The organism is Caballeronia eucalypticola (genome assembly GCF_047608185.1).
Classification (GTDB): Bacteria; Pseudomonadota; Gammaproteobacteria; order Burkholderiales; family Burkholderiaceae; genus Caballeronia.
On sequence record NZ_JBLKRU010000016.1, the window covers coordinates 56,969 to 171,410 of the forward strand.

A 114,442-nucleotide genomic window follows, 5' to 3' on the forward strand; every position below is an offset into this window, starting at 1 on the left:
TATCCGCGTCAATACGCTTAGCCCCGGCGTAACCGATACCCCGATCCTCGATTCTCAGGCCGCGACGCCCGAAGAGCGCGAAGCGCTGGTGACGATGTACCTGAACATGATCCCGCTCGGTCGACTCGCTCGAGCCGAGGAGATGGCCAGTGCCGCGCTCTTCCTGGCGTCCGACCAAAGTTCCTATATGACGGGTGCGGATCTCATGGACGACGGTGGCGTTGGGCAAGTCTGAAAGTCGCAAGAGGGCCGACTATTTATCCGGGCGAAAATTTTAAAATTAATTAGTTTTCCGAAGTATTTATTGAGCAGAGGAAAAAAGACATGAGCACACTAGCAAACGAGCGTTCAAAGAGCTACGCAATCATCGGACTTGGCAAGATTGGGACGGCTATCGCCCAGGCGTTTGCCCGCGAAGGAATCGAAGTAGCGGTCGCAGCAAGGCGACCGCTGGACATGCTCGCGACGCAGATCGGCCCGTCGCTTGCGCCGCAACGGATTGAGGACGCGATCAAAGCCGACGTGATCATCCTGGCGGTTCCCTTCGCTACGCACCAGGACATCGGGCGGGCAGCCGAAAGCTGGCAGGGAAGATCGTGATCGATGCAACCAACGCGTACGATGTCCCTCCTGAGGAGTTGGGCGGCTTACCCTCGACAATCGCCGTTGCCAAGGCGTTTCTAGGCGCGAAGCTGGTGAAGGCCTTCAACCATCTGCCAGCGAGCGTTCTGGCACAAGGATCGAAAACATCTCAAGGAGGCCGGCGGGTCGTGTTCATCGCAAGCGATGACGATGCGGCTAGCGCCTCGGTATCGACGCTCGTCGATAAGCTCGGCTTCGCGCCGATCGAACTGGGAAGGATAGGCGAGGGCGGCCTGCTCATCCAGGCACGGGGCCGTACTTGGGGACAGCTTATTTTCCAGGACCTGGCCAAGTTCGGCTGATCGCATTGCCTGAAGATGACTTCATGGCCGCACCGCAGGCTTAGGGTTCGTCATCCCAGTAGTCCAGCGAATTGTCCTTGCGCTGAATAACGAGGAGGGGTGCTCCCTCCTTGCCACGGACGATCGCCTGATACTTCCCCGAGTCCGGATATTCGACAACTTCCGGGTCGTCCCGTGTGCTGATCGAGAGGTATTTGAGCGGCGCTTCCGATGAGTTGATGATCTGATGCGGATACTCAGGGCCGGGAGGAATGAAAATGACATCGCCGGCTTTGATCGGAATTAATTCTCCCGCCACGCGGAGCGTCCCGTCTCCTTCAAGGATCACGAACATTTCCTCTTGCGCATGGTGAAAGTGATACGGACACGAGCGTTTTCCGGCGGCCACAATATCGATCGATGCACCTAGATGTTTGGCCGCCGTGTTCGTTCCAAGACGCGCGCTGAGCGTCTCGTATAGAGGCAATCGAATTTCCGCCGTCTTCTCAACTTCGTCAAAATTTCGTACAAGCTTCCGGGCGAGTTCATCGGCTTTTGCACTCATGCGTTCTCCATAACAACGGTGATCGTCGTGGTTCGAAACTATGTACTTACCACCAGCAATTCCTCCGCATTGTTTGGCGGGCGCAGACCATCGGTTCTGCCGATGAAATCTCGACACCGCCATTAACCGCATCGATTGATCATCAAGAAAACTGCTCACGGAGCGCGGCCAGATCGCGTCTTACCCAAGCGGCGTCGGCTTCGAATTTTTCATCCGACATTCCTGGTTGCCGAAACAATGTGAATGCCACCTCGGCTCCGGCGCCATTTTGAAAGACGCGCATCGGCACGTAGACTTCCTCGCCGCCGTTGAGGTAAACGTGATGGTCCATCACGCCGAACCGGTTATGGTCAGTGAATCGGATGGTCACGCTTCCCCCCGGTCCGTGAGCTTTCCAGTGATCGCCGCACGCTTCGAGCGTCGACTCCGACAGCCCCGACGCCCAACTTTGAAATGCTTCGGGACGCCATATCGCGTTGTACAGGTCTTGCCAATCGCGATCGATGGAGACGGTTATTGTCATTGCATCCAGCATTGATTCACCCCTCGTTTTCTCTGCGAATTAGCCATGACGAACCGCCTAGGCTGCCGTCCATTCGATGAGCTTCGCCACGGTATTCATGTTGCGCGCGGTTCCATTTGCGGCAGCCGGGATTTTCAGTTTCGAACGGGCTATTCCGTCTTTGTAGTGCACGTAGATCTCACGCGTGCCGAGCGCGATTTCTTCCGTTTGCTGACCGCTTACAGTGTCTAGTAGATCGGAGGGAGGCGCTGTATCGAGAAAAATTGCGACGGTCTTGTTTTGTGGCGCTGAGCTAAAGGGATTGTCGGCAAGAACCGCTGCTAGCTGAGCGCCTGTCCGAACGAGAACGCCTACAGGCTTTCCCGCATAAGTCTCAAGACAACGCTCCAGCTTCGCTTTCGCAGATGCCTCCGATAGCTTGCTTTCGAACACAACGTTGCCACTGGCGATATACGTACGCACATTGGAAAAGCCCAAGGACTCGCACATTGTGCGAAGTGCGGACATGGGAAGCGTGCCGGTGCCGCCAACATTCACGGCCCGCAGAAAAGCGGCGTAAGTAGTCATCCGACTATTCTATTGCCATTTTTATCTGCAAGCCGGCTAACGCCATGAATGGATTTGTCCAGATATCGGACGAGTACATCAATGCTGATGCTGTACCGCGGCCGATCCCTGTTCCGACTTGCCCAGACGTATGCAAAACAGACCTGCCACGGCCAGCGCCGCAGCCGCCGTCTCCAACGACCCCGAGAACGAATGGTGCGGTGCGTACATCGCATTGGCCACGAGCGGTCCCACGATTTGCCCGATGCCAAAACACGCAGTCATCACCGCGAGAATGCTTACTCGCATTGTGTGTGCAACGCGGCGCGCTGCGAGCATCGCAATCGTCGTGGTGCCCATGAACGTGCCGCCAACGATCAATGCGCTGCCGAGGTATCCCACCGCGTTCGGCAACAGGACCGGCAAGATTACGCCGACCGCCTGCAGCGCGAGATTCAGGAACAGGGCGCGTCGTGTGCCAAGGCGCATATGGAGTGCGTGCCAGATGAAGCACGACGGCGCCGCGCCCAGGCCGAACAATGCCCAGACCTGGATGGGATCGATCGACCCCACTGCGTTCCTGACAAAGAACGGCAAATAGGTCGCGGTGATGATGTAGCCAAAGCCCGCCAATCCGTAAAGCGCAATCAGCGGTGCCGCACCGAGCGCAGGGAAGGACTCGTGTCCGTGCACGGTTGAACGCGTGCCGGAGGTTTCAACGGGACGCGCATCGAGACTCGGCAGTGCAACGGCGCCAAGGATCAATGCGCCCGCCGCCAGCACCCACCAGAGCCCCGCGCTATGCAGGTCGAACGCACGTCCCGCGATCAGCATTTCCGACGACAGCACGATGCCCAAGCCGACACCCGCATACAGCATGGGCGCGCCGCTCGAATGACCACGGTGTTGCAGCAACCAGAGCGAAGCCGCGACCATGGTGACCGCGCTGACGGCGCCTGTGATGCCGCGCATCGCGATGATGAGCCAGGGGGCACTCAACAGCGCCGTCACCCCGAGACACACCACGATGCCCGCAAGCGCAAGCATGCACAGCCTGCGTGAGTGGCGTGGATGCACCGCGGCGGTCAGCAGGGCGCCGGCCAGGTAACCGGCATAGTTCGCCGACGCCGCAAGCGTGCCTTGATGCACGGTCAGCACGGCATCGCTGACCATGACCGGATAGATGCCGGTGAACGCAAAGCGTCCGAACCCCATTCCAACGGCCATGACGAGCGCGGCGATCAGCGCCGCCATGCCTTGGCCCGCTGTCGATGAAACCTGACGAATCGTGCTCATGATGATTTCCTCTTCGCTACGTTAGACAGCTTCGGCGGCTTTGGCAGCTTCGACATGAATGGCGTAAGCGCTTCGCGCAGCGCGTTGAAAGCAGCCGTCTCGTATCCGTTTCGATGGACGAGCCATGTATCCACCTTCGCCACGACCTGGGTGTGAAAATCGGGCGGATCACGCAGCAATTCGAGCACGCTGCGCGGCACGAGCGATACGCAGCCGCCAGCAGCCACGCACGCAAGCATGCTGTGGTACGACCCAACCTCCTGGATATCGAGCGGCGACCTGTCCTGACCAAGCCACTCTTCCGCAAGCACGCGGTAGCTGCAGCCATCGGCGAAAGCCGCGAGCGAACGGACGGTGATATCCGCGCCCTTGCGGACTGCGGCATGGCCGCGCGGCAGCACGAGCAGGATCTCTTCGCGAAAGACGGGTTCCCCGTGAAGCCCAACTGCCTCCAGATCCGATGCTGTCGCCATCTCGCCGCATGGCGGGAGCGCAGCGAACGCGCAATCGAGCAAACCGCTGCGCACCTGTTCAAGCAATTGCCGCGAGGGCGCGGTCGAGATCCTGAGCTGGACGTCGGGATACTGAACATGAAGGGCGGCAAGCGGGCCCGGAAGACGAGCCGCGGCCGTGCTCTCCATGCTGCCAATTCTCAGCGTGCCCGAGGGCGCTTGGGGACTGAGCACTTGTCGCGCTTCATCGGCGAGCGCGAGCATGCGGTTCGCGTAGCCGAGAAAACGGTCGCCTTCGGTGCTCAGCGTAAGACGGTTGCCGTCGCGACGGAACAGCGCCACGCCCAGTTCCTCTTCGAGTTGCTGGATACGCGTGGTCACATTCGACTGCACGCGGCCGAGCCGCCTGGCCGCCCGGGTCACGCTGAGTTCAGCGGCCACAATGCGAAAAATCTCGAGACTGGTGTGATCCATGAAAATCTCAATTAGAGAACGATGTAAACATGATATTCCCAAATTGAGATAATATGCAAGCAGTCTACTTCTTTGCGATGGGAGCCGGATCGACACCAATGCGCCCGGCCATCGCTCAACGCCTGACAGAACGATCGAGACCCACATGGATCAAGCAACTAGTTCATTTATGTCGCCGGACGGCCGTGTCCAGAGGCTCGGCTATGCCGAACGCAACGCGCCGTACTGGCGGCGCAATCTATTCGTCTGCGTATTCGGATCATTTACCACGCTGCTGAGTCTCAGCATGTTGCTGCCGTTCCTGCCGCTGTATGTGCAGCAGTTGGGCGTGAGTTCTCCGGCGGCGATCGTGCAGTGGTCGGGCGTCGCATTCGGCGCAACGTTCTTCGGCACCGCGATTACCGCGCCGCTCTGGGGACGCCTGGCGGACCGCTATGGCCGCAAGCCGATGCTGATCCGCGCGGCGGTCGGCATGGCCATCGTGATGTCGTTGATTGGGCTTGCGCATAACCTGACCGAGCTGGTCGTGCTGCGGCTGATCGCGGGATTGATCGGCGGTTATGCCTCCGCATCGATCGTCATGGTCGGCACGCAGGCGCCGCGCGAGCGCGCAGGATGGGCACTGGGCGTACTGTCGACGGGTGCGCTTGCAGGCAATCTCGTGGGACCGCTGGTCGGCGGATTCTTGCCGACCTATGTGGGTATTCGCGGTACCTTCTTCGTTGGCGGCGCGATCATCGCCGTGGCTGCGCTGCTGACCGTCGTGTTCGTGCGCGAAGATTTCGATCGTGCGACCGATGTAAAAAAGCGGACTGACGCCGGCGCGGCATTGCCTCCCACAATCCATCGAATGGTGATCCTCGCGCTGCTGGTGACGGCCATGATGGTGTTGCTCGCGAACATGTCGATAGAGCCGATCATCACCGTTTATATCGGGCAACTCGGCGTGCCGGACGACCATGTCGCGCGGATGGCCGGGATCGTGATGGCGGCATCGGCGTTCGGCAGCATGTTGACGGCCGCGCGTTTCGGCGCGCTCGGTGATCGCATTGGCAGCTCGAAGGTCATTATCGGATGTCTGATCGCGACCAGCGTGGTGCTGGTGCCGCAAGCGTTCGTTCACCAATGGTGGCAACTCGCCATTCTTCGCGGCGTGATGGGCATGACGCTCGCGGGATTGCTTCCGTCGATAGCCAAGGAAATCCGCCACGCCGTCGCCGAGCACAATTCCGGTAAGACGCTGGGTTATCTGCAATCGGCGCAGTTCAGCGGGCAGGTGATAGGCCCGCTGATCGGTGGGCAGATCGGCGCGCATGTCGGCTTGCGCGCAGTGTTTTTCGTAACGGCTTCGTTATTGCTTGTTTGCGCTGGATTGAATCGATGGGCGAGAACTCGGGCGGAGGGGTGATCCTTTTCTCGCGAGTGGAGAAAGGGGTATCTTGCGACGGCAAAATCATGCCGCACGAGAATGCCCGGCTTCGCGCGTACGGCCGGTTCGTTACGTCTGCTTTGCCGTCAACAACTTGATGCCGAGGCCGAAGAAGATCAGACCGCTGCACCGCTTGAGCGCTTCAACCCACCGGTGAGTACCAAGCCCGTCATGAATCCGGCGCACCCCGAACGAGTAGATGGTATGAACCAGTGCCACGGTGCAAGCCACGGTCAGATACATCACGACGAACTGCGCCGCCAGCGGCTGGTCATGCGCGATGAACTGAGGCATGAACGCGGAAAGGAAGATCAAGGTCTTGGGATTGCTTCCCGAAACCAATAACGCTTCCCTAAAAATCTTGCGCTTGTCGAGAGAGTGTGAGGGCAGCGCGTTGATTGATGCAGATGCGTTGGGGCTCCTGCCTTTCTTCCCGCTTCTTAACTGCTTTACGCCAAGGAACATAAGATAAGCCGCTCCCAGGACTTTCATGGCGAGGAACAGCGGCGGCATGGCGATGAGTACCGCGCCCACGCCCAGGGCCACGAGCACCACGACGATCAACTGAGCCAGCAGATTCCCCGCTATGGTCGCCGCCGTTCCGCGGCTGCCGAATCGGACCGTATTGCGGATGACAAGCAGCACGTTGGGTCCGGGGGAAATGGTGGTGACCAGATACGCTACGGCGAAAAGAAACCAGGTGTGGAAGGACATTCGTGCGCTCGCTGAAGCGTTGGGACGGGGATTGCCGTAGACGAATAATGCCATCGACAAAACGCTCACATCAATGACCGCACCGCTATGACGCTTATTTTTTTGTGTTTTGCTGCACGGTCAGGCACTCCGCCCGCAGCCATTTACAAAACGCCGACACGCGCGGCAAGTGCGCTCCCTCAGGCCGATACACCACGTAATACGCGAGCTGCAATGGGCACGCCTTGCGGCTGAAGAGCCGGACGAGGCGCCCGGCCGCCATGTCGTCATGCACCATGACGCTCCGGCCAAGAGCAATGCCGTGCCCATCGATTGCGGCTTGCACCACGGCTGCCGAATTATTAATGCGAAGTCCGCGATTCGACGCGACATCGTTAATGCCAGCCGTTTCGAGCCATGTGCGCCAGGTTGGAAAACCAGCACTGGTTTCCATTGAAAGGTCGTGGATCAGCGTGCGTCCCTTGAGGTCGGACAGGCTCCGAAGGCCACCGTTCTTGCGTCGAAAATCGGGTGAACAAACGGGATAGAGTTCTTCGTCGAACAGCTTCTCGGCGGTAAGGCCCGGCCACTTACCCGCGCCATATCGCACGCCAATATCTATGCCGTGAGCTGCGAAATCGAGCAACTTGAGGCTTGTGTCCAGACGCAAGTCCGTCTCCGGATGAGCTTGCTGGAAGCGGTCGATACGCGGAAGCAGCCACTTCGCGGCGAACGCCGGGCTCGTCGTCACGGTCAGCACGCCGTTTGCCGACGCTTCCTGCAAGCGCTCAAGGCCGAGCGCCAGCCTGTCAAAACCGGCACGGATATCGGGTAGCGCGCGTTGTGCGATTTCGGTCGGAGCGAGCCGGATAGTACCGCTGGTGCTGCGGTGAAAAAGTGGCGCCCCAAGCCACTCTTCGAGGCCGCGAACCAGTTGCCCCACAGCGGCCGATGTGACGTTCAACTCCGTTGCCGCAGCCGAGAAACTCTGATGTCGTGCGCTTGCTTCGAATGCTCTAAGCGCGTTCAAGTGGACCGGATATTTCATGGCATATAAAGATTTTCTTTAACGTACGGGAAGATTAACTGATTTGTCCGTGCGACGCGGGGTTTCTACACTGCTTCCATGCGTTGAGGAAATTGCGGCCAGATAGTAATGTCCGAGACATCCGGCGCGAGCGATTCGCGCAACGAAACACGTTGAAGGAAGGTAACGAAAATGAATAGTTTTTCTTTAAAGGTTGCGATCGTGACGGGCGGCGGTTCCGGCATTGGCAAAGAAGTGGCGAAGCAGCTTGTTGCGGCGGGCGCATCGGTGGTCATTGGCGGGCGTGACCTGTCGAAGCTTGAGCAGGCGGCGAAGGACATCGACCCAAGCGGCGCGAAGGTGCGCTATCACGCCGGCGACATCGCTCTGCCGGCAACGGCCGCAGCATTGGTTGAACTGGCGACGCGAGCGTTCGGGGGTGTCGATATCCTGATCAATAACGCCGGCGTATTCAGTCCCAAACCGTTTCTCGAAGTCGATGAGAAGGAGTACGACCAGTTCGTCGACATCATCCTGAAGGGCAAGTTCTTCATGGCTCAGGCCGCGGCGCGTGCAATGAAGTTGCGCGGCGGCGGGGCGATCGTGCAGACGGGCTCGCTTTGGGCGCTGCAGGCGATCGGCGCTACGCCGTCAGCCGCATACTCTGCCGCAAACGCAGGCGTGCATGCGCTGACCCGCAATCTCGCTATCGAACTCGCTCCGTTGAATATCCGGATCAATGCGGTCGCGCCGGCAGTTGTCGAAACTCCGGTCTACAACACGTTCATGACCGACGATCAAGTGAAGGAAACGCTGCCGTCGTTTAATGCGTTTCATCCGCTTGGGCGAAACGGTCAGCCTGCTGACGTGGCATCGGCCATGCTCTTTCTTGCGTCCAATGAGGCTTCGTGGATTACGGGCACAGTGTTGCCGGTCGATGGCGGCGTGACTGCGGGCCGGATCTGAAGGGAGCGGCCGCACCGGCACCTTAAAAAATTCCCATCGCTGCTTCGACGCTGCGCACCATGGACAACAGCCGCGGTCCGACATCCCGCTCCAACTGTCCGTCCTTGAGCAGATAAGAAGGCACGCCGCAGTTGAACACAAGAATCTCACCATCGGCGGCCGGCCTCATCGGCACTGCCACGGCGTGCACTTCACGCCGCAGATCGCCGTACGACACGCAAAAGCCGCGCTCATGAAAATAGTCGATGCTCTGCAGCACGCGGTCCCGGAAGGTGTTCCATTCGTCGGGCGTCTTGACCGAGATCTCATTCAATAGCGCCTCGCGCCGTTCGCCCGGCAGCGCCGCGAGAAGGGCGCGGCCCATGGCGGTGCGAACGATCGGATAGCTCAAGCCGATGTCCGCCGGCAAGCCGAGCGGCGTGCTGCTGCGGCTGCTTTCCAGATACACCACGTTCAGCCGGTCGCGCATGCCAAGCGACACCGAGCCGCGGATGTGGTCCGCCAGCTCCTTCATCGAAGGTCGCGCGATTTGCCGGACGGCGAGACTCGCGAGCAGCGGATAACCGAGCGACAGCACGGCCGACCCGAGCTGGAACTTGTTGTTCATCCGGTTCACGCGCAGGTACCCGAGCCTTGTCAGCGTGTAGGTGAACCGCGAGATCGTGGCCTTGGTCATGCCGGTGCGCGCAGCAAGTTCAGCGTTGCCGAGCTGCGAATCGCGCGGCGTAAAGGTATGCAGTATGTCGAGGCCACGTGCGAGCGTGGTGGCGAATTGCCGGTCGCCGTCGAATTCATCGGGAACATAGCGCGCCTTCGAATCCAGATAATCGCTCGCGATCGCGGCCGTTTCCGGCGTGTTATTGCGTTCCATGGCGTCTCCTCCAATTAACGCATTTTGCGCCCTGTGTTCTGCATATCCAAACTCTGTTCAGCATAGTCGAACACCGAGCGCCTTTTAGTTCGGAAAGTTCGATAGTGAAGTCATAAGCTGAACACATGACGGAGACAGCAATGAGCAGACAAAACCTTGAATTCGATGCTGAGTTCGATGCACTACTCGCCGACGTAGCGCGTTTCGTGCGGGAAGAGGCAATTCCGCGCGAGGACGAGATCGAGCAGGCGGATCAGGTGCCCGCGGATCTCGTCGAGCGGATGCGCGGACTCGGCTACTTTGGCTGGAGCATCCCGCGCGACTTCGGCGGCGCGGGACTTTCGACGGAGCAACTTGTTCGCGGCGCGTTCGCGCTTTCGCAAGCGTCGGTGGCGTTTCGAGCCCGCGTCGGAACGAACACCGGCATCGGCTCCGAGGCACTCGTCGCAGACGGTACCGACGATCAGAAGCAACGTTACCTGCCGCTCCTCGCGTCGGGTGTGATGACCGGGGCGTTCGCGCTGACCGAACCGGATGCCGGGTCCGACGCGACCGCGCTAGTGACTACGGCTCGGCGCGATGGCGACCACTATGTGCTCGATGGAGCCAAGTGTTTCATCACGAATGCGCCCATCGCCGACCTCTTCACGGTCATGGCCCGCACCGATTCATCAATCCCGGGGGCGGGCGGCATCTCCGCGTTCCTGGTCGAGCGCGGCACGCCCGGCCTCTCGACGAGCGAGCCGTATCAGAAGATGGGGCAGGCGGGTTCTCCCGTCGGCGACGTGCATTTCGACGCATGCCGGGTGCCGGCGGCGAACCTGATTGGTGGAATGGAAGGGCAGGGATTTCGCACGACGATGAAGGTGCTGAACAAGCAGCGCATCCACCTGGCCGCGCTGTGCACGGGTCCCGCTATCCGCATGCTCGACGAAGCGGTCGCTTATACCTCGACTCGCGAACAGTTCGGTAAGCCAGTCTCGGACTTCCAGCTCGTGCAGGCGCTGATCGCCGAATGCCAGACGGAAATCTACGCCGCGCGCTCGATGATTCTCGACACCGCGCGCAAACGCGATGCCGGCGAGGACGTCGCGCTGGAAGCGTCAATGTGCAAGATGTTCGCCTCCGAGATGTGCGGGCGCGTCGCAGACCGCGCCGTGCAGATGCTCGGTGGACGCGGCTATCTCGCGGGCAATGCAGTGGAACGGTTCTATCGCGACGTCCGTGCATTTCGCATCTACGAAGGCACCACGCAAATCCATCAGTTAAACATAGCGAAGATTACGTTAAGGCGCGCGGCACAGGCGAAAGAAGTACTGGCGAAAGCAGCGCAGGCGAAGGACAGCGTCGGCACGACCGCTGCGCGTGCCGCATGAGCGCGGCCATGAAGTCGCCGCGCGCGCTCGATATCGAACGGCTGGTCAGTCCGCGTTCGATCGCGATCATCGGTGCATCGAATGATCCTAAATCGATCAGCGGCCAGCCGATGCGCTTTCTCATGCAGCACGGCTATCAAGGCGCGCTGTATCCGGTGAATCCAAAATACGCTGAAATTGCAGGGGTCGCGTGTTACGCGAGCATCGAAAGCCTGCCCGCGACGCCCGATCTCGCGCTGATCCTCGTCGCCGCGCGGCGCGTGCCGGACATGTTGCGCCAGTGCGGCGAGAAAGGCATCCGTTACGCGATCGTCTATAGCTCGGGCTTCGCGGAGGCGGGCGAAGCCGGGGCCGCGCTGCAACGTGAATGCACGGCGATTGCCAAGACCTTTGGCCTTCGCATCATCGGACCGAATTGCCAGGGTCTCGTCAGCACGGATACCGGCGTCTACGCAGGCTTCGGCGCGCCGTTTGGCGTGGATTACCGGCCCGGCGGCCTTTCGCTGATTTCGCAGAGCGGTGGCTTTGGCTGCGCGCTGTTGCTCATGGCCGATGAACTCGGCATCGGCTTGCGGCATTTCATCACGACCGGCAACGAAGCCGACGTGAGCCTGCTCGACCTCGTTGATGCGTGTATCGACGATACGCAAACGTCGATAATCGCCACGTACATCGAGGGGTTGAAGGATGCGCGGCGGCTCGTCGAAGTCGCGACCCGGGCGCTCGATGCCGGCAAGCCACTCCTCGCGTGGAAGGTCGGCAACACCACCGATGGCGCGAAGGCGGCCGCTTCGCACACGGCGAATCTCGGCGGCGCGTCTACGCTGTATCGCACGGCGTTCCGTCAGACCGGCGTGATCGAAGTAACCGACGTGGCCGATCTCGGCGACTACGCGAAGGCGTTCGAGGCGAAACGCCTTCCGGGCGGAAACCGGATCGCCGTTGTCACGCTCTCGGGCGGCGCCGGCATCCTGATCACCGATGCATGCAGCGAACGCGGCATGACGCTTGCGCCGTTGTCTGCGCGGACGCTTGCCGCGCTCGAGCCCATCGTGCCTTCGTTCGCATCGCTGAACAATCCGGTCGACCTGACCGCAGGCATCCTCGCTGAGCCGAAGATATTCGCGGACGCCCTGCAGATCATTGCCGACGATCCCAGCATCGACTCGATCGCGATCATGGCGGCGGCTGCGAGCGGTGAGGTCGCGCTCGCGATGGCCGAGGCGATCGTGCGTGTCTACCGCGCGACCGACAAGCCAATGATGCTAGCCTGGAATGCGCGCCGCGACATGGCGAGCGAAGCGTACGACGTGATCGAACAGGGCGGCGTGCCGCTTTATGCAACGCCCGTGCGCTGCGGGCGCGCTTTCGCGGTCCTGTCGAACTATGCGCAGGCACGCCGCGCGCGGGAGGCGGCACGACTCGCACCGGCGCCGTTGCATCGTCACGTAAGCGCGGCACATGCGTTGCTCGCCGCGAGCCCGGGCGATCTGACGGAGCACGCGGCGCAAGCGCTTCTCGCGCACTATGGCATCGATACACCCAAAGGCGCGCTTGCCCGCAACCGCGACGAAGCGCGGTCGATCGCGCGGTCGATCGGCTTTCCGCTGGTCGTGAAGGTCCAGTCGCCCGACATCCCGCACAAGACCGAAGCGGGCGCGGTGCGCGTCGGCATTCGCGACGAGGCAATGCTAGTAGACTCCTTCGATGAAATCGTCGCGAACGCTCGGCGCCACGTTCCCGGCGCGCGGATCGAGGGTGTACTCGTGCAGGAAGAGATCCGCGATGCAGTGGAGATGATCGTCGGCATCGAGAACGATCCGTCGTTCGGACCTGCCGTGATGTGCGGACTCGGGGGGATCTACGCCGAGGTGCTGAAAGACGTGGCGTGGCGGCTCGCGCCGGTCTCGCACACCGACGCGCACGCGATGATCCGCGAACTGCGCGCATACGCAATACTCAACGGCGCGCGCGGCAAGCCGCCGGGCGATATCGATGCGCTGGCGGACGCAATTGTGGCAATGTCCGCGATGGCGCTCGACCTCGCGCCGGGTCTGAAGGAGTTCGACATCAACCCACTGTTCGTTCTTCCTGCAGGCAAAGGCGTGCGCGCAGGCGATGCGCTCGCGCGCTGCCAGCGGCCGCGCGAGGCGGCAGGCAGCGAGGCATATGAAAGCGAGCATTGCGCCCAGGCGGTGGTCGACGGATAGTGTCCCTGAGCTTGCCCGCGCTTTGAAACCGGGCGTCGCACACACTGCGACGCCCAAGTCAGTTCGCATTCTTCGCGAGACCCTCATGCAAAGCCATCCGCAATCCGGCGCAATAACCTCGGGCGACATTACACCCGGTGAAGTCGAGCACACCTATCGCAAAGTGTTTTTCCGGCTGATTCCGCTGCTGTTTCTCTGCTACGTGATCAGCTATGTCGACCGTGTGAACATCAGTTTCGCCAAGCTGCAGTTCATGCACGACCTCGGTTTTTCCGAGTCTACATACGGCTTGGGCGCCGGCCTTTTCTTTATCGGCTACGTGCTCTTCGAGGTGCCGAGTAATCTCTGGATGCAACGCGTCGGCGCGCGCCGCACGCTCCTGCGCATCATGTTTGCGTGGGGACTCGCGTCAAGCCTCATGATGTTCGTTCGCACACCGACGCAGTTTTACGCCATGCGCTTTCTGCTGGGCGTCACCGAAGCGGGCTTCTTTCCCGGGATCATCTTCTACCTGGGCTGCTGGTTTCCCGGCGCGAGGCGCGCCCGCGTGATCGCCTTCCTGATGATGGCGACTGCCGTGGCGGGGATCATTGGCGGCCCGATGTCGGGGCTCATCATGACGCGGCTCGCCGGGGTGGGCGGCTTGCCAGGCTGGCAGTGGCTCTTCCTTCTGGAAGGCGTGCCCGCCGTCACGCTCGGTATCCTTGCGTTCTTCTTTCTCGGCGATTCGCCGGCGGACGTGCGCTGGCTCAGCGACCGCGAGAAGGCGTTGATATCGCGTGAACTGCTCGCCGACGAAACGTCGAAGCGATCCGGCCATCTCGACGGCCTGCGTGGCGCGCTCGCCAATCCGCGCGTCTATCTCGCGGCACTCGTGTACTTTGCCGTGATGATGCCGTTCAATGCAATCGGCTTCTGGGCGCCGACCATTATTCGCGATCTGGGCGTCGCCAGCGTGCTGGATGTGGGATTACTGTCGGCTCTGGTGTTCATCGCAGCCGCGATCGGGACTTACGTTGTTGGGGCGAGTTCCGACCGGATGATGGAGCGCCGCTGGCACGTGGCGGGCAGCGCGGCCGTGACGGCACTTGCCTTTGCGTTGTTACCGGCTGCCGGCCACAACATAACGATCGGCGTCTGCCTGCTCGCCCTTGCGGCGGCGGCATCGTATGGTTGCTTCGTCGTGTTCTGGACGATACCGCAGACGTTCCTGCCGCGCTCATCGGCTGCTGGCGGCATTGCGATGATCACGAGTCTCGGTGGCACGGGCGGCTTTGTGAGTCCGGCATTCGTAGGTTGGACCAAGATGCACACGGGTAGCGCGGAGTTCGGGCTGATCGGGCTCGCGGTCGTGTTGATGGCCGGAGTCGTGGTGTTGCTGATTGCCTTCCCCGCGGCAGGCAGCAAGCACGCTACAGTGCTCACCGCCACCAATGCCCCGGGGCAGCCGGGTCTCGGACATACGCATCGATAGGAAACGTCGCCAATGGGCCCGGCGAGGCCCATTCGCTCGCTACTGACTAACCGAGCTCACCGCACTCGTGGCGCTCGTCGCTTCCACCGGAGCCGACTCCACCGGATGCCGCGGATCGTGCAGCGCGCTGTCCGACCAGCCGCCGCCGAGGTCGCCGATCAATGATGCTGCATCAAGCAGCCGCGTCTGCTGCACGTTCAACGCGGTTTGCTGATTATTTAACTGGGTCGCCTGAGCGGTCGCCACAGTCGTGTAGTCCACGGTGCCGGCCTGATACTCGTTGAAGGCAATCTCGGCGCCACGGTTTGCATCGCGCACGGCCGCATCCAGCGCGTCCGACTGCTCGGCCAGGATACGCAAGCCGGACAAGTCATTCTCCACATCTTCAAACGCCGTCAGCACGGTACCGCGGTAATTGGCGACCGCTGCCTGATAGGCCGCCTTGGCCGCCGCAACGTCGCCGCTGCGCTCGCCGCCGTCGAATAGTGTTTCAGTCGCGCTGCCGCCCAGCGACCACACGTAATTGGCCACGCGCAGCAAGCCGCCCAATGGTGACTGCGTGAAGCCGTCCAGCGCGGACAGCGACACCGTCGGGTAGTACGCCGCCACCGCGACCCCGATCGCGGCGTTCTGGGACGCCATCTGGCGTTCGGCTGTCGCTATATCGGGCCGGCGCTGCAGCAGGGTCGAAGGAACGCCAACCGGAATGGCCGGTAACGTGGGCATCGAAGTGCTGTGCGGGATGACCAGGTCCTCGGGGTTCTTGCCGATCAGCACCGCAATGGCATGCTCGTTTTGGGCGCGTGAGATGCCGAGCGCAATCAGGCTCGACTGCGCGGTTTCGAGCTGGGTGCGCGCGGTAATCACGTCCGAAGGCGCGACGGTGCCGGCCTTGTCCTGGTCCGACACCACACTCAGGAAGTGCTGGTACGCCTTGACCGTTTGCTGCAGCAAGTCGATATCGGCGTCGCTTGTGCGCAACTGGATCACGGCGGTCGCGAGCGCAATCTGTTCGGAGAGCGTAGCATTCGCGAGCGTGGCTTCGCTGGCCTGCGCGGTCGCGGCATTCTGTTCAATCGTACGGCGCACCGAGCCCCACAGGTCGGGTGCCCAACTCACATTCCCCTCAAGCGAGGCCGAGTTGTTCACCGGCTGTATATTGCCGAAACTCCGGGCCGCGCTGGTGCTCGTCGTGCCGGTCGCGCTGCGTTGCCGGGTGCCCGAACCTGTGACGCCGATGACCGGAAACAAGCCGGAACGCGCCACCTTTACTTCAGCGAGCGCCTCCTGGTAATTGGCATAGTCCTGGGCCACGGTCTGGTTTGAGACCGCCACCTGCGGTTCGAGCTCGTCCAGCAACGGGTCGTTGAAGCCGGTCCACCACGCGCCCTTGGGGCCGTCAGCATTCGGTGCGGCCTGGGTCCAGCCGGGCAGCTCCCGGAAGGTCGCAGGGACGCTGACCTGCGGCCGGTGGTAGTCGGGACCGACCATGCAACCGCCGAGCAGCAGGGCTGCAGCGGCGGCCAGGGGTTTGGAGGAAATCTTCATCTTCATGCCTTTGTATCCGTTTGCCCCGATTGCTCCGGTGGCCCCATTTGATCCGCTTGCCGGTTCCACGGCAATCCGGAAGACCACTTGACGAGCTTGAAGCGCAACCGGTCCAGGTACAGGTAGATCACCGGTGTGGTGTACAGCGTAAAGACCTGGCTCAGGATCAGGCCGCCCATCACGGTAATACCCAGCGGCTGGCGCAACGACGCGCCCTGGCCAATACCAATCGCGAGCGGCACGGCGCCCAGCACGGCGGCGAACGTGGTCATCATGATCGGCCGCAGACGCACGACGGCGGCGGCATGAATCGCATCCTTGGCCGGCATGCCTTCGTTGCGTTGCAACTGGATCGCCACGTCCACCATCATGATCCCGTTCTTCTTCACAATACCAATCAGCAAGATGATGCCGATCAACGCTATCACCGAGAACGGCGTGCCAAAGATCAGCAACGCAATGGTCGCGCCGATACCGGCCGAGGGCAGCGTCGAGAGAATCGTGAGCGGGTGAATCGAGCTCTCATAGAGTACCCCCAGGACGATGTAGACCACACCCAGCGCTGCGAGGATCAGCAGCGGAATGGTGCCCATCGACTGCGCGTAGGCTTGCGCCGCACCCGCGAACGCACCGTGGACGCTGGCCGGCATGCCGATCTCGCGTTCCGCGTTCTCGAGCGCCACCTGGGCCTTGCTGAGCGAGCCGCCGGCGGGGAGGTTGAACGAGATCGTCGCAGCCACCAGCCCGCTCTGATGGTTCACCTGGGTCGACGTATGGTTGTTGACGTAGGTGGCGAGCGCCGGCAGCGGCACCATCGTCTCGGCAGAAGTGCTGTCCGCGCTGCCGCTCGAACTGCCGCCCTTGCTGTTGGAAATGCTGTTGTTGGTCGCGTTGGCTTGCGCGTTCGAATTCAACGAATTGGTGTTCGATGACGCACTCGATGTCGCGCCGACCGCGCTCGCACCCGTCACGCCCGTGACCGTCCCGCCCGGCATTTGCGTCTGCTGCGAGCCGGTAGGATTGCCCGCCGCCGTGCTCAAGAAAATCTGGTTGAGCGTCTGCGGATATTGCCAGTACTCAGGCGCCACTTCCATCACGACGAAGTACTGGTTAAGCGGGTTGTAGATGGTCGATACAGTCCGCTGGCCGAACGCGTCATACAGCACGTTGTCGATCTGGTTCGGCGCGAAACCGTAGCGAGCCGCGGTGGCGCGGTTGAAATTGATGTAGGTCTGCAAACCATTTTGCTGCAGGTCCGAGTTAACGTCGGTCAGCTGGCTGCGATCCTTGTTGAGCGCGGTCACGAGCTTGGGTGTCCACTCGAACAGCGCGGCGGAATCATCGCTTGTCAGCGTGTACTGGTATTCCGCGGCCGACTGCCGTCCGCCAATTCGCAGATCCTGCTGCGCCTGCACGAAAAGCCGCGCGCCGGAGACCGCGTTCAGCTTGGGCCGCAGGCGGTTGACCACTTCGGTCGCGGTCACATGGCGCTGCGCCAGCGGCTTGAGTTCAATGAACACGTTCGCGCTGTTTAGCGCGCGGCCGCCGGTAAAACCCGCCACCGATTGAACCGCCGGATCCTTCTGCACAATTGACTGTAACTGGGCGAGTTTCTTTTCCATCGCCGAGAAGGAGATGCTCTGGTCGGCAATGATCTGCCCGATCAGGATGCCGGTGTCCTGTTCCGGGAAGAAGGTGGCCGGCACGAGCTTGGCGAGAAATACATTCGCTACCAGCAAGCCGATCAGCAACAAGATGACCAGCAGCGAGTGGTCGAGCACCGAGGTGAGCGAACGCGAGTAGGCGTCCTTGAAACGATCGAACTGCGACTCGATCCAGGTTGCCCAGCGCGCCTTCGAATGGCCGGCATGCTCGTGGCTCAACACGTACGCGCACATGGCCGGCGTGACCGTGAGCGAGATCACGAGCGAGATCAGGATCGCAATGGAAAGCGTCACCGCAAACTCATGGAACAGCAGGCCCACGATCCCCGGCATCAGCAGAATGGGGAGGAATACCGCGATCAGCGAGAGGCTCATCGAGATCACCGTGAAGCCCACTTCGCCACTGCCTTTCAGCGCAGCTTCTTTCGGACTCAAGCCCATTTCAAGGTGGCGCGTGATGTTTTCCAGGACCACGACCGCATCGTCGACCACGAAGCCGGTGCCAATGGTCAGCGCCATCAGCGAGAGATTGTCGATGCTGTAGCCGAGCAGGTACATCGGCCCGAACGTGCCCACGATCGATAGCGGCAACGCAACCGCCGGCACGAGCGTGGCACGCGGCGACTGGAGAAAAATGAACACCACGCCGACCACCAGCAGCACCGCGATGAACAAGGTCCGCTCGGTATCTCCCACCGACGCCCGGACCGATTCCGACCGGTCCACAGCAACGCTGACGTGAACGCTGCTTGGCAGCGTCGCCTCGATGGCGGGCAGGACGTTCCTGATCTGCCTGACCGTATTGACGATATTGCTGCCGGGCATCGGATAGACGATTACCAGCACGGCCGACTTGCCGTTATAGAGCCCGGCGTTGCGGATATTTTCGTTGGAGTCCCTGACTTGCGCGACATCGCGCAGCAGCACGGGCGCGCCGTCACGATAGGCGACTACAAGGTCACGGTAGGGCGCCGCCTTGTTGATCTGGTCGTTCGACAAGACCACGTAGCGCTGGTCGCCCTGGTCGAGGTGACCCTTCGCGCTATTCGCGTTGGCCGCGCTGATGGCCGCGCGCACATCTTCGAGGCCGAGGCCGTAGCTATTCAGTTTGCCGGGCTGCAACTCGACGCGCACCGAAGGCAATGCACCGCCGCCCAGCGTGATCTGGCCTACGCCGTTGACCTGCGAGAGCTGCTGCTGGATCACGGAATCCGCGGAGTCGTAGAGCTGCGCCTTGGTGAGCGTGTCCGAGGTCAGCGCGAGCACCATGATGGGCGAATCCGCCGGGTTGTACTGGCGATAAGTCGGGTTGCTTCGAAGCGTGGTCGGCAGGTCAGCACGCGCCGCCTGGATGGCCGCTTCGACGTCGCGGGCGGCGCCGTTGATATCGCGGTTCAAGCCGAACTCGACCACGATCATCGATGAGCCGACGTAGCTGATCGAGGTCAGTTCTTCCACGTTGGCAATCGTGCCGAGCCGCCGTTCGAGCGGTTCTGCCACGGTCGACGCCATGATGTTCGGGCTCGCGCCCGCCATGTTGGCCTGCACCACGATCACCGGGAACGCGATGTTCGGCAGCGGCGCGACAGGCAACTGGAAGTAGGCGAGCGCCCCGGAGATCAGGATCGCGATCGCCAGGAGGGTGGTCGCGACCGGGCGCCGGATGAATAACGCCGATATGTTCACGGCGTACCCTCCTCCACAGCAGGTGCCTCAGGAGAGTCCGGCTTGTTGCGTTTGCGCCAGCGCCGCGTGCGCTCGGCCATCCTGTCGAAGAACAGGTAGATGACCGGCGTGGTGAAGAGCGTCAGCATCTGGCTCAAGGTCAGGCCGCCGATAATCGCGAGGCCAAGCGGCCGGCGCAACTCTGATCCCGTGCCGCTGCCGAGCAACATCGGCAATGCGCCGAGCATGGCTGCGAGCGTGGTCATCAGGATCGGCCGGAAGCGCAGCAGTGACGCTTCGAAGATCGCCTCGCGCGGCGCCTTGCCGTGGTTGCGTTCGGCATCGAGCGCGAAGTCCACCATCATGATGGCGTTCTTCTTCACAATACCGATCAGCAGCACGATGCCGATAATGCCGATCACATCGAGGTCACTCCCCGCAATCATCAACGCGAGCAACGCGCCGATCCCCGCCGATGGCAGCGTGGAAAGAATCGTGACCGGATGGATGAAGCTCTCATACAGCACACCCAGCACGATATACACCGCCACCAGCGCAGCGATCAGCAGGTACACCTCGCTTGATAACGAATCCTGGAAGGCCTGCGCCGCGCCCTGCAGCGAAGAGGTGATCGATGGCGGCAGATTGACCGCCTTCTCGGCTTCGTGAATACGCTCCACCGCCGTGCTCAACGACGCGTCTTTTGCGAGGTTGAACGAGATGGTGACGGCCGGGAATTGCGCCAGATGGCTGATCACCAACGGCGACTTGACGATCTGGATCTTGGCGATCCCGGAGAGCGGCACCTGGCCGGTGCTGCTCGTCTGGCTCGGCAAATAGATATTGCCGATCGACTCCACGTTAGGCAGCGACTCGGCTTTCGCGACGAGGATCACCCGGTACTGATCCGACTGCTGGAAGATGGTCGAGACAATACGCTGGCCCAGCGCGTCGTAGAGCGCGTTGTCGACGGTCGCCGGGGTGATGCCGAAACGCGCGGCCAGTTGCCGGTTGACTTCGACGTTCACGCTCAAGCCGTCGGAGTTCATATCGCTTTGCACATCGGCGAGAGACGGAATGGCTTTCAGGCGTGCAATCAGTTCCGGCACGTACTTCTGGAATGCCTGCTGATTTGGTCCGCGCAGCACGAAGCTGTACTGGTTCGGCGAGACCGTGGTGTCGAGCGTCAGGTCCTGCTCAGGCTGCATATAGAGCTTGATTCCAGACACGTTCGCTACTTCGTCCTGCAGGCGCCGGGCGATTTCCTGCGCCGTGTCCGAACGCTTGTCGTGGTCGCGCAGGTTGATCAGGAAGCGGCCGTTGTTCAGCGTGGGGTTGGTGCCGTCGATCCCCACGTAGGAGGTGAGCGAGACCACGTCTGGATCTTTCAGGATCGCATCGGCAAGCGCTCGCTGGCGCGTGACCATCGCCTTGTAAGACACCGAATTGTCAGCCACGCTGATCCCTTCGATCACGCCGACGTCCTGCACTGGGAACAGCCCCTTCGGAATCACGATGTAGAGAAGGGCGGTCAGCACCACGGTGCCGATGGCTACCATCAGGGTCAGGATCTGGTGATCCAGCACCCAGCGCAAACCCCGTTCGTAGCCGGCGAGCGTCTTGTCGAAGAGGCCTTCGCTGATGCGCTCAAAGCGGCTTGGATGACGGTCGACCTGAGCCTTCAAGAGGCGCGCGCAGAGCATGGGCACCACGGTCAGCGAGACCACGGCGGACAGCACAATGGTGACCGCGAGTGTCACCGCAAATTCGCTGAAAAGGCGTCCGATCACGCCGCCCATGAAGAGCAGCGGGATCAGCACCGCAATCAGCGAGATGGTCAGCGAAAGAATGGTGAAGCCGATCTGCCCGGCGCCTTCGAGCGCGGCTTCCAGCGGCGTCTTGCCTTCCTCCAGATAGCGCACGATGTTCTCGATCATCACGATCGAGTCGTCGACCACGAAGCCGGTGGCAATGATCAATGCCATCAGCGAGAGGTTATCGATGGAGTAGTTCAGCTGGTACATCACGGCGAGCGTGCCGATCAGCGACACCGGCACCGAGATGCTCGGGATGATCGTGGCCGGCACGTTTCGCAGGAACACGAAGATGACCGCGACCACCAGGATGATCGCCAGCCCGAGTTCGAGCGCCGCGTCGGAGACCGACGAACGGATCACGCCGGTGCTGTCCGAGACGACCGTGACCTTCATGCCGGCCGGCAGCGTTGATTCGAGCTGCGGCAACTGCTTCATGATCTGGTTGACGGTCGCGATCACGTTTGCGCCCGGTTGCCGCTGCACGTTCAGCACGATCGCGGGCGTGCCGTTGTACCAGGCGCCGCGTTCCACATCCTGAGGCGCCGTGGTCACGTTGGCAACGTCGCGCATGAACACCGGCGCGCCATTCTGGTAGGCGATCACAGTGCTCAGATAGTCTTTCGGATCGCTGATCTGGTCGTTGCCGTTGATCGTGTAATCAAGGTCGGGACCGTCGAAGTTGCCTTTCGGCTGGCTCACGTTGACGTAGCTGAGCAGCGTTCGCAGATCGTCGATATTGAGGCCATAGGCCGCCAGCTTGTGCGGGTCCGCTTCAACGCGGATAGCGGGTACATTGCCGCCGCTGACGGTGACCACACCCACGCCCGACACTTCCGAAATCTTCGTTCCAAGGCGGTTGTTGGCAGCGTCTTCCAGTTGCGTAAGCGACATGGAATTGGAGGTCACCGCCAGCGTCAGGATCGGCTGGTCCGCCGGATTCACCTTCGCATAGATCGGCGGTCCGGGCAGGCCGGTCGGCAGGAAGCTGTTGGCCGCGTTGATGGCCTGCTGGACATTCTGCTGCGCGATATCGAGGTTCAGCGACAGGTCGAACTGCAGCGTGATGACCGACGCGCCGTCCGAACTGTATGACGTCATCTGCTGCAAGCCGGGGATCTCGCCCAGTTGCACTTCAAGCGGCGCGGTCACCGTGGTGGCCATCACATCCGGGCTCGCACCCGGATAGAAGGTCTGCACCTGGATGGTCGGATAGTCGACGTTAGGCAGCGAGGAAACCGGCAGCACGCGCACTGCGACGAGGCCCACTAATACGAGGGCGATCATCAGCAGCAGCGTAGCTACCGGTCTAAGAATAAACAGGCGGGAGATATTCATCGGCGCGTGGGCTTAGCGTCTACGAGGCTGCATCGGCCGCGGCCGCAGCCGCCCCCGAGGCGCCGGCGTGGGCGTGCTTATGCTGACCCTGAGCGCCGCTCGCTGCGCTCGCTCCAGATGCCGGAGCTTCAGCGGCAGCACCGCCAGAGGCGGGTTTTGCCGCAGCGGCCTGGATCTTCAGGCCGTCGCTCAGGCGGTCGGTGCCATCGGTAACCACGATGTTGCCCGCTGCAAGCCCGGACGTAATGACCGTGTTCTTGCCGTCGCTCGGACCGAGGGTGACCTTGTGCACGGACACCGTGTTGTTCGCGTTCACAAGATAGACGTAGTCGCCCGGTGCACCGGTTTGCACGGCCGGCGTTGGCACCAGCACGGCATTTTGCAAGGTATCGACGAGCAGCTTGACGTTGACGAACTCGCTCGGGAACAGTGCTTCGTCGTCGTTGGGGAACGTTGCGCGAAGGGTGATCGTGCCCGTGCTCGTCGCCATCTGGTTGCTGACCGCGTAGAGCGTGCCGGTGGCGATCTCCCTGGAGTTGTCGCTGCTGTAGGCGGTGACCGGCAGGCTCGCGCCGCCGTGCATGCGCTGCAGCACTTTCGCGAGCGAATCTTGCGGCACCGTGAACTGCACGGTGGTGGGTTTCATGGTGGTGATGACCACGATACCCGGCGACGACGAAGCGGTAACGTAGTTGCCCGGGTCAACAAGACGCAGGCCGACGCGCCCGGAAACCGGCGCTGTGATGCGGCAATAAGCGAGGTCGAGATCGAACTGCGCAATGTTCGCCAAGTCGACTTTCACCGCAGCCTCGTCCTGCTGCACGAGGAATTGCTGGTCGGCAAAGGTCTGCTCGGCAATGGACTTGCGCTCGTTCAACTGCGTGAAGCGGACGAGGTCGGCGCGCGCTTGTGCAAGTGCAGCCTTGTCCTTGGCGAGGGTCGCCTCGGCTTGCTGCTTGTCGATTTCATACTGGCGGGGATCGATCTGGGCCAGGAACTGGCCCTTCTGCACATCCTGGCCTTCGCGGTAACCGACAGCGGTGAGGTATCCGCTCAGTTGAGGCAGCACGGTCACGGTAGCGGTGGGGGTCACCGTGCCCAGTTCGCTCAGGACCTCGGGCATGGAACCGAGGGTCGCCGTAGCAACCGTCACCACTTGCGGCGGAGTGGCGCGTTGCGGCTTCTTGGCCCGCAGTAAATGCACGACCACGACTGCTATCAGCACCAGCACCAGCAACAAGAGCCAGAAGCGCCAGCGCCTCTTGGGCTTTACCTGCGTGGAACCGGTGTCGCTCATACCGCTCATACCAACGCCCTCCGAAAACAATCTCTGCCCTGGATAACCGGGCGGTGCAATGAGAAGCCGCCCGGCGAGTGCCACATGTCTTTCATCCCCGGCTTGGCCGGTTGTATTCGTTAGCGAAATTCCCTGGCAAGACCGGGCGACGAGCCAGGCATGCTTTTGAATTCGCATTGTGATTGCTGCTTCAGGCCTTATTCATTCGTTAAGCAGATATGACGTGGCATTGAGACTATTGCGTCCCTTGTGATCGAACGAATGAATACAAGTTCATCAGGCTGACGCAATGACAGTGACCACCCAATCTTTAATGAATGGATAAGACGGTATCGCAGTGTAACGAACCAGAGGCCGAATTTCGCCCGATCGCGTTGGATGAAGCATTCCGAACCATTACGAAAGGAGCGTGAGTAACGTCGCGTAATACAACGGTGGGCTTTCTTGCGAAAGTACCGTACATATCAGCATATTCGGCCATTACGTCTATTGTTAGATTGTAGAAAGCTAATAGAAAGTTAGCGCCATGGCTAGCGGCTGAAACTAAGGAGCGTTAGTGTCCATCAAGCTTACAAATAGCCTGTGCAATCCTAACTAAATAGTCGCGTGAAGGTTTTGCAAGGTCGCTCGCTGGCGCTTTAGATTGGTCCAGCGCGCCGCGGTCCGGTGGATGCACGCACAACAAGTTTAGGCGGCGGAGCGATAACCATCGACGGTTGCACGTCCGGCACTTGAATAAGCTGGATCAGTCGATCGACAGATAACTCCGCAATGGCCGCGGTCTGAATTGCGACGGTCGTCAAAGCGGGATGCACCTGATGCGCGAGCTGAATGTCCGTGATGCCGATCACCGACACATCGTCCGGCACCTTGCGGCCAAGCGTGATCAACGCTTGCGCCGCCCCAATCGCCAACAGATCGTTGGTCGCAAAAATGGCGGTGAGGTGCGGCCGGTTCGCCATCAACTGCATGCAGGCTGCATACCCTGCGTCGATAGAATCGCGGATCTGCAGCACTGCAGCGGCGTCGGCTTCAATCCCGGCCTCGCGCATGGCGGCGCGAAAACCGTTTGAACGGGCATCCTGCAAACCGCCGCAGCCATCGCCGATCAGCAGGCCAATTTCACGATGGCCGAGTTCAAGCAGATGGCCGGCGGCCAGCGCACCCGCGTGCGCGAAATCCACTGCGATGCAGGGCAGGGCAGGCGGCGTCTCGGGATGCTCCCACATGGCCAGCAGGATTGGCGCGCTGTGCATGGCCGACGCGCACAAGTCGTTAATGGCAATGTCTGTGTTCATCACGAGCACGCCATCGGCCAGCGTTCCCGCGATCTGATTCAGGTACGCGCGGCCAATCTCGGCGTCGTCGTCGGTATTGCACACCATCAGGAAATGGCCTGCCTTGCGGGCCGCGCGCTCGGCTGCCAGGACGAACTCGGGATAGAACGGGTTCGAGATATTGGAGAGCATCAAGGCTAGCGTCGACGATCGGCCTTCAGCCAGCGCACGCGCATTCAGGTTGGGCCGATAACCAAGATCGGCAATGGCCTTCAACACGCGGTCGGCCGTTTCCGGGCGGACTTTTTCGCGGTTGCGCAGCACGTTGGACACGGTCGCCGCGGTGACATGAGCGCGCTTTGCAACTTCGGATAGAGTGACCATTTTTCTATTTTTCCCACATTCAGGGAATGTGATTCAAGTGTTGCAAGCGATTGGCGACGTTGATAACTTCTGGAAAACACAACAGAGACAGCCATCATGAATTGCTGCATCGTACCCGAATTTAAGCGGTTAAATACACGCAGCACAAGGATGTGCCGCTTTTTTTGCGCAAAAATTTAAGCGGTTAAATCCGGGAGGCAGCATGGCGGCAATTCGTTTGGTGGACGTGCAGAAGTCATATGGTGACCACGCGCCGGTTATCCGGCGCGTGAATCTGGAGATTGCGCAGCATGAGTTCTGCGTGTTCCTGGGGCCATCGGGGTGCGGCAAGTCCACCCTGCTGAGAATGATCGCCGGTCTCGAAGACTTAAGCGATGGCGAGCTGCATATTGGCGGGCGTCTCGTGAACGATGTGCCCGCCGCGGCGCGCGGCGTCGCCATGGTGTTCCAGAGTTACGCGCTGTTTCCGCACATGACCGTGTTCGACAACATGGCGTTCGGCCTGAAACTCGCGAAGCAGCCCAAGGACGTGATTGACCGGAAGGTGCGTGATGCCGCGCGCATCCTGCAACTGGACGACTATCTGGATCGATTTCCCAAAGCGTTATCGGGAGGCCAGCGCCAGCGTGTTGCGATCGGCCGGGCCATCGTGCGCGAACCCGGCGTGTTCCTGTTCGATGAACCGCTGTCGAATCTCGATGCTGCGTTGCGCGGCCAGACGCGTGTGGAAATTGCCCGGCTGCATCAGCGCTTTGCAAATGCGAGCGTGGTCTATGTGACCCACGATCAGGTCGAGGCGATGACCCTCGCCGACAGGATCGTGCTGCTGCACGCAGGCTCGGATGCCGAGCGGTTCGGCAGCGTTGCGCAGACGGGTGCGCCGCTTGAGTTGTATCACCATCCGAAGTCGCGCTTCGTGGCCGGTTTCATTGGCTCACCGAGAATGAATTTTATCGATGCCGTGGTTGAGTCGATTGGTGCCGGCCGCGTGACGGTCACGCTTGCGCAAAGCGGCGATCGTCTCGTCGCGCACGTTGATGGTCAGCGGTTGCAGCGCGGCCAGCCGGTCACCCTTGGCGTGCGCCCGGAACACTTGCAACTCGATGGCGATGAACAGTCCATTCAGTGCGTCACAGTGCTGTCGGAACGGCTCGGCGAGCACAGCTACGTTCATGCGGATCACGCGACCGGCACGCTCGTCGCGAAAGCGCCCGGCGATACATCGATCAGTCCAGGCGAGCCCGTCCGCATTCACGTTCCGGCTTCGGCATGCCACGTATTCGACGCGGATGGGCTGGCGCTTCGGCGCAGTATGGTCGAGCCCGAGCGAGCCGCAGCTTGAGAATTACTTAGCATAACGCATAGATTTAAAACTAATTCCGCCACAGAGCGGGTTACATCGTCTGGCAGTGTTTTGCTGTCAGCCAACAAAGTAGTCAAGGAGACAAAGATGATTGCACATCGCCTTCGCAGTCTGGCTCGCGCATCGGCGGCGCTCGCCCTCGTAGCAGGCGTGCTCGGCTGTACCGTGGCCGCCGCCGCCACGCTGACCGTCAACGTATCGGCGCGCGGTAACCAGCGTTCGACCTGGCAGGACGCGTTCGACAAGTTCAAAAAAGCCAATCCCGATGTCGACCTCAAGGTGACCTACATCACCGAAGAGGCGTACAAGGTTCAGATGGGCGGCTGGCTCGCCACCGATCCGCCCGATGTAGTCTCGTGGCATGACGGCGAACGGATGGCGTATTACGCGCAACGTGGCTTGCTGGACGACCTGTCGCCGGACTGGAGCAAGAACGGCTGGTCGCAGCAATATGCATCGGTCAAGGAAGCGTCAACTTACAAGGGCAAGCAATACGCGGCACCACTTGGCTACGATGCGTATGGCTTCTTCTACCGGAAGGATCTGTTCGAAAAGGCCGGTATCAAGGGCGAGCCGAAAACCTGGGATGAATTCCTCGACGCCTGCAAGAAGCTGAAGGCAAGCGGTGTTGCACCGATCGCCGTAGCCGCTCGCGATAGCTGGACGCTCGCCGCATGGTTCGATTATCTCGACCTGCGCATTAACGGCAACGTGTTCCATCAGCAATTGATGGCGGGCGAAATTCCGTACACCGACCCGCGTGTGAAAAAGGTCTATGCCGCTTGGAAAACGCTGATCGACGATCATTACTTCATCGACAACGCGCTGTCCTACGACCTCGATTCCATCGCGCCGTTCCTCGCGAACGGCAAGGCTTCGATGATGCTGATGGGCACGTTCTTCTCGGCGAGCATTCCGGCTTCGATCCGTCCGCAAACCGGCTTCTTCCGTTTCCCCGTGATCGACGCCAATGTGCCCGTGGCTGAAGACGGCCCGGTGAACGTATTGCTGATTCCGGCGAAGGCAAAGAACAAGGTCGATGCCCACAGGTTGCTGGCGTTCATGGAGCAGCCGCAGATCAACGCCGATCTCGCGAAGGGTTGGGGCCAATTGCCGTCGAACAGTCAGTCTGCCGAACCTGAGGATGAAATTTCGAAGGTGGGTTTCCAGACGCTCGCGAATACGAAGGGCGGCATTGCGCAGTTCTACGATCGCGACATGACGAAGGAAATGGCCGACGAAGGGATGAAGGCGATGCAGGAGTTCTATAGCGATCCGTCGCAACTCGACGCCGTGCTCGTGCGCCTCGAAGCGACGCGCAAGCGTATCTACAAGAAGTAAGCCTGCGGCGCCGGCGGTTGCATGTTGCATATGTTTGAAATGCAGCAAGCGCCGGCGCTCGCCAAAGATCTCCGACGAGGCCCGATCATGTCTGATTCCGTAGCACGCCGCTTACCCGCGGCGAGGCGCCGGCACGTCTCTACTACACGCCGTCATCAGCACCGCGCCGCATTTTTCTTCCTGCTGCCGGGCTGCGCGTTGTTTTGCCTGTGCGTGGTTTATCCGATCATCAGCAGCATTTCACTCAGCTTTTATAACTGGGATGGAATGACGCCGAAGACGTTCGCCGGCTTCGATAACTACATCGAACTGTTCCACTCGGACACCTTCTACACGGCGCTCAAGAACAACCTGATCTGGCTCGCGCTGTTCCTGCTTGCGCCGCCGTTCGGTTTGCTGTTCGCGTTGTATCTGAACCAGCAGATCCGCGGCATGCGCATTGTGAAGTCATTGTTCTTCGCGCCGTTCGTGCTGTCAGGCGTGGTGGTGGGTCTTGTGTTCAGCTGGTTCTACGACCCGGGGTTTGGTTTGCTAAGGCTTATTGTCGGGCATGGCATTCCAGTGCTCGGCGATCCGCACACGGTGACATTAGGCATTATCTTCGCCGCATTGTGGCCGCAGACACCGTTCTGCATGGTGTTGTACCTCACCGGACTAACGGCCATCAATCCCGAGGTCGTCGAGGCGGCGCGCATGGAAGGCGCGAAGGGCGTGGCGCTGCTATGGCACGTGATCCTGCCGCAATTGCGGCCCGCCACTTTCATGGCCGTGGTGCTCACCGTGATAGGCGCGCTGCGAAGCTTCGACCTGATCGCCGTGATGAGCGGCGGTGGTCCGTTCGACAGTTCCACGGTGCTTGCCTATTACATGTACGACCAGGCGATCAAGTATTACCGCGAGGGATATTCCGCCGCGATCGCAGTCGTGCTGTTCGCCATCATGCTCGTCTATATCGTGTTCCATCTGCGCCGCATGCTGCGCGAAGAACGCTGATTTCCAGGAGTCACGTGTCATGTATCCACTTCCCGTTGAACGCTGGAAACCCCTTAACCGCAGGTTGTACAAAGCCTCGCTGCCGATTGCGCTGCTGATTTGGTTGCTGCCGATGCTGGCCGTGCTCGTCACCTCCATTCGCTCTTCGGAGGAGCTATCGTTAGGCGACTATTGGGGCTGGCCGAAGCACTTTGCGCTGATTGAAAACTACGGCACGGCGCTCACGCAAACGCCCATGCTGCATTACTTCGCCAATAGCGTGCTGATCACGGTGCCATCGGTGGTCGGCGCGATCGTGCTGGCGTCGATGGCGGGTTTCGCCTTGGCAACGTACAAGTTCCCGGGCAATACCGCTGTGCTGTTCGCGTTCGTTGCCGGCAACTTCGTCCCCATCCAGATCCTGATGATCCCGGTACGCGACATGGCGTTGAAAGTAGGTTTGTTCAACACTGTGTGGGCGCTCGTTATCTTCCATGTGTCGTTTCAAACTGGCTTTTGCACGCTGTTCCTGCGCAACTTCATCAAGCAGCTTCCATTCGAGTTGATCGAGGCGGCGCGCGTGGAAGGAGCGAGTGAATGGACCATCTATTTGCGGATCGTGCTGCCGCTGATCCGGCCGGCGCTCGCCGCGCTCGGCATCCTCGTGTTCACGTTTGTCTGGAACGATTACTTCTGGGCGCTATGTCTTACGCAGGGCGATGAGGCCGCGCCGATCACCGTAGGCGTCGCCGCACTCAAGGGCCAATGGACGACCGCGTGGAATCTCGTGGCAGCGGGTTCGGTGCTGGCCGCATTGCCTTCCGTGCTCATGTTCTTCGCGATGCAAAAGCATTTCGTCGCCGGTCTGACTTTTGGTGCAAGCAAGGGCTGAGTGCTTGTTCGCCGTCACTATTAAAGAGACTTTCTCATGCAACTTGGTGTGTGTTATTACCCGGAACAATGGCCCCGTTCAATGTGGGCCGACGATGCAAAACGCATGGCCGAACTTGGTATCACGCACGTGCGAATCGCGGAATTTGCGTGGAGCCGGATGGAACCGCGGGCCGGCGAATTCGCCTGGGAATGGCTTGACGAAGCCATCGAGACGCTGGCCTCCGCGGGGCTCAAAGTCGTGCTGGGTACACCGACGGCGTCGCCGCCGAAATGGCTAGTCGATGCGCATCCGGACGTGTTGCCGGTGCGGGCGGATGGCGTGCGCTGGAACTTCGGTTCGCGTCGCCATTACGATATTTCCAGCGACATTTATCGGCGCGAGTGCGTTCGGTTTGTCACGGCAATGGCAGAGCGCTACGGGAGCAATCCCGCTATTGTTGCTTGGCAGACCGACAACGAACTCGGTTGTCACGATACCGTGCCGAGTTATTCCCCCGCCGCATTGAAGCGCTTTCACGCGTGGCTGCAGCGTCGCTATGAGAGCGTCAACGCGCTTAACGAAGCGTGGGGCAATGTGTTCTGGAGTATGGAATATCCGTCATTCGATGCAATCGGTTTGCCGAACCTGACACCGACCGACGCCAACCCGATTCATCTGCTCGACTTTCGTCGCTTCATGTCAGATGAGGTGGCGAGTTTTCATCGCGAGCAGGTCGAGGTGCTGCGGCGGCATGCGCCTGATGCAGACCTGCTGCATAACTTCATGGGCTTTTTCACGACCTTCGATCATTATCGTTTTGCGGAAGATAGTGCTATCGATGTGGCCGCGTGGGACAGCTATCCCATTGCACGCACCGAGTCGCTCGCACTGCCAGAAGAGCAGAAAGCGCGTTACGCACGGACTGCACATCCCGACGTCTCCGCCTTCGATCACGATCGTTATCGATCCATCGGCCGGGGTCGTTTCTGGGTGATGGAGCAACAAGCGGGACCGGTGAACTGGGCGTTGTGGAATCCTGTGCCGGCCAAGGGCATGATTAGGCTTTGGGCTTATGAAGCGTTCGCGCACGGCGCGGAACTGGTCTCGTATTTCCGTTGGCGCCAGTGTCCGTTTGCGCAGGAACAAATGCACTCCGGGCTTAATCTGCCTAACAACGAATTGTCTCCAGGCGGTCTTGAAGTGCAGCAGGCGGCCCGCGAGATTGCGGCATCGGCGGCGTTGTCAGGACTTGGCGCACCGACTCGTGCAGCTACTGCGATGGTGTTCGACTACGAGACGCAATGGATGTTCGAGATTCAGCGTCACGGCAAGACCTTTGACTACCAGATGTTGGTGTTCGACTACTACGAGGCGCTGCGTGAACTCGGCCTGGATGTCGATATTGTTTCGAGCAAGGCCGATCTGTCGTCATATCGGCTGGTAGTCATCCCAAGTATCGCGGTGATTGATGAGACGCTTGTCGAACAGATAGAAAAGAGTTCTGCGCAATGGGTATTCGGTCCGAGGAGCGGTTCGAAGACGACTGAGTTCGCAATTCCGCCTGGCCTCCCGCCTGGCTCGCTGCAGAACGTATTGCCAATGCAGGTGCTGGAAGTCGAAACGCTGCGGCCGACACTCACGCCCTTGCTTTCTTTTGGTGGTCAGCAGGGGCATGCCATGCATTGGCGGGAGCATGTCCGCGCCAATGGCGACGTGCGCGTTGACGCGCAGTTCGATGACGCATGGCCAGCCGTGCTAAGTCACGGAACGATTCGATATGTGGCGGCGTGGTTGTCGCACGGATTGCATCGTGCGGTGCTGGCGCAAGCGGCGAAGGAGGCCGGCATCGAGACGCAATTGCTGGTCGACGGCTTGCGAGTTCGTCGCCGAGGCGATCTGACATTCGCGTTCAACTTTGGTGCGATGCAGGTTCAAGCGCCCGCACCGGTCGATGCGACGTTTGTGCTTGGGCAGCGGCAGCTTGCAACGGGCGATGTCTGCGCGTGGAAAACCGCGCAGACTTGTTAAGCTAACCTGCGTTCCCGGCTTACTCCGCATCCAGCCAGGAATCGAGACCCACGCGGAAGGCGACGGCCGCAATCACCGGGACGGTCAGCATCATTACTATGCCGAAGTTCTCGATCATGTCGCCGTACATGATCGGTTTGTACAGAACAATGCCCGAGACAATAACGAAGGCGATAAAGCCCACCGCCACCATCAGGATGCTGCGCAGCGCGCGAGACGGCTGCCAGTGCTTCGGTTTGCGCGGGGCGGCAGCAGGCTGCCCCGCATTCGGCGAAGTGTTGGGTTTAGATTTTTCGTTATTTTCTGGCATGGCGCAGCTAGGTGGGGAACGGCCGAATTCGGAGATGACGCGCTGAACTCGGGCGTTGCAATTGGAATATGTCAAGGCGGCGGGTAATACCCATCGTAACAACTCCCCATACAACGATTGTGGCACAGGCGGAGTTCCCCGAGCACAACGCCTCTGGCTTATCCCGTCGCAACGCAACTGTTTGTCGCTGAGCGCTGCTTTCATTTGCCATTCAACCAGCGGCTTCACGCCGATCCACGCCGCGACTACTTATCGTAAAGGAGGGACTAAAATGACTGTAGGCGCTAACTGATACGCCCTAACATGACTTCTTTCGTAGAGGAAAGCGTGAATTCGTTGCTTGCAGGCAGATGTCTTTGCGGCGCGGTCCAATACGCGGTGAAGGACGAGTTCGTTTATGCATTGAACTGCCATTGTTCAAACTGCCGCCGTGCGACGGGTTCCGCGTTCAAGCCATTTGCGGGTATCCAGAGCAACAAGTTGGAGGTCACTCAGGGTCAAGATGACCTGTTGATTTTTGGCGACAAGAATGCAGGTCACGATGCTCATTGCAAGTTCTGCGGAAGCCTTTTGTTTTCCGTCGTTCGTGAAGGCGAGTTTGCTCACGTCACACTAGGAACGCTTAGCGACACTCCGAGTATTCGCCCAACCGCCCATATTTTCGTCGGCTCCAAAGCGCCGTGGCATACCATTACCGACGAATTGCCACAGTACGACGAATTTGGCTAGTGCGGCCGAGCTGATGATCGCAGTCGATCAGCGCAACGCGTCGATGATCCTGGCCAAGACCAAATTCGCGCCGCGATCTCCTGCATGCATCAGCCCGTCACGCCAACGTCAGGCCGGCAGTTCCATCACCTGTCCGCTTCGGTTCTTCACGCTCGGCCGCTCCGACACCTTTGCCTGCCACGCGGACAACGCTGAACAATCATCGGGAATCGCAATGCCTGCGACGCTGGCGTGCATGAGCGCGGCGTAAGCCGTGATATCTGCCATGGAGAAATTATCGCCGGCCACGTAAGGGCGGGTCTTGAGCACGGTGTCGAAGTACTTCATGCCGCGCACGAACTTCTCCTGGTTGCGCTCACCCCATGCCTTCCTGTGAGCCCATTCAGGACTCTTGTAGGCTTCCAGGCGGGCGCCCAGTCCCCGGGTTGCATGGTGGAAGTAGATACCGACAGCATCGATGAGTTGATCGTCGGCCCGCTTTTGCATCATGTGAATGACCGCTTTCTCCTTCGGCGTCTTGCCCGTCAGCGCAGGGTTTCCATCCAGATTGTCGAGGTATTCGGTAATCGCAACACATTCCGAAATGAACGTGCCGTCGTCGAGTTCAAGCACGGGAACCGTGCCGGCCGGATTGATGGCGAGAAACGCGTCCTGCTTGTGCTCAGCCGCGAACAGATCCACCTTCACGAATTCAATCTGGGAATCCAGTCCTTTCTCGGCAAGAACGATACGAATGCGGGCGGGATTCGGGAAGCCAGGGGTGTCGTAAATTCTCATGATCGATCCTTTAGGTTATCTATCGATAGGTTAGGTGGAGGACCGAATCATGGGGTGAGCAAATCGCGATGTCAAGGGCTATCTATCGATAGGTTAACGGAATGATTGCGCTTATCTATCGATAGAGATACACTGCGGTCAACGATCGACTTGTGAACAAAGGCTCCTGATGACCACCACAGATACCAAAGAACGAATCATGAGCGTGGCGCGGCTCATGGTGCAGGCGCACGGCTACAACGCGTTGAGCTTTCGTGAAATCGGAAAAGAAGTAGGGGTGTCCAGTGCGAGCATCCACCACCACTTCGCCACCAAGGGCGACCTTGGCGCCGCTCTGGCCCAACGCTATACCGACGACGGCAGCGCAGCACTTGAAAAACTGCTCGCTACGTCCAAAGACGCTCACAAATGCATGATCGCTTACACGGGCATCTTTCGTGCGGCGTTGGTCAATGACAATCGGATGTGCCTGGTTGGAATCATGTCCGCCGAATACGAAGGCTTGCCTGTGGAAGTGCGGGCAGAGGTGGATCGTTTCACCAACGTCAACGTCAAGTGGTTGACTGAAATTCTCTCGCTTAGAAAGGCGAAGACGGGAAAGGATGCAATTCAGCACCAGGCGCTTGCGATCTTCGCTGCAATCGGAGGTGCTCAACTCGTGGCGAGAGGGCGGGGTGACATCGGCATGTTTGATCGTGCGGTTACGGCATATCGGGCAGCCGGCCTGTTCCCTTGATCCAGACTCAGCACCTTGCACTCAGTTTTTCAAGCTGGATTCAGAGGACCGAAGAGGGAACACGAACATAGCGGCCACGAGACCTATTGCTCCGCCGAGAAGCGTCTCCCAGGCGCGTGCCGCAAGCAGGGGAATTGAATGCACGCCGCTTGCCGCGAGCGTCACGATCAACGTGAAAGCGAACGCCGCGCAGGCAATGTCGTAGCGCTCCGGTAACGCCATTGCATAGACGATCATGGCAGCCGCGGCCGCAACCCAGATTAGCAGCGGCGCGTGCTCGGCGACTGGCAAACAAGCAAGGCCTAACGGAACGCCGATCAATGTGCCAAGAATACGGCGATGCACGCGCTGTTTGGTGCCGGTCGCCGATCCCGCGACCACGTAAGTGCATGCGGTAATCGCCCAGGCAGATTCCTCGAGGCTGAACAAGCCGTTCAGGATCACGATGATCAACGCGCCCGTGGCCGCCTGTAATCCCATGAAAAACTCGGGCGAGTATCGACGGAAACCGGGCGCCATGCCTGCCGCGAGCGCCGGTATGGAAACGGGTCGCTCCGCAGGGCCGCTTAACACGCGTGGCACGATTGACGCCAGCGCGGCGATCAACGCGGCAATGACAATGGCCCACAGGTCGGTGATCGTCAGACGGACGCCGTAGGCGAGCAGCTCTCCGATATAAATTTGCGATCCGATTCCAGCCCCCAGCACGCCGAATCGCTTCAAATATCCGGCCAGGAATGCGCCGCTTACAAGAATCAATTCCGGGCCCGCTCGTCCGGCGGTCTGCAATGGTTGAACAGACATCACGAAGAGGATTGCGCCTAGTGCGGCAGCGAAACTCAGCAGCGCGAGATCACGGCTCGACTCGGCGCGTGTCGTTTTTCCCTCGGACACGCTCGCCCAGAGCGCAAAGCTTCCAGCAAGGTAACCTAGAGATACGCTGCTCGGCACGCTGTGGGCAATATCCTGCAGCGTCCCGAGCGCAGCGGCAATGCCATAGGCGGTCACGAGTCTCAAACCCTTGATGCGCCGATGTGTACCCGGATCGACATGGTCGAGCCAACGGCTAACTGCCGTTACCGGTCGCAGGATGCCCCGGCAATAATTCGCACCGTAGTCCCTGGAGCTTTGGGGGTCATCATTCATTGGCTTCACCGTGTTGTGTGCAAGGTTCGTTTGGCCAACAACGTAAAGCGGTTTATAGGGTCGCAGGAGAAACGGGAAGTATCAACCGGGACGATGATTGACGAAGCCCGCAAAATCAGGCGCCCCATTTTCTCAGTCTATTTTATTTGGCGAGCGTTTTAAAGCGCACTTTCAATCCAGCTAACGCGTGGATTCGTGACATGGTCAGGTGATTAGCGTGGTTTGCTGCGCGTATTTTTCCGCGGGCTTCCAGCGCGAGGCGCTTCTTTTTCCGGCACGGCGCTGCCGCCGTTCATCTGCTCCATCCAGGACAAAGCGTCGATGTACGACATGAACTGCTGCAGATACCCTGGCGACAATTCGCGCATCAGCGAGAGCGAACGATGCACGAGGCTACTCGAATTGAGCGGACCGGCATTGCCGGGGACTTGCGCAAGCGACTGTCGAAATTGTCTCTCGGTACTGAGCTGGGTCCAGGTTTTCCTGAAGTACTCGAGCATCTCCATGTCTGGATAAGAGGAGCGGCCGTCAGCATTCGCCGCCGCACTGCGGCTCACATACTCAACCAGCCCGGCCAGCGAGTAACTAGCGGACTTGTCAACATCAGAGGTTACTAACTCGGCGTTTTCCAGATCGCCGGCATATTTTTCAATTAATCTGGATAGCTTAGCATCCAGAATGCGTCGCGCCTCGCCGCTATGGCTCGCCGCTCGCCGATCGAGCGCTTCCATAAAATGAAATCGAATAGGATCCAGCCGATCGGCGCCGTGCTCGCGCCATGCATCGAGCGTCGCACGGAATCCGCTCTCTACTGCCCTAACCTCGCTATTCACCGGACTTCACCGTTGCGCTCGACGGCCTTGGGACAGGCGCTATTTCCACTCGCCGGTTCTTTGCCCGTCCTTCGTTGTCGGCATTCGAGTTCACGGGCTGTTGCGAACCGAATGCGGCCGCGAATACCGAGGAGGAGGGCACGCCCGTATCAATCAACGCACGGGTTACGGTCAACGCGCGCTGAGCCGACAGTTCCCAGTTATCGGCAAAACGACGGTTACCCTCACGCAATTGCCGGTCATCGGTAAAACCGCTTACCATCAGGATCTGGTCGTTGGCCTGCAGATAAGCAGTCAACGGGCCAGCCAGACTTTTCAGCACATCCCGGCCTTCGGGCTGCAATTGATCGGAGTTGAGCGCGAACAGCACGCTGCCGTTGATGCCAATACGCCCGTTGACCAGCGTCACCCGGCCGGCTGCCAGCGGCCCGGCGAGCGCCTGCTCCAAAGTCTTGCGGCGTTGGGTTTCCAGCTGCCGCTGCTTGACCTCGTGTTCAAGCTTGGAAGACAACTCCAGTTGCACGCCAATGACACCCACCATGATCAGCATGAAGGCGCCCAGCAGCACTGACATCAAATCGGCGAAGACGGGCCATATTGGCGCGGACGTCTCCACGCCGCCGTCGATATCCTCGCTCATTCGACCACGGCTCCATCTCCGGCAGACGCACGCCGGCCCCCGAGCCGCTGCATGTCTTCCACAATCTGCTTCTGCGACATCATGCTCAAGTCGATCACTTCCCGAGCCTGCGCCACGTAATAAGCAAGCTGTTCGTCGCTGCGCGCGAGTGACTTGTCCAGCGCGACTTCAATACGCTGCAGATGAGTCACGAGCTTTTCATTCGAATCGCCGAAGAGCTGTACCGCCATGCCGAATGCTTCGCCCAGGCTCGCCACTTCGACCGCGCTGCCCGTGACCTGCGCGGCAGCGGCGCCGAGCTTGCCGGTTTCGGCCTCAACCTTGTCGGCGAACTGAGTGCCTACACGTTCCAGCAAACCCGCCGATGTCGAGACCAGCGCGTCAACGGCTGAACGCTGCTCGGTAGACGCATGGTTCACGGCGTCGAGCAGGGTTTCCAGCGTGGCCAGGAGACGGCTGCGTTCCTCGAGCATCGCGGTATCGCGGACCATGCTGTCGGAGAGCTTCTGGCGCAGTTCGGCCACGACTTCAGCCGCAGCCTTGGGTGCTTCCGATGCCGCTTGCACGAGCCGTTCGATTTCGGAGATCGTGCTGCTGGTATGCGCTTGCGTCTGGGCGGATAGTTCGCGCGCAGTCTGTTCCAGCGTGTCGCAAATCTCCTGCTGCCGGCTCGCGGTGCGCGTGCCAACCTGCTCCCATTCACGGCTGAGCGTAGCGGCCATCGAACCGAGCGTCTCGGTCCAGGCTGCCAGCCGTTGCAGGTCCCGCGATGCCAGTTCCGCCTGCAGGTTTGCCGCGGCCTTGGGCGCTTCCGATGCTGCTTGCACGAGCCGGTCGATTTCGGCGATCGTGTTGCTGGCGTGCGCCTGTGTTTGAGCCGAAATATCGCGTGCGGTTTGCGCCAGCGTGTCGCACATTTCCTGTTGCCGGGTCGCGGTGCGCGTGCCCGCCTGATCCCACTCGCGGCTCAGCGTAGAGGCCATGGAGCCGAGCGTCTCGGTCCAGACGGCGAGCCGCTCCTCGTCGCGTGATACGAGTTCGCCTTGTAGATCCACCTGCGATTGTTCAATCGTGCGCAACAGCGAAGCCGAATGCTGTTCGAAGGTCGCTGCGGCCGCAGCAAGCGCCTGCTGGTTGTGATTCGCCAGCTTTTCGCCGGCGAGTTCTTGCCGCGACAGCGCTTCGTTCCACGCCGCGGACACATTGCCGGCCGTGGCGTCCAGACGCGCGGAAACGCCGTCGAGCAGCCCAGCTGAACGTTGCTCGAAGGTGCCGGTGAATTGATCCAGCGATGTCCGCAGTTGCTGGACCAGCGCTTCGCTTGATCGCTGATGTCCCTCTAGCGCCTGATTCCAGATACCGGCTACGGTCGTGGTGCTCGCCTCGAAGCCGTTTGTCAGCCCGTCCAGTTGCTGCTGCACGGCATGGGTGACCGTTGCATGCAACGAAGCCGTCTCGCGGGCGAGGCCCGCCATCGTGGCCTCCATGACTGGCTGCAGCGCTGCACCGGCGGCGCGCGTGCTGTCGGCGACGCTCTCCTTCAACGACCGTTCCACCGATGAAGCCAGCCGTGCGTAGGTCGCTTCGGTGTTCACATGGAAGGCATCCTGGCTGGCGATCTGCCGCGCGTTGACGGCGAGGTTCTGTTGCTCGATGGTCGCCATCATCATCTGCAGCCGGTTGACGAGTTCAGGCATCCCCTCGGCTTGCCGCTGCAGGAGCTTGAAGGTTTCCTCGCGCTGATGGGTCTGCGAGTAAATGCGTAACGTGGTCGCGATCTTTACGTCGAGCATCTGCCCGGCATCGATACGCTCACGCCGGCACAATGCGGAAAGCAGCCCGAGCATGGCGGAGGTGGCCACGCCTGCAATCGAAGTGCCGAACGCAAATCCCAACCCTCTGACAGGTGCTGCCAGCGAGTCGCGGATAGCCTGCAGGTCCGTCGCGCTTTCCAGCGCCATGCCTGTGCCCCTCAGGGTCGCCACCATGCCCAGGAGCGTGCCCAGCATGCCCAGCAACACGAGCAAGCCGACCAGGTAAGACGCAAGCGCCGGGCCGGGCAAGGCTACACGCTCGCCCTCGATGCGCAGGCGCACCGCATTGCGCAAGCTGGGATGCAGCCGGTCGAGCCACGCGCCCAAGCCGGGCGGCGGTCCGGACAGATCCGCTACGGCAAGCGTCAACGTGGACGTGGCCTGGCTGTAGCGTTGCAACTCCAGCGCGCCGGCCAGATAGCAGGCGCCGATCAATAAAGTGACGGCCAGCGCCAGCGGGTTCGAGCCGATGTAGCCCGCTCCAATCCCGCACACAGCGGCCAGACCGACCAAAAAAACGACAAGATTCAGATATCTGGACATAGCGTCCCAGTTAGCTGGTGCGAAGAGCCGCGAGCAACCCTTCGACCGGTTGAAAACGAAGATCCAGTTCGGCCAGCAGCACGCTCTGCATATCTTTGCGGAACGCGTTTAGCCAAGCGCCCGGCTTGATTGCCGGGGCGTCCTCCGGGGCTTGGGACGCGCTGGCATCGGCCAGTATTTCCCGCTCGGCCTTGCGTAAGCGCTCGAAGTGCCCGCCGAGCAACCCGGGCACAGTGGCGAGCAAACTCCGCTCTCGCGGACTTAGCGCGCGCTCCATGACGGCATCGACTTCCGCAAGCCGGATCATGGCGGGCGTCCTTGCGGCCAGTTTTATCCGCAGGCGAGCGCGCAGACTGCCGATACCCGTCTCCATCGTTTGCTGCATGGACAGATACGTCTGACGAAAAGCCGGATAGTCGATAGCATCGTCCACGGGTACTGTGTGCGAGGACGATTGCACCGACCCGTGCCGCCTGGCGGCGGCAGACCCGCCACCGCCGGTGATGGCATTCGCCAGCGCACCGAGCACGCGAGCGCACTCGGTCTCCTCCGCGCTGCCAATGGCTTGCGCACTGGGGGTCGCGGAAGGCGGATTGCCGTTGAGCGCCGTGGACAGCGCGATGGCGTCTGTCCAATGGATCCATTGGCTCAGCCGGTCCGAGAGCGCTTGTCTGGATTCGGTAACTTCGACATCCGCTAGGCGAGCCAGTAGGCGAATGAGCGTCGGGCCGCTGAAAGCTGTGCGCTGAGGGGCTTGCACCATACCACCAGAGTCAAAAAGTTCGCTAGTTTACACGCGGACGGGATGGTGGCCGCCGTGTTGCGAAAAGCTGGGTGCGCGAGGGTGGGATTTTAGGGTGTTTGTCATGCTGTGTACGGTAGCGGAATGCCGGGCCCGACATTTCCAGGGATCTGCCGTTAACGCGGCGCCCGCAGCATCTCCAGCCCGACGCGGCTATGATTATGAGCGGCAATCCATGCCAAACCACGAAAGGAGATGTCCGGATGATTCACGTCATTGCCACGATCACTGCACTACCCGGTTCACGCGATGCCGTCCTCGCTTTATTTCACAAGAACCGTCCGGCGGTGCTGGCGGAAAAGGGATGCATCAGCTATGAAGCGGTCATCGATGTACCCGACTTCGGTGGAATTCAGACACCGCTGGGTAATGACACGTTTGCCGTGATCGAACGCTGGGAAGGTGCCGATGCATTGAAGGCGCATGGCGCCTCCGCGCATATGGCTGAATACGGGCGCAACACCAAGGCGTTGCTCGCCAGCCGCGTGATCAATGTGCTGCAAGTCTGCTAAAGCACGGGTTCACATGCGCTTTAGCGGCTTATTTGGCGGCTTTGCGCATGAGCTGCTGCTTGGGAGTGTGTTTCGCTAATCGCCAACCGGTACTTGGTCAGTAATTCTTGACCTTGGCATGGACCAGATAAGGTAAATGGTCTTTAGTCAGCGGATTCATACGAAGCAGGTCTTCCGTCAGCTTTGGCCAACCACGGGGCGCACCGTATTCAAGCACACTCAATGCCGCGATGCGTGACGACCAACTGCGCAGGCATGCTGCTATTTCATCGCTATTGATACCCCACGGCATGGGCGGCAGCCGATAGTGCGGCGTTTGCATGACGCCCCACCGGGTCAACTGGGAGAACCATCGTGGAATGGCATCGAACACGATTTCAGCACCGGGGAAATGATCGACGATCTTGATAAACAAGCGGCGCACGGCTTCAGGGTCCAGATACATGAACAGGCCTTGAACCACGATGAATACATCGGGACCCGGCTCGATCTGTTCAATCCAGCCCGGCTCGAACACGCTTGCAGCAACATGGCGCATGCGTTCGGACGAAGGCAGGAAGTGCTCACGCAACGCGATCACAGCCGGCAAATCGACGGTGAGCCAGCGCATCTCGCCGTTGTCCACCCGATGAGCCTGCGTTTCGAGGCCTTCGCCAAGGGACACAATCATGCCATCCGGATGGCGTTCGAGCCATTGCTTCAACAATTGGTCGATTTGTGCTGCCCGCGCGGCAAACGAACCAACAGGTTCTCCAAAATGACGCTCGAAATCGTAATCGATGGCGTCGCAGATACGCACGCCGTGCGGGTCGGTGAGAATGCCGTCAGCGCGGCGGGCTTCCGATGCACGATCGTAAAGCGTCCACAGCGTTGTTTCCGACACGCCGTTCAGTTTGCACGGGACCTTTGAGGCACTGTCCACACTGTGAGTGCGCAACGGCTGATAGTCTCGACGAAGTGGCGGCCTTGACTCGGTGACTGTCAAAGCGCACCCAGACGTTTTGCATTCGCCGTTGCACGCTCGTGAATGGGTGCAAGGCTTTCCCGGACTACACGAGTGGTTGAACTGGCCAATTGCAAAGGATCGGCCGGAGAGGTTGCCGCGATCTTCAGCAGCGCTGCCTGGCATTCAATCCATTGCGTGGCGGATCGGCTTGACGCCAGGGCCGACGCCGCTTCCGACGCGGCCCAGATATGTTTGCTGGTGTCCATTGCCAGTGTCATGCCCAGGCTCACCAATCCTGAACCCATCGCCTGAATCGATTCAGATGCAGCCTCGCTCTTTTCCCGGCTCATCAGGCTGAACTCAACCCGGTCGCGTTCATTGGGCAATGGGCCGGCCATCGCCATGCGGGTGGTGCGAACTTTAACGACCTGGGTGGTCGCGCTGAGCATTTCGCAGGTGTCGGTAAAAAGGCGCAACCAGTTGGTCGAAAGCTCACCGAGAGACGGCGAGAATGTGGCGGAAGTCATGAAGTGCTCCACGGATTAGACCATCTGCTACGGATACCTAATAAAGGTATCAATCGTAACGAAAAGAAGGGTGCGAATTAAGTCAGGGATGTGTCCGCTGCGGGAAATTGATGCGGGTCGCTTGAGTGCGCGATAAATGTCCGGCTTGTCCAGAGCATAGGCCGATAAATGCTGCATCGCAACAAGTCATTTGAAACTGAGGGCTGGCTTCTTGGCAGGAAGCCAATCATGGGCGACGAACAGGATTTACGCGTCCGTCTTCTTTCACAGCAACCGATGTTTGATCCGGAAGCAAGCGCCGCACGAGTTCCGGGAAGCGGGTTTCATTTACGTCTTCAACGAAGCTTGCTCGCAATGCATCCGATGCCGGGCTGAGCGATCTTCCTGCAAGCTCCACGAATCCCACCGTACGCTCGATCCGAGGCGCGTCAATTGGAATGAACCGCAGCGCGTCGCGGTAACGCTGTTTCGCGAGGTAGGGCAGCACGGTAAGCCCCACGCCTCCCTCCACAGCGGCAAGCAGCGTGGTGGTATTGGCGATAAAGATCTCGTCCTGTACGGCCGCTGCTTCACGCACTTCTGGCGGCAAGGCGCGAAGCGTGCCGTTGCCGATCATCCGGTATCCCGACAGGTCGCTCCATTCAACATGCCGATGCCTGAAAAGCGCATGTCCGGAGTTCACGACCACGCACATGACGTCCGCGATCAGCGGCGTAAAACTCAGCTCGGATTCCTGCTCGGGCTCGCCCGCGATGCCAAAATCGATTGCGCCGGAGCGTACACGCTCGTGGATATACGCGGCGGTGCCGTCCTCCACGTGAAGCTGGATGCCGGGATAGCGCGCGGTGAACCGGCTGATCGCGCGCGGCAGTATTTCGTGCGCGATCGACGGCACGGCGGCGAGCCGCACGCTGCCGCCGCGTACACGCGCGACATCGATTGCGGCTGAAAGCGTGCGCTCGTAATGTTCCACGAGTTTCCTCGCTTCGCCATAAAACGTCGACCCAAAAGGCGTTGGCGTCGCATGGCTGCCCTTTTCGAATAGTGGAGCGCCGAGCGCGGTTTCCAGCTCCTTCATTGACAGCGATAAAGCCGGCTGGCTGCGAAATACGGCCTTTGCGGCAGCCTTGAAGCCGCCATGCTCGATGACGGATACGAAATGCCGCAACTGCGCGATCTTCACATCGGGGAAACGATCCATAGCGGGAATAAGTTTTCCAAATAACTTAATTAACGTAATTGGTTTTGATTATTTTACGCATATTCCTAGAATCGGTCACATGTCAAACGCATTGAGACCGATATGAATTCGCAGACTTTTTTGAACTGGATGGACGGCAGATGGGTAGCCGGCGAGACAGTTGTTGAGAACCGCAATCCCTCGGACACGGACGACCTGATTGGCCGCTACGCGCAGGCGACCAGCGCCCAAGTGCAGGGCGCCATAACCGCTGCGGCCATCGCGGAACCGGTTTGGGCCGCGACCGGACTCGAAAAGCGGCACGACGTGCTGCGCGCCATTGGCGATGAACTGATCGCCCGTAGCCAGGAACTTGGACGGGAGTTGGCGCGGGAAGAGGGGAAGACGCTGGCGGAAGGTGTGGGCGAGGTTTATCGCTCGGGCCAGTTTTTTCACTACTTCGCGGCTGAAGTCCTTCGGCAATTGGGCGGCAAAGCGGATTCCGTGCGCCCGGGTATCGAGATCGATATCCAGCGTGAACCGATCGGCGTTATCGGCGTCATTACGCCCTGGAATTTCCCGATGGCCACCGCCAGCTGGAAAATCGCGCCCGCCCTCGCGTTCGGTAATGCCGTGCTGTTCAAGCCTGCGAACCTGACGCCCGGCAGTGCGTGGGCGCTCACCGAAATCATCAGCCGCCAGGCGTTGCCGGCAGGCACCTTCAACCTGTTGATGGGCGCTGGCGCATCGGTCGGCAACGCGCTGGCGGCGTCGCGCTCAGTCAACGGAATTTCATTTACCGGATCGGTCGACACAGGCCGGCGAATCGCGGCCGTCGCTGCGCCGAACCTGATCAAGTTGCAGATGGAAATGGGCAGCAAGAACGCGCTTGTCGTACTTGACGATGCGGACATCGACCTCGCCGTCGAATGCGCGTTCCAGGGGGCGTATTCCGGCACGGGGCAAAAGTGTACGGCCTCGTCGCGGCTGATCGTGACGCACGCCGTGCACCGGACGTTCGTCGAACGGCTTACCGCAAAACTGCGCAGCGTGAAGGTGGGACGCGCGCTGGATGACGGCGTGCAGATGGGTCCGGTCGTCGATGGACGCCAGCTCGACCAGAATCTTCAGTACATCGAGATCGGCAAGCGCGAAGGCGCGCGGCTCGTGATCGGCGGCGAGCATCTTGCGCAGCCTGAACGCGCGTATTGCATGTCGCCGGCTCTGTTCGACGAGGGCCGCAACGACATGCAGCTCAATCGTGACGAAGTGTTCGGCCCGATCGCCTGCGTGATACCCGTGCGCGACTACGACGAAGCGCTGGCCGTTTCGAACGACACAGAGTTTGGTCTGACTGCGGGAGTCGTCACTCAATCGCTCAAGCACGCCACGCATTTCCGCCGCCATGCGCAGGCCGGATGCGTGATGGTGAATTTGCCGACTGCGGGAACCGACTATCACGTGCCGTTCGGCGGCCGCAAATCATCAAGCTACGGTCCGCGTGAGCAGGGCCCCAATGCGGCTGAGTTCTATACGACGCTGAAGACTTCTTACACACGCGCCTGACGGCTGGAGACACTTCATGACCTTGCATAGCTCCTTGCTTGTCGTCGACGGCACGCAGTACTCGAACTGGAACCGGCAGATCTTCGAAGAGATGCGCGCCGGCGGCGTTAGTGCTGTCAACGCGACCATCGTCTACTGGGAGAACGCGCGCGAAACACTGTCGCGCATTGCCGGGTGGAACGCGCTTTACGAACAGCACGGCGATCTTGTCATGCCGGCTCGCACGATGGACGACGTGTTGCGCGCAAAAAGTATCGGCAAGATTGCGATTCTGTACGGACTACAAAACTGTTCGCCGATTGAAGACGACATTGGCCTCGTCGAGGTCTTCCGCGATCTCGGCGTGCGCACCATGCAACTGACGTACAACAACCAGAGTCCGCTTGCGACCGGTTGCTATGAATTGTCTGACAGTGGAATCACGCGGTTTGGCCGGGTGGTGATCAAGGAAATGAACCGGGTCGGAATGGTCGTGGACATGTCGCATAGCGCCGAGCGCTCGACATTGGAGGCTATCGACATCTCGAACCAGCCGATCGTGATCAGCCACGCCAATCCGAGCTTTTTTCACGAAGCCAAACGCAACAAATCGGACGGTGTATTGCGTGCGTTGGCGGCACGCGGCGGTCTGGTTGGTTTCAGTCTCTATCCGTTCCATTTGAGAAACGGCAGCCGCTGCACGCCCGGAGAATTTACCGACATGGTGGCGCGCACGGTCGATCTGCTCGGCGTTGATCACGTTGGCATTGGCAGCGACCTGTGCCAAGGGCAACCGTACAGCGTGCTTGAGTGGATGCGCAACGGCCGCTGGAGCAAGGAGACGGATTTCGGCGAAGGAAGCGCGAACAATGCGGCATGGCCTGAACCCGTGAACTGGTTCCGATCCAGTGCAGACTTTCCGAACTTGACCTCCGCGCTGGACAAGGCAGGTTTTTCCGAAGCCGACGTTGCCAAGATCATGGGCGGCAACTGGATAAGAATTTTGCGCGATGCAGAGAACAGCCGTGACCGGCACGCGCCGGCAGCGGCGGGTGAGTCCGTCGTGAGTTAACCATCTCGCTACGTAGCCCTGAAAAAAATCACTCGACGCCACCTTGAACCAACGACGAATTGGACCTGGCGCCTCAACAACTTATCCTCCCGGAGGAGACATGGAAATTCCAACTACGCCGAGCATCGCAGCCAATCGCCCAGCATCGGAGCATCGCAAAGGGGGCATCGACTGGCCCATTTTCTGGATCAGCGGTGGATTTTTCCTGCTGTTCCTGATCGCGGCGCTGGTCAATCTGGGCTGGCTATCATCAGTTGTCGACACCGCATTCGGATGGGCCACAAGAGGCTTCGGACTCTACTGGCAAGTGCTGATGCTCGCCACCTTTTCGGTCAGCCTCGGCATTGCGTTCTCCAAGCTCGGACGTGTGAAACTGGGCGGCATCGGACAAGTTCCATCCAACTCGACCTTCAACTGGGTGGTCATCATCATGTGTGCGTTGCTGGCCGGCGGCGGCGCGTTCTGGGCGGCGGCCGAGCCTTTGATGCATTTCGTCAATCCGCCGCCTTTCTATGGAGTAGAGGGCAAGACGTATGCGGCAGGCGTTGCGGCGCTCTCGCAATCGTTCCTGCACTGGGGCTTTCTCGCATGGGCGGTACTGGGTAGCCTGCTGAGCATTGTGTTGATGCATTTGCATTACGACAAGGGCTTGCCGCTTGCGCCGCGCACCTTGTTGTATCCGCTGTTTGGCGAACGTGCGCTCAAAGGACCGATCGCGGCCATTGCCGATGCAACGTCGATCATCGCGGTTGCCGCCGGCACGATTGGACCGATCGGTTTTCTCGGTTTGCAGATCGCGTATGTGCTGCATTCCGTCTGGAACGTGCCCGATACTATCACCACGCAGGCGCTCGTTATCCTGGCGGTCACCGCCATCTTTACGGCGGCGTGTATCGCCGGTCTCGAAGGCTTGCGCTTTGTTTGCAAGATCCATGTGTGGCTGATGCTCGGGCTGGCTGCATTCCTCTACCTGTTCGGGCCGACGGCGTTTCTCACCACGGTTTTCTTCAAGGCATTTGCTATGCATATCGTCGATTTCGCGCAGACAGCGATGTATCGCGGCGACGGCAAGTGGCTCAATTCATGGACGCTCTTCTACTGGGGCTGGTTCATCGGCTATGCGCCAATCATGGCGATCTACGTTGCGAAGGTTTCGCGAGGCCGTACGATCCGGGAGGTAGTGGTGTTGCTGTCAATCGCAGCACCAATCATCACCATGCTGTGGTTCACGCTGGTCGGCGGAACGGGAATTGGCATTGAACTGAAGTCGCCGGGCGCGGTGATCGGCCACGGCACGCAACCTGAAGCGCTGTTGCTGGGCGTGGCTCAAGCCATGCCGCTACGCAACCTGATTTCCGCCCTGTTCCTGTTCCTCAGCTTCTTCTCGGTGGTGACCAACGGCGGTTCCATGGCCTATACCATCGCCATGGCGGTGACCGGGGATCGTGGGGAGCCTGGAAACTGGCTGAAGATTTTCTGGGCCGTGGGCATGGGTCTGGTGGGCGCGGTGCTGATCACGATGGGCGCGGGCGGCGTGAGTGCACTGCAGTCGTTCATTGTCATTACGGCGGTGCCTGTGTCTATCATCATCCTGCCCTCGCTGTGGGACGCTGTTCGCATAGCGCGCACGATGGCCGCAGAGCAAGGGGTGCACTGATGACAATCGACGAGATCATGGATGAAGAACAACAGCGGGCGCAGGAAGCCGGTGAGCCGGCGCGCGCAGTGGCCTTTCCTTGCGCGCCGTTACGCAGTCCGGACATCACGAATCGTCCTGAACGTCTTGGCGCGATGCACGGCACGCGCCTGAGCTTCGTGCGCTCACTGGTGCGGCGCATGGCGCACGACAACTGGCGTATCCGTGTCACGAACATGGATCTCGATGACAACGGATTCGGGGTTTGCATCTACACCATCGAAGCGTATGGCGAGCGCTACAGCCAGGTGATTTTCTCGCAATACCTCGATGACGCGGAGCGTACCGACCGCGTCATTGCGCAAAAGTGGGACATCACTTCGGCGTTGATTTGCGGTGTTCCAAGTGCTGCCGATATTGAGTATTTGCGTGGCAACGTGCCGTTGCAGGAAGCGGGACGGCTGCGTGCGAATGACCTGGTCCTGTGCCGCGCGAACAAGAGCGTGCGCAACTTCGGCTACGTTGCGGACTGCCTTGCCGCGGGCAGGCAACCGGACCCTGCCGCATTTGAACGGGTCGGTTATCTGATCCGTACGACAGCGGTGTACGGCAACGGAAAGTTCGGCATTGCGGATTATCCGAGGCTTGTCGATAGTCACGCATTCAACCGGGGCTTTTCGGCACAGATGTGTGCCGTATTCGTGCTGCGCGATTTCAGCGTGCGGCTGGTCGAACACGTTGCGTCACGCCGGAATCCGCGTACAGCGGTCAAGCTCGCGCACAGCTTTCGCCGCTATCTCGGGGTGGGTAATGCAACCGGTCTTGGCATGGCGCCGTTCCTTGTGCGCCATCCGGTACAGGTCGATCAGTGGATACGGGCACGCGAAACGGCGCTGGCGCGCGTGCTTGCGGTTGAAGTGGTCGAGCGTGACGCATTCGAGCGCGCCATGGCACTGATCGCGCGAGCGAGGCGTCACGTGGCGCAGGTTCATACAGACCATCCGCCGGAAGCAGCACGCAATGCGCTCATTATCGGCGAGCTGCCGCAGCTCGCGCGTGAACTGGAGATCACCTACGAACAGAAGAGCATGTTTCGCTGGAGCAAGTTGCTTGCGTGGGCCGATGAGCAACTCTCCTGTGCAACGCAGGAAATTCTCGTGACGGTGTTGATCGAGCTTTATCCGGGTCTGGTGGATTCCATCGAAACCGCGACGCCAGTCGATGACGTGTTGACACTTGATCCTGACATGTCGGTGGGCGAGTTGCTCCGGCTCGTCGAACGCGACTACGGATGGGTGATGAAGCAGCCCGCCGGGCAACGTGACGATGACCACTTCTTCTGGTACCGGTCAGCCGAGAAGGAGGAGCCCAGACTCGGCGTGCGTGCGCACGAAGCGGGCGCTGAGCTGGAACAGCCGCTGGACATTGCGCGTCAGGTCTGGCGGCTGCACACGAAGCTGAAGGCACAGGACGACAACGCTCGCACTGTCTCGGAGTTTGTCGCCGAGTGCCCTGAATATCGTGCCATTGTGCGGCGAATCCAGACGCTCGCGTCGCGTGCTTACGGCGAAATCCGTCACAACCTGCTCGCGCAGGACATGCTGCCCATCGACCTGATGCGCGCCAAGCTCTCGATGTTCGGTGCAAGCAAGTTCGATCCGAAGTCGAACCTGTGGGTTCGGGTCACGCTATATCAGGGAGCACCGACGCTCGACGATCTGTCGCCGGACATGGTCGATGACTGGGCGTTTCCCTGCGTGCCGGGCGGCAACGAACGGGGAGGTGCATGACATGAAGATGGCAATCAACGAATTGAATTCGCTATGCCGCAGCGCGCTGGAAGGCAGCGGCTGGGAGCAAGGCGATTATGAGGACGCGGCGGACGCGGCTGTGTGGTTGCATGCGATTGGGTTGGATGGCATGGAGGCGATTGACAGACTTCTGGGTGTCGCGCGTCAGGAGGAATATGTTGTCGAACCGGCGCTTTCGGCCAGGCAGGGCGCAAGCGCGGAACACACGGCCTCTTGCAACGGGCTAGCGGGTTGCCTGCTTGCGTTCGAACTGGCATGGGCGAGGGCGACGCAGGCGCGCACGGGTACGGTGAGAATATCCAACGCGCTGTCTCCACGGCTGGCACTGTATGGCCTGAAGGTGATGTCCTCCCGCGGGCGTCGCTTCGATCTATCGTGGCGCGACAACGCGGGCCGGCATTTCGCCACGACGTCCGGGCACGACAACTATCCGCGCTACCTGGGTTTCAATGCAAGTGCGAGCGAAACGTCGTCGGAAGTCACGGTGTGGTGTGGAGTGGACGGGGCCACATTCAAAGGGATTACTGTTCCAGAGCAAGACGTCGCCGGAGCCGTCGACGCAGTGGAATTCGATGCGCGTTATCGCGAGGCGCTTTGGCGTGGGATTGAAGTCGATGCTGCGCATATCGACCGGCTGATCGCGTGGAAGAGCAAGGTGCTCGTCCCGGAATCTCTGGCGTCACGAGCACACGGCGCGGGAGGCGCGGACGATGGATTCTGATACCACCGATATGCATTCCACTGTTGCAAGCGACGTGCGTGCAATCGAGACCGGGCTGCCGGCAAGTCCAACGCAGCTCTTCGAATGGGCTGTGCTCGGCAACGGCACGCTTTATACAGCGCAGATACCGATAGGTCCAGATGGCGCCGTTGTAACGGGTGGTATTGACGAGCAGGCGCGTCAGGTGTTTGAGAATTTGCGGCAGACACTGAGCGCGGCCGGAGCGTCGCATCGCGATGTCGCGCAGATCCTGATTTATGTGACGGATCGCACGTGGTTGCCGGCTGTCAACGCGGTGTACCGGGGGCATTTCTCAGCGCCGTTTCCAAACCGGGCGTCGATTGTTGTCGCTGGATTGGCGCGGGAAGAGATGTTGATTGAGATCGTGGCGTATGCGTGTCCGCCGCTCGAAAAAGCCCGCCGTATAGGCGATGCCCGCGCCATTTAATGCAACGCCGCCCACGCGCAAGAGCGTGGGCGGCCAGGCTAGCGAAGTCGCTGCATGAGAAAGGAAATATCCCCAGCCTGAAATAGATACGAAATAGCCAGCGAATTCAGCGCCAGTCAGATGAACCGAGCGCCTTACACCCCACCTCAGACCGGTGGTAGCAAGCAACGTGTTTGTTGGGCCCGGCATGATCAGCACGATAACGCAACCTAACGTCATCAGCGCGGCACTCGAAGTTGAAAGCATGGATTGGCGGTAGGAAAGCGGGGACTCAGGTTATTGGAAAGCATTGGGTATGTCGGCATTGCCACCAATCAGCGCGCAGAAAGATTTCTTTTAGCTTTCATTCAAGTTGTTGAGTGAGATATGCGATTGTCGGTGATCCGGATCGCAATGTCGAACGGCCGAAGCGGGCGCGAGCATGAACTGGCTATTTCAATGCGTCAGGTACCAGCCATATGATCAGCATTCCTATCGATAACGCTTAGAACGCATACGAGACAGGCACGTGACCCCGACCGTCATCCAAGCGCCTCCCCAGTCTCCCGACGTAAAAGTGTCACTTGATTTTTTACATAAATAATAATATAAACACGAATCATTCCTATTTGTTAAACGAATGGAAGATGCGCATACCTCGAACCGGCTTGACGCCGGCATCCGGGATCGCGCTCGTATGCTCATTCAAGGGTTTATTACATGCGTCGGGGAAAAGGGGCGGGCAGGCGGTTGCAGCTCGCCAGAAGAGGTCCGGTCGTCAGCGCGTTGCTGGCAGCGGGCTTGATGGGCATCGCAGTACGGCCGGCAATGGCCGATACAACCGGCAGCACAGCAACTCCCACAACGGATGAGTCCAACGCCCAGCAACTACCGCCGGTAGCGGTCACCAGCCAGCGGGCGCACGGCTTTACGCCGGCATCTGTCGAAACCGGCCCGTATCGTGGAATGGATGTGCTCGACGTGCCCGCTACCGTGAACGTGGTGACGCGAAGCGTGATGGATGCCCAGGGCGACACCGGTCTCTACGACGCGCTGCGCAACGTGGCGGGGGTGACGCGCCAGCAACTCAGTGGTCTTGCTTACGACAACCTGTCAATTCGCGGCATCCCGCTCGATAACCGCGCCAGCTTTTACTTCAATGGGATCCTGCCGATCGATAACAACATCTGGATGCCGATGGAGGACAAGGAGCGCGTCGAAGTCTTGAAAGCGGCGTCCGCGCTCTATTACGGTTTTGCCGCACCAGCCGGCATCGTAAACATGGTGACCAAGCGCGCGGGCACCGAGTCGGTAACAAGCGTCTCGCTGCTCGGTGACTCGCGAGGGTCGTTCGGCATGCATGTCGACATCGCCCGCCGGTTCGGTACGGACGATCAGTTCGGGGTGCGTATCAATGCGATGGATGAACATGTCGAGGCTCCGATCGAGGGCGATCATGGATACCGCAAGTTCATCAGCGCAGCGCTCGACTGGCGTGTGAACAGCCGCCTGACGCTCCAGTACGATCTTGAACACATCGAGACCAGCATTGTCGAGCAAGCGGGTATCGTGCCGCTCGCGCCGAACAAACAGGGCGTCATTTCGTTGCCGGGTGTACCGAATCCGAACAAGCTGTTGTCGGGCGCAGGCTATCCGACGCGTTCAAGTGCTGACACGAACCTGTTCCGTGCCAACTACGCGCTGTCGGATAACTGGAGCGTGAATCTTGCTGCGGGCGAGTCCATCACGCGGCGCGATCGCTGGAACTGGGTCTTCCAGAAATACAACGTGACAACAGGTGCCGGCACCGTGCAGGCCACTCAGCAAAATGGCCAGCGGTACCAGAACGAGACGGTCCGCCTTGAAACGAATGGCGTGTTCAAGACCGGCTCGATCAGTCATGACCTGACGCTGGGCGTCTCGCAAGACTGGATGTATCAGCCGAATTTCACGTCCTACACGTTCACTGCGCCGCAAAATCTTTACAACCCTGTCGAGATCACCGCGCTGACGCCAAGCGGCACGCCCAAGCAGTTCTTCGCGCAGCATATTCGCAACGGCGGCGCGTATGTGTACGACCGGATCGACCTGACCTCACGGCTGCAATTTATCCCGGGAGTGCGGCAATCCGAATACGTCACATCGCAGGCGGGAACCCCTTACTCCGATATCAGCAGGACGACGCCTTCCGCTAGTCTGAGCTACAGAGTGACGCCGAACACCAGCGTCTACGCGAGCTACGTGGAGGCGCTGGAGTCAGAAGGCAGCGCCCCTGCCACCGCCGAAAACGCCAACCAGATCCTGCCTGCCGGCGTCAGCAAGCAGGAAGAAATCGGCATCCGGACGCGGGTCACGAACAACATGCTTGCGTCGGTCGCGTTGTTCAACCTGCGTCAGCCGGCGGCCGGCACGAATGCCGACAATGTTTTCGTGATGAACGGCAATGCAAGGTATCGAGGCGTCGAATTTTCGCTGCAAGGAGACGTGACGCGCGATCTGTCGGTCATCGCTTCCGCGGTGTATCTCGACGCGACCCAGGTCGACTCGCCCGATCCAACACTGATCGGCAAGACACCGGAAAACGCTGCCCACGTCACAGCGAGCGTGTTCGCCGACTATCGCATCCCAGCCGTCGCCGGGCTCTCGGTCAACGCGGGCATGTACTACATCGGGCCTCGCGCCGTGAACGATCTCGACCAGGCGTCCATAGGCGGCTACACGTTGTTGACCGCCGGCCTGCGCTACACCACGCGCATCTTCGGCAAGCGGGCAACGATCCAGGCGAACCTCGAAAACGCGACCAACAAGCGTTACTGGAGCGCAGTCGGATCGAACCAGATCGGTGTTGGCCTTGGGCGCACGCTCGAGCTCAGTTCCACATTCGACTTCTAGCGCTTCGCGCTTAAGCAGACCCACACGACACCATGCAGGCAAGCACACTAAAAAATAACGTCGAGCCGACCGCGGCATCCCAGGACAGCGCGCAGAAATCGCGCTCTCGCCGCAGCACCTTCCTCAAGTGGCTTCGAAAGGTCCACGGCTGGATTGGATTGTGGGGCGCGGCACTCGGCCTGCTCTTCGGCGTGACAGGGATTCTCCAGAATCATCGCGCGACGATGAAGATCAAGGTCGGCGGCCCTAGCGTATCGACGATCCAGGTCGCCATGCCGTCGCCGCCGCCAAAAACACCGAATGAGCTTGCACAATATCTGCAGTCCGAATTGAAACTCGACCGGCCCGCCGAGCGCGTCACGCGTGAAAAAGCTAAACCCGTCACGTGGGGCGACCAGTCGGTGATCCAGCCTGAGCACTGGGTGATCCGCTTCATCGCGCCGCATTATCTGGTGACGGCCGATATGTGGAAAGGCGGCAACCTGGTCAACGTCGAACGCCGCGATCAGGGCTTGATCAACACGCTTGAAGGCATGCATCGGTCGGAAGGCGCGGGCGTTGGCTGGATCCTGTTTGCGGATTCGATCGCGGGCAGTCTCATTTTGCTGTCGATCACCGGCGTGCTGCTGTGGACCGAACTCACTCGCCGTAAGACGATCGGCGCTTCGATCTTCGTCGTGTCTCTCGTGACGATGATCGTATTGGCGTTGCAGTCCGTGTAGCTCGTGGCTGAATCTGTCATGTACTCCGATGCGCGTGAAAAACGACGGATGCCGGCCTGCCGGTTCGTGGATCTAACGGCTCTTGCATCGCGTGCAGCGTCAATCCGCTGGTCCTTATGAGTTCAAGCCAGGTGCCCAATGTCCTGAAGTACCAGGGCGGGGCATCGATGAAATCGGGACCAAATCCTGCCCATGAACCTGCCCGCCAGCCATCGACGTAAGGCAGGTCGCCGCACGCAATTATCGGATGCAAGGTTTGCACGATCAGGGTGCCGTTCGGCTTGAGCAAGCTTGGAATGGCTCGCAACAGGCGGTCTACCGACTCCTCGCCGAGCAATGAAAAATTGCAGACGACCATATCGGCGTTCTGTTTCAGCAGCCCTTCTGCAATCTGTTCGTAAGACATCACGCGGCTGTCGAGAACACCCGCTTCCTTCGCGGCAAGGGATAATGCCGGCACCGCATCCACCGCCGTCACCTCGATCCCATTCTGCTGGAGCGCAAGGGCAAGCCAGCCCTCGCCGCATCCCAGGTCTATGACGTTCCGCGGCCTGCACGCGAGAACCGCATCCAGGATTGCACGATCGGTTACTAATCTCCGGCTCTCGATTTCACCGCCACGCACCGCATGCGTCCAGGGCGAAGCATTCTGCTTCCACGACTCGATTATCTTGCTGTCGCTCAAAGGGTCGATGTTCATCGCTCGCCTATCCGCCATGTCGAGCGCAAATCATCCCACGCAACTGAATTCGTGTGCTGAGCGCCGCGACCGGCGAGTAAGGGTTTGCGCGGATGCTAACTGCAGATTTGCTTGCTATCCTTGGCACAGATGAAATAAATTACAGCAGACGAAAAAAAAATCATTTTCGTCCGGCACGGAGAAGACATGACGAAATCCGCCGACAGGCGTGATGCCGAAGACAGCCTTGCGATCAGGGCGGCGTGGTTGCATTACGCCGCCGGACAGACGCAGGCCGATGTCGCGCTCCGTCTTGGGGTCAGCAACGTCAAGGCGCATCGGCTCATCACGCGCGCCAACCAGAGCGGCGCGGTGAAGGTCACGATCGATGGCGACGTCGCCGAATGCGTCGTGCTGGAAGCCGAGCTTGCCGACCGCTACGGGCTGGCTTATTGCGAGGTGGTTCCGGATCTGCACGAGGTTGGCCTGCCGTTGCGTGCCTTGGGTGTGGCCGGCGCGCACTTTCTGCAGCGCGAGATTGCGGCGCGCCAAGGCGGCGTGATCGGCATGGGGCATGGCCGTACGCTGGCAGCCGTAGTCGCCGACATGCCGCGCATGGAGGCCGGCAAGGTGCGTTTCGTGTCGCTGCTGGGCGGCGTCACGCGTAACTACACAGCGAATCCTTACGACGTGATCCATCGTCTGGCTGAGAAAACCGGCGCCGTTTCTTACGTGTTGCCGCTGCCGTTTTTCGCCAATACCGCCGAAGACCGCGAAGTATTGCTGTCGCAACGCGGCGTGCGCGAAGTGTTCGATCTCGCGGCGCATGCGGACCTGATGATCGTCGGTATTGGCACCGCACAGCCCGACGCACAACTCGTTGCATCGCAGATGATCGAGCCCGAAGAAATCCGCGAAGTGAGCGACATGGGCGGCCAGGGCGAGGTGCTAGGTCACTTCTTCGATCACGCGGGCAAGTCCGTTGAAACCTCGCTGGCAGCGCGCACGGTAGCCCCTAATCTCGCTGATCTGACTGGGCGGCGAATCGTCGCTATCGCGGGCGGCGCTGAAAAGGTACAGGCGATCCGCGCCGTTCTGAATAGCGGCCTCCTCAGCGGCTTGATTACCGATGAAGCCACGGCGCTGGCGTTGAATCGCGGAACAATCGACGCGGAGGCGGCAGCGTGACAGTTCCATCATCCAGCGCGGGCGCCGGACGCGATCTCCTGATCGGTATCGACGCCGGCACCTCGGTCATCAAGGCGGTCGCCTTCGATCTGGCAGGGCGGCAGATCGCGGTTGCATCGGTTCCTAACCGATACACCACGAGCGCCGATGGCGCGGCCTTTCAATCACTGGACCAAACCTGGGCCGACTGCGCGCAGACGCTGCGCGATCTCGGCGCCAAGGTCGATAGCCTGGCGCGGCGCACGGCTGCAGTGGCCGTGACGGGGCAGGGCGATGGCACGTGGCTGGTCGGCGCGGGCAACAAGCCCGCGAGCGACGCCTGGCTCTGGCTGGACGCACGCGCTGCAGATACCGTGCGGCGGCTGCAAACCAACCCAGCCAGCCGGGCTCGCTTCGAGGCCACGGGTACCGGGCTGGCGGCCTGCAGCCAGGGCGCGCAGATCGCTCATATGGATGCCACGACGCCCGAGGTGCTCGACCGCTCGGAAGTCGCGTTGCATTGCAAGGACTGGCTGTATCTCAAGCTCACCGGAGTGCGCGCAACGGACCCGTCGGAGGCGACCTTCACCTATGGCAACTTCCGCACTCGCCGCTATGACGACGCCGTAATCGAAGCCCTCGGGCTGTCGGCGCGGCGAGGTTTGTTGCCCGAGATCGTCGATGGCACCGAGGTCACTCACGCGCTGTCGCCTGAAGCCGCGGCCGCAACGGGCTTGCTGGCAGGAACGCCTGTGTGCCTGGGGTTCGTCGATATCGTGCTGACGGCGTTGGGCGCCGGCATCCATACAGAGGGCGCGGTGGGCGCTACCTGTTCGATCATCGGATCGACGGGCATGCACATGCGTGCAGTGCAGAACACCGATGTTTATTTGAACGCCGAGGGCACGGGGTACGTCATCGCGTTGCCAATGCCCGGCATGTCGGCGCAGGTGCAGTCGAACATGGCGGCGACGCTGAACATCGACTGGCTCTTGAATCTGGCGTGTGACCTGCTCGCGGAATTCGGTACGCCGCTCTCGCAAGCCGACCGGGTGAAACGTATCGATGGATGGCTGCAATCCGGCCGGCCGGGCACGCACCTTTACCACCCTTATATCTCCGATGCAGGCGAGCGCGGCCCATTCGTCAATGCCAACGCGCGTGCCAATTTCACGGGACTCACGAGCGAAAGCCGTTTCCCCGATATGTTGCTTGCGGTGGTCGAGGGGCTTGGAATGGCCGCGCGCGACTGTTATGCAGCAATGGGCGGCGCGATGCCCGCAGAGCTGCGGCTAACCGGCGGTGCGACCCGGTCGCGGATGTTGCGTGCGGTGCTCGGTGCAGTCGTTGGCGCCCCCGTGCGAACGTCCACGCGCGAAGAGGCGGGCGCGGCTGGCGCGGCCATGATGGCGGCGGTCGCGCTCGGTGTTTATCCCGACATGCAGGCGTGCATTGGCGAGTGGGTCACGCCGCTATTGGGACCGGTCGAGACGCCTGATCCCGATCATATGCAGACCTACGCGAAGGCGTTCCCCGTGTATCAGCAGGCGCGGCGCGCACTGGAACCCGTGTGGGACGCAATGGCACAACAGGCGAGGGCCAGGAGTCATCCCGTCGCCCTTGGCGCAACCATAAACGAAGTCGAACGGGGGGCGGTGAGATGAGCGACAGCCAGATGGTCGACCTGTTCGTCATTGGCGGCGGCATCAACGGTGCGGGCATAGCGCGCGATGCCTCGGGCCGCGGGCTGTCCGTGATCCTGTGCGAGAAAGACGATCTGGCGCAAGGCACGTCGTCGCGCTCGGGCAAGCTGGTGCATGGCGGCTTGCGTTATCTCGAGTACTACGAATTCCGGCTCGTGCGTGAGGCGTTGATCGAGCGCGAAGTGCTGCTCAACGCGGCGCCGCACATTATCTGGCCGCTGCGTTTCGTGCTTCCGCACAGCCCGGACGATCGCCCGGCGTGGCTGGTCAGGCTGGGGCTGTTTTTGTACGATCACCTTGGCGGCCGCAAGAAGCTGCCGGGTACGCGTACCCTCGATCTGCTGCGCAGTCCTGAAGGTGCGCCGATCAAGGATCAGTATCACAGGGGTTTCGAATATTCCGACTGCTGGGTCGATGATGCCCGCCTCGTCGTTCTTAACGCAGTAGACGCGGCGCAGCGTGGCACGCAGGTGCTCACGCGCACAGTCTGTACGTCGGCGCGGCGTGAAGGCGATGTGTGGCGCATCGAGTTACGTAACACGCGCAACGGTACAACTCGCGTTGTCACCGCGCGGGCGCTGGTCAATGCCGCTGGTCCGTGGGTGGCCGATGTCATCGAGCGCGTGGCCGGCGGCCATTCGACCCGCAAGGTGCGACTGGTCAAGGGCAGCCATATTGTCACGCCCAAGTTCTGGGACGGCCCGCATTCCTACCTGGTGCAGAACCACGACAAGCGGGTGATTTTCATCAATTCCTACGAAGGGGATAAGGCGCTCATTGGCACCACCGATATCCCCTGGGACGGTGCGCCAGAAAACGTGTCGATCGACGAATCGGAAATCGAGTATCTGCTGGCCGCGGTCAACCGATATTTCAAGCAGCCGCTGCGGCGCCAGGATGTGGTACAGACGTTCTCGGGTGTGCGCCCGCTTTACGACGATGGCGCAGGCAATCCGTCGGCAGTGACGCGCGACTATGTATTCGATCTCGACACCACCGGCGGCGCCCCTCTGCTCAATGTCTTCGGCGGCAAGATCACGACCTTCCGCAAACTGTCGGAGCATGCGATGCAACGCCTGCGGCCGACCTTTCCCGACATGGGGAAAGACTGGACGTCGACTGCAACGTTGCCCGGAGGCGAAATCGAAGGCGCGGACGTACCGCGATTCATCGCGCGTTTGCGGCGGGAGTATGGCTGGCTGCCGGAAGATCTGCTACTTCACTATGCGCGGACTTACGGTGCTCGCACGGCGCAGGTGATCGGTTCGGCCAAGTCACTTGGCGATCTCGGCCGGCAATTCGGACCGGTTTTTTATGAGGCCGAGGTGCGCTATCTCATGACGCATGAGTGGGCGGAGACCGCGCCGGACATCCTGACGCGGCGCACGAAGCACGGACTGCACATGAGCACCGAGCAAACGGCCGCGTTCGGCGCGTGGTTCGAAGGCCTCGATAGAAAAACCGCCTGAATATAGCTGCGATCGTTCGCATACAACACGAGACAACCCGAGACGAACATGGCTTTCACTCTCGCACTCAACACCAATCCGCTAGTGAATCGCTTCGCGGAGCCGGATGATCTTATCGACGCTATCGCGCACAAGATGAAGATCCGCGACGTGCAGCTCACGCACGAGTTCATCAACCCGTCGTGGCCGGCAGCCACCACGCGACGCCTGACGCGCCAGATGCGCGCGGCGATGGCGCGAACCGGAGTGAGGATTACATCGGGCATGACTGGCCCCTACGGACGGCTCAATCACTTCGGCCATCCTGATGCCGATGTACGGCGCTATTACGTCGACTGGTTCAAGACGTTCGCTGACATCACGGCCGATCTTGGCGGCGATTCAATCGGCACCCAGTTCGCCATCTTCACGTACCGCGACTTCGACGATGCCAGCCGTCGCGAGGCGCTGATCCAGACAGCCATCGACTGCTGGGCCGAGGTCGCTGAACACGCGAAGAATGCGGGGTTGAAGTACGTGTTCTGGGAGCCGATGTCGGTCGGGCGCGAATTCGGCGAGACGATCAGTGCGTGTCTGGCGCTGCAAGAACGCCTGAGCGCTGCGGATATGGCGGTGCCCATGTGGATGATGGCGGACATCGATCACGGTGACGTTACCAGCACGAACCCCGACGACTTCGATCCGTACGCCTGGGCGCGTGCGGTGCCGCGTGTCTCGCCGATCATCCATATCAAGCAGTCGCTGATGGACAAAGGCGGTCACCATCCTTTCACGGCCGAGTTCAACGCACGCGGCCGCATTCAGCCAGCGCCGCTGATCGCCGCCATTCAAGAGGGCGGTGGAAAGGATAACGAAATATGTCTGGAGTTGTCGTTCAAGGAACGCGAACCGAAGGATCGGCAGGTAGTCGAGCAGATCGCCGAATCAGTGGCGTTCTGGGCTCCGCATTTCGATACCGGCGTTTCCGACTTGAACATCTGAAGGGGCAGACTGCCATGCACGAAGCGATGACGCAGAAACTGATCAACGACGGTAATGCCGCCGTCGACGAGATGCTGGATGGCGTGATGGCCGCGCACAGCAACGTGCTGCGACGCCTCGACGGTGCGCCGCGTGCAATCCTGGCGCGCCACGGGCCACGCGGAGGAAAAGTCGCGCTGGTGATCGGCGGCGGATCGGGCCACGAGCCGACGTTCCTGGGCTTTGTCGGTAAGGGACTGGCCGACGCCGCGGCGATCGGCAATGTGTTCGCATCGCCGCCACCGCAACCGGCTGTCGATGCAGCGCTCGCGACGCATGGAGGCGCGGGCGTGCTGTTCATGTACGGCAACTATGCCGGCGATGTGATGAATTTCGACATGGCCACTGAGTTGCTGGAACTGGAGGGTGTCGAAGCGCGCACGGTTCTGACCACCGACGACATCGCCTCCGCGCCGCGCGATCAGCGCGACAAGCGACGTGGCGTGGCGGGCAATGTGTTCATTTTCAAAGCAGCCGGCGCAGCTGCTGATCTGATGATGTCACTGGACGATGTAGAGCGAGTGGCGCGTCACGCCAACGCCCGGACCTTCACTTTGGGCGTGGCGCTGGCGCCGTGTTCGTTGCCGCAGACGCGGCGCGCCAACTTCGAGATCGCAGTGGGCGAGATGGAAATCGGCATGGGAATCCACGGCGAGCCGGGCATGCGTCGCGAGGCGCTCCGTCCCGCCGACGCCGTGGTTGACGAGATCATGGATGCCATCCTCGGCGAGATGGGCGCAGCGAAAGGAGACCGCGTGGCGGTGCTCGTGAACTCGCTGGGCGCTACGCCATTGATGGAGCTGTACATCATGAACCGCCGCGTCGCGCAGCGATTGTCCGACGCGGGGTTGATCGTGCATCGCACCCTTGTTGGCCCGCTGTGCACGTCGCTGGAAATGGCCGGCGCTTCGATCACGCTCATGCATCTCGACGAAGAACTGCAGCGCTTGCTGGATCACCCTTGCGAGTGCGCGATGTTTCAGCAGGGGACCGGACGATGCTGACGACTGGTGACATCGCGCGGTTGTTCCGCCAACTCGCCGAGACCATCGGCGCGGCGCGAGATGAGCTGTGCCGGCTCGATGGTGTGATCGGCGATGCCGACCACGGCATTGCGATGGCGGACGGATTTGTCGCGGCATCGACGGCTATTGATGCACTGGCTGCGGACGCTTCATTCGCCGATCAATTCAATTCGGCAGCGAAGGGGTTTCTGAATGCGGTCGGCGCCTCGTCGGGGCCGCTTTACGCCACCGCGTTCATGCGTGCAGCGAAGGCAGCAGGAGCGCGCAAGGAGATGCCGCTGACAGAAGCACCGGCACTGATCGTGGCGATGGCCGAAGGCATCCAGTCGCGTGGCAAGGCGGAGCCGGGTGAGAAGACCATGATGGATGTCTGGGCGCCTGCTGCCGCGGCGGCAGAACGAGGCATGGCAAGTGGGCTGCCGGTGCCCGAGATCATGGCGCAAATACGCGACGCCGCGACAACTGGCGCCGAGTCCACCAAGGCGATGGTGGCGACCAAAGGGCGGGCGGCGCGTCTGGGCGAGCGCAGCATTGGACATATCGATCCGGGGGCAGCATCTGCCGCGATGGTACTCAACGTGATGACTGAAGACTGGGGGCAACGTGGCACGGCATGACATGACAGACGAAGCAGGATTCAGCGCATGCGTTTTGCTTTTCCGTAGTTCAGAAGTAGAGGAGGTGTTCCCATGAGCTCAATGACCCCGTCAATGAATCGTCGCTCCAAACGCGGCGTTCGTGTGGCAATTGCCGCGGTGCTGGCAGTGATTTTGATCGTCGCGATGGCCTTGAGCACCAAGGCCGTGAAGATCGGGTCCGCAGGCGATACGCAGGTCAAGACCTTCGATCCGGCCGCTTACGGCGAAGCACAATTTCCAAAGACGCAGGCGGCGATCGAGAGCAAGGCAGTCAGCGCCGACACATTGGCCGCAGCCATCGCCAAGGACCAGGACGCCGCCGGCAAGCAGTACGGCGTGGCAGGCGGTGGCATCGGCCCTGAGATATCGGTCAAGTTCGACGGTGTTGCCGGTAGTGAGGATGCCGGAATTTATACCGTGAAGGTACCGAACGTGCCCGACTCGGTAGTCATCCGCGTTCAGACCGGCCCGGCAATCAACGGCACCGATCTGCGCGATGCAACCGGCACCATCGGCTTCGAGCAATTCACTAACCAGATCGACTATCAGAACGCCGGATATGCGATCAACACGGCGATGAAGAAAGCAGTTTTGTCGAAGGTTGATACGGCCAAGCTGACGGGCAAGACCATTTCGGTTGTGGGTGTCTTTCAGTTGATCAATCCGAACGGCTGGCTTGTGACGCCGGTGAAGCTGGACGTGAAATGAGCACCCCGAACCCAATCCCTGCTAACCAGTCCGCGACCGGCGAAGTGCTGCTGTCGGCGCGCGATATCGTCAAGTCATACGGCGGTGTGCATGCGCTGAAGGGCGTGAACTTCGACATCCATCGCGGCAAGGTCACCACGTTGTTCGGCGAAAACGGCGCAGGCAAATCGACCTTGATGAAGATTCTCGCGGGGGTCGAGAGGCCGACATCGGGGCATATTGAACTCGATGGTCAGCGCGTCTCCTTTTCTTCGTCAAACGATGCCCGCGACCACGGTATTTCGATCATCCATCAGGAGTTAAGTCTCGCGCCCAACTTGAGCGTGCGCGACAACATCTTCATGGGCCGGGAATTGCGTTCGGTCACAGGCGTCAACTTCGCCGAAGAAGCGCGGCAGGCACGTGCGCTGATGGCGGATCTCGAGGAAGAGATAGACCCCCTGACGCGCGTCCAGGACTTGCGCCTGGGCCAGCAGCAAGTCGTTGAAATTGCGCGCGCGCTTTCCGTTCAATCGCGCATCCTGATCATGGACGAACCGACTTCAGCGCTCAGTGCTTCCGAAGTCGAGGTGCTGTTCAAGGTGATCCGCGATTTGACGAGTCGCGGGGTGTCGATTGTCTACATCTCGCATCATCTTGAAGAGGCGTTGCAGATCACCGACTACGCCGTGGTGTTGCGCGACGGCAGGATGACGGCGACGGCCGAAGCGAAGGACATCGACCTCGCGTGGATCGTGCGCAACATGGTGGGTGAGAACTTCGACCTCGGTTCGCCGCCGACAGGCTATGCGTTCGGCGACGTAGCGCTGGCGATCGAAGATGTCAGCGTCGCCGACGACGCAGGCTCGGGCATCTCCGTGGTCGATCACTTGTCGCTTGATGTACGCGCGGGCGAGATCGTGTGCATCTACGGACTGATGGGAGCGGGGCGCACCGAACTGCTTGAAGCGGTGGCTGGCCGCTCCCCGGTGAGCGGAGGAAAGGTCCTTCTGGAAGGCGAAGACATTGCCTCATTGAGCATCGCCGGACGTATTGGCCGCGGCCTTGTGCTCGTGCCGGAAGACCGTCAGCGCGATGGCCTGGTGCCGACCATGAATGTGGGCACCAACTTGTCGCTTGCGAGTATCGGCACCTTCGTCAAGGGGTTGCTGCTCTCGTTCCCTCGCGAGCGCGTGCTCGTCGATCAGTCGATTCGAAACGTTCACGTTAAGACGGCGGGGCCGGGTGCGCCTATCGGTTCGTTGTCGGGTGGCAATCAGCAGAAGGTCGTGATCGGCAAGATGCTTGCTACCCGCCCGAAGGTCATCCTACTCGACGAGCCGAGCCGTGGCATCGACATCGGCGCAAAAGCCGAAGTCTTTCGCCTGCTCAGCGAGAGCGCCACGCAGGGTTTGGCCGTGGTGTTCTCCACGTCGGAAGTGGGTGAATGCTTGAGCATTGCGCATCGCATCGTCGTCATGCGACGGGGCAAGATTTCCGCAGAATTCGGCGCCGATGCCACCAAGGACCAGATCATGGCCGCCTCCGGCGAAGCCGTGGTGATCTGATCATAGAAATGCATGGAGACTTGAACATGAACGACTCCGCTAAACCTTCCGCGTCAACCCGCGCCAGCAAGTTCGGCGACGGCTTCGACCTTGGCAAGATGCTGCTCGAAGGACGCGCGTTCTTTGCGCTGATCGTGATCATCATCGTATTTTCGATGCTCTCGCCGTATTACTTCGCAGTCGAAAACTTCCTGACGATGGCCTCGCATGTGGCCATTTACGGCATCCTCGCCATTGGCATGCTGCTCGTGATCATCAACGGCGGAATTGACCTGTCGGTGGGTTCCACGCTCGGCCTCTCCGGTGTGGTCGCGGGGTTCTTCCTGCAGGGGGTGACGCTGAACCTGTTTGGCGTCGTGCTGTATCCGGCGGTCTGGGTCGTGGTGGTGCTGTGCTGCCTGCTTGGCGCCTTCATTGGTCTCGTCAACGGCGTGCTCATTGCGCGGTTCAGGGTGCCCGCATTCGTTGCCACGCTTGGCGTGATGTATGTAGTGCGCGGACTGGCTTTGCTGATGACCAACGGCCTGACTTACAACAACCTGGGCGGTCACGCGGATCTGGGTAATGTGGGATTCAACGGGCTTGGCTTTGATCGACTGTTCAATGTTCCCGTCGGCGTCCTGATCCTGGCCGTCATCGGGATTCTGGGCAGCATCATGCTCACCCGGACGGCATTCGGACGCTGGCTCTACGCGTCCGGCGGCAACGAGCGCGCAGCGCAACTCTCCGGCGTTCCGGTGAAGAGAGTGCAGATCAGCGTGTACATGATGTCGGGCGTGTGCGCCGCCATCGCCGGGCTGATTCTTTCCTCGCAGTTGACGTCTGCGGGTCCGACCGCCGGCACGACCTATGAGCTGACGGCCATTGCCGCTGTGGTGATCGGCGGTGCGTCGCTCATGGGCGGCACGGGCAACATTCGCGGAACGTTGCTTGGTGCCTTCGTGATCGGGTTCCTGTCCGACGGTCTGGTGATCATCGGCATCTCGTCTTACTGGCAAACGGTGTTCACCGGCGCGGTGATCGTGCTCGCGGTGCTGCTTAACGCCATTCAATATCGCCGTCGCGTCAAGCGTCCTGCACCGACCGCCGGTCAACCCACTTCTCCACAAAGTGGCAAGGCTTGAGCCGCGCCACTGGCCCTTGAGAAGAATGTCTTAATTGTCCTCATTTGAATTTGTTTTATCCCGACGCCATCGCTATCAAAAAAGGAGACTTACCATGACAACCAAGAGAAAAACCCTGAGGACCCTGTCACTCGCCGCTGTCGCCATCGCCGCGCCTTTGTTCGCAGGCCAGGCGCATGCGGCGGGTGGACTCCTGACCATCATCGTCAACGATCCCTCGAATCCTTATTGGCTCACGGAAGGCAACGTTGCTGCTGCCGAGGCGAAAAGGCTGGGATACACCGCGAACGTCGCAGCGTCGAAAGGTGACACCAACGCAGAGAGCCAGCTGATCGATACCGCCATCACGAACAAATCGGTCGCGATCATTCTTGATCCCGCGAACGCTAGCGGGTCTGTCGGCGCGGTGAAGAAAGCGGTTGCCGCCAACATTCCGGTGTTCCTCGTCAATGCCGAGATCAACCAGGAAGGACTGGCCAAGGCGCAGCTCGTTTCCAACAACGCGCAGGGCGCGGCGCTGGGTGCGCAGCAATGGGTGAAGGACGTCGGATCGAAGGGCAATTATGTTGAACTGCTCGGCTCGCCGTCGGACAACAACGCTGCTACGCGGTCCAACGGTTATACGTCAGTGCTTAGCCAGTATCCGGATCTGAAGAAGGTCGGGTCGCAAGTGGCCGACTGGGATCGCACCAAGGGGTTCAACGCGATGCAGAGCTTGTTGCAAGCGCACCCGGACATTATTGGTGTGATCAGCGGTAACGACGAAATGGCGCTTGGCGGGATTGCCGCACTGAAGCAGGCGGGCAAACTGTCGAGCATCAAGGTGGGCGGTTTTGATGGTTCGCCCACGGCAGTTGCCGCGGTCAAGGCTGGCGAATTGCAGTACACGGTGCTGCAGCCGGTTGCGACGTTTTCGGTCAAGGCGGTGCAGGAGGCCGATCAGTTCCTGAAGACCGGCAAGACAGGCGCCAAGACTGAAAAGCAGCTCTTCGATTGCGTGCTGATCACCAAAGCCAACGTGGATAAGTACACCTCCGCATTTACCATGTCGAAGTGATGTTACTGCTCTGACCCGCAGGGCGCCGATGGGCGCCTGCGGCTTTCACCTGAGCGCCGCGTTGGGGATGGTGTGATCCAACGATCCTCCCCGGCACGGCGCTTAGCGGCGCGAGGTTCGCGCATCCGATTGACGACATCAATATGACCCATTCCCCTTTCTGGATCGGTACCAGCTGGAAGATGAACAAGACCTTTGCGGAGGCACGCGCTTTTGCCCGGGGTCTGCTAGCGAGCAGCGACGACCCGCGCATGCAGCGCTTCGTGATTCCGCCTTTCACCGCGATCCGTGAGGTTAAGACGATCCTCGCGGATACGACCGTGAAGGTGGGCGCACAGAACATGCACTGGGCTGATCGTGGCGCATGGACCGGTGAGATCTCACCGCCTATGCTGGTCGATTGCGAAATGGATCTGGTTGAGCTTGGTCATTCCGAGCGGCGTGAACATTTTGGCGAGACCGATGAAACGGTGGGGCTGAAGGTAGAGGCAGCGGTGCGCCACGGGTTGACGCCGCTGATCTGCATCGGTGAGACGCTTGCCGATCGCGAAAGCGGGCGAGCAGCCGAGGTGCTGGCTACCGAAGTCCGGGGCGCGCTGGGCCGGTTGACGCCTGAACAATATACGGCGCCGATCCTGCTCGCTTACGAGCCGGTTTGGGCCATTGGCGAGCACGGTATTCCGGCCACGGCGGACTATGCCGATGCTCGCCAGGCGGAAATTATTGCGGTGGCTCAGGACATTGTTGGCCGCCGGGTACCTTGCCTTTATGGTGGCTCGGTCAACCCTGGAAATTGCGCTGAACTTGCTGGCAGTGCGCATATTGACGGGTTGTTCATCGGGCGCTCCGCATGGGACGTCGCGGGATATCTGGACATTGTGGAGCGCGTCAGGGCTGTGCTATGAACTCTCTGCGTGCATGAAACTTCGATCTGAAGGAGATCATCATGAAACTTGCAGTTGCTGGGGATAGCGCGGGGGCGGGATTGGCGCATGTGTTGGCTGAACACCTCAAGGATCGCTTCGATGTTTTCGAGGTGTCGGACAATGAGGCAGATCCAAAGGAGTTCTATGCAAATTTGTCTGACCGGGTGGCTTCGGGTGTGATGCGTGGCGAGTATGATCGTGCGATTCTGGTTTGCGGCACGGGGATTGGCGTTAGCATTTCGGCGAATAAGGTGCCGGGGATTCGCGCTGCGTTGTGTCACGATACCTATTCGGCGGAACGAGCTGCACTGTCGAATAATGCGCAGATCATTACTATGGGTTCGCGGGTGATTGGACCTGAAGTGGCTAAGACGATTGCCGATGCGTTTCTGGCGCAGACGTTCGATGAAAATGGACGGAGCGCCGGCAATGTGGCGGCGATTAATGAGTTGGACTCGAAGTATCACGGGTGAGGGTGAGCGAGGGTGGGCGGGGTGGGGTTCGAGGGTGGGGCAGTGCCAGATTGCGGGTTGGCGGTCGGGGTGGATGCTGGGGCGTGCGGGTTCTGGGGTTAGCACGGGTGCTAGGGTTAGTGGTCTGGGTCAATGCCGGGTTGCACGGGTTCTGGCGTTAGCGATCTGAGTCAATGCCGGGTTGCTGCTTTTCAAGTATTCGCGCGTTTGGCGTTAGCTGATTTCTTTATCACTATTAGCCACTGCGCGTGGCGGCGCGTCATTTCTTTGTCCAAAGCGACAAAGAAACGAAGCAAAGAAAGCGCTTTTAACAGCTCTACCCTAAGTGTCCACAGCGTGCAGTTTTGATTCATGGGTGCCCCAAAAGCACGGTGCTCGCTAGAACCCCGGATGTTTGAACCCCTCCTTCTCGCGAATCCTGACACGAACACGCTTCGCCCCGCACGCTCTCGGGCAAGCACAATTGCCAAGGAAACCCGCATGGCTTGACGAGCTTTCGAGGCTTTGTTTCTTAGTAGCTTGGTTGAGAGGCACGCGTTGCGGAGGCGCGTGGCCAGCTTCGCAATCAAAGGCTAACGTGTACTTACTGCTTTAAATTTTGATGACCCTGTTGGTCGGTTGCATGGGCGTTTTGTTGAGTACGGCCCTACGCATTTCGGAGGCCTTGTTTTAAGGTGGGTTGGCGACGTGGTTCGAAGTGCGTACAAATTCGGTGGTAGGTTCTAGGCGGATAGCGCGGGGTGTGCCTTGGGCAGGTTCAAACACTGGTGGCGAAGCGTGGGGTATCCGTGTTCGGAGAAAGAGGGTTTCACACATCCTAAGCTCTGGCGAGCACCGTGCTTTTGGGGCACCCATGAAATGGAACTGCACGCTGTGGACACTTAGGGTAGAGCGGTGAAAGCGTTTTCTTTGCTTCGTTTCTTTGTCGCTTTGGACAAAGAAATGACGCGCCGCCACGCGCAGTGGCTAATAGTGATAAAGAAAACAGCTAACACCGAACGCGCAAAGACCTGGAAAGCAGCAACCCGGCAATGAATCAGACCGCTAACGCAGAACCCGTGCAACCCAGCCCCAGCCTCAACCTCAACCACCACCCCAACCCCAACCCCAAAACCCAAATCCGAAACGCAGTGAAGGACGAAATGCCGAAATATCTGCTGGGCCTCGATAGTGGTTCGACCGCGACCAAGGCCGTCATCTTCGACACCATCGGCCGCACCGTGGCAGTAGGCTCGCGACGCGTAGAGCAACGCCAACCGCGCCCGCGTCACGTCGAACGTGACATGCAAGAAACCTGGGCAGCCGCCGCCGGCGCCATTCGCGATGCGCTCGAGCAGAGCCAAATACCCGCCAGCGCGATCGCCGCCGTCGGCGTAACCGGACATGGCGACGGCCTATACCTCGTCGACCAAGAAGGAACACCGCTAGGCCCCGGAATCCTGTCACTCGACAGCCGAGCCTTCGATGTCCGCGAGCAATGGCGCGAAACCGGCGTGCTGCAACAAGCACTGGAACTGACCGGGCAGCAGCCATACCCCTACGCCGCCGTCAGCCTGCTCAAATGGATCCAGGTCAACGAGCCAGAACGGTACGCGAAAATCGGCCATGTACTTTTCTGCAAGGACTGGCTCCGCCTCTGCCTGACCGGTGTCCCGGCGACCGATCCGACCGAAGCCAGTTCATCGTTCACCGATGTCCGCACGCAACAATACAGCGCCGAAGTACTGGAGTTATACAGCCTCGCCTCCATTGCTCCGGCGTTACCGCCAATCATCCCGTCCGAGGCACCCGCAGGTCGCATCACCGCATACGCTGCCGCCCAAACGGGTCTGATAGAGGGCACGCCAGTCGCCTGCGGATTACACGATGTCACCTCCAGCGCCCTGGGGATGGGCAACACGGAGCCGGGAATCGTGTCGATTACGGCAGGCACGTTCAGCATCAACGAGATCCTGTCTGATCGTCCGCAACTCGATCCGCGCTGGTCGTGCCGCAACGGCACACGTCCTGGCCAATGGATGAACATGTCGATTTCGCCGGCCTCGTCGAGCAACGTCGACTGGTTCTTGCGCGAATTTTTCGCACACGAAGCGCAACAAGCGGCAGAGCGCGGATGCTCGCTGTTCGACTTGATCGGCGATGAATTGCAGGCGGCATTCGCCGAACCAAGTTCCGTCATGTTTCATCCGTTCCTGTTCGGTTCCCCCTTCGAACAACCCGCGAGCGCGTCGTTCTTCGGCATCCGCGGCTGGCACCGTCGCGCCCATCTCGCGCGAGCAGTGCTCGAAGGCATGGTCTTTAATCATCGATACCATGTCGAAGCACTAACCAGCGCGCTTCCCGCGCGCCGGGCGGGCCTGACCGGCGGAGGATCGTCAAGCCCCATGCTGGCGCAGTTGTTTGCGGATACCCTCGGGATTCCTATCGATATCCCGGAAAATCAGGAAGCGAGTGCGCTCGGTGCCGCGCTCTGTGCCGGCGTGAGCGCAGGAGCGTTTGCATCGCTGGCGGAGGCCGCCACGCGCGCTTGCCGCATACAGCGGTCGCACCAGCCAGACCCGCAACGTCACGCTCAGCTCACTGAGGCGTACACCCTCTACATGCAGCTTATTTCAAACATGAACCCATTGTGGCCGGCACTCGACCGTGCTGCCACCGCGCATTGACGATGATGTGATGCGACTGAGACGAGACAAGCAATGACCCAACGATCCCGCGAATTTTATATCGACCGGCTTGCGCAACAGGGCCGTGTCAGTGTGCTGATCATTGGTGGCGGGATTAACGGCGCGGGGCTATTCCGCGACCTCTCGTTGCAACAGGTCGACTGCCTGCTGATCGATAAGGCCGACTTCGCCTCAGGAGCAAGTTCTGCGCCGTCGAGGCTCATTCACGGCGGGCTGAAATATCTTGAGACCGGCGAATTTGGGCTGGTGGCCGAATCCACACTGGAACGAAATCTATTGTTGAAAAACGCGCCGCACTTTGTCCATCCACTGGAAACAGTACTGCCGATTCATTCGTACTTTGGCGGTATCGTTGCCTCTACGCTGCGGTTTTTCGGTGTCAAGTCGAAGCTCGCTGACCGCGGTGCGATCATTTCGAAACTGGGACTCTCGATCTATGATTTTCTCGGTCGCCATCACCGCACGATGCCGCGCCACCATGTCGCGCTGAGAAAACGGTCCCTGGAAAATCTGCCATTGCTCGATCCGGGAATCAAGGCAACCGCCACGTATTTCGACGCTCAAGTGACGCAGGCCGAGCGGCTGAACTACGAGTTGGTAGCAGATGGACTCGCCGCGTGCGAAGACGCCGCCGCGGCAAACTACGTGACCGTTGATCGCGTGGAGGGCGGCACCGTCTGGTTGCGGGACCTTGTGTCGGATCGGCTCTTTTCTGTGACACCGACTCTCATTATCAACGCGGGTGGTGCCTGGATCGACAGCGTGAACCGGTCGATGGGAATCGAGCGAAAGTACATCGGTGGAGCAAAAGGGTCGCACCTGATTGTGAAGCATCCCGAACTGCATGCGCAACTACGGGGCCGCATGGTTTACTTCGGCTCGAAGGACGGTCGCATCTGTCTTGTCTATCCGTTCATGGATCGGCTTCTGATTGGTTCAACCGATATTCGCGTCGACGATCCCGATCAAGTTCGCTGTGAGGACAGTGAGGTCGACTATATGCTTGGCGTGATGCGGGAGATATTTCCCCGCCTGGAACTGGATGCATCGAATATCACGTTTCGCTATAGCGGCGTGCGCCCGTTGCCTTATTCCGATGCCGCGGATCCCGGCGACGTGAGCCGCGATCACGTGGTGCACGTCGATCATCTGCCCAATACGGAAATTTCCGTGCTCTCGCTGGTAGGCGGGAAATGGACCACCTTCCGGGGATTTGCCGAATCCGTTGCCGACGATACCCTCAAGCGTCTCGGACGCTCGCGTAAGGTCAGTACTCGAGACGAGACTATCGGTGGCGGTCATGGTTATCCGCAGACCAGTAAGGATCGGGCTGCATGGATCGGCGAGCTTGCTTCGCGTTATGGTGTTTCGACCGAGCGAGCTGAGACCTTGCTCTCGCGCTACGGTACGACTGCATCTGTCATCGCAGCATTCTGCTCATCAACGCCCAATGACACCTCGCTCGCCAGCGAGCCGAGCTACACAGTGCGGGAGATTCAGTACCTCTGTGAGCACGAAGCCGTGACGCATCTCGCGGATCTGCTTTTCCGCCGAACGACGATCGCGATCTCTGGTCAGTTGACGGGTGCCGTGCTGGATGAAACGGCGTCGATCGCCGCGCGTGTGTTGGGATGGGACGCGATCCGCATGCAAATGGAAATCGAATCGTCCCGGGACATCGCGCTGCAGCGTCACGGAATGGTGCTTCGGAATACTGAGCTTGCGCATTGACTCAGTACGTACGTCGAACTGACTGGCGCACCGGGCACCGGGGAACTAGCCGCTGCGGCTACCCGCTAGCGGAGTCGGCGGGAATCCCGGCGTCGCTGCCGGCTGCAGAGTCTCGCCGAGGCCGACGAACTGCTCTCAGCTTGCCGCTGCCTCCACCACCGCAGAAGAATTGCTCGCCGCCATCGGACTCAAGGCCCGATACATACGTTCCGGGCGGCATCTCAAGGCTCTCCAGGACTTCTCCCGTTTGCGGGTCGATATGTCTCAGATCGCTCGCGTCGTCTTCCCAGGTGCCGTGCCAGAGTTCTCCGTCAACCCAGGTGACACCGGTGACGAAGCGGTTAGCTTCTATCGCGCGGAGAATCGCGCCCGTTTCAGGATCGACCTGATGGATCTTCCGGCTCCGATACTGCCCAACCCAAAGCGACCCTTCGGCCCACGCAAGCCCCGAGTTACCGCCGCCATCGGGCGCGGGGATAGTGGCAAGCACCTGACCAGTTTGTGGATCGATCTTCTGGATACGATCCCCGGCAATCTGAAACAGGTGCTGGCCGTCGAAGGCTGTTCCCGCATCGGCGCCAACATCCAGCGAGCGCAGCGACGGATCGCCGCTCGCAGGATCGAAGGCATTCAGCCTGTCGCCGGATCCAAACCACACATGCTGACCGTCAAACGTGACGCCGTGCACGCTATCGACACCCGCAAAGGGCCCATATTCACGGATGATTTCGGCGTCTGATCGTTTCATGTTGTCATCCTAATCACTGGGTAGTTGAGCGGGGAGTAACAAGCCTGTCGCGAATCCCGGCACGGGCGGGGTCAACCAGCGGCGCGCTCGCCCGCGCCCATACGACTGCACCTTGCCTGCGGCCGCGAGCACATCGAGTGAGCGCTGCACGGTGCGCTGGCTCGCTCCAAGCACAAGGGCGAGAGCCGAGCTGGTCCACGACTCGCCGTCGGCGAGGAAGACAAGCACCGCTGCATGTTTGTCTTCAACGGGCCTTGTCAGCACGACGACCTTGCGCGCGGCGCGCGGCATCAGCACAAACCCTCGATTCGTCGCGCTCACGCTCGTCAGCGTTCCAAGCGCTGCACGAAGCCGTCCGACTTCAACACGCAAACGCGCGCGATGCGATTCATCGCAGTGCTTCGTCCGGAATGCCCGCTCGATGAGCTTTTCCCGGGGCACGTCGGCGGGCCATGCTTCGCCCAGTGCGCGTGCGAGTGCGAACAAAACCGGGCGTCTGGCGAGCGAGACCACCGTGCCGGCGTTGCACACGAGCTGACGGCAAGCGTCCACGACAAGTGCCTTCGACGCCAGCATTGCTTCAACGTCATCGAGCAGCAGGAGCCGTTCCTCGCCGCCAGAAATCAAGCGTGCAGCGGGCGTATTCAGTATGAGGGATGCGCTTTCGACTTCCGCGGTGAGCGCAGGAATACGCGCTTGATACGCGGCGCGTTCGGCACGGGCAAGCGCGCCGCGAGCCATCTTTACCTGGAGGCGCCGCATTGCGATGCCTGCCTCAACCAGCTCGTGAGCGACCCTGAGCGCGGGTGGGAAAAGCGTGGGATCAAGCCTGGCGAGCGCCTGTTCAGCTTCGTCGATACGTCCGGTCAGGAGGTGGCGCCGGACCTCGAGATACCGCGCATGCGCGGCGTTTACCCGGTCGCCATGGGCTTCGAGTGTCGCCCGCGCGGCATCGAGCGTCTTCGCGGGCCAGCCCAGGTCTCTTGAGGCGAACGCGATCTCGACCTCGGCGACGACGCACCTCGCGCGCGCCACCGCTTCCTTCGGACCGAATGCGCGCGCCGCGCTACGCATGAGCGCTTTTGCTCGAACGAGATCGCCGAGTTGCGCCATAGCGATACCGCGAAGCGCGAGCGCGTGCGCGTCGTCGCGCAAGGCGATCCGGTTCAGTGCGCCGAGCGGGTCGCCCGCCGCGAGCGAACGTGCCGCGACCGCAATTATCGGGTCCATGGTCTATCCGAATCACGCCACACTTGTCACTCCCCTCGTTTTATACACAGCACTAATCTATCACCAACGCGCCCGTCGGATCGGGCGTTGAACGAACGACGAAGAACCCTTATTGGAGGCAAGGACGATGACAACCCACGTAACGGGGACACGAGAAGAATGGTTGGCCGCGCGGCTCGAATTGCTCAAGGCGGAGAAGGAACTCACCCGCCGCGGGGACGCACTGGCGCAGCAGCGACAAGCGCTGCCGTGGGTCCGGGTCGACAAGGACTACCGGTTCGAGACCAACGAAGGCGGCGCCTCGCTGGCAGAACTGTTCCAGGGGCGCTCGCAACTGCTCGTCTATCACTTCATGTTCGGGCCGGACTACACGGCGGGATGCCCGTCCTGCTCGTCGATAGCGGACGGGTTCAACGGTGTCGTGGTGCATCTGGCGAACCATGACGTGACGCTATCGGCGGTGTCGCGGGCGCCGCTTGCGAAGCTGCAGGCGTACCAGCGCCGGATGGGTTGGACTTTTCCCTGGGCGTCCTCGTTCGGCAGCGACTTCAACTTCGACTTCAACATCTCGCTCACGGAGCAGCAACAGCGCGAGGGGACGGTCGAATACAACTACGCTCGCGAGGCGCCTGTCGTCGACATACCTTCACGTACGACGCCCGACGGGGCCACTACGTTCGCGATCATGTCCGGAACGGATACAGCAACTTACGCACGCGAAAGACCGGGCATCAGCGCGTTCGTGCTTGAGGACGGCGTGGTCTATCACGCGTATTCCTCCTATTCGCGCGGCGTGGACGGCATTTGGGGCATGTACCAGTGGCTTGACCGCGCGCCCAAGGGGCGCAACGAGACGGGTGTCTGGTGGAAGCGTCACGACGAATACGGCGCGGGCTGAGCCGACGTTGGTGTCATCTTGTGCTCACCCAAGCGAATCGGAAAATGTCTAAAACTATGGTATCCGAATTATTTTATCAGCGCGCCTTCCTCGGTTTTTCGGCGTTGCTCTTCGCCGCCAGTGCCACGGTGACAATCGTCTGGTGCGCGTCCATGTCGGCGATGGGCGAGATGCCAATGCCCGGCGGGTGGACGATGTCGATGGCGTGGATGCGGATGTGTGGACAGACATGGCCCAATGCTGCCGCGTCGTTTATCGGCATGTGGGTCGCGATGATGGTGGCGATGATGTTGCCCTCGCTTACGCCCATGCTATGGCACTACCGTCAGGCAGTGGGCGCGCGGTCGGATTGGCTGACGGCGTTGGTAGGCACAGGGTACTTCTGCGTATGGGCCGTGCTTGGCGCGGCTGCCTTTGTGCTGGGCAGCGCGCTGTCAGCGCTTGAGATGCAGTTTCCTGCGCTGGCGCGCGGCGCTCCGGTTGCGACGGGCGTGGTCGTGCTGATCGCCGGCGCGCTCCAGTTCACATCGTGGAAGGCACGCCGCCTTGCCTGCTGCCGGAGCGACTCCAGGTGCGGAGGGGCGATGCAGGCGGACGCTGCAACAGCCTGGCGACATGGCCTGCGCCTCGGCCTTCGCTGCAATAGCTGCTGCGTTGGCCTGACGGCGATCCTTCTCGTGATGGGCGTCATGGATCTGCGCGTGATGGCCGCCGTGACGGCAGCTATAACTGCCGAGCGTCTCGCACCCGCCGGTGACCGCGCGGCGAAAGCTATTGGGGCCGTCGTCGTTGTGGTCGGACTGATCCTGATTGCGCGCGCGATGGGGCTTGGATAAGACCCGTACCTTCGTAACGATCCAGAGCAATGGTTCAAGCCCGCAACATGCGCTTATGTTCCTTCTACAAGCTCAGCAAAACTTATCATTTTCGCGCCGCACGCCTGCGTAAAATCCTCGTCATAGCTCGAAAAGAAAACCGTCCGGTCTTTACCCAACATCCTGAACAAATCAATCAGGACAGCGCGCGCGGGGGCATCGAGACCGGCGCCTGGTTCATCGGCGATAACGACCTTCACATCGCCCAGCGCAGCCGCCGTCAGGAAGATTTTCTTGCGGGTACCAAACGACATTTGCTCGAAACGCTTCCCAAGATGGGGCGTTAAGCCAAAGCGATCGGCCAAGTCGAGCGTCTGACTCTCTACGATTGTTTTCCTGTTCAATGCCACTTGCTCCAGATACTCCCGGCCGGTCTGCTGCGAGTTCGGCATGCAGTCGTCGGGCACGTAGGCAACCAGGACCTTTGCATCGAGCGTGGCGTGGCGCAACGAGTGCCCATCGACCCACACCTCTCCTTGGTCCGGCTTGATCTCTCCGGCAAGGATGGCGAGCAAGGTGGATTTGCCGCTGCCCGATTCATCGTTCAGCGCCACGCATTCCGTGCCGGCGTTATAACGCAGCCCTTGAAATATGACGCGCTCGTCGTAGCGTTTGCAGAGGTTCTCGAATCGAAGCATGGGTTGCAGACTTTGTCAGAGGGAGCGTGGCCGCGCGACCGTGTCGGATGCCGATCGGCAGGAATTGTGCGGAGTTAAGACCGCGGCAAGTTTAGCAGCGCGCGCGAGCGCGCCTTGGACGCGCCAGGAACCTCATGACGAATGGCACTGTTGGGAAACCGACAAAAATCCCAATTCGGCGGATATCGGCTAGGGATTGGCGCATCCAATCGTACGTCTAGGCGCGTTATTGATAGTAGAACCGTATTACATGTGCGGTCCTTATTATGCTGCATCAATGCGAGCACTCATCCTTGCCAAGTGAAGACCGGTCGGGCCGATGCTATCCGCGTTCTCAATGCGCATTTCAAGCTACGGGACAGACTTTATGATGAGCAACCCCAAGAGGACACTCCTTGCGGGCCTTCTTCTCGGTGGGCTGATGATCGGTGCGTCTGTCATGCGGTCAGGCGAGGACACGCTGTCGGGAGCACGCTCAGGCCCGGAGCGCGATGGCGCTTCCATCTCCGGCGAACTGGACACTGGCTCGACCGGATCCCAGACTTCAAGACCGGCTCCTGCGAGCGAGCATTCCGACGATATCTCTCACATTCTTCAGGTGATTCGCGACAGCCTGAAACGCAATGATCTTGCTTCCGCCAAAGTGCTGTTGGGCGCGGTGCAAAAGCTCCACATGGACGACAGCCGCACGTTGACACTCCAGAAAGAGTTGCAGGCGCGTGAGGAAAGCACCGGCCCCATGTCGCCGGTTGCAACGCCTGACACCCCACGGAATACAGCAAAATTGACTCGCCCCTTAACGCGTTTGCCTGCGAGAACAAGACGTTCGCATGAGAGCACGTCGCCTGTTCGCGACCATACCTTCAGCACGTCTCGTCGCTTGCGAATCGCAGATGCCCCTCAGATCAGAGCGCCATCGACCAGCGGGATACAAGCCGAAGCAGCAGGCCCGGCTTTGAGAGTGAGAAATACAGATTTGAGTTTGCGGGAAGAGGCACGACCCGTGGCCAGCACACGGCCACGGGTCGCGCCAACTCGCACGACGCCGCTCGCCGAACCCGTGTTACCGCCAGCCCAGTCTGTAGCACCAAAGCCGTTTCCACTGCAAGCGAGTCAAGCGCCTAAGACACGTGCACAGGTGCGCGCGGAACTGGAACGCGCTCGTGCGGACGGCTCGCTTCCACGCTATGGCAACCCTAATCCTGCCGGGCCAGGTGGCGTGCCGAGCAGCACCACAACGATGTTTGGCAGTGAATAACTGAACTTGTCAGCAACAACCACCACGACCTGACGTATCGAGCCTCATCCCATGCAGGCCGCGATAAGGGGGCACTTCCGGCGAACTCCATCCATCGAGCATCTGTGGTGCAAGCCGATAAACCTCCACGCCCAGCGGCCGGCAGACTTCGAGCGGATCCCGCGCGTCGGGTCCCCACATCGGCAAGGACAAATCTCCGCCCGGACACGTTGACAGCGCGCACAGCAGGTCGATCTCCGCGAAGAACTCCAGGTAATCGCCTTTCTTCGCCGGGCAGGCCTTCATGAAGTATTGATCGTTCAGATTGAGCCCCGTGCACTGAAATACATTTAGTACGTCATGCACATCAAATTCGGTGAGACCGTGCGGTGCGATCGCGCGGGTCAGGTTCGAATGGCAATGGAAATCGAAATCCTCGCCGGTCAGCATCCGGTTCACATACGGATCGCAGCGCGTGCCCAACAGGTCGTGAACGCGGCCGCCATGTTCGTCGATTCCGTAGTCGGCCAGGGTGTGGTCGGTGCTCGTCACAAGCGGGCGAAGATAGGGCAGGGTCGACCACAGCCGGTCGAATGTACTCACATGCGCCTGCTGCAACTGGCGCGTGCGTGACGCCCAGAAACGCTCGGCGGATTGTGCAGATTCCATATGTTGAGGTCCGCGACCTAAGGGCCTTCAATGGTCACGATCCGGAACACATGTCCGGCCGGGACCTTCCACGCGTACCCGGAGCGGATCGGCACGACCGCCGAGTCCACCCGCGTGCGCGTTTCATGCGCGGTGGCAACGCGCGTATAAAAGTCCCGATCCACTTCGAGTGCAGAACCCTGGGTAACCTGATAAGCGGCAGGGTAGTTCAACATGGTTTGATATCTCCTGATTGAATCGACACGAGGCGCGTGGCCCCGTTCGAGAAAAGGACGATGGAAAGGCGTGGTTCAGAGAAGGTCGATGAGCGCTTCTTCCGAGCGGTCCAGGTAGTCGGAAAGTTTCTTGCTCGCCCGCTTGTGTTCGCCCGCCACGATCAAGTCGTAGAGTTCGCGGTCACGCTCGATCCACGGCAGCTGGAAACGCCGTTCATCGGGGGCGGCGGAGAACAGCAAGCGCAACTGCGCGAGAATCGTGCGGAAGAACTGATCGAGCAGCGCGCTGCCGATCATCTCCACAATGTGCTGATGAAAGCGCAGGCTATGGGTGCCCACGCTTCGCCAGTCTTCTTGCGATGCGGCAAGCGCTGCGGCATCGCAGGCAGCGGCCATGGCGTGCAGCACAGCCAGGTCGGGCGGGTCGGTCTTTCCCGGCAGCGGAATTGCCTGCAACTCCAGAGCGCGGCGGACCCGGAAAATATCGCGCACGTCGCTGCGTGTGAGTGTGCGCACGACCACGCCGCGATGCCGGTAGTGCACGCCCAATCCCTCGCGGCAAATCTGCCGCAGCGCCTCGCGAAGCGTATTACGCGAGACGTCGTAGGCTTTCGTGAGATCGGCTTCGGTGAGCGGAGTGCCGGGAGGCAGGTCGCCGCAGATGATCTTGTCGCGAATCTGCGTGACGATGCGCTCGGTCACGGACTCTTCTTCGATGTGCTCGGTCACGGTCTTGGCTTTGGTCGCTGGGGTCACGGAATCGGATCGGGTCATGCGAGCTGGAGGTCTTTAAGAAAATGCGCGACGGGAATCCTTGCCGAACGCGGTCATGGCGCGAGGGGCGGCGTCCACCACGATCGAGCCATTCTCAAGGAAGATTATCCGATCCGAGATGCGGAATGCGAAATTGATCTCATGCGTGACGATCACCATGGTCATCCCCTCACGCGCAAGTTGCTCGATCACTTTGAGGACTTCGGCCACCAGTTCAGGGTCGAGCGCGGAGGTGGGTTCGTCGAAGAGGACAATTGATGGTTTCATGGCCAGCGCCCGTGCAATCGCCACGCGCTGTTGCTGCCCGCCGGAGAGCTGATGCGGATACTTGTGCGCATCAGCGGCCATACCGACCTTTGAAAGCATCTCCATGCCAAGCGCGCGCAGCGCGGCCTTCGATCCACGGTCGTGATAGCGCGGCGCCAGCGTCACGTTGTCGAGCACGCTGCGATGCGGGAGCGGCAATAGCCCCACTTTGCAGGAACAAAATCATCAGGCCCGTGAGCCTGGCAACAAGGGCGTGGTGCGGCGAGAAGGACGGATGATACGCGTGCATGGACGTTCCCTTTCTGTTGAAAGGATCGCACTTGGCGATCCACATTTGTTGAACAATATATGTAATGTTGTTCAACAAAATGTGGATTTCAAGACTTTGCGAAACGTCGGATGGAGGGTTTTGTGGCTGCGCGTGAATTGCTTAGAAAGCAGAGGATCGTGCGTTCAAGGCTTACGGCGGAGTGTGATGGATGCAGCGGAATAGGAGTTTTTAACGAGGACGTGCCGGATACCGGACAAGGGGTCGTACGCGGAGCGGATCAGGCAGGAATATTCGAGCGACGTCGGACGCGGGCAATCGAACGCGCGGATTTGCTCGGGTACCGCTTTGGATGAGATGCCACGGGTGTGGCGGGTGAAGTCATGAAGGGGGATCCTTGCTCGCTCGGAGCCATGCGCGGTGCTGAAGGCGCCGAGGTGGCGTGCGTTCGAGCCCATCCCGACTGATGTGATCCAGACAATGCGGAGCAACTAACCTGCTGCCCCTGTTGCGGCAACGCTTCTACTCTTGTGTGGACGTCGCCGACCTGTTCGTGTGGCGTCGATCAGCGAGTTGAAAGCAAGGAGCGCGAGGGGGACTGCGGAACAGCCGCAGACGTCCTCGCGCTCAATAGCTCTTAATCCGCGACCTTTTCGGAATCCGGAACGGCGGTGTTTTCAGGAGCCGTCACATTCTCAGGAGCCGTCACATTCTCAGAAACTGCTGCCTTTTCAGGAGCTGTTTCGCTGTCAGAAGCCGCTGCGCTCGCTGCCGTCGCTGCGTTCTCAGAAGCCGCTGCATTCTCAGCACCAGCTGCCTTTTCAGGAGCCGCTGCCTTCGATGCGACTCTGGCCACGCGACCTTCTTCGAGCTTCGTCGCGCGAACGCCGTCTTCAGGCGATACCCGTCCGGCTTCCTCACCCGACAGGTCGACACGAATTGCGCCTTCGACCATTGCTGTCCAGTAACGGCTGCCGCGGCACCAGATCTTGATGGCTGCGCGCAACTCGGTCTCGCTCAGCGCCATCTCCGTTGAGTGCGCGAGAAGATCTTCGAAAATTCCGATCTTCAGCGGCACCTTGGGCGACGGGTTTTTCGGGAACGCTTTAGGAAACCGTTTTTGCAGTTTTCCGATGGTCAGGACCACCGGGTCCACAGGTTTCGACCTGACCGCGACGGGTGCATCGGGGCGCGCCGCGGGCCGAGGCTGGCGCGACGGACGCGGCGGGCGCGACGGCTTGGCGGCGGGCTTAGACGAGACCGGTGCGGACGCGGGCTTGGCAGCGGGATTAGACGCAGGATTAGAAGCGGGCTTAGACGCATCCTTCGAGGCAGGCTTAACTGCGGGCTTCGACTGCGCGCGTTTCGCCTGTTTCTCTTTCTCGAATTGTTGTTTCAATACAGCGAGCTGTTCAAAGCCCATAGCACATGACCAGGCAAGTAAAACGTCAATTCTAGCAGCCCGTCGCGCCCGGCGTTCTACAAGCCCGGGCAGACGGGGAAATCTTCAGTCAATTGCGGCATCCGTTGGCGCGGGCAACTTCGCTGAAGCAGTGATCAAACACCGGAAAACAGAGGGTAGACGCAAGTGGCATCCGCCTTCTCAAAACGCTCTCGACGCCCACTAACTGAGTCCACAAAGGAACCGGGAAGCGAGCGCCGAACCACCACATCGCTCAGAGCGAGATCTCGGTTCCGAGCTTTACAAGAAACTGACCCAGCCATTGCGGATGAGCGGGCCAGGCCGGGGCCGTGATGAAATTGCCGTCGGTGACCGCGCTGTCCACTTCAATGTCGGCATAGTCGCCGCCGGCCAACCGGACTTCCGGCGCGCAGGCGGGGTAGGCAGAGATCCGCTTGCCGCGAATCACGTCGGCGGCAGCCAGCAATTGCGCGCCGTGACAGACCGCGGCGATCGGTTTTTCGGCGGACGCGAACTGACGTACGATTTCGATCACCCGTTTATTCAACCGCAAGTATTCCGGTGCACGGCCGCCGGCGATCATCAGCGCGTCGTACTGCGTCACATCGACGTCATCGAAATTCGCATTCAGCGCGAACAGATGACCCGGCTTTTCAGTGTAGGTCTGGTCGCCCTCGAAGTCGTGAATCGCAGTCTTGATCTTGTCTCCGCTTTTCTTTCCGGGGCACACGGCGTGCACCGTGTGGCCGACCATTTGCAGCGCCTGGAAAGGCACCATCGTTTCATAATCTTCTGCAAAATCGCCGGTCAAAAATAAGATCTTCTTGGCTGCCATCTTGTTCTCCTGTCAAAGACAATTACGCGCGAACGCGGCCCGGTCAAACCGGAACCGCTCGATTTATCTTAGCTCGTCTTCATGGCAGAACGGGGATACTTTGCCGCTTGCCGCATAAATCGCGATTAAACATAGAGACGCGTGAGGCTTTCCTCAGCGCATTTCTCGCCTGACGCCGGCCGTTTTTGCTAACGTGCTGAACCTTTACCGGACCGCTTTTGCAATGACGCGGACGTGCCCCGTCAAATATGATTCCCGCTGTTCTCCCTGACATCGAACTGCATGACTGATCCACTTATTCCCGCCACGCTTGCTTTTCGTCCCAACGGCTCGCCGTATTCGCCCGAATATGGCGACATTTACCACAGCATAGTGGGCAGTCTTGCCCAGTCGCACCATGTATTTTTGCAGGGCAACGGCTTGCCTGGGCGATGGCAGGGGCGTCAAACCTTCACCGTACTCGAAACCGGTTTCGGCATGGGCATCAATTTCCTGACGACATGGGCCGCGTGGCGTGCCGATCCCGCGCGCAGCGAACGGCTGCATTTTGTGTCGATCGAAAAGCACCCGTTTTCGACGGACGACCTGCATCGTGCTTACGCAGTGACCGTGGACGATCCATCGGTCCTCGCACTGGCCGACGTGCTTGCCACCGCGTGGCCGGCGCTGCGACCCGGCACGCATCAACTCGATTTCGATAATGGCAACGTCGCGCTGACGCTGATATTCGGCGATGCAGTGGATATCCTGCCCACGCTGCGGTTGCGCGCCGATGCGTTTTATCTCGATGGTTTCGCGCCTGCGAAAAATCCTGAACTCTGGACGCCCGCGATCTTCAGTTCACTTGCCGCGTTGGCCGCTGACGACGCAACGTTTTCCACCTACACCAGTGCCGGCGATGTGAAACGCGCGCTGTTGCAAGCGGGTTTTGAATATCGGAAAGTGGCCGGCTTTGGCTGGAAGCGTGCAATGCTCGTAGGCCGTTTCGCGCCGCACTAAGACGCTGGTTGAAAACGGGGTATGCGATCGCTCATTCGCCAAGGCATCCGGAGCCGGCGCTGGCAGCATGCCTCATCATGCAGGGGGCGTCGCAACGCAATAGACTGTCACAACAGGCTCCATGGCTACTTTCGCAGCCTTTGCAAACTGACATTCAATTGGCCTCCAAGGCGCGATCCATCATCTACTGAATAGGGAAATCCCTAATGGCCGACCAATCCGACAAGCCCGATGACAAGCAATCCCCCGTCCGCGCGACCGGCATGAAGCGAGGACTCACGTCTTACGGCGATCAGGACTTTTCGCTGTTCTTGCGCAAGGCCTTCATCAAGGGCGCTGGTTATACCGACAAGGCCTTGAACCGGCCGGTCATCGGTATCGTCAATACGGGGAGTGCGTATAACCCCTGCCACGGCAATATGCCGCAACTGATTGAAGCGGTGAAGCGCGGTGTGATGCTCAGCGGTGGCTTGCCGATGGACTTCCCAACCATCTCTATCCACGAAAGCTTTGCGTCGCCTACATCCATGTATCTGCGCAATCTGATGTCGATGGATACCGAGGAAATGATTCGCGCGCAGCCCATGGACGCAGTCGTTCTCATCGGTGGTTGCGACAAGACCGTACCCGCGCAATTGATGGGTGCGGCGTCAGCGGGCATACCGGCGATTCAGCTCATCACGGGGTCAATGCTGACAGGCTCGCATCGTGGCGAACGGGTAGGCGCATGCACCGATTGCCGCCGCTATTGGGCCAGGTTTCGCGCCACCGAGATCGACGAGGAAGAAGTCGCCGACGTCAACAACCAGCTGGTCGCAAGCGTAGGAACCTGTTCGGTGATGGGCACCGCCAGCACCATGGCGTGTGTCGCGGAAGCGTTGGGCATGACGGTTCCCGGCGGAGCGTCGCCGCCGGCGGTCACGGCTGACCGGATTCGCGTGGCCGAAGAAACGGGGGCGCAGGCGGTCCAGATGGCGCTCGACGGTCTCACCATCGACAAGATTCTTAACGCAAAAGCCTTTGAAAACGCGATGCGCGTGTTGCTGGCAATTGGCGGCTCGACTAATGCAATCGTCCACCTGACTGCTATTGCGGGACGGTTGGGGCATCGGATTGATCTGGACATGCTCGATCGCATGGGCAAGGAAACGCCTGTGCTGCTGGACCTGAAACCTACCGGCCAGCACTACATGGAAGATTTCCACGCTGCGGGCGGCATGGCTACGCTGCTGCGTGAACTCAAGCCGTTGCTCCATCTTGATGCGCTGACCGTCACGGGACGCACGCTTGGGGAAGAGATCGAGCTGAGTGGGCCTGGGTATCGGCAGGACGTCGTACGATCATTTAGTGATCCGATATATCCTCAGGGCGGCTTGGCGGTATTGCGTGGGAACCTGGCGCCAGGCGGCGCGATCATCAAGCAATCGGCTGCCGATCCAAAACTGATGGAGCATGTCGGTCGGGCGGTCGTGTTCGAGGATCTCGAGGACATGACCAGCCGGATTGACGACGAAGCGCTCGACGTCACCGCGCAAGACGTCCTTGTGCTGAAGAACATTGGCCCCGTCGGTGCGCCGGGGATGCCCGAAGCGGGTTATATCCCGATCCCGCGCAAGCTTGCGCGGACGGGGGTCAAGGACATGGTGCGGATCTCCGATGGCCGAATGAGCGGCACTGCGTTCGGCACGATTGTTCTGCACGTCACCCCGGAAGCGGCGATCGGCGGTCCGCTGGCTCACGTGCGCAACGGGGATCGAATTCGTTTGAGCGTGATCAACCGGGAGATTGCACTGCTCGTGCCGGAAGCTGAATTGCAACAGCGTGCGCTCGACAACCCCGTGGTTCGTCCGACCGCAGGACGTGGATACCGGAAGTTGTTTTTGCAGACAGTGACGCAAGCGGATGAGGGAGTGGACTTCGATTTCCTGCAGAGCGAAATTCTGCAAGAAAAGAACAAGGAGAACGAAAAATAGAGGCAGTGCGCGAGCCAGGTGACTATGGCCTATTCCGTGCGGCGATCAGGCTGATGCGCCGCACGGCCTGGATCGGTCGCAACACTGACGCATCCACCCGTCACACCAGGCAGAACCTACTCCAGGCCCAGAGTCGACGGTGTCTCTACTTCGCGCATGTTGTAGGCCGACAAGATCCGGTACAAGGTCACACGCGACACACCAAGTTCGCGCGCCGCGTCGCCTACGCGCCCGCGATTTCTTAGCAGCGCCATTTCGATGGCCTGCCGTTCGCCCACTTCGCGCGCCTGCGCGAGCGACATGGGCACGCATTCCGCAAACCCGCCGAGTTCGAGATCCTGCGCGCCGATCAAGCGGCCTTCGGCCATTACGATCGCACGCCGCACGCGGTTGATCAGCTCGCGCACGTTGCCGGGCCACGCATAGTTATGAATCGCGGCAATAGCGTCAGGGGCGAACCCGCGAATCCGCCGGCTAGCGTCTTTCTCGAATCGATCCAGCATGTGCCGCGCAAGCAATTCGATGTCCTTGCCACGCGCCCTTAATGGCGGCTCCTCGATCTGCAGCACGCACAAGCGGTGATAAAGGTCGGAGCGGAAGCGGCCTTCAATCATGGCCGTTTGCATGTCGACATGCGTAGCCGAGACAATCCGCACATCGACGGCCGTGGACTCATGGCCGCCCAGGCGCTCGATCTTGCGCTCCTGAAGGAAACGCAACAGGCTCGCCTGGCTCTCGAGCGGCAAGTCGCCAATTTCATCGAGGAACAGCGTACCGCCGTTCGCCGCTTCAACGCGCCCGATCTTGCGTTGATTCGCCCCGGTGAATGCGCCGCGTTCATAGCCGAACAATTCGGACTGCAAGAGATGTGCGGGAATAGCCCCGCAGTTGATGGGGACAAACGGCTCATTGCGCCGCACTGAGCGCGCGTGAATGGCCAACGCCGTCAGTTCCTTGCCCGTTCCCGATTCACCGGAAATAAACACGGGCGCGTCCGTCATGGCGACCTTTCGGATCGCGCGGAATAGCGCAAGCATGGCGTCGCACGAGCCGATCATGTCGCCTTCGGCGTTGGCATCGCTCTTCGCGCTGGCGGGGTCGCGTGCGCCTCCGTCATGCAACGCCGCGATTCCGTAGGCATGGCCCAGCGCGTTCAAAATGCGCTCGCCCGATGCGGGGAGCGTTACATAGTCGAAGCAAAAATCGCGGACGAGGCGACGAATCGTTGAATCTTCAAGTTGCGCCGGCGACAAGAGCGCCAACCAGCCTACTGTTTTTACCGATAGCCAGGTCTCGGCCAGCCGCAGATTAGCCAGGACGTTTCGCGCCGAGAAATCGAGTAAGCCGCCACTGGGCTTCGATGAAAAATTCCCCGGCTCACGGTCCAGTTCCAGGGATTTGACTGTCCAGCCACGCGCATCCAGGAGCGAACGAAGTTCGAGCGTCAAGGGATCGCCAACGTAAAACAAATGCCTGGGAAGCGATGCAGAAGCCATGAAAGTCATACCGGTTAGTTATAGCGACCCCGTTTCAAGACGCTGCGGGGTCAGCACATTTTGGGCACGTGGCAAAAATTGCAGCTGCCGGCCTCACGAAAACTGCATACGTTTTAGTTATATCGACTCAACACACGGAAACTTGAAAGGAATTGAAGTTTGGCTGGTTGTCCTTGGTCCACTTTCGAACCCCCGTTCGCAATTCGCGTTCCGTCTCCTGCGAGCACTCACTAAGAACCATGTGACAAGGTTCTTTATTCTCGCCGGCAAGATTTTTTTACGGCAATAAGTTCTTAAAGGCTTAGGTGGCACATGTTATCTGCGCAAGTGGCCGGTTCGATTATTTTTTGGCGCCATGGAAAATTATTTCACGAGAATTCACATTCGCCCTTTACCGGTATTGACCCGGCGCGATTGTTATGAGAACGCAATTCGTCCGGCGTCGTACCAGGGCGTCGAATCGAGCGTCAATTAACAGGGCGCGAACCGCAATGGCGTCAAATAGTAATTTAGGCCGAAAATAGCGCGATGGCTCAATTATTTGTATGAATAAGGAAGCGCTAGCGTAGCGGGCCCTAGGCTCGTGGTCCTCTCACGGGGTAATCCCTAAGCATTTATCTAGCCATTTACCCTAACACCAGGCCGGCGCCTTTAAGCGCGTCGCGAATGCCAAGCGCGGGATAGGCCCCGTCGACGGTGCGCATATCCGAACGAGGTCAAGGGTATCGTGGGTTATGGCGCCTGATGCGCTTCTGAGCGGATCAGGTCTGCGATCCGCTCGGCGAGCATGATGGTTGGTACGTTCGTGTTCGCACACGGAATGGAAGGCATCAAGGAGGCGTCGCAGACGCGCAGGTTCTGCGCGCCATAGACGGCACCCGACGCGTCCGTAACTGCGCCGGGGTCATCGGCGGCGCCCATTCGGCATGTACCGGAAGGGTGCCATGTGCCACCGACCGAACGCGTGACAAACCGCGTGAGCGCGTGGTCGTCGGTGAGCAAGCCGGCGATGGAAACGCCTTGCGTCACGAGCCGATGAATCAAGCCTTGGCGCCACGGTCCTGCCCAATCCGGCAACGCGCTCAAGATGCCGCGTTGAATCGCGTTGGCGGTTCCGGGCACGGCTACTTTCGCGACTCGTGGTGAGTAACTCGATGGGAAGATAGCGCTTCGATGACCTGCCATCGAAGGATCCGCCAGCGTCTCTGCACCGAAGCGAACGGCAAGCTTCAGGCGGTCGAGGTCGCGTGGGTCGGAGAGCATGTTGAACTCGACGGCCGGTTCATCATGGGGGTTCGCGGGGGGCAGCGTGACCCGGCCGCGTGAGTATGATTTGTTGACCCAGAAGAAGATCGTTCCCAGCCGATACCCAATTGAATGCCAGCCTGAACGCGACAGGATCGCGCCGTGCATGTCGCCTTGGACGGTGCTTGGCAATCCGGATGAAAAACGCACGATGGCTTGCTCGTGGTGTTCATCGGGGAAGGGCGTGTGGGCAGACTTGGGCAAGAAGGCCGACACGGCGATGGACGGATGTTCCATCAGGTTGCCGCCGACCCCGGGCCGGTCCGCAAGCAGTGGGATGTGCGGCGCTGCGAGGTGATCTGAGGGACCGATGCCGCTGCGCAGCAGGATTGCGGGGCTATGGATCGCGCCTGCGCACACGATCACTTGGGCAGCGTGCACGACTTCGCCGGAACTGAGCAATGCGCCGATTGCCTTCTTGCCGTCGAACAGCACGCGGTCCACGCTCTCGCCGGTCCTGATCGTCAGGTTGGGGCGCTGGCGCACGGCATCTGAGAGATAGCAGATGGAGGTTGGAATCCGTTCGCCTGCGGCGCTGACTGCAATTGCGCCAATGAAGGTTCCGTTTTGCCACGGGCCGTTTTGATCATCGAGGCGGGGATGGCCGCGCTGTTTCAGGGTCGCTAGGACGGCGCGCACGAACGGCGAGATGCGCGGCCACTCTGTGCGTTTGATGCGCAGCGGTCCGGTCTTGCCGTGCAGTTCGCCGCTGAAGTCCGCGTCTGTTTCGAGCTTGCGAAAGTAGGGCAGGCATGACGTCCAGTTCCAGCCTTGCGCGTCTAGTGTTTCCCATTCGTTGTAGTCGGCGGGGCGCCGCGATTGGCCATTAGTGCGTTGATGGCTGAGCCTCCGCCGAGGATGAGATATTGGACGTGTGGTTCGTTCGCACTTGGGGGGGCCGGTTCTTGCGTTAGCGGTCAGGGTCAATGCCGGGTTGCTGCTTTCCAGGCATTCGCGGGTTATACGTTAGCTTATTTCTTTATCACTTTTAGCCACTGCGCGTGGCGGCGCGTCATTTCTTTGTCCAAAGCGACAAAGAAACGAAGCAAAGAAAACGCTTTCACCTCTCTAAAAATTAAGTGTCCACAGCGTGCAGTTTCTATTCATTGGTACCCGAAAAGCACGGTGCTCGCCAGAGCCACGAATGTGTGAACCCCTCTTTCTCCGAACACGGATACCCCACGCTTCGCCACCAGTGACTGAACCTGCCTAAGGAACACCCCGCGCTATCCGCGTGAACCATCCACCAAATTAGTACGCATGACGAACCACTTCGCTAACCCACCAAGAAATGAGGGAGCCGAATGCTTAGGGCCTAACCCCCGAAAATGACAGCGCAAACCGTGCAGCTAACACGCGAACAATGGCAGCGGCAAATACGCGTGAGGCCGTGCGGGAACGTGGGGCACTGGTGCTTGCCCGAGAGCGTACGGGGCGAAGCGTTTTACTGTCAGGATTCGCGAGAAGGAGGGGTTCAAACATCCGTGGCTCTGGCGAGCACCGTGCTCTTCGGGTACCAATGAATTGGAACTGCACGCTGTGGACACTTAATTTTCAGAGAGGTGAAAGCGTTTTCTTTGCTTCGTTTCTTTGTCGCTTTGGACAAAGAAATGACGCGCCGCCACGCGCAGTGGCTAATAGTGATAAAGAAAACATCCAACACTAAACGCGCGAAGACTTGGAAAGCAGCAACCCGGTAATGAACCAGACCGCTAACGCAGAACCTACCTCACCAAACCCCGAGTGCGAACGAAAACCAACGTCCTATTCGACTTCACGCTCCCAAGGCGGCACCGGCTGCCACGCATCAAACAAACAATCGATAAAGCGGCGAACCTTAGGCGCGAGATGTCGCCGCGTCGGATAGATCGCCCTGATGGGCAGCGCTTCGACCTCAAACCCCTGCAGGATAGTCTGCAATCGCCCTTGCGCGATGTCAGTTGCGAGCAAGTACAAAGGCATGCTGACAATGCCGGCGCCGTTAACCGCTGCGGCGACGATCGCTTCAGCGCTGTCCATTCTCAACCGGTCAGTCGAGTTCACGGTCTCCTGCCCAACACCGGCAAACGACCACGGCTGAAGACGTCCACCGCTCACGAAGTGAAGGCATTCATGATCTGCAAGGTCGGACGGCGTGGCCGGCACACCGCGCTTTGCCAAGTAACTCGGCGAAGCGCAGGTCACCAGCTTCTGTGTTGCCACCACGCGCGCAATCAATCGGGAATCCGGCTTGGGCTCACCAACCCGGACCGCGATATCGAACCCCTCATCAACCAGGTCGACAAATTTGTCCGTGAAGCTGACCTCGGCCGTCACCGCAGGCCAGCTATCAAGAAACGACTCAATGACGGGTAGCACGTGCCGATGCCCAAGCCCGATCGGCACGCTGATGCGCAGCGTTCCTGTCGGCGTTGCACTGCGTGCCGCCATCGCCGTTTCGGTCTCTTCGAGATCCTCCAGAATCTGTGTGCAACGCGCGAAGTACACCTCTCCGTCATCCGTGAGCCCCAGGCTTTGCGGAGTCCGGTGGAGCAGGCGAACCTGCAGGCGAGCCTCCAGACGCGCAATGATCTTGCCCACCGCAGAGCGCGTGATACCGAGTTGCTGTGCAGCCGATGTAAAGCTGCCGGCCCTGACCACGGAGACGAACGTCGCGATATCGTTGAAATTTCCAGGAGCCAAGTCAATGTCCTCTCAAACAAGTTCCGGATAAGCACTCGCGAACCGGTGGCATCCATCGGGCAGCCTTTGCTCATACGTCTTTGGGTTCAACTGCCAAGCGTCGTAGTGGAGCAAAGCGCTTCGATCATATCCCGATGCCCGCGCGTCGCGCTCATGGGGAGACACATTCCCCATCGAAACTCCTATCCTTCGCTTCAGCAAGCAGTAGTGATCGGCAGTCGTGCACCTACTGTGCAACCAGACGCCGACACGTCGCTTTAGCCGAACCGGAGAACATCAAATGGATGCCCAGCAACTTATCAGCCCTCGCGGGGGCCCATCGATAGCAAGCGACAGCGCGTTGTCTACCGCGTCAATGCCCGTCATCGAACCCGTATCGCGCGGCCCGTCGTGGCTCGCGGTCTTGTCGGTCGCAGTAGGTTCGTTCGCATTCGTCGCGACGGAATACATGCCCGTCGGACTGCTGCCGCAGATCGCGCAGGACCTGGGAGTCACGCCCGGCACCGCCGGGCTCATGGTGACTACGCCAGGGATCATCGCCGCGATCTCGGCGCCTGTCTTGCTGCTCGCGGCAGGCCGCATCAACCGGCGCCTGATCCTGCTGACGCTGGCCGCCCTGTTGCTTGCATCGAACCTGATTTCCGCCATTGCACCGAGCTTTGCAGTGATGCTCATCGGTCGCGCATTGCTCGGCGCCAGCCTCGGCGGTTTCTGGACTGTTGCGCTCGGCGCATCCGGGCAACTGGTCCGCGAAGAGCAGGCCGCCCGTGCAAGCGCAACGATTTTCATGGGCATTACGCTGGCGACCGTGATCGGCGTGCCGCTCGGCACGTTGATCGCGAACCTGACATCGTGGCGCATGTCGTTTTTTGCAACCGCCATTCTTGCCGCTGTCGCGTTGGCTGCGCAGGCCGTGTTCTTGCCCTCGCTCGCACCGAAGGCCGCAATGCGCACGGACGACTTCCGGGCCATGCTGTCGCGCTCGAACGTGCGCCGCAGTTTAATGATGGTCGGCCTTCTGTTCGGCGCCCATTTCGCGGCCTATACGTATATTGCGCCGTTCCTTGAACGCAATGCATTGTTTGGCTCTTCATGGATCACAGCGGTTCTGCTCGGCTTCGGGGTAGTAGGTTTCGTTGCGAACTTTGCTGTTTCGGCCATCGTGACGCGCCATCTGAAACGCTCGTTGCTCGTGCTCGGCGCGCTCGTGGTGGTCTCCTTGTTCGCATTGCCGATGCTGCAAGCTTCCCGTGCAGGCGTGATTGCGATCGTGGCGTTGTGGGGACTTGCATATGGCGCGATCCCGCTTTGCTTGAGCGTCTGGATGCAACTGAGTTCGCCTGACCGCCCTGAAGCCGGTTCGTCGATGTTCGTCAGTACCGTGCAGATCGCAATTGCGCTCGGTTCGCTCGGCGGTGGTGCAGTGGTGGACCACCAGGGCATGGCAGCGACAATGCGCTTTGGCGCCTTGCTCGCCGCGCTTAGCGTGATCGTGATGATGACGTTCAACACCAGCCGCGCGACGCTCAAGGAAGTGCTCGAAAAGTGACGTGGGCAGTGCCGCAAACATGATTTGCCGCACAGCAGAGTTATTCGCGACTTAACAATGGCCGAAAAAGTGGGATCTTCGACCTCACGATACTGTCCGCCAAACCGAGAATGAACCCTAGTCTTTTCAACATACACCGCGACAGCAGTCGCATGACAAGGGCAATTAATCATGGCGAAGGTATCGAATATTCTTTTTGTTCACGGCGCCTGGGCCAATTCGTCGGCGTGGGATAAAGTCCTGCCGCTTATCGATGCCGCCGGTCTCACAGGATCTGCCGTTTCGCTTTCACTGACGTCGCTGGCAGACGATGTGGCGACCGTGAAGCGGGCAATAGCGTTAGTGGACGGTTCGGTATTGCTGGTAGGTCACTCTTACGGCGGCACTGTCATTACCGAAGCCGGTTCCGATCCGAAAGTCGCTGGACTTGTTTACGTCGCGGCATTCGGGCCCGATGTTGGCGAGTCGGCCGCATCCCTTGGCGCCGGTGGGCCGCCCACCCGTTTGCTTGAAGTCGTCCGCCCCGACGAGCATCATTTCTTCAAACTCACGCGTGAAGGTGTTGATGAAGTATTTGCTCAGGACCTGACAGCCGCCGAGCGCGCGCTGATCTTTGCAACGCAGAATCCGCTGGCGGGCGCCGCACTCGGCGGTGAAGTCACCGCGCCTGCGTGGAAGGAAAAGCCCAGCTGGTATTTGCTCGCCAGCGAGGATCGCACCATCCATCCCGAACTTCAGAAGACGATGGCATCCCGGATGGAAGCCACGACGGTCACCGTCGCGGCCAGTCATGTGGCCATGCTTTCCCAACCGGATGCGGTCGCAAAACTGATCGTGCAAGCCGCAGGCTGAATTTGATGCGTTTCAGGCGGTTGAAAATTCCGCCCTCGCATTGTTTCGTATGACCTGCGGAGGATGACCAAACGCCCGCACGAATGCGCGGCGCATCCGCTCGGAGTCTGCAAAGCCCGTCTCTGTCGCGACCACGTCGACCGGATGACGGCTTTGCTCTATCAAGAGGCGCGCGGCCTCCAGCCTTAGATTTGCCACTGCCTGCGCGGGAGACTGACCCGTCTCCGCGCGAAACGCCCGGCTGAACTGGCGCAGGCTCAAACATGCCGCATCGGCAAGTTCCTGGACCGAGAGCTGGGACTTCAGGTTTCGACGCGCATAGTCGAGCGCGGTCTGGATCCGGTCAGACTTGGCGTCCATCTTGAGCAACTCGGAGTGCTGCGATTGACCACCACCGCGACGATGATTGACCACCAGCTTTTGCGCAATCGAGTGTGCGAGGTCCGCGCCGTAATCCTGTTCGACCATGGCAAGCGCCAAGTCGATACACGCCGTCATGCCGGCCGACGTCCAGATTGATCCATCGATGATGAAGATGCGATCAGGCTGCATCTTGACGAGAGGAAAGCGCTCTTTGAGCTCGTTCGCGGCGATCCAATGCGTGGTCACACGCTTGCCATCAAGGATGCCGGCTTGCGCCAAAACGAACGCACCGGTGCAGATGGACGCAATCCTGCGCGATGCACGATATCCACGCTGCACGAAATCCACAACGGCAGGCGATGCAGTCACGCTCGCAGTTCCGCCGCCGACCAGCATTGTGTCGAAGCTGGGGTCTCCAAAGGGCATTGTCGCGATCATCGTACCGAGCGAACTACGCACCATGTCCCCCGATTCCGATAGCAGCTCAATGCCGTACAGCTGCTTTCCCGCGCTGATGTTGGCGAACTCGAACACTGACAGGGCAGCGAAATACAGCATCTGGAAATCCGGCAGGATCACGAAACCAATTCGCTGCATCACACACTCCTCGATGGGTCGAAACGGGAGCTCAGGTTTCCCCGAGCGGAATTAAATCGGAACGTCGTTGCAGCAGCCCGAAAAAAACGGCTCGCTCCATGTACGCCTCACATTAATCATAAGAATGACGCAGGCATTCCGGTCCGCGTCTAATCGGCTTGAGGCAACGAATGGTACCGGGCCAAATCGATGCGGATTGATGCATTTGTTACATAAAACATAGCGGGAATCAAGGGCTACCGCAGCGGGCGGTGGAGGCCTATCTTTAGCTTCACGAACCGAAGCGATCCAAGGCAAACCGGTAAGCGGCCTGCCTCAAGTTCGATCAACGGTTTAACGCCTCGACTCTTCATCACTCATCCAATCCAGGACGTTTTCCATGAAACTCACAGGTAACACTATCTTCATCACCGGCGGCGGTTCGGGCATTGGCCGAGGCCTCGCCGAGGCGCTCCATAAACTGGGCAACAAGGTCATCATTGCGGGCCGGCGGCGCAGTCATCTCGACGCAGTCATCGCGGCCAACCAGGGGATGGAAGCGGTCGAACTCGACATCTCCGATCCCGCGAGTATTGAACGCGTGGCAGCCAAGCTGATCGCCGGTCATCCCGAGCTCAATGTGCTGATCAATAACGCGGGTGTCATGCAACCCGATGCAGTGAACGGGAAGATCGACGACGCGTTGATGATCTCCCACGTGACCACTAACCTGATTGGCCCGATCCGCATGACGTCCGCGTTGATCGACCATCTAAAGACCCGGAACGACGCCGTCGTGGCGTACACGAGTTCCGTCCTGGCCTTCGTGCCAATGGCGATGACTGCAGTCTATTCGTCGACCAAGGCCGCGTTGCACTCCTACGCGCTGTCCCAACGTTTCATGCTGCAGGAAACGACGGTTCGCGTGCTGGAGATCGCGCCACCTTGGGTACGTACTGAACTAATGAACAGCGAAGAAGCCGAAATGGCGATGCCGCTCGATCAATTCATCGACGAAACGATCAAGGTCCTGGGCACGGATGCAAACGAGATCCTGGTCGAAGCCGCCAAACCGATGCGCGCAAACGTAGGGCCGGGCGAGCACGACTTCGTCAATGGCTTTAATACACAAGTGAAGGCGATGTTCGGAGGTTGATTCATGCGGCCAGGACAAATCTGGCCGCAACATGTCCGCTCGCGTTGACCTGCCAATTTGGAGTCAACGCGAGCGGATTTTTTTTGAGCTGCGCAATGCGCTTCTGCTTCTGCAAAACGAATGTCGACGGCGAGGCTCTGCGCTTCGCCGTCGATGCCTGATGCTTTGGCTAGCCTTGAGGATTAACTCGGCGTGCTGAAAGAGAGCTGAACCCGCTTGCCGGAATCATTCGATTCCACGATCTGCTCAATCAGTTCATGCATGCGGATCGCGTCTCCAAAAGTGGGCGCAAGCGTCGAACCGGTCTTTACGTCGCGTGCATGGGCGGCATACAGGTTCGCCAATTCAACCACGCTCGCCCCGAGTTTCCCCTGAGGCACCCATTCATATTCCGCCGGAATAGTCACGTCAGTGAACGGTTGCGCGTCACCCCGTGCAATTTCGATGCGGTTGAAGGTATCGCCGAAACTGGTGGTGTTCGAGATCTTCAAGTCACCCTTGCTGCCGGTGATATCAATCTGGATGCCGAAGTTGTTTCGTTTCCCTGCCTCGAGATGGACCGTCAGCACTGCGCCATTGGCGAAGGTCCCAGCCAGCACGACCTGGTCCGCGCTGGTGTGGGGCAGCGTTTCCCCGGTTTCCACCAGCGTGACTTCCTTGAACTGATTGACCGTCAGCGCCGACAGGCTCTGCGGATAGCCGACCATTGTCGTGAACAAGGCGTCCAGGAAATGGCCGCCATAGATCGACAAAAGGCTGGAGAAATTCTCTTCGGGAATCGTGTAGTAAAGCGACGCAGGCCGTTCGCGCTGGAAGTACTCGACGCTCACATGCAGCCGCACCGACCGTATTTCGCCGATCTCGCCTTGCTCCAGCAAATCGCGCACATGACGGTAGCCGGGATTGAGGCGCCGTTGCAGACCGACGAGGGTGCGCACGCCCGCCTTATCAGCCAACGCGAGCAGCTCGTTGGACAACGCCGTGCTTGGCGTCAGCGGCCATTCGCAATAGACGTCTTTACCTGCCTTGATGGCGGCGCGAATACCTTCTTCGTGCTGGAACGCGGGCGTCAGAACGAGTACGAGATCGACTTCCGGATGCGAGACCAGCTCCTGCAGCGAGGTTGCGGCGTACTTGAATCCATGGCGCTCGACCAGCGCCGCTGCCTTTTCCAGGCTGCGGCTGTACACCGCGGTCAGTTCATAGTCCGGCAGTAGTTTGAGTGAGGGGAGGTGCCCATATTCCGACCAATGGCCGAGGCCGATGACGCCCACCCTTATTTTTCCGGAGCCCGTAGCTCGCGTCGCGATGCTGTTCAAGAGAATTCTCCAATGTAAGGCTGAGCGGATCAATCTTGCCCAGCGGCATCGGAATAATAGGGTTCAGCGCAATGAAGATAAATGGTTCTGGATTCCGATCAATTCGGACATCTGAGTCCGCTAGCCGGATATGAAGTGTGATCCATCATGCGGGCTCCGTGACAATGGAGGACCGCAACTGGACTAAGCCCGGAACGTTTTACCTAGTTCCTCTCCTGCTAGCCGGAAGTAGTGACAGAAGTTGTAGATCAGCGGCGACCACTTTTCCGCATCGATATATTTGCCTTCCTTCACGAAGGTCTCGTCAGCATGCAGCCGGACAATCTCCACTTCCACCGCAACACCACCACCGAGTGCCTCGAGTTTCTCACCACCCATGCGATGAACATGACGGACGCGCGCTTCGAGTTGCATGGGACATTCAGCGACGCGGGCCGGCTTGACAAGCTCACCCGGTAGCGACGTAAAGTCACCCGCTTCAAACTTGTCCTTCTCGAAGGTGAACTGTTTCGCCTTGAGTTCCGGTACAGGATCCTTGCCCGTGAGCGGCGCGAGCTTCTCGACCTGCTGCCACAGGTGCGGGGAAGGCACGTTGACCACGCACTCGGCATGGCGAGCCAGATTGTCTGCTGTCTTGGTTTCATCGAGCAGTCCCAGCATCATGGTCCAGCCAAGTGCCCAGAAAGACGATATAGGCGCAATGTTGGTCGTCCCATCTTCATTGACCGAGCTGACTAGCGCCACCGGGGTGCCGAAATACAGGATCTTGGGTTCGATGGTTTGAAACAAAGTCTCTTTCATAGCGGTTCCTCGTCATGTAAAACGCGTTCAACAGACGTTGCTGGACGGCATGCCAAAGTATGGTTGATTAGCAGTTGAAAAAGTTTCGGCCTAAGTTGAAGTGTCGAACGCAAGCGGAATTATCGACCGGTCCGGGTCCACGTCCGCGGAGCATATTTGCCCGGCGGGCCGCTATTCAAACCTATGCTAGCGCCCTGATAATCGCAAAAGATCCGGCTATTTCCTCAAGTGCCATCCGCTGTTGCCGTAAAGTCCTATACCAGTCCTAAATCAGCTTGCATCCTTTGAGGTCGACCAGTGGCAAAACAGCATTCGCTCGCATTCCGGATGACTGCATTTATCGTCGTGGTCTGTGTGTTGCTCGTAGGCACGGATCTCTGGCGCAGCGCGGCTGCCCGTCATGTGCAGGTGAAGGAAATGACATCGGCCACGACGAATCTCGCCCGCGCGATGGCGCAGCACGCGAACGACACGATCAAAGAGTCCGACATAGCGATCATGGGTATCACCGAGCGTGTAGAACACGACGGCACCAGCCCGGCTTCCCTGGAACGGCTCCGCCACGTATTTTTGTCCCGATTGACCGAGTTGCCGCAACTCAACGGCTTGTTTGTTTTTGATCGGACCGGTCAGTTGATCGCGAGCGCGGATTCCGGGAAATTGCGCAGCTATAACAACGCTGACAGGGATTACTTTATCTTTCATCGGAGCAACCCGGATCGCGGCGCTCGCGTGGGTATGCCGCTGCTCAGCCGTGCAACCGGAAAGTGGGTCGTGCCCGTGTCGCGGCGAATTGCTGATGCGAATGGTAATTTCGCCGGCGTCGTGGTGGCAACTATCGACATCGATTTCTTCTTGCGGTTTTATAGCAGCCTGGATATTGGGCATGGCGGGGCCGCGGCGCTGATACTCGGCAACGGGCGCATGGTCGTGCGCAGACCGTTCGAGACCCGCTTTCAGGGCGCCGATGTGTCGGAGACGGTTCTTTTTCGCGCTCACGAACAGGCCAGATCAGGCACCTTCTTAACGAAGTCATCACAAGACGGCGTCGTACGCCTCAATAGCTTTCGAAGCTTGCAGGACTATCCGCTCTTCGTTGCTGCCGCGTTGTCGCAGCAGGAAATATTGGCGGGCTGGTGGTCCGACACGCTTTGGCATTCGGCGGGTGTAGGCGCGCTGGTTATCGCGCTGGCGCTGTTTGGCTGGCGTCTCATCCGCCTCATCGCGCTAAGGACCGCAGCGGAAGAACGGCTGGCGGCAAGCCTCGATATGACGCGTGCCATTCTCGATACAGCCATTAACCCGATCATCACTATCGACGGCACGGGTGTTGTGCGCTCGTTAAATCCAGCGGGTGAAAAGACCTTCGGCTACGTGTCGTATGAACTGGTCGGGCAGAACATCAGGACGCTCGTTCCCGATAACTTCGTCGATGCCTATAACGAATACGTCGCACTGTTTGCACAACAAGGCAGGACCGGCGCCGGCAGCGGACGCGAATTAGCGGGACTGCGACAGGACGGCTCCGTTTTTCCGGCGCACGTTTCCACGGCCCCGATGGTTGTCGCGGGCGAAGTGTGTTTCGTCTGCGTCATTACCGATCTCACTGAACAGCACGGACAACGCGAGGCGCTGGCCGCCGCGCGGGATCAATTGTTGCTGGCCGCCCAAGCTGCGGAGCTTGGCATCTGGTCTTGGAACCTGGCGGACAACGCGCTCCACTGGAACGCGCGCATGTTTGAAATCTACGAGCAACCGAAGGCGTTGCTTGGCCACGGTTTGAATTTCGATCACTGGCGCACGCGCGTGCATCCTGAGGATATCGACGCCACCATGAAGTCGCTCAACGCGGCGATCGATGGACACGGCGGCGAGCTCCCGCTCTTTCGAATCGTGCTGCCAGGCGGGGAGATTCGTTATATCCAGTCGCGCATCCGGCTCGAACGGTATGCCAACGGCCTGCCGGCCATCATGACGGGAATCAACCGCGACATTACCGACCAGCATCAACTGGAACTCCGGTTGCGTGAGGCCAAGGAGCAGGCTGATGCGGCGAGCGCGGCCAAGTCGTCGTTCCTCGCAAACATGAGCCACGAGATCCGCACTCCGATGAACGCGGTATTGGGCATGCTGCATCTCGTACAGCTAAGCAATCTCAATCTGCGTCAACGCGATTACGTCAGCAAGGCACAGACAGCGGCGAAGTCCTTGCTTAGCCTGCTCAACGACATCCTCGACTATTCGAAGATCGATGCGGACAAGCTGCAACTCGACGTGCATCCGTTCGAGCTGGAACCGTTGATGCAGGACCTGGGCGTCGTCCTGTCCGGTAATCAGGGCGACAGGAATGTCGAAGTTTTGTTTGACCTGGACTCGGCGCTTCCCAATGGCTTGATCGGCGATAGCCTGCGGTTGCAGCAGGTCCTGATCAATCTGGCCGGCAATGCGCTCAAGTTCACGTTGACCGGACAAGTGATCGTCAGCGTCCAGCTGTTGCAACGCATGGATGCCGCGGCGCGCGTACGGATTGCGGTGACCGATAGCGGCATCGGCATTAGCAGTGAGCAGATCGGGCGTATTTTCGAGGGCTTTACTCAGGCCGAGACATCGACAACACGTCGTTTCGGCGGCTCGGGTCTGGGACTGGTCATTTGCAAGCGACTAGTCGGATTAATGGGCGGTGACCTTCAGGTCGAAAGCGAAGTAGGCGTGGGCAGCCGGTTCTGGTTCGACATCACGCTTGGCGTCGATGGCGCGAACACTCCCGCTATTTCACCTGTGATCGATCGGCCTCTACGCTTGCTGGTTGCCGACGACAATCAGATGGCAGCAGAGTTGTTGGTCCGAACAGTCGCGACGCTCGGATGGCAGGCGGACTTTGTTTGTGGGGGTATCGACGCTGTCAGGAAGATCAGCGAGTCGGTCCGCGAAGGAACGCCTTATGACGTGGTACTCATGGATTGGCGCATGCCGGACCTGGATGGGTTGAATGCGGCAAAGCTTATTCGCGACGCGAAAGACAGCCTGCCACTTCCCGTCGTCGTCATGGTCACCGCATACGGCCGCGAAGTCCTGGCTGAGTCTCACGATAGCGGCGATGCGCCGTTCGCGGGCTTCCTGACCAAACCGATTACGCCAAAGCAACTGAGCGACGTCGTGCTTAGCGCACTGAGGACGGCCGATACGCCGCAGCCTGTGCTTCACGCACCGGTTTTCAAACCCGCTGCTCGCCTGGCCGGGCTTAATCTGCTCGTGGTTGAAGATAACGCCGTGAACCGTCAGGTTGCCGAGGGCGTGCTAAGAGCGGAGGGCGCTCAGGTACACCTCGCCGAGGGCGGGATCGAAGGCGTGAGAAGGGCGACAACAGCAGGCATTCCGTTCGATGCAGTGTTGATGGATATCCAGATGCCGGATATCGACGGGTTCGAAGCAACACGCCGGATTCGAAAGGATCCTCGCTGCGCCGCGCTACCCATTATCGCGATGACGGCCAATGCATCGAGCGCCGATCGGCAAGCGTGTCTCGATGCCGGCATGAATGATCACGTGGGCAAACCGATCGATGTCGAGCGGCTGGTGTCAGTGCTGCACGCGCAAATCGACGGGACAAAAATCGCGTCCGCTTCCGCGTTTGAATCTGATCAAGCGTCGTCCGGAGTGGAAGATATTGCCGACTCTGTTGTTGAACTGAAAGCTTCAATTGTTGCCCGGTTTGGTGGCAATATTGCGCTGATCAACAGCGTCCTGGATAACTTCGGGCCCCAGACAGAAAAGCAACTCGCGTTGCTTAGCCAGCAAATCGCAAAGGGCGAGCCGCTTGGCGCCGCATCCGTGCTGCATGCAATCAAAGGGACTGCGGGAACGGTGGGGGCCCGCGCTCTTGCGGCGCGGGCCGGCAAGCTTGAATACGATCTACGCCACGCTGATTTGCCGGCAACGAACGTTGTCATCACTGAGGAAGGCGTCGCTGATCTGAGAAGTTTGCTGAGGGACAGCGTTGCTGCATTGGCGCGCGAATTTGGAGGTGACACAATCGAGGCGCCGGCATTCGAGGCCGAATTGCCGCTAGCGGAATGGAAGCAGCGCCTGAACGAGATAGTGGCATTTCTTGAGTCGTCGAATTTACAGGCCGTGGCGCTTGCCGAGGCATTGGTTGTTCACACGGGTCCGGAACAGCGGGTCCGATTCGATCAGTTCCTGGCGCAGGTGAGGGAATTGAATTTCGCGGTCGCGGCGCTTAGCGCACGTGACATGCTGAAGTGATCGTGACAATGGAGCATATTCTGGAAAGCTGGTTACTTCACACGAATCGCCGTCCCAAGATCCTGATTGCCGACGATCAGCCCACGAACATTCGTGTTCTGTACGAGCTGTTTCGCGACGAGTGCGACGTGTTCATGGCAACGAGCGGAACGCAAACCATACAAATCTGCCGCGCTGAACTGCCCGATCTCATCCTGCTGGATGTGGTGATGGATGACATCGATGGTCACGAGGTATGCCGCCGACTTAAAGCTGACCCATTGACCGGCGCCATTCCGATTATCTTCGTGACCTCGCAGAATCAGGAGGCCGACGAAGTCATCGCTTTGGGTTTAGGTGCGGTCGACTTCATCACGAAACCCATCAACCCGGTCATTGTGAGTGCGCGCGTGCGCACACACCTGACCCTGAAGTTGCAAGGTGATTTGCTGCGCGCAAGCGCGTTGCTTGACGGATTGACCGGCGTGGCGAATCGTCGAAAATTTGACGAGGATGTGCAGACTGACTGGCGCCAGTGTCTTAGAGAAAGCGCACCCCTCTCGCTCATCTTGATCGATATCGACTATTTCAAGCTCTATAACGATCGCTATGGTCATCAAGCCGGTGACAATTGCTTGAAACTTGTCGCAAGGACGCTATTTGAAGCGCTTCGCCGGCCCTATGACAAGCTGGCCAGATATGGGGGTGAAGAGTTCGCTTGTCTCTTGCCAAAGACTGAACTTGCGGGCGCGAGCGCAATTGCGGAAAGAATGCGAGCGCGCGTGAGCGAATTGAATGTGGAGCATCTTGGCTCCGAGGTCGATCAGGTCGTGACCATTTCCCTGGGCGTTGCTTCCATGGTGCCAACGCCCTCCGTCACGCCTGAGCTATTGTTGAAGGCCGCTGATCAACAGCTCTATGAAGCGAAGCGCACGGGCCGTGCGCGCGTCTGTACGTTGACAGTACCCTGAGCCGGGCGTGCGCTGCTCACAGATAAATAACATGACTGCAAGACGCAGTTCCGGCCCGGCCTTTTACTTCTACAACGAATGTTTCCTTCCGCCTGCTGTCTGCCAGTATTGAATGATGTCGTGAATTTCTGCTTCGATGTGTCGCACTGTATTAATGATGCTTTGAATGCGGGCTTGCAGGACAACACCCTTGAACGGTTTGGCGATGACATCCGCTGCGCCCAGGTCGAGAGCGCGCTGTTCAGCCTCGATGTCGGCGGCCGGCGCCATAAAAACGATAGGCACATGTTCGAGCGCGGTCTCGGCTTTAAGTGCCGCGAAAATCTCGAATCCGTTGTTCTGCGCGGAATGGTTGTCGAGAATAATAAGGGTCGGCGCATGACTACGCGCTTGCTGTAATGCTTCTTCGCGAGAGGCCGCAAAATATAAGGCGCCTATACTTTCCAGTGTTCGACGCATTTGCTGGATGGTGGCAAGATCATCTTCGATGATCAGCACGTTAGGCCTTGCCGGCGTCTCCGCCCATGTTCTTAGCTTGCCCGCTTGACAATCACGATCGATATCATTCACGATCTGCCTCACGCGGAGTTGAGCGCGCACGCGGGCTTTGAGTTGCGCGGCGACAAGCGGCTTCGTGACGTAATCGGCCGCACCCAGTCTCAGCGCATCGACTTCCAGCGCAGGCGCGTCATGGCTCGTTACGAAAATGACCGGGACGTGTGCCAGATTTGCGTCGGCCTTAATGATTTCGCATACGTCAAATCCAGTCATGCCTGGCATATCGGCATCGAGGAGAATGAGGTCGGGTGGCGATTCCTTTGCAAGCAGAATGGCAGCTTCACCCGAGGTGGCGAACTGTTGATCAGGGTAGGCGGCAAGCATTTGACTCATGATCCGAATCGTCATCGGATCGTCGTCTACTAAAAGAAGTCGCTCACTGTTTACTGACATTCGGTTCTTCCTCAGGATTTTTAATGTGTTTCGCCATGATGCGGCATTCCGATGCAATCTAATCGGGGGAACTGCGACGGTATTGGACCTTAAATCGAATCTTGAAGCGCATCGCTAAGCGGCCGTGAAAGTTGGAGCCTTGCCGCATTCTAATATATGGCGATCTGACGGTCTGTTGGTTAAGTGTGAAAGTCGATATGCCTTTAGCCAGTTTGGCCGCCAGTATTTGTTAGCGTGAGCTGCTTAGGTCGGACTGTCTGCTGCCGGTTCGCAACGTGCTTCGGATGCATGCGAGTCTGGATGAACGTGGTCTGCCTTCCTGAGCGCGGGAAATGCTGCCGTCCATATCGCTGCAACACATAGGGTTCCAACGCCACCTAAGACAACGCTTTCAACCGTCCCAAATAATGAAGCGGCGACGCCCGACTCGAATGCACCGAGTTCGGCTGACGCGCCGATGAACGGCATGTTGACCGCCGAGACGCGTCCGCGCATGGCATCAGGGGTCACGGCCATGGCGTGCAAACATGAAAAAGGGTGAGCCCAAGGAAAGCGTCAGCAGCTTCATCGGGATGAATTGCGCCATGCCAACGATGCCGAGATAATCCGGAGTCCAGATAAATCAACATGGCGACAAAAAATAAATAAGCACTATTCGATTGCCATGCCCCTTGCTTACGTGTCTTCTATAACCGGCTGCTCCTCGCGCGCGTACTGTGAAGGCGGCCGCCCAACGTGCCGCGTGAAAGCGACGCTGAAGGTGCTGGCGGAGCTGTAGCCAACTCGCAGCGCAACGTCGGCGACGCGGCCTTCATTGCGGCGCAGCAGATCCTTGGCGAGCGCCATGCGCCACGTGAGCAAATATTCCATAGGCGCCATGCCGACCGCGTGATTGAAGCGTTCAAAGAAGGTCGAGCGCGATAGCGCGGCTTCTTTCGCGAGGTCAGCCACCGTCCACGCACGCGTAGGGTGTTCGTGCATCCCGCGGATTGCGGCCGCGAGGCGGTGATCGGACAGCCCGCGAACCAGGCCAGGCGACGCGCCTGTTTCCGCTGTGGACCGCAGCGCCTCGATGAGCAGCACTTCCAGCAGCCGTGACAGCACGACCTCGCGCGCAGGACGCTGCGCGCGCGATTCACCGCGTACAAGCTGGACGAGCGTGGCGAGCCGCTCTTCACCGCGGACATGCACGAATTGCGGCAGCAACGAGACCAGCAAGGCTGCATCTGGCGAACCGAAGCTGCAGTGGCCGACCATCATTCGCAGATCGACCGGGCCATCCGGTGTCCCAATTCTGAATTCATTGTTGCCAAGGGCGATGGGTGTAAGCGTCTGAACGCCGGGCGGCGGCGGTACGAGGCTGGTCGTGGTGATGTCGTAGGCTGCGGGAATCAGCACGAAATCCCCAGAGACGATTTCGATAGGTTCATGCCCGTCGATCGTCATGCGGCACCCGCCCTCGAGAACCACGTAATAGAGCGATTGACCGACATCCGAGCGGGTCACGCGCCAGGGGCTGGCGCCCAGAACCAGTTTGGAAAACCGGGCGCCCGGCTGCAACAGCGTCACGACTTCGGCTAAAGGATCGATCATTGCCGGACTCTCGCGCATGAAATTCGGATTATCGATTGTAGCGAGTACGGTCGCGGCGGTCTATCGTGTGGACAGGCACAAACCACCCCACACAGGAACTCCCATGAAAACCGTTTTGATCACCGGCTGCTCTTCCGGATTTGGCCTTGAGATTGCCCGCTATTTTCTGACCCGCGACTGGCAAGTCATCGCCACAATGCGCACGCCGCGCGCCGACATCCTGCCGCCTTCGGAGCGCTTGCGCGTCCTGGCGCTCGACGTCACAAATCCGGAAAGCATCCGTCAGGCTGTCGAGGCAGCCGGTCCGATCGACGTCCTCGTCAACAACGCCGGCTTCGGCGCGGCGTCCCCTGCGGAACTGGTCCCGATTGCAACGGTGCGCGAAATTTTCGAGACCAATACCTTTGGCACGATCGCATTGACGCAGGCGGTGCTGCCCCAGTTCCGGCAGCGTAAAGCTGGCGTTGTCGTGAATGTCACGTCGAGCGTCACGCTGAAGGCGTTGCCTTTGATTGCGGCTTATCGGGCGAGCAAGGCTGCAGTTAACGCATTCACCGAGTCGATGGCGATGGAGCTCGAGCAGTTTGGCGTGCGAGCACATTTGGTGCTGCCGGGCCGTGCACCCGACACGCGGTTCGCAGAGAACGCCCACGCCCACATGCATGGTCTCGACAACGAGGCCTACGCGGAGACCGTCAAGGCTGTCTTCGCGCAGTTCCAGGACACCTCCGGCCCCGTCACCCATGCACAGGACGTGGCTGAAGCCGTGTGGCTCGCGGCAACGGATCCGTCGTCCCCAATGCGCATCCCGGCCGGCGCCGATGCCAAAGCGTGGGCGGCCGAAGTTCGCTGAACGCACGGCATGGATTGAACATGGCGTAGATACGCCACACCTATCGAAAAGGAGATTGTTATGCACGACAAACCCGTTGCTCTCGTCACCGGGGCGAATCAAGGAATCGGTCTTCAAATAGCGAAGGAACTCGCTGCACGCGGCTTGACTGTGCTGGTCGGGTCGCGCAGCTTCGAACGCGGTGAAACTGCGGCCAGCGAAATTGGGTTGGACAGCGTCGCGCTTCAACTCGACGTGACGGATCAGGCTTCGATCGCATCGGCGGCGGAGCGAGTCCGAAACGAGTTTGGCCGCCTTGATGTCCTCATCCAGAATGCGGCTATTTCGAATACGAAAAAGCAGCCCGGTCAGTCGGTCGATGAGTACGCAAAGACGACGCGCCCAAGCAACGTGGCCCTCGATGAAATGCGCGCGGTATGGGACACCAATGTGTTCGGTGTGCTTGCTGTGTACCAGGCCATGCTGCCGCTTTTACGCGCGACGCCGGGTGCGCGCATCGTCAACGTGTCGAGTGGCGTTGGATCGTTGACGACGAACCTGGACCCGGCCTTCCCGTACCGCGGGATTTTCGGCCCCGTCTACCCGGCATCCAAGACGGCGCTTAACGCGTTGACGGTCGCAATGGCCATCGAACTCGAGCCGGAAGGGATCAAGGTCAATGCCGTCTCTCCGGGTTACACCAAGACTGCGCTCAACGGTTATTCGGGCACCGAGACCGTCGAGGAAGGCGCGCGCGAGGCGGTGCGCGTTGCGATGCTGGGCCCGGACAGCCCCACAGGAACGTTCACGCGCTGGGAAGGGCAAACGATACTGTGGTGATTTAGGTCCGGTGACGCGTAGCGTGAACTCACTTGCGATGCACCCGCGCGAGCCTGATCACCTCGCGTGGGCGCACCCAATCCACATGCTCCGGCAATTCCCATGCAGCACGCAACTGGCGAAGAAAACGGGCTTCTCCCTCCGAGATATGCTTGTCCGCATGAATGGCTTCCTTGCAGAGCCAGATGATGTCGCGCTGCATTTGCGGGTCCTGCACATCGGCCGCGAGTTGCGTGACGACGGTGGAGTCGAGCCTGCACGCGTCGCCCCAATTCAGGTAGGCGGCCGACGTCAGGTCTTCGCACAGCGTCTGCACGACGGCCAGAAATTGATGCGGGCGCAATGACAATCGCTGTTCGATGCCGTGGCGATCGAGCACGTCGAGCTCTTCATTCCCTATGTGTCCATCCGATAGTAAGCAGGCCGCGACGATGCGCGCTGCGGCTTCAGGGCTGTCGCATTGATAGTGACGCATATCGATTCTCCTTGTCTGTTGATTGTTCACAGTTCGCGGTCGCGCGGCACGGTGCTCGAATGCAGACTGAACGGATAACCGCCGCGGTCGAGATGACGCATGCGGCGTTCGAGATCCTCGAGATCGGACGAGGATGCCAGATACTCTTCGCGCTGGTCATAGTGAGAAGGTGAGAACAACGACCCCAGTTGTTTGGACAGTGCGGCAAACATGATGTGCTCCTTGAGTGGTGCGACGCATGTCGGGCCGGCGGTCCGCATCGCCGCTTCAATCCGATGCGTGCCAAACGCGTTTTTCGCATCTGAATGAGGGTTCGAACTTGAACCTGTGCATCGACGAACGAATCGTAGGCGCGGTGAATTAGCTGGGAATGAGAGTCGCGTGCAGCACTCCAAAATGAATCACGTGGTATGGCGCTGAGTTAGTTTTATGTATCTGTTGAAAGAATGATCTCTTCATACCGGCAAGGTATGAAAGTAGTCGGAAGCGGTGTTGGACTTGCCGGAACGTTTGTTCCTACCATGTGTGCTCACTTGGCCTGCGTGCCGATCATGGCCGACGAAACTCTGCATGGCGCCACCAATGCAATCGCTTTTAGCAAGCAACCATTGCGCCGATGTTTTCGCCGTCAAGATTGCCGGTCCGGTGGACGGACGGGCGCGGCGAGTGTTGCATCAATCGCGCTTCGCATCTGCCACAAGGTCCGAGCTTGGGCACCACGCTCGGACGGGAACGAGTCGAGCGACTGCAGCGCTGAAGCGTAGTGATCCGAATTAATGATCTGAAGCAATGATCCGAAATAATCTGCATTAACCTGAATCTATCTCACGACGGGCTTGTGCCCGAGCTTGAAAAGGCTGAAGCGGCGGAAGAGTTCAGTTCGTGCTGATCGATTTCGACTTTACGCTTTTCAAGCAACGCGATGATGTGAAGAGCACGGAGGTTGAACGCGTGCGCGCGGGAGCCTGATAGTCGCGAAGGCGACGTGAAGATCGTTCGAGAGAGGTCCGGACCAGCAGACCTCTCAATTCCCCAGCGCCGGTTTTGCTCGCCGTTTTGCAGGCCTCTGTTTGCGTGGCACGCGTGAAGGAAGTTCGGATAAACGCATCAGATGGCGCAAGGCCATCATGGCGCCGATCGCCTCAAGGACGCCGGCCGGTACCCACATGATGAGTCCGCCCAGACTCTGGTCGAGCGTCGCCGGAACTGACGTGAACGCGCGGCCGCAAAGTGAAAAAATCGGATAGAGGTCATGCGTCGAGAAGGTGATGATCGCGCCGACAAGAATTTGCGGGGTCATGGTGATGACCGGCGACAGCACTCGCAAGCCGGGCCGGGTACGGCTCGGCGGATGTGGCCGATGATCGAGCAGCATCCACCAATACAGCAGTCCGCTCACCGCGACCGACCAGTTCATGAACGTGTAGATGCGCCAGTCGAGCATGGCGACGAACTGTACAGATGGAATCAGCCAGAAGACGACGGAGATGACAAACGCCGCCGATATGAACGTTGGATTCAGTACGACAGCCGCAAGCACACGCGCTGGCCTGCGGTATTGCCAACGCCGCAGCGCACTGCGCCAACGCAACGGCAGGCCGGCACGCAGCACGCTGCCTGGATAAGACGCCATCAGGATCAGCGGCGCAAGATGATGCAGCACCAGATGCTGGAGCCGATGCACGAAGAATTCATGCTCGGCGTAATAGTCGAGGCGTGTGTGAAGCGCTATGTAGAAGAATGCGAGCCCCACCCAAAACGCAATTCGCCGCGCCATGCTGATACGAACGAGGCGTGATCCTCGCACATACAGTAAGGCTGTAATGACGAACACTGCCACGAGCCCGAAAGAAGGTTCCCATGGGACGAGCAGGTTGAGCAGAGACATGAAAGGCCGGCGTAGGTAATGGGGTCTTAAAGCAGCGATTTGAAGCAGAGACTTCGTGCAGGGGATTGACGCGCCCGCATCTTCGCCTTGGCGATCCGCATGTTAGCAGGTGCGTGCAAGGCTTGCTTTCGTCAGGAACGTCGAAGAAAACCGTAAGGTGCCCAGTTGCTGGGTGAGGTAAGCGCCGCTAGCCGACACTAGAGGCGACCCTAGACTTACGCAGGGCCACCCACAGCGAGTCCCCGTGTTCTGCTTCCAGAACGCTGTGGACTTGGAGTCACGTGTGATGGAGTGGGGACTCTTTCAATGCGGGCTCTTTGGCGCTGCTCCCAGGCGATGTATCGGCTGAGTGCTGCGTCGAATTCGATCAGATAGTCGTGATCCTTGATCGCGCCCAATTCGTTTTCTTCGCGTAGGTCAACCGCCATCAGCCAGGCCCGTCGCCCGAATTCAGCGCAATGTCCTTTAATGGTTACGGCGAACTCGTCAACATTCGAGCATCGATCGTTCGACTGAATCCGCTCGGCGTTATGCGTTTGATCGGCGCTGAAGGCCCGAAGATACGATGCCTTTCCGGCGTCGATGTCACGCCATTGAATGTCATCGGGAAATGCAAAGGGCGGTATTTCTATGTCGCCTAACTGTACGTGCCGCTGCTCCGACAAGTCCCTGCGTTCCGCTCGATCGATTGTCATCTGACAGCGGTGAGCAAACTCTTCGAGGGTGATGGCCGCGGTCAATGCAGTATGGCGACCGGCGTGAATACGCTCGGTGGCGCTGCGTGCCGAGTTGCGCTTGCGGGCAACCGCATTGCAGGTCACGTTCACGACTGCGCTGAAAACTCCAGCGCCTAAGGCGACGGCTAACCAAGGCGGCATAGTGCTCTCGCTAGATTTGACCGGTGCGTCTCCGGCCGATCTTCACAGACGCCAATCCACAACGACATGACTTCGTGCGTGCGGTGCAAGTCCGGTCACATCGGAATCAGCGTGGTCAATTTAATCATTTAGATATGACCGATGTCACTTTATTTCACGAAGGACGCACGCAGTGTTGTGAAGATTTGACACAGTGAAAACCCGCTCCTGCAGACACGATAAATGACTCACCGGCTGTCCCGTTCACGCCCTTTTTAATCGCGGCACGGGGTCCGCTTCGCCAGCTTTCAGGCGCTCGAGGCGCTCGCTTGCTGCGGCGAGTACGCCCAGCGGAGCGTTGTGGAGTTGCGCATCGTGTACGCACACGATGCTGGCAAGTTGCTCGCAACTCGCATCGTCCAGTTTCCAGACACCCGTGACCTGGCCTTGCGCGAACGCCGCGTTGAGCGCTGTCTCGCTCTGAAGCCACGCTTCGCGTGAGATTTGTCCATAGCCTGCCTCGACGACGCACGCCGTCAGGATCAGGATTTCTGCAAGGGACTGCGTCCCCGCCATCCATCCATTACCGTCACGCAGCGCCTGCAGTGCGCAATGAGCATGCAACGAGAGTGTGTCCGCCTCCATCCTGGGCATCGGGAGAAGCAGCATTTTGGACAGGCGGACTCGCGTTGCTTGTGCGCTGCGGTTAAACGGTAGGGTACGGGCCATGGAGTCGTCGGGGAGAGTTGTCCTCAGGTTAACGTACAGGTCGCGGTTATTCTGAAGGGGTAGCAGCTCTGCGATTTTGTTCGAATTGTTCAATTACATGCACCGCCGCCTTGCATTGCTCCAGATCCAGCAAATTGATGTTGCAAGCTTTCGGTTCGATCTTGAGTTCCCCGGCCAGCCACTTATAGCCCTTCGATCTTGCCTCGAAGATGCTTACGCCGTCGCGCCTGGCCTTTGTTTCAGCCATGGGTTCCAGCGCAGCGTGGAGTTTTGCTTTCCATTCCCGCAATTCGGCGTTCGCGAGCCGGCCGAGAGGAAGGTTGCGGGTACTGCGTGAAAATATGCCTATCCAAGCCTCACACAGCGCGCACAGCCACAGCGGGCCGTGCCCGTCCTGATACGGGTAAGCGGCCTCTCCGGGCCGCACAAGCGTTGCCTTTGCACCGCAATAGTCGCAATTTGGATGAGGCAGGGCTTGAACGGGACGGCCGACTCGCATGACGTAAGGTTGCCATAGAAAACCCGGAATATAGCAAAAGCCATGTGTTCAGTGGTTTGGCGGGCTCCGGGAGTGTCGTTCCCGTGGATTTTCACCGGTTCTTGCGATCGGCAAGAGACGCGGTTGGTGCAGTGCCATGAAGTGCTTTGCGGCATCGAACCGCCTCAACAGCAGAAGCGATACCGCAAGCCACCGCGTCTGGCTCAGGCAACCGTGATGACGATGTCGATGTTGCCGCTTAAAGCCTTGGAATAGGGACAGGTCTGGTGCGCAGCGTCCGCGAGAGATCGGGCGACTTCACGGTTCAGGCCGGGAAGGCTAACACTCAGGCGTGCTTGCAGGAAATAAGCGCCCGCAGTCGTGCCCAGGTCCACTTCGGCGTCGACTGCCGTGTCGGCGGGTAAAGCAATCTTCAGTTTGGCAGCCGCGAGCCCCATTGCACCGATAAAGCAGGCAGACCAGCCTGCGGCGAGCAGTTGCTCGGGATTCGTGCCGCCGCCTTTGCTGCCAGGAGCGGAAAGGGAGATATCCAGACGACCGTCATCGCTGTGGGACGCGCCGTCGCGGCCACCTGTCGTGTGGGTCTTGCCGGTATAAAGTACTTTTTCAAGCTGTGCCATCGTTGACTCCTTGTTTGCTTACGTTGCGTTCGGAAAGGTCGTTCAGTGATGCAAATAGGGCGAGCGGGTATCGTCTGTCAGCCTGCGAACGCCCGATTGCGAACGGGTTTCGCTTACGCCGCCAAACGACTGGGCGGCCGTGTTCACGTCGGCTTCTGCGCTGGCGAGTTCCGCGTGGATCGTCTGAGCACTTTGACCGCGTTGCGACGTGGGTGCGCCCAAGATCGGGTTGTAGTGAGGCGCCGGGTCGTAGCCGCTGCTGGCAAACACGGGGGCGGCGATCGCCGCGCTGATCGCGTTAAGTGCCGCGCCGATGAAATGTTTGTTCATGATGAAAGTTCCGGTAGGAACAAAGCTTTAGATAGGGTGTACTAACTGAATTTTCTCGATGACGAATGCCTGGTTACATGCCTCCGCGATACAGCGTGCGGTTAAGGTAAGCGGCCTGTCCGTCGCGTTGCGCTTGAACCAGTTCCTGACGAACTTCCGCGCGGGTCTTGGGAGCAATGCTGTTGCGCGCCGGCGAACATTGCGGTGTCTGGACGCCGCTGGCCGTATCGATGGCCAAGCTGACTGTGCCGGCTGCATGAGCCAAACCTGAGACTGCGCTTGCAACAAAAGCCAAAATAATCATTGAGCGTTTCATATCATTCTCCTGAGAGGGTTCGATCAGTACCGGTGAATCCGGCGTTGATGCATTAGAACGCCGGCAGGTATCGAGTTTGTGTCGGGAAAACCGGGAAAATCCACGGTTTTGTATCGATGAAATGCCTGGATACGATGAGATACAAATTCGTGATGTGACGCATGACGAGGAGGGCTCGCACGGCATGACCGCTTCCGAGCGATCGAGAATGTCCCGCGGTTGAACAAGACAACACACGTACAAACAGGGCCTTAGCCATCGGAGTTCGTACTCCGATGGCTAAGGCCCTGCTGATTTCTTTACTGCGAAATCGCGTTCACGCGGCGCCGTTAAAGACGCAATCTTTTAAGGGCGTGCGTAGATCGAGCTCAAGCCGATCACATCTGACTCCGTCGCGCGGGAACCTGCCGCAGCCGTGCCGCTGGTTGACGAGCCGTGCGATTTTGCTGACACGCCGTTCGCGGCGTTGACGCGCGCTTGCGCCGCTTGAATGTTCTGCGGATATTGCGTCTGGTCGCTCGCCGGGTTATAGCCGGCTTTTTCCAGTTGGACCAGTTGGGCACGCACATCGGCTCGGGTAAGGGTTTCGTTCGATTGAGCGAACGAGACGGCCGGGATGGCAACAACAGCGGCAAGGATCAGCGCTTGGACGAGTTTCATGATGTCTACCTCTTGAAAGTGGGTTTCCGCAAACACCGGTTTGCGCGTTGAGTGGTTAAAGCTGAATCGAGTCGGACTGGCTTGGGACTGGATTCGAATGCGCCGTGATGCAGGGCTGGCGTGAATGAATTAGACCGCCCCGACGTATCTGGCTTGTGTCCGGCAGGCACCTCAGGCGAAACGTTGTGTGTCCCTGCGCCCCGCAGATACATTGCGATACAAACAATCAGGTTCTTTAGCGAGTTCGCGGTCGTAAATAAGGCCGCAGTGAGGCGCGCGGACATAGAGGTGGCTCCGGAAATCTGGACAGTCGGCTAGGTGGAGTCGCTGGGTTCTGAGATAGGCATAATGCCTACAAAAGGAAACCAGACGATGACGAAGAGAACCCGGCGCACGCACTCAGCGGCGTTCAAGGCGAAGGTGGCACTGGCAGCAGTACGCGGGGAGCGCACGCTGGCAGAATTGGCGCAGCAGTTTGAGGTTCATCCGAACCAGATCACGGAATGGAAGCGGCAGTTGCAAGAACGAGCGGCCGATGTGTTCGGCGCGGCGGGTGTGCCCGTCAATGAGCCGCCGGTGGATCTGAAGACGCTTCACGCAAAGATCGGCCAGTTGGCGCTGGAGAATGATTTTTTGTCCGGCGCGCTCAGCAAGGCAGGCTTGCTGAGCGCAAAGAAATGATTGATCGTGCCCACCCCTTGCCGGTTTCCCGGCAGGTCAAGCTGGTCGGCATTAGCCGATCCAGTGCGTACTATGCGCCGAGCCCGGTCAGTGCCGCAGATCTGGCGCTCATGCGCCGGATCGACGAGTTGCACCTGGAGCATCC

95 protein-coding genes and 8 pseudogenes (1 of these 103 only partly in view) are annotated in these 114,442 nt (G+C 59.8%); 51 read left to right on the top strand and 52 right to left on the bottom strand.

Annotation, left to right across the window (positions count from 1 at the left end; genetic code table 11):
- Positions 1-235: the end of an SDR family NAD(P)-dependent oxidoreductase gene (locus ACMX25_RS19575; protein WP_414951728.1), read on the top strand. The gene continues 515 nt to the left of window position 1, outside the view; 235 of the gene's 750 nt are visible here — the last part of the coding sequence; the start codon falls outside the window, past its left edge; the stop codon is at positions 233-235.
- Positions 236-324: 89 nt separating this feature from the next.
- Positions 325-944, top strand: a pseudogene (locus ACMX25_RS19580) (NADPH-dependent F420 reductase).
- A 40-nt stretch (positions 945-984) separates the two neighbouring features.
- Here the strand turns inward: ACMX25_RS19580 and ACMX25_RS19585 are convergent.
- The 5 genes from ACMX25_RS19585 to ACMX25_RS19605 form a co-directional block, all read right to left on the bottom strand.
- Positions 985-1,488: a cupin domain-containing protein gene (locus tag ACMX25_RS19585; RefSeq protein ID WP_414951729.1), complete on the bottom strand. Its 504-nt coding sequence runs from the start codon at positions 1,486-1,488 to the stop codon at positions 985-987.
- A gap of 142 nt (positions 1,489-1,630) precedes the next feature.
- A complete protein-coding gene (locus ACMX25_RS19590) occupies positions 1,631-2,023 on the bottom strand; it encodes a polyketide cyclase (RefSeq protein WP_414951730.1) in 393 nt (130 codons plus the stop codon).
- Between the two features lie 45 nt (positions 2,024-2,068).
- Positions 2,069-2,578, bottom strand: coding sequence for a DUF1697 domain-containing protein (locus tag ACMX25_RS19595; RefSeq protein WP_414951731.1), 510 nt, complete (start codon positions 2,576-2,578; stop codon positions 2,069-2,071).
- Between the two features lie 78 nt (positions 2,579-2,656).
- Complete coding sequence (locus ACMX25_RS19600) at positions 2,657-3,853, bottom strand: YbfB/YjiJ family MFS transporter (RefSeq protein ID WP_414951732.1); 1,197 nt, start codon at positions 3,851-3,853, stop codon at positions 2,657-2,659.
- Positions 3,850-4,779 (bottom strand): LysR family transcriptional regulator, encoded by a 930-nt coding sequence (locus ACMX25_RS19605; protein ID WP_414951733.1) that lies wholly within the window; start codon positions 4,777-4,779, stop codon positions 3,850-3,852. Before ACMX25_RS19605 ends, ACMX25_RS19600 begins: the two co-directional genes overlap by 4 nt.
- Before the next feature lie 145 nt (positions 4,780-4,924).
- On the opposite strand from ACMX25_RS19605, the gene ACMX25_RS19610 reads away from it, so the two are divergent.
- Positions 4,925-6,187 carry an MFS transporter gene (locus ACMX25_RS19610; RefSeq protein ID WP_414951734.1) on the top strand — a complete coding sequence of 421 codons (1,263 nt, stop codon included), beginning with the start codon at positions 4,925-4,927 and terminating at the stop codon, positions 6,185-6,187.
- A 90-nt stretch (positions 6,188-6,277) separates the two neighbouring features.
- Here the strand turns inward: ACMX25_RS19610 and ACMX25_RS19615 are convergent, their stop codons facing one another.
- Positions 6,278-6,922 carry a LysE family translocator gene (locus tag ACMX25_RS19615; protein WP_414951735.1) on the bottom strand — a complete coding sequence of 215 codons (645 nt, stop codon included), beginning with the start codon at positions 6,920-6,922 and terminating at the stop codon, positions 6,278-6,280.
- A 94-nt stretch (positions 6,923-7,016) separates the two neighbouring features.
- Positions 7,017-7,949, bottom strand: a complete 933-nt coding sequence (gene gcvA, locus ACMX25_RS19620) for a transcriptional regulator GcvA (RefSeq protein ID WP_414951736.1) — start codon at positions 7,947-7,949, stop codon at positions 7,017-7,019.
- A gap of 171 nt (positions 7,950-8,120) precedes the next feature.
- Here gcvA and ACMX25_RS19625 point away from each other — a divergent pair, with 171 nt between their 5' ends.
- Positions 8,121-8,894 carry an SDR family NAD(P)-dependent oxidoreductase gene (locus ACMX25_RS19625; protein ID WP_414951737.1) on the top strand — a complete coding sequence of 258 codons (774 nt, stop codon included), beginning with the start codon at positions 8,121-8,123 and terminating at the stop codon, positions 8,892-8,894.
- Positions 8,895-8,916: 22 nt separating this feature from the next.
- On the opposite strand, the gene ACMX25_RS19630 is transcribed toward ACMX25_RS19625, so the two are convergent.
- A complete protein-coding gene (locus ACMX25_RS19630; protein WP_414951738.1) occupies positions 8,917-9,765 on the bottom strand; it encodes an IclR family transcriptional regulator in 849 nt (282 codons plus the stop codon).
- A gap of 140 nt (positions 9,766-9,905) precedes the next feature.
- Between ACMX25_RS19630 and ACMX25_RS19635 the strand changes: the two genes are divergently transcribed.
- The 3 genes from ACMX25_RS19635 (at position 9,906) to ACMX25_RS19645 (ending at position 14,825) form a co-directional block, all read left to right on the top strand.
- Positions 9,906-11,141 carry an acyl-CoA dehydrogenase family protein gene (locus tag ACMX25_RS19635; RefSeq protein WP_414951739.1) on the top strand — a complete coding sequence of 412 codons (1,236 nt, stop codon included), beginning with the start codon at positions 9,906-9,908 and terminating at the stop codon, positions 11,139-11,141.
- An 8-nt stretch (positions 11,142-11,149) separates the two neighbouring features.
- The gene (locus ACMX25_RS19640; protein WP_414951740.1) at positions 11,150-13,351 is read left to right on the top strand and encodes an acetate--CoA ligase family protein; all 2,202 of its coding nucleotides are present in this window, start codon (positions 11,150-11,152) and stop codon (positions 13,349-13,351) included.
- 85 nt (positions 13,352-13,436) lie between these two features.
- Positions 13,437-14,825 (top strand): MFS transporter, encoded by a 1,389-nt coding sequence (locus ACMX25_RS19645; RefSeq protein WP_414951741.1) that lies wholly within the window; start codon positions 13,437-13,439, stop codon positions 14,823-14,825.
- A gap of 39 nt (positions 14,826-14,864) precedes the next feature.
- Here ACMX25_RS19645 and ACMX25_RS19650 read toward each other — a convergent pair whose 3' ends face one another.
- The 5 genes from ACMX25_RS19650 to ACMX25_RS19670 all read right to left on the bottom strand — a co-directional run bounded on the left by ACMX25_RS19650 (position 14,865) and on the right by ACMX25_RS19670 (position 25,812).
- On the bottom strand, positions 14,865-16,379 hold the full coding sequence (locus ACMX25_RS19650; protein ID WP_414951742.1) for an efflux transporter outer membrane subunit: 1,515 nt from the start codon (positions 16,377-16,379) through the stop codon (positions 14,865-14,867).
- Positions 16,376-19,723, bottom strand: coding sequence for an efflux RND transporter permease subunit (locus tag ACMX25_RS19655; protein WP_414951743.1), 3,348 nt, complete (start codon positions 19,721-19,723; stop codon positions 16,376-16,378). The genes ACMX25_RS19650 and ACMX25_RS19655 overlap by 4 nt, the downstream gene beginning before the upstream one ends.
- On the bottom strand, positions 19,720-22,854 hold the full coding sequence (locus tag ACMX25_RS19660) for an efflux RND transporter permease subunit (protein WP_414951744.1): 3,135 nt from the start codon (positions 22,852-22,854) through the stop codon (positions 19,720-19,722). The genes ACMX25_RS19655 and ACMX25_RS19660 overlap by 4 nt, the downstream gene beginning before the upstream one ends.
- 19 nt (positions 22,855-22,873) lie before the next feature.
- Positions 22,874-24,151 (bottom strand): efflux RND transporter periplasmic adaptor subunit, encoded by a 1,278-nt coding sequence (locus tag ACMX25_RS19665; protein WP_414951824.1) that lies wholly within the window; start codon positions 24,149-24,151, stop codon positions 22,874-22,876.
- A 638-nt stretch (positions 24,152-24,789) separates the two neighbouring features.
- Complete coding sequence (locus ACMX25_RS19670; protein ID WP_414951745.1) at positions 24,790-25,812, bottom strand: LacI family DNA-binding transcriptional regulator; 1,023 nt, start codon at positions 25,810-25,812, stop codon at positions 24,790-24,792.
- A 202-nt stretch (positions 25,813-26,014) separates the two neighbouring features.
- On the opposite strand from ACMX25_RS19670, the gene ACMX25_RS19675 reads away from it, so the two are divergent.
- The 5 genes from ACMX25_RS19675 to ACMX25_RS19695 all read left to right on the top strand — a co-directional run bounded on the left by ACMX25_RS19675 (position 26,015) and on the right by ACMX25_RS19695 (position 32,390).
- The gene (locus tag ACMX25_RS19675; protein WP_414951746.1) at positions 26,015-27,154 is read left to right on the top strand and encodes an ABC transporter ATP-binding protein; all 1,140 of its coding nucleotides are present in this window, start codon (positions 26,015-26,017) and stop codon (positions 27,152-27,154) included.
- A gap of 108 nt (positions 27,155-27,262) precedes the next feature.
- A complete protein-coding gene (locus ACMX25_RS19680) occupies positions 27,263-28,516 on the top strand; it encodes an ABC transporter substrate-binding protein (protein ID WP_414951747.1) in 1,254 nt (417 codons plus the stop codon).
- Positions 28,517-28,603: 87 nt separating this feature from the next.
- Positions 28,604-29,509, top strand: coding sequence for a carbohydrate ABC transporter permease (locus ACMX25_RS19685; RefSeq protein ID WP_414951748.1), 906 nt, complete (start codon positions 28,604-28,606; stop codon positions 29,507-29,509).
- A 19-nt stretch (positions 29,510-29,528) separates the two neighbouring features.
- The gene (locus ACMX25_RS19690) at positions 29,529-30,380 is read left to right on the top strand and encodes a carbohydrate ABC transporter permease (protein ID WP_414951749.1); all 852 of its coding nucleotides are present in this window, start codon (positions 29,529-29,531) and stop codon (positions 30,378-30,380) included.
- Between the two features lie 36 nt (positions 30,381-30,416).
- The gene (locus ACMX25_RS19695; protein WP_414951750.1) at positions 30,417-32,390 is read left to right on the top strand and encodes a beta-galactosidase; all 1,974 of its coding nucleotides are present in this window, start codon (positions 30,417-30,419) and stop codon (positions 32,388-32,390) included.
- 19 nt (positions 32,391-32,409) lie between these two features.
- Here ACMX25_RS19695 and ACMX25_RS19700 read toward each other — a convergent pair whose 3' ends face one another.
- Entirely contained in the window at positions 32,410-32,928 is a 519-nt protein-coding gene (locus ACMX25_RS19700; RefSeq protein WP_414951751.1) for a hypothetical protein, read from the bottom strand.
- Positions 32,929-33,003: 75 nt separating this feature from the next.
- Here ACMX25_RS19700 and ACMX25_RS19705 point away from each other — a divergent pair, with 75 nt between their 5' ends.
- The gene (locus ACMX25_RS19705; RefSeq protein WP_414951752.1) at positions 33,004-33,429 is read left to right on the top strand and encodes a GFA family protein; all 426 of its coding nucleotides are present in this window, start codon (positions 33,004-33,006) and stop codon (positions 33,427-33,429) included.
- Between the two features lie 108 nt (positions 33,430-33,537).
- Here ACMX25_RS19705 and ACMX25_RS19710 read toward each other — a convergent pair whose 3' ends face one another.
- Positions 33,538-34,206, bottom strand: a complete 669-nt coding sequence (locus ACMX25_RS19710) for a glutathione S-transferase family protein (protein WP_414951753.1) — start codon at positions 34,204-34,206, stop codon at positions 33,538-33,540.
- Between the two features lie 169 nt (positions 34,207-34,375).
- Here ACMX25_RS19710 and ACMX25_RS19715 point away from each other — a divergent pair, with 169 nt between their 5' ends.
- Positions 34,376-34,942: a TetR/AcrR family transcriptional regulator gene (locus ACMX25_RS19715; RefSeq protein WP_414951754.1), complete on the top strand. Its 567-nt coding sequence runs from the start codon at positions 34,376-34,378 to the stop codon at positions 34,940-34,942.
- 21 nt (positions 34,943-34,963) lie between these two features.
- Here ACMX25_RS19715 and ACMX25_RS19720 read toward each other — a convergent pair whose 3' ends face one another.
- The 5 genes from ACMX25_RS19720 to ACMX25_RS19740 form a co-directional block, all read right to left on the bottom strand.
- Complete coding sequence (locus ACMX25_RS19720; protein WP_414951755.1) at positions 34,964-36,088, bottom strand: FUSC family protein; 1,125 nt, start codon at positions 36,086-36,088, stop codon at positions 34,964-34,966.
- 212 nt (positions 36,089-36,300) lie between these two features.
- Positions 36,301-36,921, bottom strand: coding sequence for a DUF2894 domain-containing protein (locus ACMX25_RS19725; RefSeq protein WP_414951756.1), 621 nt, complete (start codon positions 36,919-36,921; stop codon positions 36,301-36,303).
- Entirely contained in the window at positions 36,914-37,561 is a 648-nt protein-coding gene (locus ACMX25_RS19730) for an OmpA family protein (RefSeq protein ID WP_414951757.1), read from the bottom strand. The genes ACMX25_RS19725 and ACMX25_RS19730 overlap by 8 nt, the downstream gene beginning before the upstream one ends.
- On the bottom strand, positions 37,558-39,918 hold the full coding sequence (locus ACMX25_RS19735; RefSeq protein ID WP_414951758.1) for a DUF802 domain-containing protein: 2,361 nt from the start codon (positions 39,916-39,918) through the stop codon (positions 37,558-37,560). The genes ACMX25_RS19730 and ACMX25_RS19735 overlap by 4 nt, the downstream gene beginning before the upstream one ends.
- A gap of 10 nt (positions 39,919-39,928) precedes the next feature.
- Positions 39,929-40,681: a DUF3348 domain-containing protein gene (locus ACMX25_RS19740; RefSeq protein WP_414951759.1), complete on the bottom strand. Its 753-nt coding sequence runs from the start codon at positions 40,679-40,681 to the stop codon at positions 39,929-39,931.
- A gap of 242 nt (positions 40,682-40,923) precedes the next feature.
- Between ACMX25_RS19740 and ACMX25_RS19745 the strand changes: the two genes are divergently transcribed.
- Positions 40,924-41,232 (top strand): putative quinol monooxygenase, encoded by a 309-nt coding sequence (locus ACMX25_RS19745; RefSeq protein ID WP_414951760.1) that lies wholly within the window; start codon positions 40,924-40,926, stop codon positions 41,230-41,232.
- Positions 41,233-41,329: 97 nt separating this feature from the next.
- Here ACMX25_RS19745 and ACMX25_RS19750 read toward each other — a convergent pair whose 3' ends face one another.
- The 3 genes from ACMX25_RS19750 to ACMX25_RS19760 all read right to left on the bottom strand — a co-directional run bounded on the left by ACMX25_RS19750 (position 41,330) and on the right by ACMX25_RS19760 (position 43,906).
- Positions 41,330-42,115 (bottom strand): class I SAM-dependent methyltransferase, encoded by a 786-nt coding sequence (locus ACMX25_RS19750; RefSeq protein WP_414951761.1) that lies wholly within the window; start codon positions 42,113-42,115, stop codon positions 41,330-41,332.
- 98 nt (positions 42,116-42,213) lie between these two features.
- Positions 42,214-42,717 (bottom strand): polyhydroxyalkanoate granule-associated phasin, encoded by a 504-nt coding sequence (locus ACMX25_RS19755; RefSeq protein ID WP_414951762.1) that lies wholly within the window; start codon positions 42,715-42,717, stop codon positions 42,214-42,216.
- Positions 42,718-42,931: 214 nt separating this feature from the next.
- Positions 42,932-43,906, bottom strand: a complete 975-nt coding sequence (locus ACMX25_RS19760; RefSeq protein ID WP_414951763.1) for a LysR family transcriptional regulator — start codon at positions 43,904-43,906, stop codon at positions 42,932-42,934.
- A gap of 102 nt (positions 43,907-44,008) precedes the next feature.
- On the opposite strand from ACMX25_RS19760, the gene ACMX25_RS19765 reads away from it, so the two are divergent.
- From ACMX25_RS19765 to ACMX25_RS19800, 8 genes are all read left to right on the top strand, one after another.
- Positions 44,009-45,451: an aldehyde dehydrogenase family protein gene (locus tag ACMX25_RS19765; RefSeq protein ID WP_414951764.1), complete on the top strand. Its 1,443-nt coding sequence runs from the start codon at positions 44,009-44,011 to the stop codon at positions 45,449-45,451.
- A 16-nt stretch (positions 45,452-45,467) separates the two neighbouring features.
- Positions 45,468-46,502 (top strand): dipeptidase, encoded by a 1,035-nt coding sequence (locus ACMX25_RS19770; RefSeq protein WP_414951765.1) that lies wholly within the window; start codon positions 45,468-45,470, stop codon positions 46,500-46,502.
- A 100-nt stretch (positions 46,503-46,602) separates the two neighbouring features.
- A complete protein-coding gene (locus ACMX25_RS19775; protein WP_414951766.1) occupies positions 46,603-48,159 on the top strand; it encodes a BCCT family transporter in 1,557 nt (518 codons plus the stop codon).
- Entirely contained in the window at positions 48,159-49,928 is a 1,770-nt protein-coding gene (locus ACMX25_RS19780; RefSeq protein WP_414951767.1) for a hypothetical protein, read from the top strand. Before ACMX25_RS19775 ends, ACMX25_RS19780 begins: the two co-directional genes overlap by 1 nt.
- Position 49,929: 1 nt before the next feature.
- Positions 49,930-50,670 carry a DUF3726 domain-containing protein gene (locus ACMX25_RS19785; RefSeq protein ID WP_414951768.1) on the top strand — a complete coding sequence of 247 codons (741 nt, stop codon included), beginning with the start codon at positions 49,930-49,932 and terminating at the stop codon, positions 50,668-50,670.
- Complete coding sequence (locus ACMX25_RS19790) at positions 50,660-51,118, top strand: RidA family protein (RefSeq protein WP_414951769.1); 459 nt, start codon at positions 50,660-50,662, stop codon at positions 51,116-51,118. The genes ACMX25_RS19785 and ACMX25_RS19790 overlap by 11 nt, the downstream gene beginning before the upstream one ends.
- Before the next feature lie 699 nt (positions 51,119-51,817).
- Positions 51,818-53,989, top strand: a complete 2,172-nt coding sequence (locus tag ACMX25_RS19795) for a TonB-dependent siderophore receptor (RefSeq protein WP_414951770.1) — start codon at positions 51,818-51,820, stop codon at positions 53,987-53,989.
- A 32-nt stretch (positions 53,990-54,021) separates the two neighbouring features.
- Positions 54,022-54,711: a PepSY-associated TM helix domain-containing protein gene (locus ACMX25_RS19800; RefSeq protein WP_414951771.1), complete on the top strand. Its 690-nt coding sequence runs from the start codon at positions 54,022-54,024 to the stop codon at positions 54,709-54,711.
- Positions 54,712-54,727: 16 nt separating this feature from the next.
- On the opposite strand, the gene ACMX25_RS19805 is transcribed toward ACMX25_RS19800, so the two are convergent.
- Complete coding sequence (locus ACMX25_RS19805; protein WP_414951772.1) at positions 54,728-55,411, bottom strand: class I SAM-dependent methyltransferase; 684 nt, start codon at positions 55,409-55,411, stop codon at positions 54,728-54,730.
- Between the two features lie 186 nt (positions 55,412-55,597).
- Here ACMX25_RS19805 and ACMX25_RS19810 point away from each other — a divergent pair, with 186 nt between their 5' ends.
- The 12 genes from ACMX25_RS19810 to derI all read left to right on the top strand — a co-directional run bounded on the left by ACMX25_RS19810 (position 55,598) and on the right by derI (position 68,247).
- Entirely contained in the window at positions 55,598-56,578 is a 981-nt protein-coding gene (locus ACMX25_RS19810) for a sugar-binding transcriptional regulator (RefSeq protein ID WP_414951773.1), read from the top strand.
- Entirely contained in the window at positions 56,575-58,221 is a 1,647-nt protein-coding gene (locus ACMX25_RS19815) for an FGGY-family carbohydrate kinase (RefSeq protein WP_414951774.1), read from the top strand. The genes ACMX25_RS19810 and ACMX25_RS19815 overlap by 4 nt, the downstream gene beginning before the upstream one ends.
- Positions 58,218-59,729, top strand: coding sequence for a glycerol-3-phosphate dehydrogenase (locus ACMX25_RS19820; RefSeq protein ID WP_414951775.1), 1,512 nt, complete (start codon positions 58,218-58,220; stop codon positions 59,727-59,729). Before ACMX25_RS19815 ends, ACMX25_RS19820 begins: the two co-directional genes overlap by 4 nt.
- Positions 59,730-59,777: 48 nt before the next feature.
- Positions 59,778-60,710: a sugar phosphate isomerase/epimerase family protein gene (locus ACMX25_RS19825; protein WP_414951776.1), complete on the top strand. Its 933-nt coding sequence runs from the start codon at positions 59,778-59,780 to the stop codon at positions 60,708-60,710.
- Between the two features lie 14 nt (positions 60,711-60,724).
- On the top strand, positions 60,725-61,753 hold the full coding sequence (locus tag ACMX25_RS19830) for a dihydroxyacetone kinase subunit DhaK (RefSeq protein ID WP_414951777.1): 1,029 nt from the start codon (positions 60,725-60,727) through the stop codon (positions 61,751-61,753).
- Positions 61,747-62,391, top strand: a complete 645-nt coding sequence (gene dhaL / locus ACMX25_RS19835; protein ID WP_414951778.1) for a dihydroxyacetone kinase subunit DhaL — start codon at positions 61,747-61,749, stop codon at positions 62,389-62,391. Before ACMX25_RS19830 ends, dhaL begins: the two co-directional genes overlap by 7 nt.
- 72 nt (positions 62,392-62,463) lie before the next feature.
- Positions 62,464-63,120 carry a DUF2291 family protein gene (locus ACMX25_RS19840; RefSeq protein WP_414951779.1) on the top strand — a complete coding sequence of 219 codons (657 nt, stop codon included), beginning with the start codon at positions 62,464-62,466 and terminating at the stop codon, positions 63,118-63,120.
- Entirely contained in the window at positions 63,117-64,667 is a 1,551-nt protein-coding gene (locus ACMX25_RS19845; RefSeq protein ID WP_414951780.1) for a sugar ABC transporter ATP-binding protein, read from the top strand. The genes ACMX25_RS19840 and ACMX25_RS19845 overlap by 4 nt, the downstream gene beginning before the upstream one ends.
- Positions 64,668-64,693: 26 nt before the next feature.
- Positions 64,694-65,791, top strand: a complete 1,098-nt coding sequence (locus ACMX25_RS19850; RefSeq protein WP_414951781.1) for an ABC transporter permease — start codon at positions 64,694-64,696, stop codon at positions 65,789-65,791.
- A 94-nt stretch (positions 65,792-65,885) separates the two neighbouring features.
- Positions 65,886-66,848, top strand: coding sequence for a D-ribose ABC transporter substrate-binding protein (locus ACMX25_RS19855; RefSeq protein WP_414951782.1), 963 nt, complete (start codon positions 65,886-65,888; stop codon positions 66,846-66,848).
- Between the two features lie 143 nt (positions 66,849-66,991).
- Complete coding sequence (locus tag ACMX25_RS19860) at positions 66,992-67,753, top strand: triose-phosphate isomerase (protein ID WP_414951783.1); 762 nt, start codon at positions 66,992-66,994, stop codon at positions 67,751-67,753.
- Between the two features lie 41 nt (positions 67,754-67,794).
- Complete coding sequence (gene derI, locus ACMX25_RS19865; protein ID WP_414951784.1) at positions 67,795-68,247, top strand: D-erythrulose-4-phosphate isomerase; 453 nt, start codon at positions 67,795-67,797, stop codon at positions 68,245-68,247.
- Positions 68,248-68,438: 191 nt separating this feature from the next.
- Here the strand turns inward: derI and ACMX25_RS19870 are convergent, their stop codons facing one another.
- A complete protein-coding gene (locus ACMX25_RS19870; protein WP_414951785.1) occupies positions 68,439-68,600 on the bottom strand; it encodes a hypothetical protein in 162 nt (53 codons plus the stop codon).
- 777 nt (positions 68,601-69,377) lie between these two features.
- On the opposite strand from ACMX25_RS19870, the gene ACMX25_RS19875 reads away from it, so the two are divergent.
- Entirely contained in the window at positions 69,378-70,913 is a 1,536-nt protein-coding gene (locus tag ACMX25_RS19875) for an FGGY-family carbohydrate kinase (RefSeq protein WP_414951786.1), read from the top strand.
- Positions 70,914-70,946: 33 nt separating this feature from the next.
- On the top strand, positions 70,947-72,665 hold the full coding sequence (locus ACMX25_RS19880; protein WP_414951787.1) for a glycerol-3-phosphate dehydrogenase/oxidase: 1,719 nt from the start codon (positions 70,947-70,949) through the stop codon (positions 72,663-72,665).
- A gap of 58 nt (positions 72,666-72,723) precedes the next feature.
- Here ACMX25_RS19880 and ACMX25_RS19885 read toward each other — a convergent pair whose 3' ends face one another.
- Complete coding sequence (locus tag ACMX25_RS19885) at positions 72,724-73,413, bottom strand: Vgb family protein (protein WP_414951788.1); 690 nt, start codon at positions 73,411-73,413, stop codon at positions 72,724-72,726.
- A gap of 9 nt (positions 73,414-73,422) precedes the next feature.
- Positions 73,423-74,643: a helix-turn-helix domain-containing protein gene (locus ACMX25_RS19890; RefSeq protein ID WP_414951789.1), complete on the bottom strand. Its 1,221-nt coding sequence runs from the start codon at positions 74,641-74,643 to the stop codon at positions 73,423-73,425.
- A 127-nt stretch (positions 74,644-74,770) separates the two neighbouring features.
- On the opposite strand from ACMX25_RS19890, the gene ACMX25_RS19895 reads away from it, so the two are divergent.
- Positions 74,771-75,541 (top strand): DUF899 domain-containing protein, encoded by a 771-nt coding sequence (locus tag ACMX25_RS19895; RefSeq protein WP_414951790.1) that lies wholly within the window; start codon positions 74,771-74,773, stop codon positions 75,539-75,541.
- Between the two features lie 44 nt (positions 75,542-75,585).
- Positions 75,586-76,377: a DUF2182 domain-containing protein gene (locus ACMX25_RS19900; protein ID WP_414951791.1), complete on the top strand. Its 792-nt coding sequence runs from the start codon at positions 75,586-75,588 to the stop codon at positions 76,375-76,377.
- Between the two features lie 53 nt (positions 76,378-76,430).
- Here the strand turns inward: ACMX25_RS19900 and ACMX25_RS19905 are convergent, their stop codons facing one another.
- Positions 76,431-77,054: an ABC transporter ATP-binding protein gene (locus ACMX25_RS19905; protein ID WP_414951792.1), complete on the bottom strand. Its 624-nt coding sequence runs from the start codon at positions 77,052-77,054 to the stop codon at positions 76,431-76,433.
- A 739-nt stretch (positions 77,055-77,793) separates the two neighbouring features.
- Between ACMX25_RS19905 and ACMX25_RS19910 the strand changes: the two genes are divergently transcribed.
- Positions 77,794-78,312: a DUF4148 domain-containing protein gene (locus tag ACMX25_RS19910; protein ID WP_414951825.1), complete on the top strand. Its 519-nt coding sequence runs from the start codon at positions 77,794-77,796 to the stop codon at positions 78,310-78,312.
- 9 nt (positions 78,313-78,321) lie between these two features.
- On the opposite strand, the pseudogene ACMX25_RS19915 reads toward ACMX25_RS19910, so the two are convergent.
- The 5 genes and pseudogenes from ACMX25_RS19915 to ACMX25_RS19935 all read right to left on the bottom strand — a co-directional run bounded on the left by ACMX25_RS19915 (position 78,322) and on the right by ACMX25_RS19935 (position 82,742).
- A pseudogene (locus tag ACMX25_RS19915) lies at positions 78,322-79,175 on the bottom strand (urea carboxylase-associated family protein).
- Between the two features lie 75 nt (positions 79,176-79,250).
- Positions 79,251-79,949, bottom strand: a complete 699-nt coding sequence (locus ACMX25_RS19920; protein WP_414951793.1) for a GntR family transcriptional regulator — start codon at positions 79,947-79,949, stop codon at positions 79,251-79,253.
- Positions 79,946-80,405 (bottom strand): annotated as a pseudogene (locus tag ACMX25_RS19925) (amino acid ABC transporter ATP-binding protein); the annotation flags it as partial. The pseudogene ACMX25_RS19925 and the gene ACMX25_RS19920, both read right to left, overlap by 4 nt.
- A 716-nt stretch (positions 80,406-81,121) precedes the next feature.
- Positions 81,122-81,907 carry a ProQ/FinO family protein gene (locus ACMX25_RS19930; RefSeq protein ID WP_414951794.1) on the bottom strand — a complete coding sequence of 262 codons (786 nt, stop codon included), beginning with the start codon at positions 81,905-81,907 and terminating at the stop codon, positions 81,122-81,124.
- A gap of 253 nt (positions 81,908-82,160) precedes the next feature.
- Positions 82,161-82,742: a DJ-1/PfpI family protein gene (locus ACMX25_RS19935; protein ID WP_414951795.1), complete on the bottom strand. Its 582-nt coding sequence runs from the start codon at positions 82,740-82,742 to the stop codon at positions 82,161-82,163.
- 282 nt (positions 82,743-83,024) lie between these two features.
- On the opposite strand from ACMX25_RS19935, the pseudogene mnmC2 reads away from it, so the two are divergent.
- Positions 83,025-83,735, top strand: a pseudogene (gene mnmC2, locus ACMX25_RS19940) (tRNA (5-methylaminomethyl-2-thiouridine)(34)-methyltransferase MnmC2); the annotation flags it as partial.
- A 212-nt stretch (positions 83,736-83,947) separates the two neighbouring features.
- Positions 83,948-85,714, top strand: coding sequence for an IlvD/Edd family dehydratase (locus ACMX25_RS19945; RefSeq protein WP_414951796.1), 1,767 nt, complete (start codon positions 83,948-83,950; stop codon positions 85,712-85,714).
- Positions 85,715-85,830: 116 nt separating this feature from the next.
- Here ACMX25_RS19945 and ACMX25_RS19950 read toward each other — a convergent pair whose 3' ends face one another.
- From ACMX25_RS19950 to ACMX25_RS19960, 3 genes and pseudogenes are all read right to left on the bottom strand, one after another.
- Positions 85,831-87,210 carry a sigma-54 dependent transcriptional regulator gene (locus ACMX25_RS19950; RefSeq protein WP_414951797.1) on the bottom strand — a complete coding sequence of 460 codons (1,380 nt, stop codon included), beginning with the start codon at positions 87,208-87,210 and terminating at the stop codon, positions 85,831-85,833.
- Between the two features lie 732 nt (positions 87,211-87,942).
- A pseudogene (locus ACMX25_RS19955) lies at positions 87,943-89,378 on the bottom strand (GMC family oxidoreductase); the annotation flags it as partial.
- A 901-nt stretch (positions 89,379-90,279) separates the two neighbouring features.
- Positions 90,280-91,197, bottom strand: a complete 918-nt coding sequence (locus ACMX25_RS19960) for a LysR family transcriptional regulator (protein WP_414951798.1) — start codon at positions 91,195-91,197, stop codon at positions 90,280-90,282.
- Between the two features lie 280 nt (positions 91,198-91,477).
- Here ACMX25_RS19960 and ACMX25_RS19965 point away from each other — a divergent pair, with 280 nt between their 5' ends.
- Complete coding sequence (locus tag ACMX25_RS19965; protein ID WP_414951799.1) at positions 91,478-92,746, top strand: MFS transporter; 1,269 nt, start codon at positions 91,478-91,480, stop codon at positions 92,744-92,746.
- 171 nt (positions 92,747-92,917) lie between these two features.
- Entirely contained in the window at positions 92,918-93,598 is a 681-nt protein-coding gene (locus ACMX25_RS19970) for an alpha/beta hydrolase (RefSeq protein ID WP_414951800.1), read from the top strand.
- 12 nt (positions 93,599-93,610) lie between these two features.
- On the opposite strand, the gene ACMX25_RS19975 is transcribed toward ACMX25_RS19970, so the two are convergent.
- Positions 93,611-94,558, bottom strand: a complete 948-nt coding sequence (locus ACMX25_RS19975) for a GlxA family transcriptional regulator (RefSeq protein WP_414951801.1) — start codon at positions 94,556-94,558, stop codon at positions 93,611-93,613.
- Between the two features lie 379 nt (positions 94,559-94,937).
- On the opposite strand from ACMX25_RS19975, the gene ACMX25_RS19980 reads away from it, so the two are divergent.
- Positions 94,938-95,693 carry an SDR family oxidoreductase gene (locus ACMX25_RS19980; RefSeq protein WP_414951802.1) on the top strand — a complete coding sequence of 252 codons (756 nt, stop codon included), beginning with the start codon at positions 94,938-94,940 and terminating at the stop codon, positions 95,691-95,693.
- Positions 95,694-95,875: 182 nt separating this feature from the next.
- Here the strand turns inward: ACMX25_RS19980 and ACMX25_RS19985 are convergent, their stop codons facing one another.
- On the bottom strand, positions 95,876-97,012 hold the full coding sequence (locus ACMX25_RS19985) for a Gfo/Idh/MocA family protein (protein WP_414951803.1): 1,137 nt from the start codon (positions 97,010-97,012) through the stop codon (positions 95,876-95,878).
- A gap of 183 nt (positions 97,013-97,195) precedes the next feature.
- Positions 97,196-97,813: a flavin reductase family protein gene (locus tag ACMX25_RS19990; protein WP_414951804.1), complete on the bottom strand. Its 618-nt coding sequence runs from the start codon at positions 97,811-97,813 to the stop codon at positions 97,196-97,198.
- A 327-nt stretch (positions 97,814-98,140) separates the two neighbouring features.
- On the opposite strand from ACMX25_RS19990, the gene ACMX25_RS19995 reads away from it, so the two are divergent.
- A complete protein-coding gene (locus tag ACMX25_RS19995) occupies positions 98,141-102,076 on the top strand; it encodes a response regulator (RefSeq protein ID WP_414951805.1) in 3,936 nt (1,311 codons plus the stop codon).
- Positions 102,077-102,084: 8 nt separating this feature from the next.
- Complete coding sequence (locus ACMX25_RS20000; RefSeq protein WP_414951826.1) at positions 102,085-103,026, top strand: diguanylate cyclase domain-containing protein; 942 nt, start codon at positions 102,085-102,087, stop codon at positions 103,024-103,026.
- A 69-nt stretch (positions 103,027-103,095) separates the two neighbouring features.
- Here ACMX25_RS20000 and ACMX25_RS20005 read toward each other — a convergent pair whose 3' ends face one another.
- The 3 genes and pseudogenes from ACMX25_RS20005 to ACMX25_RS20015 form a co-directional block, all read right to left on the bottom strand.
- Complete coding sequence (locus ACMX25_RS20005) at positions 103,096-103,977, bottom strand: response regulator (RefSeq protein ID WP_414951806.1); 882 nt, start codon at positions 103,975-103,977, stop codon at positions 103,096-103,098.
- Positions 103,978-104,220: 243 nt separating this feature from the next.
- Positions 104,221-104,484 (bottom strand): annotated as a pseudogene (locus ACMX25_RS20010) (hypothetical protein); the annotation flags it as partial.
- A 168-nt stretch (positions 104,485-104,652) separates the two neighbouring features.
- Positions 104,653-105,570 (bottom strand): AraC family transcriptional regulator, encoded by a 918-nt coding sequence (locus tag ACMX25_RS20015; RefSeq protein WP_414951807.1) that lies wholly within the window; start codon positions 105,568-105,570, stop codon positions 104,653-104,655.
- A gap of 103 nt (positions 105,571-105,673) precedes the next feature.
- On the opposite strand from ACMX25_RS20015, the gene ACMX25_RS20020 reads away from it, so the two are divergent.
- Complete coding sequence (locus ACMX25_RS20020) at positions 105,674-106,423, top strand: SDR family oxidoreductase (protein ID WP_414951808.1); 750 nt, start codon at positions 105,674-105,676, stop codon at positions 106,421-106,423.
- Positions 106,424-106,483: 60 nt separating this feature from the next.
- Positions 106,484-107,242, top strand: coding sequence for an SDR family oxidoreductase (locus tag ACMX25_RS20025; RefSeq protein WP_414951809.1), 759 nt, complete (start codon positions 106,484-106,486; stop codon positions 107,240-107,242).
- A 28-nt stretch (positions 107,243-107,270) separates the two neighbouring features.
- On the opposite strand, the gene ACMX25_RS20030 is transcribed toward ACMX25_RS20025, so the two are convergent.
- Both ACMX25_RS20030 and ACMX25_RS20035 read right to left on the bottom strand, forming a co-directional pair.
- Positions 107,271-107,717, bottom strand: coding sequence for a tellurite resistance TerB family protein (locus ACMX25_RS20030; protein WP_414951810.1), 447 nt, complete (start codon positions 107,715-107,717; stop codon positions 107,271-107,273).
- Between the two features lie 26 nt (positions 107,718-107,743).
- Positions 107,744-107,929, bottom strand: coding sequence for a DUF3563 family protein (locus ACMX25_RS20035; RefSeq protein WP_414951811.1), 186 nt, complete (start codon positions 107,927-107,929; stop codon positions 107,744-107,746).
- A 321-nt stretch (positions 107,930-108,250) separates the two neighbouring features.
- On the opposite strand from ACMX25_RS20035, the pseudogene ACMX25_RS20040 reads away from it, so the two are divergent.
- Positions 108,251-108,400: pseudogene (locus ACMX25_RS20040) on the top strand (muconate cycloisomerase); the annotation flags it as partial.
- A 341-nt stretch (positions 108,401-108,741) separates the two neighbouring features.
- Here ACMX25_RS20040 and ACMX25_RS20045 read toward each other — a convergent pair.
- From ACMX25_RS20045 to ACMX25_RS20080, 8 genes are all read right to left on the bottom strand, one after another.
- On the bottom strand, positions 108,742-109,605 hold the full coding sequence (locus tag ACMX25_RS20045; RefSeq protein ID WP_414951812.1) for a cytochrome c oxidase assembly protein: 864 nt from the start codon (positions 109,603-109,605) through the stop codon (positions 108,742-108,744).
- A gap of 215 nt (positions 109,606-109,820) precedes the next feature.
- Complete coding sequence (locus tag ACMX25_RS20050) at positions 109,821-110,432, bottom strand: hypothetical protein (protein WP_414951813.1); 612 nt, start codon at positions 110,430-110,432, stop codon at positions 109,821-109,823.
- Positions 110,433-110,726: 294 nt separating this feature from the next.
- Positions 110,727-111,191, bottom strand: a complete 465-nt coding sequence (locus tag ACMX25_RS20055; protein ID WP_414951814.1) for a hypothetical protein — start codon at positions 111,189-111,191, stop codon at positions 110,727-110,729.
- Between the two features lie 46 nt (positions 111,192-111,237).
- Positions 111,238-111,690 carry a zinc-finger-containing protein gene (locus ACMX25_RS20060; RefSeq protein WP_414951815.1) on the bottom strand — a complete coding sequence of 151 codons (453 nt, stop codon included), beginning with the start codon at positions 111,688-111,690 and terminating at the stop codon, positions 111,238-111,240.
- Positions 111,691-111,893: 203 nt separating this feature from the next.
- Positions 111,894-112,310 (bottom strand): organic hydroperoxide resistance protein, encoded by a 417-nt coding sequence (locus tag ACMX25_RS20065; protein WP_414951816.1) that lies wholly within the window; start codon positions 112,308-112,310, stop codon positions 111,894-111,896.
- A gap of 42 nt (positions 112,311-112,352) precedes the next feature.
- On the bottom strand, positions 112,353-112,640 hold the full coding sequence (locus ACMX25_RS20070; protein WP_414951817.1) for a hypothetical protein: 288 nt from the start codon (positions 112,638-112,640) through the stop codon (positions 112,353-112,355).
- Positions 112,641-112,713: 73 nt separating this feature from the next.
- Positions 112,714-112,956, bottom strand: coding sequence for a DUF4148 domain-containing protein (locus ACMX25_RS20075; protein WP_414951818.1), 243 nt, complete (start codon positions 112,954-112,956; stop codon positions 112,714-112,716).
- Positions 112,957-113,301: 345 nt separating this feature from the next.
- The gene (locus ACMX25_RS20080; RefSeq protein ID WP_414951819.1) at positions 113,302-113,616 is read right to left on the bottom strand and encodes a DUF4148 domain-containing protein; all 315 of its coding nucleotides are present in this window, start codon (positions 113,614-113,616) and stop codon (positions 113,302-113,304) included.
- A gap of 372 nt (positions 113,617-113,988) precedes the next feature.
- Between ACMX25_RS20080 and ACMX25_RS20085 the strand changes: the two are divergent.
- Positions 113,989-114,442 (top strand): annotated as a pseudogene (locus ACMX25_RS20085) (transposase); the annotation flags it as partial.

What these genes read in the sequence shown, in the direction of transcription:
- ACMX25_RS19980 (WP_414951802.1), top strand. Translation starts at nt 94,938, where the DNA reads ATGAAACTCACAGGTAACACTATCTTCATCACCGGCGGCGGTTCGGGC.
- ACMX25_RS19890 (WP_414951789.1), bottom strand. Translation starts at nt 74,643, where the DNA reads ATGGACCCGATAATTGCGGTCGCGGCACGTTCGCTCGCGGCGGGCGAC.
- ACMX25_RS19870 (WP_414951785.1), bottom strand. Translation starts at nt 68,600, where the DNA reads ATGAATCAAAACTGCACGCTGTGGACACTTAGGGTAGAGCTGTTAAAA.
- ACMX25_RS19660 (WP_414951744.1), bottom strand. Translation starts at nt 22,854, where the DNA reads ATGAATATCTCCCGCCTGTTTATTCTTAGACCGGTAGCTACGCTGCTG.
- ACMX25_RS19820 (WP_414951775.1), top strand. Translation starts at nt 58,218, where the DNA reads ATGAGCGACAGCCAGATGGTCGACCTGTTCGTCATTGGCGGCGGCATC.
- ACMX25_RS20035 (WP_414951811.1), bottom strand. Translation starts at nt 107,929, where the DNA reads ATGTTTGCCGCACTGTCCAAACAACTGGGGTCGTTGTTCTCACCTTCT.
- ACMX25_RS19935 (WP_414951795.1), bottom strand. Translation starts at nt 82,742, where the DNA reads ATGGCAGCCAAGAAGATCTTATTTTTGACCGGCGATTTTGCAGAAGAT.
- ACMX25_RS19675 (WP_414951746.1), top strand. Translation starts at nt 26,015, where the DNA reads ATGGCGGCAATTCGTTTGGTGGACGTGCAGAAGTCATATGGTGACCAC.
- ACMX25_RS19785 (WP_414951768.1), top strand. Translation starts at nt 49,930, where the DNA reads ATGAAGATGGCAATCAACGAATTGAATTCGCTATGCCGCAGCGCGCTG.
- ACMX25_RS19730 (WP_414951757.1), bottom strand. Translation starts at nt 37,561, where the DNA reads ATGAGCGAGGATATCGACGGCGGCGTGGAGACGTCCGCGCCAATATGG.
- ACMX25_RS19770 (WP_414951765.1), top strand. Translation starts at nt 45,468, where the DNA reads ATGACCTTGCATAGCTCCTTGCTTGTCGTCGACGGCACGCAGTACTCG.
- ACMX25_RS20005 (WP_414951806.1), bottom strand. Translation starts at nt 103,977, where the DNA reads ATGTCAGTAAACAGTGAGCGACTTCTTTTAGTAGACGACGATCCGATG.
- gcvA (WP_414951736.1), bottom strand. Translation starts at nt 7,949, where the DNA reads ATGAAATATCCGGTCCACTTGAACGCGCTTAGAGCATTCGAAGCAAGC.
- ACMX25_RS19720 (WP_414951755.1), bottom strand. Translation starts at nt 36,088, where the DNA reads ATGAATGATGACCCCCAAAGCTCCAGGGACTACGGTGCGAATTATTGC.
- ACMX25_RS19630 (WP_414951738.1), bottom strand. Translation starts at nt 9,765, where the DNA reads ATGGAACGCAATAACACGCCGGAAACGGCCGCGATCGCGAGCGATTAT.
- ACMX25_RS19905 (WP_414951792.1), bottom strand. Translation starts at nt 77,054, where the DNA reads ATGCTTCGATTCGAGAACCTCTGCAAACGCTACGACGAGCGCGTCATA.
- ACMX25_RS19610 (WP_414951734.1), top strand. Translation starts at nt 4,925, where the DNA reads ATGGATCAAGCAACTAGTTCATTTATGTCGCCGGACGGCCGTGTCCAG.
- ACMX25_RS19670 (WP_414951745.1), bottom strand. Translation starts at nt 25,812, where the DNA reads ATGGTCACTCTATCCGAAGTTGCAAAGCGCGCTCATGTCACCGCGGCG.
- ACMX25_RS20080 (WP_414951819.1), bottom strand. Translation starts at nt 113,616, where the DNA reads ATGAAACTCGTCCAAGCGCTGATCCTTGCCGCTGTTGTTGCCATCCCG.
- ACMX25_RS19710 (WP_414951753.1), bottom strand. Translation starts at nt 34,206, where the DNA reads ATGAGAATTTACGACACCCCTGGCTTCCCGAATCCCGCCCGCATTCGT.
- ACMX25_RS19650 (WP_414951742.1), bottom strand. Translation starts at nt 16,379, where the DNA reads ATGAAGATGAAGATTTCCTCCAAACCCCTGGCCGCCGCTGCAGCCCTG.
- ACMX25_RS19855 (WP_414951782.1), top strand. Translation starts at nt 65,886, where the DNA reads ATGACAACCAAGAGAAAAACCCTGAGGACCCTGTCACTCGCCGCTGTC.
- ACMX25_RS19635 (WP_414951739.1), top strand. Translation starts at nt 9,906, where the DNA reads ATGAGCAGACAAAACCTTGAATTCGATGCTGAGTTCGATGCACTACTC.
- ACMX25_RS19810 (WP_414951773.1), top strand. Translation starts at nt 55,598, where the DNA reads ATGACGAAATCCGCCGACAGGCGTGATGCCGAAGACAGCCTTGCGATC.
- ACMX25_RS20030 (WP_414951810.1), bottom strand. Translation starts at nt 107,717, where the DNA reads ATGCGTCACTATCAATGCGACAGCCCTGAAGCCGCAGCGCGCATCGTC.
- ACMX25_RS19860 (WP_414951783.1), top strand. Translation starts at nt 66,992, where the DNA reads ATGACCCATTCCCCTTTCTGGATCGGTACCAGCTGGAAGATGAACAAG.
- ACMX25_RS19900 (WP_414951791.1), top strand. Translation starts at nt 75,586, where the DNA reads ATGTCTAAAACTATGGTATCCGAATTATTTTATCAGCGCGCCTTCCTC.
- ACMX25_RS20065 (WP_414951816.1), bottom strand. Translation starts at nt 112,310, where the DNA reads ATGGCACAGCTTGAAAAAGTACTTTATACCGGCAAGACCCACACGACA.
- ACMX25_RS19665 (WP_414951824.1), bottom strand. Translation starts at nt 24,151, where the DNA reads ATGAGCGACACCGGTTCCACGCAGGTAAAGCCCAAGAGGCGCTGGCGC.
- ACMX25_RS19830 (WP_414951777.1), top strand. Translation starts at nt 60,725, where the DNA reads ATGCACGAAGCGATGACGCAGAAACTGATCAACGACGGTAATGCCGCC.
- ACMX25_RS19800 (WP_414951771.1), top strand. Translation starts at nt 54,022, where the DNA reads ATGCAGGCAAGCACACTAAAAAATAACGTCGAGCCGACCGCGGCATCC.
- ACMX25_RS19690 (WP_414951749.1), top strand. Translation starts at nt 29,529, where the DNA reads ATGTATCCACTTCCCGTTGAACGCTGGAAACCCCTTAACCGCAGGTTG.
- ACMX25_RS19930 (WP_414951794.1), bottom strand. Translation starts at nt 81,907, where the DNA reads ATGGGCTTTGAACAGCTCGCTGTATTGAAACAACAATTCGAGAAAGAG.
- ACMX25_RS19705 (WP_414951752.1), top strand. Translation starts at nt 33,004, where the DNA reads ATGACTTCTTTCGTAGAGGAAAGCGTGAATTCGTTGCTTGCAGGCAGA.
- ACMX25_RS19805 (WP_414951772.1), bottom strand. Translation starts at nt 55,411, where the DNA reads ATGAACATCGACCCTTTGAGCGACAGCAAGATAATCGAGTCGTGGAAG.
- ACMX25_RS20070 (WP_414951817.1), bottom strand. Translation starts at nt 112,640, where the DNA reads ATGAACAAACATTTCATCGGCGCGGCACTTAACGCGATCAGCGCGGCG.
- ACMX25_RS19995 (WP_414951805.1), top strand. Translation starts at nt 98,141, where the DNA reads ATGACTGCATTTATCGTCGTGGTCTGTGTGTTGCTCGTAGGCACGGAT.
- ACMX25_RS19895 (WP_414951790.1), top strand. Translation starts at nt 74,771, where the DNA reads ATGACAACCCACGTAACGGGGACACGAGAAGAATGGTTGGCCGCGCGG.
- ACMX25_RS19970 (WP_414951800.1), top strand. Translation starts at nt 92,918, where the DNA reads ATGGCGAAGGTATCGAATATTCTTTTTGTTCACGGCGCCTGGGCCAAT.
- ACMX25_RS19680 (WP_414951747.1), top strand. Translation starts at nt 27,263, where the DNA reads ATGATTGCACATCGCCTTCGCAGTCTGGCTCGCGCATCGGCGGCGCTC.
- ACMX25_RS19585 (WP_414951729.1), bottom strand. Translation starts at nt 1,488, where the DNA reads ATGAGTGCAAAAGCCGATGAACTCGCCCGGAAGCTTGTACGAAATTTT.
- ACMX25_RS19590 (WP_414951730.1), bottom strand. Translation starts at nt 2,023, where the DNA reads ATGCTGGATGCAATGACAATAACCGTCTCCATCGATCGCGATTGGCAA.
- ACMX25_RS19780 (WP_414951767.1), top strand. Translation starts at nt 48,159, where the DNA reads ATGACAATCGACGAGATCATGGATGAAGAACAACAGCGGGCGCAGGAA.
- ACMX25_RS19625 (WP_414951737.1), top strand. Translation starts at nt 8,121, where the DNA reads ATGAATAGTTTTTCTTTAAAGGTTGCGATCGTGACGGGCGGCGGTTCC.
- ACMX25_RS19975 (WP_414951801.1), bottom strand. Translation starts at nt 94,558, where the DNA reads ATGCAGCGAATTGGTTTCGTGATCCTGCCGGATTTCCAGATGCTGTAT.
- ACMX25_RS19695 (WP_414951750.1), top strand. Translation starts at nt 30,417, where the DNA reads ATGCAACTTGGTGTGTGTTATTACCCGGAACAATGGCCCCGTTCAATG.
- ACMX25_RS20020 (WP_414951808.1), top strand. Translation starts at nt 105,674, where the DNA reads ATGAAAACCGTTTTGATCACCGGCTGCTCTTCCGGATTTGGCCTTGAG.
- ACMX25_RS19950 (WP_414951797.1), bottom strand. Translation starts at nt 87,210, where the DNA reads ATGGCTTCTGCATCGCTTCCCAGGCATTTGTTTTACGTTGGCGATCCC.
- ACMX25_RS19765 (WP_414951764.1), top strand. Translation starts at nt 44,009, where the DNA reads ATGAATTCGCAGACTTTTTTGAACTGGATGGACGGCAGATGGGTAGCC.
- ACMX25_RS20045 (WP_414951812.1), bottom strand. Translation starts at nt 109,605, where the DNA reads ATGTCTCTGCTCAACCTGCTCGTCCCATGGGAACCTTCTTTCGGGCTC.
- ACMX25_RS19920 (WP_414951793.1), bottom strand. Translation starts at nt 79,949, where the DNA reads ATGACCCGATCCGATTCCGTGACCCCAGCGACCAAAGCCAAGACCGTG.
- ACMX25_RS19715 (WP_414951754.1), top strand. Translation starts at nt 34,376, where the DNA reads ATGACCACCACAGATACCAAAGAACGAATCATGAGCGTGGCGCGGCTC.
- ACMX25_RS20025 (WP_414951809.1), top strand. Translation starts at nt 106,484, where the DNA reads ATGCACGACAAACCCGTTGCTCTCGTCACCGGGGCGAATCAAGGAATC.
- ACMX25_RS19945 (WP_414951796.1), top strand. Translation starts at nt 83,948, where the DNA reads ATGGCCGACCAATCCGACAAGCCCGATGACAAGCAATCCCCCGTCCGC.
- ACMX25_RS19685 (WP_414951748.1), top strand. Translation starts at nt 28,604, where the DNA reads ATGTCTGATTCCGTAGCACGCCGCTTACCCGCGGCGAGGCGCCGGCAC.
- ACMX25_RS20015 (WP_414951807.1), bottom strand. Translation starts at nt 105,570, where the DNA reads ATGATCGATCCTTTAGCCGAAGTCGTGACGCTGTTGCAGCCGGGCGCC.
- ACMX25_RS19845 (WP_414951780.1), top strand. Translation starts at nt 63,117, where the DNA reads ATGAGCACCCCGAACCCAATCCCTGCTAACCAGTCCGCGACCGGCGAA.
- ACMX25_RS19600 (WP_414951732.1), bottom strand. Translation starts at nt 3,853, where the DNA reads ATGAGCACGATTCGTCAGGTTTCATCGACAGCGGGCCAAGGCATGGCG.
- derI (WP_414951784.1), top strand. Translation starts at nt 67,795, where the DNA reads ATGAAACTTGCAGTTGCTGGGGATAGCGCGGGGGCGGGATTGGCGCAT.
- ACMX25_RS19965 (WP_414951799.1), top strand. Translation starts at nt 91,478, where the DNA reads ATGGATGCCCAGCAACTTATCAGCCCTCGCGGGGGCCCATCGATAGCA.
- ACMX25_RS19735 (WP_414951758.1), bottom strand. Translation starts at nt 39,918, where the DNA reads ATGTCCAGATATCTGAATCTTGTCGTTTTTTTGGTCGGTCTGGCCGCT.
- dhaL (WP_414951778.1), top strand. Translation starts at nt 61,747, where the DNA reads ATGCTGACGACTGGTGACATCGCGCGGTTGTTCCGCCAACTCGCCGAG.
- ACMX25_RS19605 (WP_414951733.1), bottom strand. Translation starts at nt 4,779, where the DNA reads ATGGATCACACCAGTCTCGAGATTTTTCGCATTGTGGCCGCTGAACTC.
- ACMX25_RS19880 (WP_414951787.1), top strand. Translation starts at nt 70,947, where the DNA reads ATGACCCAACGATCCCGCGAATTTTATATCGACCGGCTTGCGCAACAG.
- ACMX25_RS19640 (WP_414951740.1), top strand. Translation starts at nt 11,150, where the DNA reads ATGAAGTCGCCGCGCGCGCTCGATATCGAACGGCTGGTCAGTCCGCGT.
- ACMX25_RS19740 (WP_414951759.1), bottom strand. Translation starts at nt 40,681, where the DNA reads ATGGTGCAAGCCCCTCAGCGCACAGCTTTCAGCGGCCCGACGCTCATT.
- ACMX25_RS20075 (WP_414951818.1), bottom strand. Translation starts at nt 112,956, where the DNA reads ATGAAACGCTCAATGATTATTTTGGCTTTTGTTGCAAGCGCAGTCTCA.
- ACMX25_RS19790 (WP_414951769.1), top strand. Translation starts at nt 50,660, where the DNA reads ATGGATTCTGATACCACCGATATGCATTCCACTGTTGCAAGCGACGTG.
- ACMX25_RS19645 (WP_414951741.1), top strand. Translation starts at nt 13,437, where the DNA reads ATGCAAAGCCATCCGCAATCCGGCGCAATAACCTCGGGCGACATTACA.
- ACMX25_RS19825 (WP_414951776.1), top strand. Translation starts at nt 59,778, where the DNA reads ATGGCTTTCACTCTCGCACTCAACACCAATCCGCTAGTGAATCGCTTC.
- ACMX25_RS19990 (WP_414951804.1), bottom strand. Translation starts at nt 97,813, where the DNA reads ATGAAAGAGACTTTGTTTCAAACCATCGAACCCAAGATCCTGTATTTC.
- ACMX25_RS19885 (WP_414951788.1), bottom strand. Translation starts at nt 73,413, where the DNA reads ATGAAACGATCAGACGCCGAAATCATCCGTGAATATGGGCCCTTTGCG.
- ACMX25_RS19745 (WP_414951760.1), top strand. Translation starts at nt 40,924, where the DNA reads ATGATTCACGTCATTGCCACGATCACTGCACTACCCGGTTCACGCGAT.
- ACMX25_RS19595 (WP_414951731.1), bottom strand. Translation starts at nt 2,578, where the DNA reads ATGACTACTTACGCCGCTTTTCTGCGGGCCGTGAATGTTGGCGGCACC.
- ACMX25_RS19775 (WP_414951766.1), top strand. Translation starts at nt 46,603, where the DNA reads ATGGAAATTCCAACTACGCCGAGCATCGCAGCCAATCGCCCAGCATCG.
- ACMX25_RS20060 (WP_414951815.1), bottom strand. Translation starts at nt 111,690, where the DNA reads ATGCGAGTCGGCCGTCCCGTTCAAGCCCTGCCTCATCCAAATTGCGAC.
- ACMX25_RS19850 (WP_414951781.1), top strand. Translation starts at nt 64,694, where the DNA reads ATGAACGACTCCGCTAAACCTTCCGCGTCAACCCGCGCCAGCAAGTTC.
- ACMX25_RS20055 (WP_414951814.1), bottom strand. Translation starts at nt 111,191, where the DNA reads ATGGCCCGTACCCTACCGTTTAACCGCAGCGCACAAGCAACGCGAGTC.
- ACMX25_RS20000 (WP_414951826.1), top strand. Translation starts at nt 102,085, where the DNA reads ATGGAGCATATTCTGGAAAGCTGGTTACTTCACACGAATCGCCGTCCC.
- ACMX25_RS19615 (WP_414951735.1), bottom strand. Translation starts at nt 6,922, where the DNA reads ATGTCCTTCCACACCTGGTTTCTTTTCGCCGTAGCGTATCTGGTCACC.
- ACMX25_RS19795 (WP_414951770.1), top strand. Translation starts at nt 51,818, where the DNA reads ATGCGTCGGGGAAAAGGGGCGGGCAGGCGGTTGCAGCTCGCCAGAAGA.
- ACMX25_RS19760 (WP_414951763.1), bottom strand. Translation starts at nt 43,906, where the DNA reads ATGGATCGTTTCCCCGATGTGAAGATCGCGCAGTTGCGGCATTTCGTA.
- ACMX25_RS19910 (WP_414951825.1), top strand. Translation starts at nt 77,794, where the DNA reads ATGTCGCCGGTTGCAACGCCTGACACCCCACGGAATACAGCAAAATTG.
- ACMX25_RS19840 (WP_414951779.1), top strand. Translation starts at nt 62,464, where the DNA reads ATGAGCTCAATGACCCCGTCAATGAATCGTCGCTCCAAACGCGGCGTT.